The following is a 115343-nucleotide window of genomic DNA, read 5'->3' as shown; positions in this document are numbered from 1 at the left end:
TCAACATCATCGAGGATGTTCAGCCTGACATCGTGGTCATCGTCGGCGCCGACCACGTCTACCGCATGGACTTCGAGCAGATGGTGCAGCAGCATATCGAATCCGGCGCTGAGTTTACCGTCGCCGGCATCCGCCAGCCCATTGAAGAATCGAAGCAATTCGGCGTGATCCAAGTTGATCCCGATCATCCGAACATGATCAAGAACTTCGAGGAGAAGCCCGCCTCCACCACCGGCCTGCCCGACAACCCGAACCAAATCCTGGCTTCCATGGGCAACTATGTGGCCAACACCAAGGCGCTGTTCGAGGCTCTGGCGCTCGACGAGAAAGCCGCAGACACCAAGCACGATATGGGCGGCGACATCGCCCCCTACTTCGCGTCGCGCAACGAGGCCGGCGTATACGACTTCAATTCCAACGAGATTCCCGGTGCCACGGCCACCGATCACGCATACTGGCGCGACGTGGGTACCATCAAGCAGTTCTACGATGCGCACATGGATCTGATCGCCTATGTGCCTGAGTTCAACTTGTACAACCAGGATTGGCCGATCTACACGATGTCCGGCAACCTGCCGCCGGCCAAGTTCGTGCACGCCGGCCGTGACCGTCTCGGCCACGCCACGGATTCGATTGTCTCCCCCGGCGTGATCGTCTCCGGTGGCGAAGTGCACCATTCCGTGCTCTCCCCCAACGTGCGCATCCATTCTTGGGCCCAGATCGTGGACTCCGTGCTGTTCGACGGTGTGATCATCAACCGCCGCGCACGCGTCTACAAGGCGATTCTCGACAAGAACGTGGTGCTCACCGAGAACTCCACGGTCGGCATCGACACCGAGCACGATCTGGCACGTGGCTTCACGGTCACTCCGGATGGCATCACCGTAGTGCCGAAGAACACCATAGTCGATGACTGATTGACGGCATCATAGTATGCAAAGGCCCCGCGATATGATTCGCGGGGCCTTTGCATATCTCAGCTTACTGAACTGGCATCGCTCTGTGGCAGCTGAGCCGAATTCGATCAGTACTGCGGCATGTTGTCGAAGTTGAATCCAAGGGCCGCGAGTTGGTCGCGCCCCTCAGGAGTGATGCGGTCCATGGTCCAACGGGGATCCCACGTCCAATCGATGCGGAATTCCTCGACCAGACCGGCCAACGTGGAGGCGCATTCGTCTTCGATGAGGTCAGTAAGCGGGCATGCCGGCGTGGTCAGCGTCATCGTGATGATGGCACGGCCGAGCTCGTCGATTTCAATGCCGTACACCAGACCGAGGTCGATGACGTCGATGCCCAACTCCGGGTCGATGACCTGATGCAGCGCCTCACGCACATCCTCTGCGGTGGCGCGACCGATGTCGTCCACAGCCTTCAACGGAATGTCATTGCCGTCCGACTTGTCGGGCTCGTCCGCACACCCGCAGGCACCATGATGATTGCCGCAGGCACAGGTGTCATCATCATGATTGGCAGGCTCAACCGGATGCCCGTTCGGAAATCCCTTGGCCAATGCAGGGTTCATCATCACACGGCGCGAGGCCTCCTCGTCCTTCAGCACGTCATTGACGGCGTCGAAGATGGACGGCTGCGGTTCGGGAACCAGATTGTTGTCGGTCATAAACTACCTCAGTTCTTTGCGGCAAGGGCTTTGGCGATGGAATCCTTCAGCCCCTCCCAGCCTAGCAGAGCGCATTTGATACGCATAGGGTATTTGGATACGCCTTGGAATACAACGGCATCGCCCAATTTGTCTTCCAATGCCTCATCGTGCAGACCGGCACCGCGTGATTCCATGAGCTTATGGAACACCTGCTCCAATCCCATGGCCTCTTCCACGGTTTTGCCGTCCACGAGATCCACCATCACGGACAGACTGGCCTGGGAGATCGAACAGCCGTGGCCGTCCCATACCAGACGCTTGATGGTGTGGGGCTCGTCATCGGACACCTCCACGTGGACGGTGGCCTCATCACCGCATGTGGGGTTGAACTGATGCGATTCACCGGGAGTGCAATACTCGTGGGTGGCGCGAACCGTCGTATTGGCAACGGCCTCACCGGATTGCTCCGTCGCAGCATCAGGAGCGAACGACTCCTTGCCATGCGGATGCTTGGAAGCCTCAAGAATGACCTCCTGATACATCTGCTCGAGTTCGTCTCCGCTCATGCCGAAATCACTCATAAATGCAACTACTCCACTTCAAAGAACTTACGGATGCCTTGTGCCGCCTCGATCAATGTCTGGGCGTCCTCCACGGAATTGTAGACGCCGCTGGAGGCCCGGTTGGACGCATACAGGCCGAAATGACGATGAACCGGCTGAGCGCAATGATGTCCGACACGGATGGCGATGCCCTGTGCGTCGATGTACTGGCCCACATCATGCGGATGCACGCCCTTGACGTCGAACGCCACCGTGCCGATACGGTTCACGTTCTCACGCGGTCCCAGAATACGGATGCCGTCGATGTCGCCGAGCTTGAGCAGTTCGGCGGCGATGGTCCGCTCATGTGCCTCGATGTTCTCAAGACCGATGTTCATCATCCATTCGGCTGCCACACCTGCGGCGACCACCTGAGCCACCGGCTGGGTGCCGGCTTCGAAGCGTGCCGGCGGGGCCATGTACTGTGCCTCATGGTCCATATAGGCGAGTTCCACCATGGAACCGCCGAAGTTGGCCGGCGGCAGCGCCTCGAGCAGTTCGCGCTTGCCGTACAGGAAGCCGACGCCGGTCGGGCCGTACATCTTGTGTGCGCTCCATGCCGCAAAATCGACATCCAACGCATGGAAATCGACTTTGAGATGAGGCACGGACTGGCATGCGTCCAGAATGAACACGGCACCCACGGCGTGCGCGCGCTTGATGATGGGCGCGACATCGGTGATGGCACCGGTCGTATTGCCCACATGGGTGACGGCGACCACCTTGGTGCGCTCGGTGATGACCTCATCGAGATTGTCGGTGCGCACGCGACCATCCTCGGTCAGATCGATCCACTTGAACGCAGCCCCAGTGCGGTAAGCCAGTTCCTGGAACGGGAGCAGCACGGAATGATGCTCCGCACGAGAGACGACGATCTCGTCACCGGGCTTCAGAGCGAAGCACTTCGCCGCCTCTCCCCCGCGCCCGAGAGATGCATTGCCGAAAGCGGTGGCCAACAGGTTCAAACCTGCGGTGGCACCACCGGTGACCACGATCTCCTCCTCGCCTTCGGCGGCGTTCGCGCCGACCAGCTTGGCGACCTTGGCGCGGGCCTCCTCGAAGGCCATCGTGCTGCGGGCGGCCAACTCGTGTGCGCCGCGGTGCACGCCGGCGTTGATGGTGCGATAGAAATCGGCCTCGGCGTCAATCACCGCATTCGGCTTCTGCGAGGTCGCCGCGGAATCCAGATACACCAGCGGGTGCCCATGGATCCGCTGGTCCAGAATCGGGAACTCACCCCGAATCGCCTCAAAATCAACCATTATCATTCCCCTTCGTTGTGCTGTGCTTTCCCGTTCCGTTTATACTGACCCACTCATCGTAACGATATTTCCGTAGGGAACGTGCGGTCAGAGTGCAATATCAGGCTAGGCCAGCGCGGATTCGGAATCGGCACCTTCAGGCAGGTAGGCGTCGTAACCATGCTCTTCAAGCTCGTCGGCCAGCTCCGGACCGCCGGTCTTGACGAAGTGGCCATCAGCGAACACATGCACGATGTCCGGCTTGATGTACTTCAGGATGCGCGTGTAGTGCGTGACCATGAGAATGCCGAACTGGTTGGCTTCCTTGGCACGGTTCACACCTTCGGATACGATGCGCAGGGCGTCGACGTCGAGGCCCGAATCGGTCTCGTCGAGGATGGCGAACTTCGGCTTGAGCAGTTCGAGCTGCAGCACTTCGGCGCGCTTCTTCTCACCGCCGGAGAAGCCTTCATTGACCGAACGGGTGGCGAACTTCGGATCCATCTTGAGACGCTTCATGGCTTCGGACAGATCCTTGGCCCACTGACGGATGCCCGGCGCCTCACCATCGATCTCGGTCTTCGCGGTCCGCAGGAAGTTGGTCATGGAGACGCCCGGCACCTCCACCGGATACTGCATGGCCAGGAACAGGCCTGCCTTGGCGCGCTCATCCGGGGTCATTTTGAGGATGTCCTGTCCGTCGAGCAGCGCTTCGCCGGAATCAACCACATACTTGGGATGGCCGGCGAGCGTGTACGCCAATGTGGACTTGCCGGAACCGTTCGGTCCCATGATGGCATGCGTCTCACCGGAGTGGACGGTCAGGGTGGCACCCTTGAGAATCTGCTTGGTGCCTTCCTTGGTCTCCACATGAACGTGAAGATCCTTGATTTCGAGTGTTGACATGTTGTGCTCCTAATAACGTGTGTTCGTAACTTGCGGCCGGGGGCTTACTTGTCTTCTAGGACCTGCGCCACGGCTTTGTTCTCGCCACGTGCGAGGCGGCGATCGATGACATCCATCAGATGCTCGGAGATGGCGGGGATGCCGATCTCCTCCACGAGTTCGCCGAAGAAGCCTCGTACCACGAGCTTGCGGGCATCGGCTTCGGGAATGCCGCGGGACTCGAGGTAGAACAGCTCCTCATCATCGAAACGGCCGACCGAGGAGGCGTGGCCTGCACCGATGATGTTGCCGTTCTCAATCTCGAGGTTCGGTTCGGAATCGGCGATGGCTCCCGGCGTCAGCACGAGGTTGCGGTTGAGCTCGTAGGAATCAGTGCCGGGCGCTGTGGGCTGGATAAGCGCGTTGCCCACCCATGTGGAGTGCGCGCCCTTGCCATCCAAGGCACCCTTGTACACGACGCGTGACTTGCAGTCGGGATGGTTGTGAACCACCATCGTGCGGTGCTCGATATGCTCGCCGGGATCGACGAAGTAGATGCCGAGCATGTTGAGGTCGCCCTGCTCGCCACCGAAATCCTGGTCCATGCGGATGCGCACGATGTCGCCGCTCAATGTCACCACGGAATGGCGCAGGGACGCGCCCTCGCCTACGTGGATGCGATGGTTGCCCACATGCTTGGCGGTTTTCGCCCATTCCTGAATGAAGGTGGTGGAAACATGGGAATCTTTGCCCGTGGTGATTTCAACGCCTTCGGCCAGACGCGCATCGCCGTCATGCTCGATGACAACATCGGCATGCGCACGGTCGGCCGCGGCGATCACCAGATGGAACGCATCGAGGTCCTCCCCCGCGCCATGCACCTTGACCAGCACCGGCTGGGCGATCTCACCTTCCAATTCAAGAATGGTGGCGGTGGCACCGGATTCCCATTCCACGGCGGAGACTCGGTCATTCGGTTTGGACACCGTGCCGGACAGGCCTTCACCGAGCTTCGTCTGCGTAAGCTTGATGCCTTCGGCCAGCGGCGATCCATCAATCATCGAGACTTCGATCTGTGTTTCGCCTGACGGCTTGAACACGTTGAAGAACTCGCTGATGCGTTCGATGGGCGTGTATCGCCATTCATCCTGCTTGCGGTCGGGTTCAGGGTAGTCGTTCGCGTCGAACGAGCGGACGGCGTGGTCGACCGAGGACGGCATGGCCGCCGGAACCGCATACGGGTCATTGGGATCCGCCACCGGAATGTTGATTTCCTTGACGGGTGTTGTTGTATCGGCCATTGCTATCAGCCCACCGATCCTTCCATCTGAAGTTCCACAAGTCTGTTGAGTTCAAGCGCGTATTCCATCGGCAACTCGCGGCTGATCGGCTCCACGAAGCCGCGTACGATCATGCCCTGCGCCTCCTCTTCGGTGAGTCCTCGACTCATCAGGTAGAAGAGCTGGTCTTCGGAGATCTTCGAAACGGTGGCCTCATGCGCCATGGAGACGTCATCCTCACGCACATCCACATGCGGGTAGGTGTCCGAGCGGGAGAAATCGTCGACGAGCAGTGCGTCACACACCGTGGAGTTGGACGAGCCTTCCGCGCCCTTGACAATCTTGACGAGACCGCGATAGGCGGAGCGACCTCCACCGCGGGAGATGGACTTCGCCACGATGGTGGAACTGGTGTGCGGGGCGAGATGAATCATCTTCGCACCGGTGTCCTGATACTGGCCCTTGCCGGCGAAACCAAGCGACATGGTGGAGGCCTTCGCATACGGCTCGGCGAGGATGCAGGCCGGGTATTTCATGGTGGCCTTGGAGCCGATGTTGCCATCCACCCATTCCATCGTGCCGCCCTCGCGTACATAGGCACGCTGGGTGACGAGGTTGTACACGTTGTTGGACCAGTTCTGCACGGTGGTGTAGCGCACGCGTGCATGCTTCTCGACGATGATCTCGACGATGGCGGCGTGCAATGAATCCTCGGACCAGATCGGTGCGGTGCAGCCTTCCACGTAATGCACGTAGGAGCCTTCATCGGCGATGATCAACGTACGTTCGAACTGGCCCATGGCGGGGGTGTTGATACGGAAGTAGGCCTGCAGCGGGATGTCGACATGCACGCCCTTCGGCACATAGACGAACGAGCCTCCCGACCATGCGGCAGTGTTCAGGGCACCGAACTTGTTGTCCTCCGGAGGTACGACAGTGCCGAAATACTTGCGCACGAGGTCGGGGTATTCGCGCACCGCAGTATCGGTGTCGACGAAGATCACGCCCTTGTTCTTCAGATCCTCCTGGATGGAGTTGTAGATCACCTCGGACTCGTACTGCGCCGCCACGCCTGAGACCAGACGCTTCTTTTCAGCCTCGGGAATGCCGAGACGGTCATATGTGCTGCGGATGTCGTCGGGCAGTTCCTCCCAGGTCTTGGCCTGCTTGTCAATGGGCTTGACGTAGTACTTGAAATCGTCCGCGTTGAAGCCGGACAGATCCACGCCCCACTTGGGCATGGGCTTGTCCAGAAAAGCCTTGAAGCCGCGCAGTCGCATATCGAGCATCCACTGAGGCTCTCCCTTGTCGGCGCTGATGGCTCGGACCACATTCTCGTCGATGCCTCGTTTGGCTGCCTCACCGGCTGCATCGGAATCGTGCCAGCCATAGCTGTAATCGCCGAACTGGCTGATGATCTCGTCGTCCTTTTTGATCTTTTCCTCGTTGACGCGTGAACGGTCGGCCACGTACTGGCTCATCTCCACGTCAGCGGCGGCGTTTGGCGCTGTGTTTTCGCTCACCATCCTGCCTTCCTTGTTGCTCAATATCCTACGTAAACCTAACAGAACCCGTGTCTAAACACCACTGCCCACACTGCATATTGGCTGTGCGCTGACGTGATGTGCGGCACATGACGCGCGAGTATGACAAGGGGCTCGTCATGGACGGACATGACAAGCCCCGTATTCGATGTTCAGAATAGTCAGATCCTTCCAGCTTCCTCTGCGAGACAGCCTTTGCGGAAATGAATTCAGCCGATCACAGTTGCACGTGCACGCTGGTGCCCATCAGACACCAATCGTAGAACCAATCGGACACATCCCATCCGATGCCCACGCAACCGTGGGAGATGTTGTTCATGCCGGCGATGGTGGCGTCGCTGGTGAAGCTTGACTTGGCGATACGGTGGATGGCGCAGCCGTCCTTGGAGAAGTAGTTGACATCGCCCACGCCCTTGACGTTCCAAGTCGAGGTGCTGCCGTCGGAGAGCTTGACGCTGCCGCTCATGTCCTGGGTCGGATACTTGAGCCAGACCTTGAAATCACCGGTAGGGGTGCACAGATCGCCTTCGCACACGCCCGTGGTCGGATTGTTGTCCTCGCCCACAGATGCATGGAAGGTCTTGATCTCCTGATCGTTTTCGTATACATGGACGAGACGGTCGGACAGATCCACAACAACGTGACGTTTGGTCTTCTTGGTCTGCATTGGATCCACAGTGCCCTCGACGCTTACAGAGCCGCTTCCCTTGGCAAGAGCCTCGACCGCATCGTTGCCAACACTGCCATCGGCACCGGTGGTGATGGTGACACCGTCATGGCCTTCCTTGATGACCTTCAGTTCGTCGCCGTCATTGTTGACGATGACCTCACGGTCTTCCCGGCTGGTCTGGAAAGTGGGCTTGATTGACTGATCGTAATACTGCTGAATCTTGTTCGCATCGAACACCACGTATCCGTTGCGGGTCTCCCCGGAAGCGAGCTTGCCGTTCTTGTTGGCATCGACACGCATGGATGCAGCCAACGCCCGTGCATCGACGGAAGCAATCTGATGGTCGCCGATCTTGATAGCCACCGGGTTCTTGATGAGATTGTCAAGTGTGGACTTGGCGTCATTCGCGACGGTGTCGGTGATCTGTGGATCCGTGCTCTTCAATGAGACCTCTACGGTTGGGGAGGAATCATTGCCGAGCGATTTGATCGAAGCCACTGCGGCTTCAGCCACAGGCTTGGCGTCCAGGCCCTTGCCCGGCTGGCCAGGCACCACATCGAAGGCGTTCTTATCCGCGTTGAGATTCACCGAAGCATCGATGGGCTTGACCTCATCGACGCCGAGCTTGGAGTTCAAGGTGGTGCTATTCGCAGCCGAGACGCTAGCAGGAGCTACATCCACGTTCTTCTTGACCCAAAACGCATACTGCTGCCACCATGCACTATCGCGCTTGGCGTTGACCACATCGGAGGCTATCGCATCGGAATCAACACTCAGCCCGAGATCCTTGAGGGAGATTTTGGCGGTCTTGCCTTCATAGGAAGCGGTCACCGTGGTGTTGCTCACCGCATCATCGATCTGTGCGGCGATATGGCTCTTGCTCTGCCCCATGACCGGATTGCCCCACAGGGTGGCGCCGGGAAGAGCGTGCGATTGGAAGAACCAGAACCCACCACCGCATACTGCGCCCAGCACCGCCACGACACCCAGCACAATCCACGGCCAGACGTGGCGCTTCCGCGGCTTGACGCGGATGGCATGCTCCGCAACGCCGTTCACCGGTGGCTGCACGACGTCAAAAGGCGCGAAGACCGCCGTCGTCTCACCATCGCTCACAGACTTGGCGATACCGGGCTGCGATATGCCCACCGGCTGTCCAAAGTTATCGGTCATGTGACTATTACACACTCTCTCGTTGGTTGTTCCCCGTGCTTATGCACTTGACGCCATTATGCCCTATCCCCGTGAACATGCAGAGGCATCGGCCTCTTCTCCACCTTCAGCGCATATGACCTTGCTCACATATATGCAAAAACTCTCGCTGGTGGCACCCAGTGAGAGTTTTTGCAACATAGCGTTACGCCAATGGTGTTCAGCCGTTCAGCTGCGAGCTTCCTTGTGGTCGAGCGCGGCCTTCACCAGACCGGCGAACAACGGATGCGGCTTGGTCGGACGGGACTTGAACTCCGGGTGGGCCTGGGTGGCCACGTAGAACGGATGCACATCCTGCGGAAGCTCGACGAACTCGGTGAGCTCGCCGTCCGGGCTTTGGCCGGAGATGCGCAGGCCGCCTTCGCGCAGCCGGTCCTTGTAGGCCACGTTGACCTCGTAACGGTGACGATGGCGTTCGGTGACGTGCGTTGTACCGTACAACTCAGCGACCAGGGAGCCCTCCTCCAGCTCAGCCGGATAGGAGCCCAGACGCATGGTGTGGCCCATATCACCCTTACCGGCCACAATGTCCTTCTGCTCCTCCATGGTGGCGATTACCGGATTGGCGCAATCAGGCTCGAACTCGGTGGAGTTGGCGTCCTCGATGCCCAGCACGTGGCGGGCGTATTCGATGACCATGGACTGCAGGCCAAGGCACAGACCGAGTGCCGGAAGGCCGTTCTCACGGGCGAACTTCAGCGCTCCGATCTTGCCTTCGATGCCACGGATGCCGAAGCCACCGGGAATCACGATGCCATCGATGTTGTCGAGGGCTGCGGCCGCACCTTCGGTGGTCTCGCAACGGTCTGCGGCGACCCACTTGACGTTGACCTTGGCCCAGTTGGCGAAGCCGCCGGCCTTGATGGCCTCGGTGACCGACAGGTAGGCGTCCGGCAGGTCGATATACTTGCCGACAATGGCGATATTCACCTCATGCTTGGGGTGATGGACGCGCTCGAGCAGGTCGGCCCATTCGTCCCAGTCGACGTCGTGGAACGGCAGACCGAGCTCACGCACCACATACGCATCGAGCCCCTCGTTGAAGAGGATCTTCGGCACATCGTAGATGCTCGGCGCGTCCACGCAGTTGACCACACCTTCCTCGTCCACGTCGCACATCAGGGAGATCTTGTCCTTGATGGACTTGTTGAGCGGACGGTCGGAACGCAGCACCAGCGCGTCCGGGGAGATGCCCAATTGACGCAGCATCATCACGGAGTGCTGGGTCGGCTTGGTCTTGAGCTCATGCGCCGCGGAGATGTAGGGCACCAGGGAGACGTGCACGAACATGCAGTTCTCCGGGCCGAGGTCGCGGCGCACCTCACGGGCCGCCTCCAGGAAGGGCTGGGATTCGATGTCGCCCACAGTGCCGCCGATCTCGGTGATGATCACATCGACGTCATCGGATGCCTGGGCGCGCATGCGGGACTTGATTTCGTTGGTGATGTGCGGGATGACCTGCACGCACTGGCCGAGGTATTCGCCGGCGCGCTCCTTGCGCAGCACCTCCTGATAGATCTGGCCGGTGGTGACGTTCGCCTTCTGACTCAGGAACACATCGAGGAAGCGTTCGTAGTGGCCGATGTCGAGATCGGTCTCCGCACCATCCTCTGTCACGTACACCTCACCGTGCTGGAACGGGTTCATCGTGCCGGGGTCCACATTGATGTACGGATCAAGCTTCTGCTGCAGCACGTGAATGCCACGGCTGCGCAGCAGACGTCCGAGGGAAGATGCGGTCAGGCCCTTGCCGAGGGAGGAAACAACGCCACCGGTAACGAAAATATGCTTGGTAACGTGCTCTTGGGAATTGCCATGTGTTCTTCTAACCATGGAATTTCACTGTATCATCCGCACGTGACCCGGCGTGTTCGCCCCTGGCCGCCCACAAGCCACACACACATGCGCCATCCACAAACCATCGTCCAAGCTCACCAAGGAAGAACAATCGATGCACATGATTCAGCAGACACGCTCACTGACCGATGATGTGAGCGACAGCCTCGAGCGCCAGTTTGTAGCCGTAGAAGCCCATTCCCGTGATGGTGCCGGTGGCGACTGGGGAAATCACGGAACGCTTGCGGAATTCGTCGCGCGCCGAGGGGTTGGAAATGTGGACCTCCATCAATGGCAGACCCGCGTCGCCGACCATGTGGGCTGCGTCGGCGAGCGCGTACGAGTAGTGTGTGAAGGCCGCGGGATTCATCACCACCGGCGTCTTCTCGTCGGCGGCCTGATGCATCCAATGCACCATCTCGGCCTCATTGTCGGTCTGGCGCACCTCGACTTCAAGACCCAGTTCAGCGCCCCACTGCGTGCACAGGCGACGCAGTTCCTCGAGGTCCTGACGGCCATAGACATCGGGCTGACGCACTCCGAGACGTCCGAGATTCGGACCGTTGACGACGATGACCTTGGTGAATTCAGTGGACATGTTATTCTCTCCCTCCGCCCCTTCGGGGCACCTCCCTCGGCAGAGGGAGACAGTACCAATGACATCCCAATGACGCCGATGCCATCAATCAATGATACGAAACGATAATGCGAAACAATGAGGGCGAGGTGCTGATGCGACCATGATATCGACGCATCAGCACCACCACACCGTCAGTGTTGGATGCGACGGAAGGCTTCTTCTACGGCATCGGCGGGCGGATTGTCTAGATGCACTACATGGCCGATGGAATCAAGCACCACAAAGCGCAACTTGTTGCCGCGAGCCTTCTTGTCGCGATGCATCAATGCAAGCACGTCCTCGAACGAGCCGCCATTCCACGAGATCGGCAATCCCAACGCGGAGAGCAACGCACGATGGTAATCGACCAGATCCTGATCGATGTACCCCAGCAGATGAGCCAGCTCCGCGGCATACACCATGCCCACGGCCACGGCATTGCCATGACGCCAGCGGAAGTGCTCCAGCTTTTCGATGGCATGGCCCAGCGTATGCCCATAGTTGAGGAATTCGCGCAGTCCCTTTTCCTTCAAATCGGAGGAGACATGGTAGGCCTTCACCCGAACAGTACGTTCAATGAGCTCCGCCACGGTCTCTTCAAGCGGGGAGCCCAAAAAAGCCTGTCCATCGAAAAGCCGGAGTTCATCCGCATGCCGCTCCAAGATATGAAGAATCTCGGGATCGCGGATGAAACCGGATTTCGCTACCTCGCCGAGTCCTTCAATGAAGATGTCGTTGGGCAGAGAGGACAATGTGGTGGTGTCCGCCAGCACGCCGGCCGGCGTATAGAAGGAACCTACCAGATTCTTGCCCTGCTGCGTATTGATGCCGGTCTTGCCTCCCGTGGAGGCATCGACCATGGCCAGCAGCGAGGTCGGGCAATTGACGTATCGGATGCCGCGCATCCAAGTTGCTGCCACGAAGCCCGCCAAATCAGTGGCTGCACCTCCCCCGAGGCCCACCACGGCATCGGAGCGAGTGAACCCTTCGTCACCCAGCCGTTCCCATATGCCGTTCGCCACTGTGATGGTCTTGCCCGGTTCCGCATCGGGAATCACGATATCCGATACCTCATAGCCGCCTTGACGCAACAGCGTACGCGCCCGATCGGAATGCCGTTGCACAGGTTGCGTGTGGATGAGCGCGATCTTGGCCGGCTTTGGACCCAGCACATCCGCCAATCGGTTCATCGCACCTTCACCGATGACCACATCGTATGGATCGATAGCTGCACCTTCAACATGAACTGCTCGTTGGGAAACCATATCTATCACTTTCTTGGCGGCACCTTGCGGCGTCAGACCATGGGTATGCACATGGACGTTGGATACCTCGCGGAATACCGGGTCACGTTGTGCGTGGAGCTTCTTCCAACGGGCGTTGGCGTCGCCGTTGAGCATCGGCCTGCCGCCACCGCGATTGGCGCGTTCCATGGCCTCACGCGGATCGGCGTCCAAATAGACGACCTTGCCGCCATGTCTGATGTACGAGGCGAGTTCCCGTTGGGTGGATGGCGTCATAGGTGCTCCCCCTCCGAGGGAGAACACACCTTCGAAATCCGCAAGCACGTCGGCGATGACATCCGCTTCGACCTCGCGAAAGGCCGGTTCACCGTATCGGTCGAAATAATCGGGGATCTTCATGCCGACCTCGTGCTCGATCTCGATATCGGCATCGATGAACGGGAGCCGCAGCATATGGGCGACTTCCTTGCCGACACGGGTCTTGCCCGCACCCATCATGCCGATGATCACTGCGTAGGGGCGTGATGACATATTCAGCTCTCCCACGAATCAGCGCATATGCTCAGGCCACGAGGCAAGGTATGCCTCCATGTTGCGACGTGTCTCCTCGACGCTGTCGCCGCCGAACTTATCTAGTGCGTACTGGGCGATGGTCAGACGGACCATCGCCTCTGCGACAACGGCCGCCGCAGGAACCGCGGTGCTGTCGGAACGCTGGTTGATGGCCTTCGCGGCCTCGCCGGTAAGCACGTCCACAGTACGCAAGGCCTTCGGAATGGAGGGGATGGGCTTCATGGCACCGCGTACACGAATCACCTGTCCGTTGGACATGCCGCCTTCGATGCCGCCGGCACGGTTGGACAGACGGCCGATGCGCCCGTCTGCGTTGACGACGATCTCATCATGCGCCTGGGATCCGGGGCGTTCGGCTTCGAGGAAGCCATCGCCAATCTCCACGCCCTTGAACGCCTGAATGCCCATGATCGCACCGGCCAGTGCCGCGTCAAGCCTGCGATCGGATTCCACATAGGTGCCGATACCTGCCGGCACGCCGTAGGCAAGCACTTCCACCACACCGCCGAGCGTATCCGCAGCACGCTTCGCCTCGTCAATGCGTTCGATGATACGGCTTTCCGCGTCCTTGTCGAGGGTACGCACCGGAGACGCATCCAAAGCGGCGACATCATCGGGAGTGGGCAACGGTGCATCGGCATCGACGTGCACGCCACCGAGCGCCACGACATGCGACACCGTGCGGATGCCGAACGCCTGATCAAGGAACTGGCTGGCCACCTCACCCAATGCCACACGAGACGCGGTTTCGCGCGCGCTGGAGCGTTCCAGCACCGGACGCGCGTCATCGAATCCGTACTTGCGCATACCGGTGAGATCGGCATGGCCAGGGCGCGGGCGGCTCAAAGGCGCGTTGCGTCCCTCCCGAGGCAATTCATGATCGAGTGCGTCGGCGCTCATCACTTCGGTCCACTTCGGCCATTCGGTGTTGGCGATCTCGATGGCCACCGGGGAGCCAAGTGTCAATCCATGGCGCACACCCGTCAGGAGACGCACCTTGTCCTGCTCGAATTTCATGCGTGCGCCGCGCCCGTATCCCAGACGCCGACGCGCCAAGGCTGAGACGATATCATCGGTGCTGATACGGATGCCAGCGGGCAGTCCTTCGATCATGGCCACCAGAGCCTCTCCATGAGACTCCCCCGCCGTCTGCCAGCGCAACATAGCAATCCCTCTCGTTCATTGGTCAATAACTAGGGGATAATGGTAAGCCATGCCGTACCTGTTCACTCTTCCCGGTCTGCTATGTGAGCTTGCGTTGTCCATTGTGGACATACGCACGAGACGGGTGCCGTTGCCTTGGGTGGGTGCCGGCTCGCTGCTTCAGATGATTGCCGTATTCGTGTATGGCGTGATGTCCAACGACCTGTTCGTCCTGTTGCAGGCGGTCCTGTTCACCGCCCTGTGCTGCGTGATCCAGCTCGCCCTGGCATTGCTCGTGCCTAAATCACTGGGATTCGGTGACGTGACTGCATTGGTGCCCGCGGGCTTGGCCGTAGGCATGCTCGGACTGCTCCCAGTGGTGGTCTGGTGGCTCGCCATGGGAGTGTTGGGAATCGGCTGGATCATGCTGTGGCTGCGTTTCGACTCTCGACGCTCCGCATCGGATCATGCCGGCAAGGTGCCGTATGTGCCGGTGATCGCGCTCGGGGCCGTTCTGGCGATTGTCGCTCATATGGTCATCGGATAGAAGTCGTCGGGATAGAAAAGAGCATAAGGATTCTCCTCTAACCCACATGCAACGTTATTGGCCGTTTTCGGCTTGCCACTGACGCAGTTCGGCGACGTTCTTGTCATGTTCCTCGGCGGTGACGGCGAACTTGGTCTCGCCGGTGTCAAGGTTCACCGTGCAGAAGTACAGCCAGTCACCTGATTCCGGCTTCAATGCTGCCTGGATGGCGTTGTCGCCGGGATTGCTGATGGGAGTAGGCGGCAAGCCGGCGATTTTGTAGGTGTTATACGGATTCGACCCGTCTTCGAGCATTGTCGTGGTCACATCCGCGGGTTGGACATTGTTGCCGTATGCCACTGTGGAATCCATGCCCAATGACATTCCCTGCGCCAGACGGTTCTCGATGACCCGCGTCACCTTGGCGTAATAGTCGGCCTTGTTCACCTCGGCCTCGGCAATGGATGCGATGATCATCACACGTTCGCGGTCGGTTCCGGAAGGAACACCCAATTCATCGAGTTTGGCGATGCGCTTATCGACCATGGCCTTGAGGATATCCGATGCGCTGCCCATCGACTTGACGTTGTATGTGCCGGGCTCAAGCCACCCTTCAAAACTGCCGTTCGCCTCCGCCGGCAGAATACCCTCTCCCTTGGCGTTGACAATGGCATCGAAATCGCTCTGCGCGAAGCCGGACAACGTGACGGCATCGGCGATGACCGCGCTGAGCCGCTCGCCCGGCCTGACTTCCAGGAAGCCCGCCGCCTTTGAGGCATCGGTGAGGATGGAAAGCGCCTGCGAGGCGGCCATGTGCTTCTTCAGCGTGAAGGTTCCGGGATACAGTTTGGAATCATTCGCGCTGACCAAACTGGTGAAGGCTTCGGCGGATTTGATGACTTCCGCCTTCAACAGGCCATCGGCAATCTCCACCGCTCCTTGACCTTCTTCAACGGTAAAGGACACTTCCCCATATCCAGGACCAGGATAATCCTCAATGGCGGTATTGGCTTGACTGTTGCTGTCACGGATCTCATGCAGCTTCTCGATGCCGAAATAGAGGCCACATGCCACAAGCGCTATGACGACAACGACCGCGATGATTGTTCCAATGGCCCGATTATGACGCCGACGCCGACGCTTGCGCATCTCACGGCGAGATTTCGGCGGCTGAGGCGGTTCCCCCGCGGGCGCCGCTCCGGTTCCATGTTCAACCCACTGCGTGTTTTCATCAAAGAAATCATGAATGCTGTCTGACATGAAACCGTACCTCATTGTTTCCCGGCACGGTCGAGTGCCGTCTGCAAAATCACCACTGCCGACTGCTGATCGACCAAGGGTCTGTGCTTCTTCGAGGATTTGTTCGCCTCGAATAACTGGCGATGCGCACTGACCGTAGTCAATCGTTCATCAACGAATAGTACTTGAGGAACCTGATACCGCGCCGACGCATCAGGATGCAAGGTCTGCAAGCGCTTTTCCAGATTCGCAGCCCAGCGACGGGCCTTTTTCGCGCTTTTCCCTTCGGTACCGTCCATCTGCAACGGCAATCCCACGACCACATGGGTGACGTGCTCGTCCTCAATCACATCGATCACGTCGTCGATGGCATAGAAATAATCACCGGCAACGTAAATATCGCCGGCCGGGTGTGCAAAGGTCAGCTCCGGGTCGGACAGTGCCAGTCCGACCCGGGCATTACCCAAATCAACGCCTAGCCAAACCACAGGCGTCAGGCTTTCTGCGCCTCGTGCTTCAACGCCTCGAGCGCTTCATCGATCTTGGACGGGTCCGCACCGCCACCCTGGGCGAAGTCCGGCTTGCCGCCGCCGCCACCGCCGAGGATCTTGGATGCGCCGCGCACCAGATCGCCGGCCTTGATGCCGGCCTTACGGGCGGCATCGTTGGTGGCCACAGCGACCATCGGCTTGTCATCCTCATTCACACCGGCGAGGGCCACAATCGCAGGAGCGTCATCACCGAGCTGGGCGCGGATATCCAGCACCGTCTTGCGCAATGCGTCGAACGTGCCGAAATGACCGACGTTCTTGACAGCGGCCTTCACCGGAGCGTTCGAGGCCTTGGCCTCGGCCACCAGAGCCGGTACGGCTGCTGCAAGCTGCCCTTCATACATGGCGGCCAGACGGCGGTCGGATTCCTTGAGCTTGGCGAGCAGCGTGTTGATACGCTCGGCAAGCTCGTCGGGACGCGCATTCAGCTTGTCGGACAGCTGGGAGACCAACGCATGCTCGCGGGCGTTGAAGTCGTAAGCCCCCTGGCCCACGACCGCGTCGACACGACGCACGCCCTGACCGATGGATGCCTCGGAGAGGATGTTGACCATGCCGATCTTGCCGACATGGTCGACGTGGGTGCCGCCGCACAGCTCGCGGCTCCATCCATCCTCGCCGATGGAGACCACGCGCACGATGTCGCCGTACTTCTCACCGAACAGGTGCATCGCGCCGAGCGCGATGGCGTCATCGAACTTCATCTCCTTGGTGGTCACGGCGAGGTTGTCGCGCAGCTTGTCGTTGACACGCTCCTCGACTGCGGAGATCACGGACTTGGCCGGGGCCTTCGACCACTGGAAGTCGAAGCGCAAACGGTTCGGAGCGTCTTCGGAACCGCGCTGGGTGGCCTGCGGGCCAAGTTCCTCGCGCAGCGCCTTGTGCACCATGTGAGTGGCGGTGTGGGAGCGGGCGATGGCGCCACGACGGTTCAGATCGATGTTGGCGTTGACTTCAGCGCCCACGACCAAAGTGCCTTCGGTCAGACGGCACTGGTGGACGATGAGGTCCTTGATCGGCTTCTGCACGTCATCGACCTCGAGCACGGCACCATCGTCGGACAGGATCTCACCCTGATCGGCGAGCTGGCCACCAGCCTCCGCATAGAACGGGGTGCGGTCGAGGATGACCTCGATGTTGGCCGGGCCCGTGACTGCCGGCACGGATCCCTTGCCCTCCTGCATGATGCCGATGACCTTGGCCCGTGCGGACATGTCGGTGTAGCCGAGGAAGTCGATGGGCTTGGCCAGGGTCTTCTTGAAGTCGTCGTAGACCGACAGGTCCACGTTGTGGCGCTTCTTCAGAGCATCGGCGCGGGCGCGGGACTTCTGCTCGGCCATGAGCTCGCGGAACTTGCCCTCATCCACCTTGACGCCCTGTTCGGCGGCCATTTCGAGGGTCAGCTCAATCGGGAAACCGTACGTGTCGTGCAGCTTGAAGGCGTCCTCACCGCTCACTTCAGGCTCGGAGGAACCGCTCTTGGCCTTGTTCACGGCCACGTCGAGGATGGTGGTACCGGTTTCCAGCGTGCGGCGGAACGCGTCTTCCTCACCGTATGCGGATTCGGACACCTCATGGAAGGTGTCGTTGAGCTCGGGGTAGCTGGCCTCCATTGCGGTCTTGGAGGTCGGGAAGAGGGTGGGGAGCACCGGCTGCGTGACGCCGAGCATGCGCATCGAACGCACAGTACGACGCAGCAGGCGGCGCAGCACGTATCCACGGCCCACATTGGACGGGCGTACGCCGTCGGACATGATCATCAGAGCGGAACGCACATGGTCGGCCACGACGCGGAAGCGCACGTCGGCGTCCGCATCCTCACCGTACTTCAGTCCGGAGAGCTGCTCGGCGGCCTCGATGACCGGGAAGACCTCATCGGTCTCATAGATGTTGTTCTTGCCCTGCATCAGGTAGGCCAGACGTTCCAGGCCTGCGCCGGTATCGATGTTCTTGTTCTCAAGCTCGCCGACGATATGCAGGTCGGTCTTGGACTTGACGTTGTCGACCTCGTAGTTCTCGAACACCAAGTCCCAGATCTCGATGTAGCGGTTCTCGTCGGCGATCGGGCCGCCTTCCTTGCCGAACTCGGGGCCACGGTCGACGTAGATCTCGGAGCAGGGGCCGCCGGGGCCGGGACCGCCGGTGGTCCAGAAGTTGTCTTCCATGCCCATCTTCTGGATGTGCTCGGGGTCGACGCCCTCGTTGATCCACAGGGAACGGGCCTCGTCATCGTCGGTGAACGTGGTCATCCACAGCTTTTCCGGGTCGAAACCGTAGCCGCCCTCGCTCTGCGGCGTGGTCAGCAGCTCCCATGCATAGTGGATGGCCTCCTCCTTGAAGTAGTCACCGAAGGAGAAGTTGCCCAGCATCTGGAAGAAGGTGCCGTGACGGGTGGTCTTGCCCACCTCGTCGATGTCGAGGGTGCGCACGCACTTCTGATTGGATGCCATACGATGCTTCGGCGGAGTCTGCTCACCCATCAGATAGGGGATGAACGGCACCATGCCGGCGATGGTGAACAGCGTGGTCGGATTCGGGGAGATCAGCGACGCCGAAGGTACGACGAGATGGTCGTGCTTGGCGAAGTAATCGAGATATCGCTTTGCGATTTCCGCAGTGCGCATGACGGGATGTACTCCTTGTTGGTTGCTGACGCAGGTGCGCCTTGGGTTAAATGGAAAGACCTTGCTTGATAGGTGAAGGATTCGGACCTGTGCGGAACGGCACCGTCGGAAGGATTCACGATGCGATGCCGTTTGAGACCGGTCAGTCGGCCTGCACGTTGTATCGGCTGTTCAACTCAGCCTCACGGGCCCGGCGTGCAGTGTTGAATTCATTGACCAGCCCTTCGAGCGTCCGCATGGGAACATTGCTCTGATCGGGGCCAAGCAGGAACTGCCGGGCCGCATCAGGAGTGTTGGCCTTGACATATGCCTGGGCTTTGGTGACTGCCACGATGCCGATGGCCACACCGACGCCGACCCAGAAGATGCGTTTGAACATCACTCCCCCTTCTGAGTGTTTCCGGTATCACCGGCTTGGGCACCGGCGTGTCCGGCCAGGAAAGACTGGGCGGTGGACTTGAGCGCATACACGGCAGATGCGATCTTGATGACAGGCTTGCCGAGGAACGAACCATACAGATCGGTCAGCGCACCGACGTTGTTGGCCGTGGTGGAGGCGGCCGCGGAAATGCGATTCACGTCCTCCAACGATTTGTTGACCTGCTTGACGGTGGTCACACCTTCATCCAGTGCGGGGATGGCGTGTTCACCGGACTCCTTGACGGTCTGCGCAATCTGATCAAACATCTTGCCAAGTCTGATCAGCGGATAGATCATGAAACCGGCCAGTACTGCGAACGCGATGGCCGCGATCAGGCCAGCGATCTCTCCGACTCCCATTGTTTCCTCCTTGAGGTCACATATACTCGCACAAGGGTAGCACTCATTGCCTATTTCTTCACGCCGCCGCACTCGAGCCCCACATCGGCACCGGGTTTACACCGGTTGTTTCACCGGCTATTTGCCATACGACATTATGGTCACGGCGTCGGCGAATGGCTTGTCGGTGTCATATTCGATCACGGTCACCGAACCGTTGGCCGGCCGTTCGCTCAGATCCAGATCGGGACCGCCGAATCGATGCGCCAGACTGAGCAGGGTGTTGCCATGAGAGATCTGCAGAACGTCGTCGCCGTCGCGAAGATGCGGATTCGTTGCGATCAGGCGGAAGGCGCCTTCCACTCGCTCCCAGTATTCCTGATCCGACTCGGCATCATGGAAGGGGTCCGCCTCTTTGAGGAAATCACGGGACGCGGCAAGGCCGAAACGCTTCACGATCTCGTTGTAGGTCTTGGCGCCATGAGGCGCGCCTGCGGCGTACCATGCCATGGACATGTCGAGGCCTTCGTAATAGCCATAGAATTGTTCACGGAAATGCATGTCCGCAATCAGTTCGGGGCGCGCGTTGCCAGCCTGCTCGTTGATGTCCAGAATCGTCTCGGCGGTCTGCTGCGCGCGTGTGGTATCCGAGCAGTATGCGGCGGCAAAGGTCAGACCCTTGAGCCGTTCTCCGGCCCTTGCGGCATCGGCGATGCCGGATTCGGTCAGCGGCGAGTTGGACCAGCCCTGAAGCCGATTGTATCGGTTGAAATAGGTCTGCCCATGGCGGACCAGATGCAGATGAAGAATCATGATGACCATGCTACGCGCCGGTGCCGCTTGGCTGCAACGATTCAGCCATGTCGTCACCTCCGATGGCGCGGTTGCGCCCTTTGCACCCGCGTTATGGCAGAATCGTTGCGGATAGGTGCCCGAAAACGCAGGAACCCCGCGCTGTTCGGCGCGGGGTTCGAGCGGTATGTCCTGGATTGTTGTTGACCAGAGGGGCCCGGATCAGCGGGCGTAGTATTCGACCACGTACTGGATGTTGACCTGGACCGGGATCTCTTCGACGGCCGGCTTGCGGGTCAGGGTGGCCTTCAGGGATGCCAGGTTCACGTCGAGGTAACCGGGGACCGCAGGCAGCACATCGCGGTGCACGCCTTCGGCAGCGATCTGGAACGGAACCATGGTCTGGCTCTTGGCCTTGACCTGAATGGTCTGGCCGGGCTTGACACGGTAGGACGGGCGATCCACGATGTTGCCGTCAACGAGGATGTGACGGTGGACCACGAACTGACGGGCCTGGGCGGTGGTGCGGGCGAAGCCGGCACGCAGCACCAGGTTGTCAAGACGGGACTCGAGGTCGATCAGCATGGCGTTACCGGTCTGGCCGGCGACGCGGGTGCCCTCTTCGTAAGCGCGGCGAAGCTGCTTCTCGGACACGCCGTACTGGGCGCGCAGACGCTGCTTCTCACGCATACGCACCGCGTAATCGGATTCGGTGCGGCGGCGGTCACGGCCGTGCTCGCCAGGAGCGTACGGACGCTTTTCGAAAATGCGCTGAGCCTTCGGGGTCAGTGCGATGCCGAGGGCGCGGGACAGGCGCACCTGACGGCGAGAACGCTGAACGTTCGTCATTTGGATTGTTCCTTCTGTCGTTATTTGAACGGAACGTCTGGCTTCAGCATGATGCCGGACGCTGAGTCGGGCCTCTCCAACGCTTCGTCGTGATCGCTCACGAGCGACCTTCATTCTCACGAACGCCGGCCGCCGACCCGTTGATGGGCTATGACTCCAGACGGCATCCGCCTTTCGGCAGACACCAAGAAAAAGATTTTACGCGCAGCCCATGGACAATGCGGCCTGCCGCGAAGGGCGCCTATTGAGAAGGTCGCTAGTAGATTGTCTCACTGATAATTGAGTACTGCATCTAGATCTCTCCCCCAGTCAGCTTCGCTGCCAGCCCCCCTCATCAGAGGGGGCCAACAACACTCAGACACATGCAAGACGGAGCGCTAGAGCTTCTCACTGGCTGAGCCGTCAAACGGGCAGCCCAGCGGGCTGACCGTAGGCGAAGTGAGCGGCCTGCCGCGAAGGGCGCCTATTGAGAAGGTCGCTAGAGCTTCTCAATAGGCGCCACACGAAGCATCAGACGTTTGACGCCGGCGGAGCCGAAATCGACGGTGATCACGGATTTGATGCCCTTGTCCTCGAGCGCGGTGACCTTCCCCAGTCCGAACTTGTCATGGCTGATCATGTCCCCCACGGCAAAATCAGCGATAGACAGGCCATTGTCCTTGCCGAGCTTGGATCCGGCACTGCCGCCAGCAGCCGCCGAGGACTTGGGGGCGACACGACGTATGGTGACCTTCCCGCCACGAGATCGTCCAAAGGAATCCGATGAGCCTGACCGGGAGCCGTATGACGATGAGCCAGACCGGGAACGAGAGCCATACGTGGAACCGCCATCACGGGAGCCATGCCACGACGAGCCGCCATAGGAGGACCCATACCGCGACCCGTAGGAGGAAACCGAACCTCGACCGCCGAATGTGGCGGAGCCACCGAATGTCGTGCCACCGAAATCGTCGTCATCCCATCCGCCGAAATCGTCTGCGAAACCGTCGGATTCCCAGCTCGAACGCATCCGTTCCACACCGGCTTCCTTACGCTTCCAGTCAATGAGCTCCTGGGGTATTTCGTCGAGGAACTGACTTGGCATCATGTCCGCGGCCTGTCCCCACTGCGAGCGCACGGCGGCGCGCGTCACATAGAGGCGGCGCTTGGCCCGGGTGATGCCCACATACGCCAGTCGCCGTTCCTCCTGCAGTTCCGTGGTGTCTTCCATCGAGCGCGAATGCGGGAAGGTGCCTTGTTCCATGCCGGTCAGGAACACCACCGGGTATTCGAGACCCTTGGCGGTGTGCAACGTCATCAGCGTCACCTTGCCTGAATCCTCCTGCTCACCGGGCAGCTGGTCGGAGTCGGCTACGAGCGCGGTGGTCTCGAGGAATTGGGAGAGCGTGGCGTCCGGCGTGTTCTGCTCGAATTCCGCGGCGGTGGACTGCAACTGGGACAGGTTTTCCAGTCGCGAGGCATCCTGCGGGTCGACGGATTTCTCCAGTTCGGCGCGAAGCCCCGAGCGTTCAAGGACCTCAGCCACGATTTCACTCGGCTTGGAATCGTGGGCACGGGTGAATTGCGAGAGTGATCCCATCAATTCGCGGAACGATTTGAGCAGGGTGGCGGTCCGGGTGGGTACGTCGTCGATCTGCTCCACATGCATCAACGCGTAGAAGAAACTGGTGCCGTGTTCGCGCGCATAGGAGAGCAGCACGCCTTCCGCACGGTCTCCGAGGCCGCGCTTGGGCACGTTGAGGATACGCCTCAGGTTCACATCGTCGTCCGGGTTCACCAACGCTTGCAGATAGGCCAGGGCATCCTTGATCTCACGACGTTCGTAGAACTTGGTGCCGCCCACCAGCTGGTACGGCAGTCCCGCGTTGATCAGCGCCTCCTCCAACGACCGGGACTGCGCGTTGGCGCGGTACATGATGGCCATGTCCGAGTATGCGATGGATTCCTCGGCATGCAGACGCGCGATTTCCCCGGCCACCCATTGGGCCTCCTGTTGAGCGTTATCCGCCGCATACCCCACGATGGGCTCGCCTTTGCCGAGCGCCGTCCATAGCTTCTTCGGCTTGCGTCCCTCGTTGTTGCTGATCACCGCGTTCGCGGCATCCAGAATGGTTTGCGTGGAGCGATAGTTCTGCTCCAGCATGATGGTCTTGGCGTTGGGGAAATCCTGTTCGAAGTCCTGTATGTTGCGGATGTCGGCACCACGGAACGCGTAGATCGACTGATCGGAATCGCCTACGACCGTAATCCAGGCAGGACCGGTTTTGCCCGCATTCGGCGCTCCCGGCACCGGCCGATCCCCCGAGTCCACGCCCGCAAGCTCGCGTACGAGCACATACTGGGCATGATTGGTGTCCTGATACTCATCCACAAGAATGTAGCGGAACCGATGATGGTAGTACTCGGCGACGGTCGGGTCGGCGCGCAGCAGCTCCACGGTCCGGCCGATCAGATCATCGAAATCAACGGCGTTGGCGAGCGCCAGACGGTGCTCGTATTCCGCATAGATCACCGCATAGATGGCTTCGAGATCGCCCACTGTGCCGAATTGGTAACCGCGCTGTCCGGGGGTGAAGTCCGGGGCGTGCAGCGCCAGATACTCCTTCCATCCAGTCAGATTGTTCTTGAGGTCGGATATATGCCCGAGGATGGAACGCGGGGTGTATCGCTTGATATCCAGATTGAATTCGGTGGCGATGATCTTAATCAGCCGCTCGGAGTCGGCGGAATCATAGATGGAGAAACCGGACTTGAGCCCTATGGATTTGCCGTCGCGTCTCAGAATCCGCACGCATGCGGAGTGGAAGGTGGACACCCACATGCGTTGGGCCACCGGTCCGATGAGCGTGGCGAGACGCTCGCGCATCTCGGCGGCTGCCTTGTTGGTGAAGGTGATGGCGAGCACCTGGCTGGGCCATGCGCCGAACTGACTGAGAATCCATGCGATACGGCGAGTGAGCACACGGGTCTTGCCGGAACCTGCACCGGCGCCGATGAGCAGCGCCTGACCGCGATATTGCACCGCCTCCGACTGCTGAGGATTGAGGTCCCCTACGAGTTCCTGGGCGCTTCGCGCTATGACTTCCGGTTCCTCGAACACCATGTACTCCCCTTTCGTGCGACATTCATATCTACCATATGCGCCGGTCAGCGTAAGCTGGTTTGCCATATCCTTCAGTTATCTGAAAACAGCTATTTCCATCTGACGCCAAGGAGGTAAACCCATTGCAGGAACTCGAGGAGCGAATCCAGGCCGAGGGCACCGTCAAACCCGGCAATGTGCTGAAAGTGGACGCGTTTCTGAACCATCAGTGCGATGTGCGTCTGTTCGACCACATGGGCGCTGAATGGGCCAGGCACTTCGCCGGCAAAACCATCACCAAGATCCTCACCATCGAGGCTTCGGGCATCGGCATCGCCTGTTGCGCGGCACGCCATTTCGGCGATGTGCCCGTGGTGTTCGCCAAGAAAGCCCAGTCCATCAATCTGGATGGCGACCAGTACACCACCACCGTGTACTCCTTCACCAAGCAGAAGGAGTTCCCGGTCATCGTCTCCAAGAAATACCTGAACCCTGGAGACCATGTTCTCCTTATCGATGATTTCCTGGCCAACGGCAAGGCGCTGCGCGGCCTGATCGAGCTGTGCGAGGAGGCCGGCGCGGTCGTCGAAGGCATCGGCATCGCAGTGGAGAAAGGCTTCCAGGGCGGCGGCGACCAGCTGCGCGCCGACGGTTATGACGTGGACTCGCTGGCCATCGTGGAGTCCATGGACCCCGAGACCGGCAAGATTGAGTTCCGCCACTGAGGGCACACGCCGGTTCGCCGGACAGCGGACCGGCGTTCGTTGACATACGAGAGAATCAAGAGAGAGTATATGGAAGAGAAGAAGGATGCCGCCAAGTCGGCAGGCATTTCGATGGAGGCGCTGACTTCGCTGGATGCGCCGGTTTCGTTCTGGAAAGGCATTCCATTCGGCCTGCAGCACGTCATGGCCATGTTCGTGGCGAATCTCGCCCCGATTTTCATCGTGGCCTCGGCCGCGAAGATGACCCCGGCTCAGTCGGCCACCGTCATTCAGGCGGGCCTGCTGGTGGCGGGTCTCGGCACCTGCCTGCAGCTGTACGGCGCGTGGCGCATTGGCTCCCGCCTGCCGATGGTCACCGGCATCTCCTTCACCTATGTGGCGGCTGCGGTGGCCATTTGCGCCGACAAGGGCTATGGCGCGGTCGTCGGCGCGGTGCTGGTCGGCGGTCTGCTTGAGCTGGTGCTGGGCCTGACCGCCCAGTACTGGCGTCGCTTCGTGCCGCCGATCGTCTCGGCGATCGTGGTGACGTCCATCGGCTTCTCCCTGCTGAACGTGGGCGCCACCAGCTTCGGCGGCGGCTCCGGCGCGAAGGACTTCGGTTCGTGGGAGAACCTCACGCTCGGCCTGGTCTCACTGGTGGCGTGTCTGGCGTTCCAGCTGCTGATGAAGGGTACGCTGAAGCAGCTGTCCGTGCTGTTCGGTCTCGTGGTCGGCTACGTGGTGGCCGTATGCATGGGCAAGGTCGATTTCTCGGGCTTCCAGAATCTCGCCATCGTCTCCGTACCGCAGTTCATGCCGTTCAAGCCGGTGTTCGATCCGGGCGCGATCATCTCCCTTGCGTTGCTCTATGTCGTCTCCTCGGTAGAGGTGCTCGGCGACACCGCCGCCCTGACCAAGGTGGGCCTCAACCGACTGCCCACCGAGAAGGAGACCGCCGGCGCCATCGCGGGCGACGGTCTGATTTCCTCCGTTTCCGGCCTGTTCGGATGCCTGCCGCTCACCTCGTTCGCCCAGAACATCGGTCTGGTGGCCATGACCAAGGTAGTCAACCGCAAGGTCATTCTTTCCGGTGGCCTGATTCTGATTCTGGCGAGCTTCGTGCCGGCCATCGCGGAGATGTTCAACTCGCTGCCGCAGGCGGTGCTCGGCGGTTGCACGATCATGATGTTCGGCAACATCATCCTCTCCGGCTTCCAGATGATCGCCGAGGCGGGCTTCACCCAGCGCAATATCACCATTGCTGCGCTTTCGCTGACCATCGGCATCGGCTTCACGCAGGTGAGCGACATCTTCGCCCACTTCCCGGCCCTGTTCCAGCAGATCTTCGCCTCGAACTGCATCGCCGTGGCCTTCGTGGTCGCCGTGATCCTCAACGCCGTCCTTCCTAGCGAGGAGCATTTCCTCGCTGCTCGCAGCGAGGAACAGTAGGCACAGCCTCGCTGCCCGCAGCGAGGAACAGTAGGCACAGCCTCGCTGCCCGAAGCAAGAAAGCATAAGCACCGACTCCCCGCAAGTCGCAGGACCGTTCCGCGGTTATCACCCGTGATGGCCGCAGAACACACCGTTCTCGACAGCGGGCACAGGCAGCAGTAGACAGATGAGTGATCCCCATTCCCGTCCGAGGGAATGGGGATCACTCATAACACCTCATCATCCTGTTGCGTGGCGCTTCAGGATTCAAGGTCGACATATGGATCTCAGCGCAGGCGGGTCTCCTTCAGCGCGGATTTGACGGCCGCCTTGGTGAGTACGAACTGAATGTAGTAGGTCGCCACTGTCAGGATGGCCACACCCGCCAACGTGATGACCCCGGCGATGGCGTCATCCTTGGAGATGTTCCTGACCGGGCACTTGCCTCCCTTGCCGCATAGGCCTGGGTGGCGCTTCAGTGGGCAATGGGCCGCCTTGGCACAGCCATCCTCCGTTACACCGGGCTGCCCGTCCGCCGTAACATCGTTGACGTCGTTCTCATTGAACGTGAACGTATCGGTTTCATTGGTGTCGCTCATGATCACTCCCCTATCAATGGCATTTGACTGTTCCTGACGGCCACCGCGCCGCCGTATCCTCCATTATATCGACACGCCATAGGGGACGTCTCGTATGAATTCTCGATGAATTGCATGGCGCATGGCAATACTCCGCTCGCATCCACCTCGCCAGCTGCGGCACAATAGTGCCAATACGGGTTCTTCCATGCCAAGGAGGCGCGCCATGACCGACGACATGCATCGTATTGACGGCCCCACCGCGGCCGGAGAGCCGACCGACTATCCGACGGGCATGCCGAATGGCCCGATTCCCCGCACACAGATCCCCGACGCAGTCAGCCAGTCGGCTATTCCTCCAATCGCCTCATCTCTCGCCATATCCGGTGACGACGCCGGCACCGAGCGTCACTCCATCGATGACTACACCGCGAAGATGACCGAGCTCATCGAGCTGATGCGCATGATTGGCAACGACACGCAGCAATGCGAGGTCAAGGAATGCAAGCGTCGCATCTCCTCGACCATCACGGATACGCTGTCCGCATTCTCGAACGGCTCAGGCGGCTGGATCATCCTCGGGCTTTCCGAAAAGTCGGGTTTCGCGCCGGTCGATCATTTCGATGCGCGCGCCATGCAGGAGGCGCTGAGCCAGGCATGCGAGAAGATGACCCCGGTGGTGCGCCCGGTGATTGTCACCTGTCCTTTCGAGGGAGCGAATCTGGTGTTCGCACGCATCGATGAGATGCTGCCACGTGACAAGCCATGCTTCACCACGGCGCTCGGCCCCCATGGCGGTTCGTTCATCCGCACAGGTGACGGCGACCGGCGTATGACCTCCTATGAGGTGGATCGGCTTATCGAAGAGCATCTGCAACCCACCTACGATCTGGATATCGTGCCGGGCGCCACCATCGACGACCTTGACCATGCATTGGTATCGGGCCTGTTGGCGCGTGTCCGCGAGCAGCATCCTCATGTGTTCTCCGGCAGCGACGACGCCCGTATGCTGCTGGATCTGCAAGTGCTCCGGCATGATGATTCCGACGATGCCACGGTCGGAGGCGTGCTGAGGCCCACATTGGCCGGACTATTGGCTCTTGGCCGGTATCCTCAGAAGTATTATCCGCGTCTGTCCATCTCCATCGCCGTGTTTCCGGGCATCGACCGTGATGAGGTGTTCCGCGGCGACGAACGACTGGTCGCCGCGAAGACCATTGTCGGCCCTATTCCGGTGATGATCAATGATGCGGTGGAATCGTTGATGCGCTGGATCGGCGCCAAGAAACCGGATTATCCGCCCGTGGTGCTGCGTGAGGCAATCGCCAACGCGCTGACCCACCGCGACTACTCCCCGGATGCCCGCGGCACACAGGTGCGCATCAATGTGTTCACGAACCGTATAGAAATCACGAATCCGGGTGGCCTGTACGGCACGGTAACGCATGACGTGCTCGCCAACCCGCATCCGGTGACGGGCGTGCCGTTCGTCTCCACACGAAACCAGTTCCTTTTCACGCTTCTGGAGTCCACTCCGTATCCTGACGGCGGGTTCGTCAATCCTGAGGGAGGCGATGGCTATCAGCGCATCGCGGCGAGCCTGCGCGAGGCCGGCGTCGAACCGGCGACCACACGCAATGACATCAACACGTTCACCATGACCATCACCAAGCATCGGACGGCCGCGAACAGCACGCCCAGCGACATCTCGAAGGCGATCATGACCGTGCTGGAGCGTCATTCGGCGATGAGCATCAAGGAGATCATACGCGAACTGCAATTGACTCCGCTGGCCGCCACGTCAGGGATGCGCGAGCTGATCCGGGAAAGGCGCGTCGCCAAGGTGAGGTTGCAGGACGATCCGACCCAGCGCTATCGGCTGAAGAGCAATTGAATCCTGGTTCCTCTTGCCTACATGAAGAGGAACCAGGATGCGGTATCCCACCAGTTCGCCACAGGCATGTTCATCCCCGATGCGAACTGTTTGAAGAAGAGGAATACCAGCGCCGCCACAAGCCCCGCGCACAGCCATCCGAACGTGAGCCTCTGGGTTACGAGTCGCCAATGGGCCGCTTCCATCCGGACGCTATCCCCGCGAGAATCCGTCACGCTTCCGGCCATCGCGGCATCCTGTCGATTCACGACACCATCGACGGCATACAGCAGCACAAGGAACGAAGTCATCAGCATGAACGCAAAATCGATTTCATACCGGATATCCGGACCGGTGATCCGGGCATCGACAATGAAGGCGAGCAGCCAGGACACGAATACGCCAGCCAAAAGTCCACTGGCGCGGATGCCATGCAGCGCGAACCTCCATACGACGATGGTGAACAGAAGCAACGCGAACGGCGCAGCAGTGAGGAACCATCCGCCGAACATGGCATGTTCGGAGCGCCACGTGGTCAACGGCACCCCGCCGGTTGGATGAAGGGGAAATGCGCGGTGATGTTGGGAGGCTGTATCAGATAGGTGAAGACAAACGAGAAATACTGGGTAAGCGGCGCACGCATATGCGTCATATCGTAGCCGGTCAGATTGTAGGTCGCGCCGAAATCGGTGAATTTGCCGAAGCGGGCCTGATTGTAGGCGAACTGGAGCAGGAAGACCAGCAAATACGGTGCTATCGCGCACGACCAAGTCTTGAGCTCGCGGATGAGCGCCGCCCCTCCGCGCAAACTCTGCCTCCATAATCCGATGATCTCATCGCCGAACAACGGGACGGCAATAAGCGTGGCAAGGATGACCTGAGGCCTGCATGCGATGGTCAATGCCATGCACAACGACCCCGACGCCAACAGGGGCAGATTCAATCCGCGCAGTTTGGCCTCGATCCATAGCGACAATCCCAAAGCGGCGAACAGGATCGCCATCTCCTGAGGTATCTGGTAGAACAACCCCAATTGGATGACGAAAGCGATGCCGTCACCGAACATGAAGGCGACCATGCCGAACAAGGCGGCGCCAAGGGAGACTGCACGGCGACGACCGATCAGACGAGCCAGCTGTATGGCGAGCAGCGCGACGGCGGCGGAAGCCAGAGTCGCCGTGATGATGAGGGCTGTGTTCGTGGCCATGTCCATGCCGGTAATCGCCTTGAATGGCGCGAACAGCAGCAGCGCCGGCAGGACGCCGAAGTATGAATAGTATCGCCCATCATGGAACGCCACATCAAAGAAGATGGGAATGTCGGGATGCGCGAGCGCCGTGGCTATACGCGCTTTCGTATCGTAGGGGTTGCTCATGCCGGCGAGCGCATCGTTCACCGGGTAGTCCAGCCACGTTCGGCCGTGAAGGATGGCGTCGGCGAGCATCTGGTATTGGTTGACTGCGGAGTAGGACTCGAAATAGTTCCAATACGTGGGTTCCGGGCTGTCCTGCGGCGATGCCATAACCAGCAGCGCGATTGGCGTCAGGCTCGTAGCCACCGCACAGATGCCGACCGGTATCAGACTGGAGCTGCGGCGCAACGCGAGCCGGATGCGATAGAGCGGCGAATTCGGACGGAACAGGATGATGAGCAATGCTGCCGCCAGTTCGAGAGCGAGGCGAAGGGCGCTGAAGCGCATAGGCACACGCGGATTGGCCGTAATGGGGCCGTATGGGATCACCGCGCCTTTCTCCATCTGCTGATAGCGGAGTCTGACATGGGTGGAGCCGTCTCCGACCCGCGAATACCGTGACGATTCGGAGGATGGCGAATAGCCGACGTCGGCGTTCGCGTCATACCATCCGCTGTCGGTGGATTTCATGGTGGAGACCCGCCACTTCACCGAGTCGTTCTGGGAGGGCCGCTCAGACGGCACGTGGTCGATGTACAGGTATTCGATGGGCTGGTTGGCGGAGACGTCACGCCAGGCGTGCTCCGGATCGGTGACGACGGCGATCCCGCCTGCCTCGACGCTCAGGCCCGACCCTACCCCGTCATCATGGGTCTGCTGCGGCGTGGAGCCGATGGTCTGCCAGAACGGCAGATTGAAGACGAACAGTTCCAGCACCGTGATGACGACGAATGAGACAAGGATCGGCTTGAGCCATACGCGCGAAGCCGGTCTCCGTGCTCCGGCCGCCGCGGCATCCATGTGCGCTTCTTTCTGGCATGAGGGCCGGCATGACATGCCGCTGCCGAGCACGCTCATCGGGTTGCCTTCCACTCGGCGCATGATTGTTGGGGATCGGCGGCATCCTGATGCTGTGTTCCGCCCCATAACGCACGTGCCGCAGGCGAATACTCGATCTCTTTGACCCGTTCGAGCTGGTCCTCCTGGAGTTTGCGTTGCGTGCGCATCACTTCGGAGATGATGAGCAGCAGCAGCGATATCACCATCCAGATGAACAGCATGACACCGAGCAGCAGCGACTGCATATGCCCCTGCCCTGCCCTGCAAAGAAGAACGTGAGATATCGGATGAAGATGATGGCCGCGAGCAGACCGGGGACGATAGCCGACCAGGTGAACACCGTATGTGCCCGGAACATAAGGAAGCTGCGGATGATGGCGCCCGCCGACTTGCCCATATGCTCGAAAATATTGTGGAAGAGGCGTGAGTTGCGGGTTTTCGGATTCGTGACGATCGGTATGGAGGTGATGGCGATCCGCTTGTAACCGGCCTGGATGATCGTCTCCATGCAGTAGCTGAATTCGGTCAGGATATTGAGCTGTATGAGCGCCCGCTTGGAGTAGGCTCGGAATCCGCTGGCCGCGTCAGGGATATGCGTTCCTCCGGCCGCGGTGTTCACCACCCAGGAACCGAATCGTTGCATGAGCTTCTTGAACGGTCCGAACTCCTTGATGGTGTCGGTCTGTCTGTCGCCGACCACGATATCCGCTTTGCCCTCGATGATAGGACGCACCAGATCGCCGATGCGCTCGCTGGGATACTGGTTGTCGCCGTCCGTATTGACCACGATGTCCGCGCCATGCTTCAACGCGTAATCGACGCCGTCGCGGAAGGCGCGCGCCAGTCCCATCGTGCCGCTGTGATGCACGATATGCCGTATGCCTAGGGCGCGTGCCACCGCTACGGTGTCATCCGTGCAGCCGTCGTCTACGATCATCACATCGAGCCGGTCGACACCGGGAATCGACTTCGGCATCCGCTCCATGACCATCGGCAGTGTCTTCGCCTCGTTGAGGCAGGGGATCTGTACGAACACGTGCATCGTCATCACTCTTTTCTGTTTGTCACAAGCGTTCGAATCATGCGTATATCGATGACGCCGGCCCGCGCGATGACCGCGAGATAGGCCGCATACATCAATGCATAAAGGCACATGAGCACCAGGAAGTTGCTTGTCGGCATCAAGCGCCCTACACCGTATGCAACCGCCCACAACGCCGCGTTGCAGCCGATCGCCGTCCATGTCCTGCAGCACATCACATCCCCCAGCCTGAGTCTGACCTCAGCAAAGGAAATCGTCATGAGGAGGAATGTGCACGTCATGCTGGTGGCCGCGATGGCTGTGATGCCGCCCCATCGTGCGCTGAGGATGAACGCCGTGACGACGACGATCAGCGAGATCAACGACAGCCAATCGGAAAAGCGCGCGTCGCGTTCGGCATTGAGCAGCATGTTGAGCATCACCGTGACGCCCATGAAGAAACTCGACAATGCGAGGAAGGAGAGAGCCGACGCCGCAATCGTGTACTGCGGCGAGTAGAAGGCGGACAGCAGCGTCGTGCTGGTGGCGGAAATCGTCACCGCCATCGGAAGAATCAGCGCGAATGCGAGCAGCAGGAGTTCGCGGGCCTTGCCGATAGCCGCATCGCGCTCCCCCTGTGCGATCAACCGCGAGACGACTGGCAGGATGATGACGGCGAACGCCTGGAGCAGGTAATACGTGGTCTTCCCGAAGTTCATCGCGCCGGTGTAGTAGCCGGCCATCTGCGAAGGCAGTTCGGCTTTGACGACGAGCGTATCGGCGCTCAGTACCAATGAGGCCATGATGAAGAACAAGGAGAAGGAGAGCGTACCGTGAGCGGCGGCGCGCCAGGTGAAGTCGTGGCCCTCCCCTGCGGGCAGCACCCGCCAGATGGGAACGAGCATGGCGAGTCCGATGACGATGGTCACGATCATCGCCGAACAGTAGCCGACTTCAAGGCCGATGACCGGATCATCGGGGAACGCGAGGATGATCAACGGAATGGTGCCAAGCTTGATCATCGGATAGAAGGTGGCAAGGAACGCGCTGCGTCCGAACCGCTGCAATCCGTCGTTGATGCCGAGCATCACGACATACAGGCCGTTGGCTGGCACGAGGAACGCGGCATAACGGAAATAGCGCGCCAAAGCATCGTCGCCGAGCATCACGCCGAACAGCGGCGCGCCCGCGAAGTCGATGAGGAAGAACAGTGCGACGACGGCGAACTGGACCACCAGCGTGCGCACGATCACCTGGCGCCCGTCGTAATGCCGTGAAGCGATGCTGCGGGCCAGGGATTGGCGTGCGCCATTGCTGACGAACAGGTACTCGAAGTCCAGCACGGTGATGATGGTGCCCACCACGCCATAATCGGCTGGCGAGGCGAAACCGCCGAGGAAGTAGTGGATGGCGTATCCGGCGACGAAGAAGGCGACATTGCTGATGAGATTGAATACCAAACCGCGGTTCATGACGTCAGACCCCTTTCTGCCGCCATAACCGTTCAGGGCGTACCGCATCTGCACGCAGCAGGCCGATCAGCAGGGGAACCATGATGAGCGACCACAGCATGTACCGGGTGGCGGTGGGTTTGAGAGGTATCGAAATTGCATTGGGCAGCAGGGAAAGCAGTGACCAGACAAGAGGCACTGCGAACGGGAACCACGAATGCCGTCTGACAGCGCGACCATCGCGCATGCCGGACGCAGCGGACGCGGCGGCACGGCCGAGACGGCAATAGACAAGGAACAGGGGCAGGACGAATGTCCAAACGGAGGTGAACGTCAGTATGCGGATGATTGGGAGGGAGCGCCATGCGTTCCACCACGCGTGGGCGGCGGACTGACCGGCCCGGTTTTCCGCATACGCGGGCATCTGCCGGAACGGCTTGCTGTAGGCGTTGAAGATCTGCAAGTCCATCTGGTTGCCGATGGCCTGGTCGGCGACCCGGTCGAGCGAGGCGAGGCTCACCGCCGGTGCTGTGGAATTCTGTGGCGTGCGCAGGAAAGAGAACCAGCCGGATTCGAGTGAGGCGAACGCGATGAGATAGGAATCCGGATGCCTGAGGCCCATCTGCGCCCAAGCCGTGGCATAGTCGGGCACGCCGTTGGCGTCGCGCAGCGAGTATTGGATGATCGGGTCGGCCAGATAAGGGTTGTACCTCGAGGCCATGTGATCGAACGGCACATGGTTGACCGTGTCGACGGCTTTGCGTTCGTCTGGCGTGATGTCATGGGGATGGTCAAGCGCATACCGTGCAGTCATCTGCATCGGCACGACGAGAATCTGGTTGGAATCCTCCTTGGCCACCTTGAGCGGCCCGGCCACGGCTGCGGGGAATATGACGACGGCGAGCAACGTCACGCCCAGCGCAGCGGCAAGCGCCGTCAGACGCCGACGGCGAGTCGCTGCGACCACTGGCAGTGCCAGCAGGGAGAGCACGGTGATGTACAGCCCGGTCATCGTGGTGAGCGCGCAGCCGAGGGACAGCACGAACAATCCGGCGAGGAAACGTCTCGACGCCAGCGCCTCGAGCCCGGTCCGCACGGTTTCAGCCATCATGATGAGCCATGGGATGAGGAACACCATGTGCAGGCTGTCCTTGACGATGGACATCGTGAAGATCGGGAAGGCCGGGAAGACGGAGAAGAACACCAGCATCATCAGGCCATAGGCGCGGCCGCAGCCGATATGCCGTACATACAGGCATGCGGCTGCAAGTCCGAGGATGGTGGCGGCCACTTGGACGGCGAGATAGGCAATCAGACCGTTCTGGTAGTTTCCGGTCAGCGTATCGCCCAGCCATGCCGCGCCGCCGAAGACAAGCGTGTCGAGCACCGGATGATGCGAGGATATCGCGCCTGCCGGTTGTCCATAGGCGCTGATGCCGAAGAACTGCGCAATCTGGTCCCCCGTGTCGAACCATATGGTGCCGGGAGCCATCATGATGATGACCGGCATCCAGCAGATACCTATGACCGCCCCGTATATCAGCAGTCGTGGGATCAGACCGAGCCGGTCGAATCGTTCGAACAACTCACGGAGCCAACTGGCAGCGGACGCATGCGAGATGCATTGCATGGCCCGTATCACGGCCGGCCTGCATCCGTTGCCCGATGCTACGGAATCCGACTTGGCTGTTCGGACCGGCGACAGGGCAATGAGCCGCTCGCCCGCCATGAACACGATGAGCAGCAGGCCAGCCAAGACGAGCGACTTCGCCCAGAACCGGCCATCATAAGGTCCGAAGACGGCCCGGGTCGCGGCTTGATCGGCGCATGCGATGGTCAAGCCGCCGAGCATACACAGAGCAACCTGCGCCATCCTCGACGGCCTGACCTTTCCGAACATCATGATTTAGACGATAAGTGACCGGATACGTAGTCTGCACGGAATTGGCGTATTGTTCACCGAGCGGTGTCGCTCCGGTAAGACTGACGAGGCGAAGGCTTCATCTAGGCGAGTTGCGTGGTGCTCGTCCCCACCGGGACGGGCCGTGTGCGCCGCCAACGGCCGATGGCAAGCCCGATGCAGACGAATGTCACTGCAAACAGCGCCACAATGCCAATCGAAGAAGCCCATCCCGTCACGCTCACGCCACTGTCCGCAGCGGTGCCGATGCCGAGCGCGTCGTCAATCGCCGCGCAATACCACCATCCGGGCAGCATACGGCCGATGGCGAGCATCGGTGCGGGCATCATGTCGAGCGGGAAGGCAACGCCGGAGGTGAACAGGATGAGCAGGCCGAATACGTTGGCGAACCCGTTGGCCATGGTCTCGCCGGTCCCTCCGCATTCGCCGAGCAGGAAGCCGCAGGCCACGGTCATCAGTGCATAGATGCAGGCCGCCAGGAGCGTCATCGCCGCCCCGGCGGGATCGATCCGGGTCGGGTCGAGACCAGCTCCGGCCATCAGCCCCACTGTGGCCAGAAGGTAGATGACGACCACGATCAGCGCGAACATGCACATGGTGGCCATGCGTTCGACGCCCATCAGCGAGGAGCGTTGCGGGGATGCGAAGAGCCGGCGTCTGGTCTCACCCGCATTGAACACGCCCAATACCAGCGCCGTGCATACGGTCATGGCGACGAACAGCGGGTACAGCATGGTTTTCATCGTGACGCCGAGACCTTTGGCGGCCTCTGTCGCAGCGTCGGGCTGCATGGCGGGGGCGTCGCTGTGATCGACTGCAATCGCATGGTTTGCGGCCTTGTCACGGGAGACGGCTTCGACCCGTTCCGCAGCTTCGGATACATCATTCAGGCCGAGGTCAGCAATCCGTCCTTCAGGCAGCATGTCCAGCGACCCGTTTGACGTCGTCGCCTGTCCGTTGCCGGAATCGGACGATCCTGCATATGCGCCATACAGCGTGGCCCAGTCGGCGGCATCCACCGTCACATTCCCTCCGATCAGCGTCGTGCGCAGCATGGAGAGGAACCCACTGACGCTCATGGAGGCCATTGAACCGGCGCCGGACCTGTAGCTAGTCACCGTTTCGACGGCAGGCGTGTCTTCACCGGATTTCACCGAGGCAAGCATGTCGTCCGCGTAGCCTTGCGGGATGATGACGATGAGATCGACCCAGTTCGACGCGACGGCACGCTGCAATGTCTCCGGCTGGTCTTCGACATCGACCAGTTCATGGTCAGGTGTCAGATAGGCGCGCAACGAGCCTGCGATATACCCTCGGTCGGCGTCGCGGTCCACGACGGCGACCGAAGGCTTGTCCGGGACGAAGGTGTCGCCGGCCTCCGTGCCGGATTTCAGTTGAAAGGCGCTGATGGTGAACATCATGATGCCGATAAGCACCAGATAGATGATGATGTAGAGTCGGTGCGCGATCAGTACGCGAATCGTGGCCTTACAGGTGTTCATAGCGTTGCTCCTTGAGCATGATGACGCCCGCGATGAGGAAGACGGCGCTCATGGCGAGCAGGATGCCGCAGGTGGTGAGGAACGGGCGGTAGCTGTCGAAATAGAGGATGTCGTAGAACAGGTTGGTCACCTGCTGGGCGGGGTTGATGAGTGCAAGCACTGGCGCGTCGCGAGTAATCAATTCGCTCAGGCTCATCGCGAATGCGCCATACAGTCCGGAGAACAGGGACAGGGCGCATGGGATCGCACTGGTAAGTCCCATTTTCACGCTGTGCGTGAGCCCGGGGATCGCTCCTATCATCGTGCCGAACGCACAGGCCATGAACGAGGCCGTGATGACCGCGATGACGGCTGCGGGCTCACGCCCGCCGAGGGCGATGCCGCAGACATACCGGATGTAGGACAGGGCGATGAGCAGGCTCGTCGCGGCGCACAGCCAACTGGCCAGGAATCCGGCCATGAGCTGCCGGCCACGGCCCAATGGCGCGACCGTGCGTCGCAGCCCCAATGCGGACAGGTTCGCCTGGGCCGTGGTCACCGCGGTGATCGAATACCCCATGGCCATCAGGCAGGCCATGCCGAGCAAGGCGTAGAAGTATCGGGCCATTGCGTCCGGCTTGAAGTTCGTCAACTGGATCTCGCGGGTCATGCCTGCGGTGTCGCCCAAGGACGTCCAGAACGAGCGGCTCACAGCCGCCTGCGGATTGTCGGCGATGAGATCACGGGTGACGGCGTCGGTCCGATTGTACAGTCCGATGGCGTTGCCGAGTGCGGCGATGGCGACGGCTTTCGATGAACCGGACGACATGGCGTCCTTCGCGCTGCCGGCCACCGTGGAAGCCAGCGTCAACCGCAGTCCGCCTTCTGAGTCCACGGTCAGGTATCCGTCTGCCGTGCCGTCTGCGAGCGCGGCGCGCGCCTGGGTCAGGGAGTCAACGGCGGTGGCGTCTATGAGATGGATGCCCGGATCGGCGTGAGCACCTGGCGTCTCGGATTCATCGGACGTGCGGGTCTTGCCGGAGAGCGCATCGACGAACGAGGACGCTACGGATGCGTCTTTCCAGTTCGCATCCTCCACCACGGCCATCGCGATCGGCTTGATCTCATAGCTATCCGCGAGATTGCCGAACATGCCGGCGAACAGGGTGGAAAGCACAAGCGGGAAGACGATGAGCCAGAACAGCGCAGACCTGTCGCGCAGGTTCGTCTTCAATGTCATGACGAATGTGGACCACATGGCATCCTCCTAGTCCCTCAGTGCCTTGCCTGTCAGTTCGAGGAACACGTCGTTCAGGGTGGGCGGCTGGCTGGTCAGGTGGCCGACGTTCGTGCCGGCGGCGCGAAGCACGCCGAGCAGGTCGATGAGGTTATGCTCGCCACGACGGCATCGCACGTCCAGTTCATGCCCGTTGTAGGCCGCTTCGATGACGAAGCCAAGCGCGCGTACTGCCGCCAGCGTCTCCTCGGTGAGGTCAAGCGTTCCGATGGTGATGCGTTCGCCGGTGTCGATCATGTCCTTCAGTTCGTCCGCGGTGCCGAGCGCCAGATGCCTGCCGTGGTCCATGATGAGGATGCGGTCGCAGATCCGCTCGACCTCCTCCATGTAGTGGCTGGTGTACACTACGGTGGCACCGTCACTGTTGAGTCGCTGGATGCCTTCGAGGATCGCGTTGCGGCTCTGCGGGTCCACGGCCACGGTCGGCTCGTCGAAGAAGATGAGGTCGGGCTTGTGCGCGATGCCGCAGGCGATGTTGAGACGCCGCAGCAGACCTCCCGAGAGCTTGCCTGGACGGAACCTGCGGAAGTCCTGCAGCCCGGCGAACGCGACCGCCTCCTCGACCAGCGGCGCTCGTTCGGCTTTCCTCGGCACATACAGGGAGCAGAAGTAGTCGATGTTCTCCTCCACCGTCAGCTCGTTGAACACGGCCACATTCTGCGGCACAATGCCGATGCGTCGTTTGAGGTCGTATGAGGTCGGCGTCATCGGCTGGCCAAAGACGCGTATGGTGCCCGAATCGTAAGTGAGCAGCGCAAGGATGCAGTTGATCGCCGTGGTCTTGCCGGAACCGTTCGGGCCGAGCAGACCGAAGATCTCGCCTTGGTGCACGTCGAGGTCGAAATAGTCGAGCGCCACCATGTCGCCATAGTGTTTGACGAGTTTCGAGACGCTGACGGCCGGGGTATCGTTCACGTTCGCAGCTGGCGTGCCTTCGTCCGGTATGGCCGCGATCCGCACGGCCTGAGATGCGGTCTCCTCGCCGCAGTGCGCCGATGCCGCCGGGACAGAGTCCGTGAGGTTTGCGCTGTCGTCCGCCATGTCCGCTCCTTTCCTGGAATCATCCCCTTCTCGGGTTGTCTTCATCATCCCAAGCGCGGACCGTCGACGCCATCCACAAACGTCACGATTCATGCCCCGCGCAATGACATTTGTCATGTCTTGCCGCAAGTGCCTTGCAACGCATGCAGCATGCACGACGCACGACGATCCTGTCCATCAACGAACGCGGCCGTTGCGGGTAGGCTTGAGTGCAGTTACGGCATCTACTGCGGAGGTCTCATGCGGATATTGGCGGAGAAAGGATTGATGGCGGCATTGGGCATGCTGCTCGCTCTGAACTTTCATCCGCATGCCGACGCCATGCTGGTCGTCGCTATGCTTGCCGCAATCTGCATCACCAGCATCACCGAATGGCTTGCCGCAAGCCGATGGAAATGGCTGCCGATGGGGTTGTTCACGCTGGCCTGCATCTTCCTTCCTCTATGGCGCTCATTCCTGCCGCTTGCCGCCTATGATGCCGGACGGACCGTGATGCCGACGGTTTTGTTCAATTCAGGCGATTCCGGACGAAACCGATCAGACGGCATCAGACAGGATTTGGCGCATCGTCTGATGCCGTTTGTCCGATGGACGTGGGTCGTTCCGCTGGTTTGTGTAGCGGCGGACGCCAGCACGGGTTCAGCGAGTACAATCGCAGCTTCGGCGTTCCTCGCACTGGTGACATGCGCCGGTTTCGCCCTAGGCTCCGACTCCCGACGCGCCGAGGATGCGTCACGCCGAATCAGGCATTTGCGGGATCATGCGCGCGAATCCTTGCGCGCGAACCGTCGGCGTCTTGCGGAGATCGAAGAGGAACGCGCCCAGTCGGTGCGTATGGCCACGCTTGGGGAACGCACGCGCATCGCACGCGAGATACACGACAACGTAGGACATCTGCTCACCCGTGCGATCATGCAGACACAGGCAAGCCGCACGGTGGCCGAGGCGATGGGCGAGAAAGCATCGGCCCAAGGGTTCACGGCATTGTCCGAAACCTTGGACGAGGCCATGACGATGGTTCGCAGATCAGTGCACGACCTGGAGGACGACGGCACCGATTTCGCTGCGCAGATCAGTGCAGCGGTCCGGTCGTTCGACGGCATCAGCCCCGGATTCACGGTCGGCTTGGTCAATGGCATCGAGTCTGCCCCCGCTCCGGTGACACGCTGCTTCGCCACGGCGATCCGCGAGGCGCTGGCCAACGTGGTACATCACAGCGAGGCGTGCGAGGCGACCGTGACGCTGCGCGACATGCCGGCGTTATGGCAGCTGGTCGTGCAGGATCCCGGGCCCGCGAAGCCGGGCGAGGCCCCAGCTCCTTTCTCCGACCCTGTCATGGCGACACGGCATGATGCCGAAACGTATCGCGGCATGGGGCTGGCGGATATCGACTCACGGGTCCGGTCCTTGGGAGGGACCTCCCTATGCGGCCCGTATGGCACCGGCTGGCGGGTGTTCGTATCCATACCGAAAGGCCCATGGCAATCAGGGACACATGTGGAATCGGGGCAATCATGACAACCATCGCAATCGTGGACGACGACCCGATCGTCTGCCAATCATTGCAGACGATCCTCACCGCCACCGGCACCGCCGAGGTGCTGTGGACCGCCAACGACGGGGATGCCGCGCTGGCCGGATACTTCAAGGCTCCCTCCAGCAGGCCGGACGTGCTGCTCATCGACATCCAGATGCCAGTGACGGATGGCATCACCGCCGCGCGGCGGATCCTGGCGAGGGACCCCGCCGCCCGTATCCTGTTCCTCACCACATTCGCGGATCGGGACTATATCGCCCAGGCCATGGGACTCGGCGCCAAAGGCTACCTCATCAAACAGGATGTGTCCGCGGTGAAACCGGCGATCGAAGCCGTCATGGCCGGGCAGGTGGTGATGGGATCGGATGTGCTCGGAAAGCTCACCGGCGGCGTCCACGCGCCATACGCAGCGGATTCACCATCCGGGGACGAAGGCGCACTTGACGATGCGCTGAACGAGCGCGAACGAGATATCGCGGCGCTGGTCGCCAAGGGACTGGACAACCGGGACATCGCCGCCACGCTGTATCTGAGCGAGGGGACGGTACGCAACCGCATCAGCGCCATACTGGACAAACTGGGACTGACGAACCGCACACAGCTGGCGATCCGATGGATCAACGAGCATCGATGACCGACTACGTAACAGGAACCGTGGCGTCATAAGGGATTCGGCATCCCGCCCGACCGACTTACGGCCGATATGCGAGAATGGACACAGCGTCGATGGGAGGCGATGATGACGATCAGTACTGATGAGGGACGCACGCTGCCGGATTGGGTGCGCTATGGCGTGTTCTGGCAGGTGTATCCGCTGGGATTCTGCGGTGCGGACATCCGGCCGTCAGGGCCGCGCGAATTCCATGGCCGAGGACTTGATGCACTGCTCCCCTGGCTGGGCTACGTCCGAGATCTGGGGGTTTCCGGACTGCTGCTCGGACCGATATTCGAATCGGCTTCGCATGGCTATGACACGCTTGACCATATGAATGTGGATGTGCGATTGGGCGGCAACGCATCCTTCGACCGGTTGGCCGAAGCATGCCGCGATATGGGATTGCAGCTGATTCTGGACGGTGTATTCAATCACGTGGCGCGCACACATCCGGCGGTGCAAGCCGCTCTGGATGAGGCCCGTGGACGTCTCCGAGCACAGGATGATGCATGGCATGGCGTGGTTCGCACCCATACGGGCGCAGACGGAGAACCCGTCTTGGATGTGTTCGAGGGACACGGGAATCTGGTTGAGCTGGATCACGATGCGCCGGAAACGGTGGCGTATGTGGCGCAGGTGATGAACCATTGGCTTGACCGCGGCGCTGCCGGATGGCGTCTTGATGCGGCATACGCGGTGCCGCCCGCCTTCTGGGCGGGGACACTGCCGCAGGTCAGGGCCGCGCATCCGTATGCATGGATCTTCGGTGAAGTGATTCATGGCGATTATCCACGAATCGTCAAGGACTCCTCAATGGATTCCGTGACGCAGTATGAGCTTTGGAAGTCCATCCAGCACGCGCTCGAAACGGACAATTTCTTCGAGCTCGACTGGAATCTCAAGCGCCACAACGCGTTCCTGGACTCATTCGTGCCGCAGACGTTCATCGGCAATCATGATGTGACACGCATCGCCTCACAGATCGGCCCGCACAAGGCGGCACTGGCCTTGGCCGTGCTGATGACGGTCGGCGGTGTGCCGAGCATCTACTACGGAGACGAACAAGGATATGTGGGTGTCAAGGAACAACGTCTTGGCGGTGATGACGACATCCGTCCGAAATTCCCCGACTCCCCCGACCAACTGTCACGGCTCGGCGAGCCGATCTACCGGCTGCATCAGTCACTCATCGCACTGCGCAGGCGAAACCCGTGGCTGCTGGATGCGCGCACCGAAGCATTGGCTTTGGAGAACAAGCGCTTCACTTACCGGTCGGCCAGCGCCGACGGTACACGGTCATTGACCGTCTCCCTCGACGTGGAAGGTGCTCCGGCGTTCACCATCGTCGATGCCGACGGGACGACGCTGTACCGTTATCGGAGCGAATAACGCTGACCGATAGCATGGCATGAACGGCTGTGGGCACCCCCTTGAGGAGACGCCCACAGCCGTTCATGCCATGCGTTCCGCTCGTCAACGACGGCCGGAACGGGTGCCGCCCAATCGGAAGGGTGCGCGTTTCGACCTGTTCTGCTTGGAATGACGACGACGCGGACCGTCTGCGTTACCGTATTTGGCCATCATGCGACGATCATGACGCTTCGCCGCCTCACCGCGCTCGTCGGTGATGATGCGGTTCTCATCCTTGCGATGAATGCGCTTGCCGCCTACACCGCCATGTCGTGAATCGAACCGGTCCGCCTCACGACGGTTCCTGCTCTGACGGCGTTCATCCCCGTATTGACGGTGCTCGCCCCGACCCGTCCTGCTCTTTGTCGCTGCGCGACGATTCGAGGATTCGTTCCGGCCAGTGGGACGCTCCTGCGGATGTTCGAACAGATAATCGCGACGCTCGGCTTCCGGATTGCTCATGCCGGCCCGCCGTTCGGCCCGGTTCATCCGACGAGGATTCACATCATGGCCGCCGGCATGGTTGCCGGAGCGGAACGATCTGCTGTCTTGCTTCACGTTGAAGCCCTGTGACTCCTTGGAATCCCGCGATTCGTAGTCATCACGCTGCGAGCGGTGATACTCCTGAGACAAGGACCGGCCATTCGTCTGCGCGAACTCACCGGGAGCGACATTGGCCATCCGTTCGGCGGCGCGACGGCGTCTACGCTCCTTCTTGGCGGCATTGCGCGCCTGCTCGAGCTCGCGTGCCCGAGCCTCACGCTCCTCTTTGCTGATGCGAGGCGATTCCTTACGGCCTTGATTGCGGCGACGCCCGCCTGCCGGCTGCGACTTGTCCAGATCCCAGCCCATGACCACCTCGGCGGGCTCCCCCACCAGCTCCATCACTTCCGGAGAATCGTGGGTGACCTCCTGCGGCTTCACGCCTATGCCGGCCTCGCGCAGCATACGACGGGTCTTGCGGCGCTGTTCCGGTAATACCAGAGTCACGACGTCACCGGCGCGACCGGCTCGTGCGGTACGCCCGGAGCGATGCAGGAAGGCCTTCGGATCCTCGGGCGGCTCGACCTGCACCACCAGCTCCACGCCGGACACATCGATGCCTCGGGCGGCAACATCCGTGGCCACCATGACATGCACATCGCCGGATTCGAATGCGGCAAGGTTGCGGTCGCGCTGGTTCTGGCTCAGGTTGCCGTGCAGCTGCGCTGCGGGTATGCCTTTCTGGGTAAGGCTCTTCGCCAGCTTCTGGGTCTGGAACTTGGTGCGGGTGAACAGGATGCGCTGGCCCGTACCGGATGCAAGCGTGCGCACGAGCTCGGGTTTGTCGGCACGGGTGGTCTCGAACACATGATGGGTCATGAGATCCGGTTCGGTTGTGGCGTCATCCACGCTATGCACCTTCGGATCCTTGAGGAACTCGTTGACCACCTCGTCCACGCCGTGATCAAGCGTGGCGGAGAACAGCATGTGCTGGGCGTCGGGACGCACCTGCTCCAGCAGTCGTTTGACCGGCGGAAGGAAGCCCATATCCGCCATTTCATCGGCCTCGTCGATGACCACGACTTCCACGCCGGACAACGTCAACGCCTTCTGCCGAAGCAGATCCTCAAGCCGTCCGGGGCATGCGACCACAATATCCGCACCCTGGCGCAGATCGCGAATCTGCCGGGCGTACTTCACACCGCCATAGACGGTGGTGGTGCCCATGCCATAAATCTGGGCAAGGGGCGCGATCACGTCGTTGATCTGATTGGCCAGTTCACGGGTGGGAGCCAGCACCAGACCACGCGGATGCGGAAGGAAGTCATCGGAACGCCGTTCCTCCAGGCGCTCCTGCTTGCGTCGTCTGATCTCACGGCGGAACTCCTCCATGGCGATTTCCCCAAGGGAGTCATAATCGCCCAGACGGGACACCAGAGGAATGGAGAATGCGAGAGTCTTGCCGGAACCGGTACGGCCACGGCCGAGGATATCCCGACCGTCAAGGGAATCGGGAAGCGTATCCGCCTGGATGGGGAACGCCGTCTTCTTGCCTTCCGAGGCGAGTTCACGGACGATCGGCCCAGGTACGCCGAGCTCTCCGAACGGAATCGGACGAGCATCATCATTGCCGTTCATGGCAGAATCGGCATCATCATCAAAATCGTTATAGGGCACAGTGGCCTTTCATGGATAGGTACGCATTGGTGTAGCGCGTAAAATATGCAAACCATGCGAGCCTAGCCCAAGGCCTCTACTTTACAGACAGCGGGGGTCTGCCTCCTGTGAGGCAAACCCCCGCTGCACAGTGGCCGACTGCGGCTATAGGATGTCCGGATCATCCTTGTCGATGGTTCCGGTGGCCTTGCCAATGGCCTTGAGGCCATGGTATGCCACCAGGATCACGATGGTGCCGATGGCGATGCCATTGAACGAGATGCCGGAGACGGTGAAGGCGAACTGTCCGATGGCGATGATCATCGTGATGGCGGCCACCATGATATTGACCGGCTTGTCGAAGTTGACCTTGTTCTCCACCCAGATGCGGATGCCGATCATGCCGATCATGCCGTAGAGCAACGTCGTCACGCCGCCAAGCACGCCGGCCGGGATCGTGTTGATCACGGCACCGAACTTCGGGCACAGGGACAGGATCAGTGCGAAGGCGGCCGCGCACCAATACGCCGCAGTGGAGTACACCTTGGTGGCCGCCATCACACCGATGTTTTCACCGTAGGTGGTGGTGCCGGAGCCGCCGCCGAAACCGGCGAGCGTGGTGCCGAGGCCGTCCGCCATCAAAGCGGTGCCGATCTGATTGTCGTAATCACGGCCGGTCATCTGCGCCACGGATTTGACGTGGCCCACGTTTTCAGCCACCAGCACGAGCACCACCGGGATGAACATCGGCAGGATGGAGAAATCAGCCTGCGGCAAGTGGAACTTGGGGAATCCGATCCATCCGGCGTCGGCAATGGCCGAGAAATCCACCTGACCGCGGAAGCAGGCGTACACGTAGCCGATGAGCACGCCGACGAGGATATTGAGTCGGCCCAGCAGCCCCTTGAACAACACCGCCACCAGCAATACGGCGAGCAAGGTCACAACAGCGGTATCCGGCGCCTTCTGGAAGTTCGACCAGACGGATGGTGCCAAGTTGAAGCCGATGATGGCCACGATCGCGCCGTTGACCACCGGAGGCATGATGATGTCGATCCACTTGGCGCCGGCGTAATGCACCAGCACACCCACCAACGCCAGCAGGATGCCGGTGACCATGATGCCGAAACTGGCCACGGCGATGCCCTTATTGGCGGTGGTGACAGCCGTGATCGGAGCGATGAATCCGAATGAGGAGCCAAGGTAGCTGGGCAGCACGTTCCTGTTGATCAGCAGGAACAACGCCGTGGACATGGCTGTGAAGAACAGCGTGGTGGACGGGTCGAAGCCTGTGAGGATAGGCACCAGGAAGGTGGCACCGAACATGGCAATGACGTGCTGGGCGCCGATGCCTGCAGTACGCACCCAAGTCAGGCGTTCGTCGGGTTCAACGACCTCGCCGGGCTGGAGCGTCTTGCCGTCGCCATGCAGCGACCAAGTGAACAGATTTTTCATACATGAACTCCTTTGGTTCTCCCTCGCGGCGACAACACAACCGTCATCCGCGCATCGTGAGCCATTGTAACCTGTTCACGACTCCCACACGTTTCGTCGCACTCTGGTCCGCCGGCCACGGGCCGCCTGCCCTCTCCCCAGTGGAAACAGACCGTATGTTCGCGTTCCGACGAACCTCGCGCGAACATACAGTCTTTTCGGCCATGCCAACAGGCTGTATGTGCGCGCCGTCCACGTTGAGACGCGAACATACAGCTTGTACGCACGTTTCCGGGCCTGACCGTCAACATCTACCGGCGGCCGAGGAGACCGGCGGCCGTGAAAAGATGTCACTTGCCGTAGTATTCGAGCAGATGCGGGTCCACGGAGCGCACCACGTCCACCAAATCGCCGTTCGAAAGATACGGACGCTTGAATTCGCGCCAGGGCTCCACCTTGACCTCCCAACGGCCGGATTCCTCATCCAGTACAGGGCGGGCGGTCTGCTCCCAGCGCACGCGCTTGGAGGTGCGGCCGGTCTCCGGGTCGCGTCGCGTGTAATGCAGGCATGTGCAGTTGGTGATCTTCCAATCATCCGAGTCGGCGCGACGCAGGAACTCCTCATCGGAGAGGTCCTCGATGGTGAGCATCAGCGCCAGCATGAAATCGCCGTGCGTGACCATGACCACCGACTCCGCATCGGATTTGCGGCTCAGGGAATTGAGCACATTGTGCACGCGGTCCTCGGCCACATCGGCGATGGACTCACCCGCCGGCGGACGCCAATACAGCGGATCGGTGTTCTTGAACATCCAATTGCGGGCGTAATTGGTTTTGAACTCGTCCTTGGTGATGGTGTTGATCTCACCCCAGGAGCGTTCGCGAATCACCCGGTTCTCCTCCCACTTGGCCTTCGGAAGGGCCATGGTGGCGGCGGTCTCACGCGTGCGCACATACGGCGAAACCATGTAACGGTCGAACAGCTGCTGCTGTGCAACGATCCAGCGCCCGATGCAATCGGCCTGCTTACGTCCTATGGCGGTCAGTCGCCAGGAGCGGTCAGGCACAGTGACGTTGTCCTGCGTATACAGCGAGTTGTCGCCACGATCACCTGCCTGGACGATGACATTGGCTTCGGACTCACCATGCCGAATCACATACAAATCGAGCGGCATGCTCATACGATTGTCCCTCGTTTCTCAACACACATTGACCATTACCGTAGCCGAAACGCGGGGCAAGCACAGTGTTCTTCTCCGAGCTGAACCCAAGAATTCACTTGGCGTTCAGCCTCATCTTGATTGCGCACCAACCATGATGACCGACGTCGAAACGGAAACGCACTACGATAGGAAACCATGGGGAATAACTCACATATCGACCGTTCGTGGCTCAGCTCCGCCAAGGAGAGCATCAGCCAGTGGTCATACATCATGTTGAAGGATGCAGATAACAAGGATATCGATTGGGATTGGGTGCGTTCGCTCGATCTGGAACATGGCATCGGCGTGGCCGAGCCTGAGGATTTGGAACCGGGAGCCGGTTCGAATGTGCACGATATGCTGAAGGCGGATCTCGAGATCCGCGACAGGCTTGAAGCGATTCTCGCGAAGATGAGCATGGTGTTCATGCGCGACTTCAGCCGTCATATCAAGACCTACGAGCTGCCGCGCGCGCTGGCGTACGCCAATCGGCGTCTGAACGACCAGATCGTACTGCTGCGCGACCGTGGCGTCGTCGAAGGTCTGTGGACCGTGGCTGACGAGGAACGCGAACGCGTGACCGTTCCGGTACTGACGGCGGCCAAGGATGGCGTGGTCGTGGACGACATCCAGGATCGCACCGCCGAGATCGTCAACGCACGCGCCGAGCAGCGCAAGGCGGATCGCGCGGCCCGTGACGCCGCTCGCCATCATCGCCAGATGGCCCTGTTCGACGCCGATGAGGTGAAATATGGATCGGTGGAAGCCGGTCCGGATGAGTCCGCGCCCGCCGACTCCAGTTCCGATGCCGGCAGCCCGGATTATCTCGTCGAGGCGCAGCCGGTCATCAACGACGACAATCCAGCGGTTCCCGACGTCGGTCAGATCGCAGCCGCCGAGACCGCCGTCTCGGAGCCCCGCTTCGCTCGTTTCCGCCACGCAGCCGCCGAGCATGTCGCCGCACGACAGTCGGCTGAGGAGAAGGAATATTGGCGTGCCGTATTCCTGCCGGGCCGCGACGTGGACAAGGTCATGGGCATCGATCTGGAGACGAACGGCACCGAACCGTACCGCACGTACATCATCGACGTGGGCTTTGAATACATGAATATGAAGTCCCCGCGCCCGGCCGACGCGCCTGTCGATTACACGTATGACAAGGATTACTATCAGGGCGGCGACGCCTATGACCAGCATCGCTTCTCGTTCGGCGTGACCCCCGAGGCCGCACGGCATGGCAACCCGTTCATCATCCAGCTCACCGGCATCGATGTCAGCACACGCGTGGGTGACGAATACCCGTTGTTCGACGAGGACCCCGAAGCCCAAGCAGACCTGTTGAAGCGCCTGACCTCGCAGCCATTCGTGGCGCACATGGCCACCTTCGAACACAGTTTCTTCATGCTGAACGTTGCAGGCTATGCCGAGGCCTACCGTAACGGCCATGTGACCATCATCGACACACTACCGATGAGCCGCCTGTGGGATGAGGGTTCGATTCCGTGCGAAGGACATCCGGACGGAGACAACACGCTCGACGCCTATGCCAAGCGGCAAGGCGCGTTGCGCGAAGATGACGCAGAACGCCATCTGGGCCTTGAGGACACGCACATCATGCTGCTGGCGATGAAGCACCATCTGACCCAGCTCAAGGCCGAAGCGCGTGGCCCGTGGGGGCCGGACGGCAAGCCGGGCGTGGGAGGCAAGCGCATCGTCAAGCATCGCCATATCACCCGGGAGCGCCGCACCCCGATCTACGACTGATTGAGGACCTAGCGAGAACCGAACGCTGAGGGAGACATTCGGCGATGTCCATCGATTGCTATTGGGACACCCAATTGATGCGGCATATGGCGCACTCCCGAAGACTGGATGACCGCTGAAGACAACGAGCCGGCCGATACTGCGATTACGCGGTATCGGCCGGCTCGTTGTTCGTCGGTGTTCTCGCCTTATCGCGCATTGTTGCGCTCTACCGGCTTTCGCGTTTGTGCGGCATGTCAGTATCGGTATCGACCACGATGGTCACCGGACCATCGTTGACCAGCCCCACGCGCATATGCGCGCCGAAACGGCCTTCCCTGACCGACACTCCCCCGGAACGCAACGCCTCGTTGAATTTGATCCATACAAGGTCCGCATGTTCCGGCTTGCCGGCCTTGACGAAACTCGGCCGATTGCCCTTATGCACGTCACCATACAAGGTGAATTGTGAGATCGACAGGATTTCTCCGCCGATGTCCTGGAGGGAACGGTTCATTTTGCCTTGTTCGTCCTCGAAGACACGCAGGTTGAGCACCTTGTGGGCGAGCCAGGCGATTTCGGCGTCTCCGTCGGCATCGGAGACGCCAACCAGGATCATGTATCCCGGGCCGATCTGCTGCGGCTCGAATGTGGGGTCGATTGTACCCAGTTCGTTGACGACGTCCACGCTGGCGTGGCTGACCCGTTGAATCACAATACGCATACGCCCGATTATGCCACTGCCGGCGTCATATCAGGCACATGCCCCGTTCAATGATCATCGCAAGTCATCGGCGTCACCACAGGTTCAGTCACTGATTGAGGCTCGTGGAGATCTGCTGCTCGACACGGTCATAGGCCTGGTTGAGCAGCATATTGCCCGGCACCGTCGTCAGCAGGAACGCCAGCACGGCGACGACGATGGAGACCAATACGCCTTTGATGATGCTGACTACGATCCTGAACACCACCGCGGCCACAATCACCCCGACCACCACTGTCAGCAGGGTCTGCACTGCGCCTGGAAGCTGCCCGTACCAGAGCGCCAACCGATCCAACGCAGACAAGTCCAGATTGCTGAGGTCGATGTTCGTCCAGTCGATACTATCCATATTCATACTCGATTCGTCCGTTGCTTTGACTTTGGCCGTATTCATTATCCGACCTATGCGGTCAGGACCGATTATGTCAGTTCGAACTGGGATATGGATCCGGAAACAGTGTCACCTGACAATTGCTTCAAAACCGCCATCCCCAGCATATTCACGGTGTCTTATGCAACGGCCGCTCGTAACACCACACGGTATCCGAGTGTGGTTCCCGACCGAGCCGGCCTGATTCCGCACCTACTGGCGAGTCATGCATCGACTCGAAGCGTCTCCTTGCTCTCGAAACGCACAGCGAACGCGATCAGCAGCAGCACCGCGGCCACAGTGAATGGCAGGCCGGCAAGTCCAGTAATGTGATAATCCATGCCCGATGCGTTCAACGCCATGCCTCCTACCAACGAGCCGACGGCATTGCCTCCGTTGAATCCGATCTGCACCGCGGCACCGCCGATGAGCTCGCCGCCTCCCTTTCCGGCATCGGCCATGAGCAGCATCTGCGGACCGTTGATGAAGAACAAGCCAAACGCAATCCAGAAGGTAAGCAAGGCGCATGTCGCAAGATTGCCTGGAACAAGGAACACCATCAGCAAGCCCGCGGCGGAAATCGACTGTCCCACTGCGGCAGTCACCGAATGAAGCCATCGATCAGCCAAATGTCCGCCGGCGAGCCCGCCGACCACCATGCCAAAACCGGCAAGCATCATGAGCAGCGGTACAAACCGCGATTCGTATCCGCCGGTTTTCTGAAGCCACGGAGAGACGTAGCTCCACCAGCAGAACACACCGGAATTACCGACGAATACGGCGCCAAGCACCAGCCAGGGACCGGGTTTGGCGAGAAAACGGAATTGTCCGGCAAGCCCGGCATCGGGCACGGCGGCGATAAGGGGCATCCATGCCAGCGTAAGCACTATGGTCAATCCGGCACCGATGGCCAGAATGGAGAAGGCCAGACGCCAATCAAGATATTCGGCAAGCAACGTACCGGCGGGAACGCCGAACATATTCGCGATGGTCTGGCCGGTGACCATTACGGACACCGCTTTGCCTTCCTTCCCCTTGTCGGCAAGCGCCTTGGCGATGACGGTGCCGGTGCCGAAGAAAGCGCCGTGAGGCAGGCCGGCGATGAATCGCGCGATGACAAGGACGGTGGCGTTCGGAGCCAAAGCACTCATCGCATTGCCGATCAGGGCGAGGACCATGAATAGGATCACCAGATGCTTCGGACTGCTCTTGCGGCCGAAAACAAGCATGGTGACGCCGATGCACACGCCGATAGCGTAAGCGGAGATGAAATGCCCTGCGGTCGGAATGGAGACATGCATGGCCGCAGCTGTTTCAGGCAGAATGCCCATCATGACGAATTCCGCGGCACCAAGCACGAAGGCTCCCGCCGCAATGGACAGTAGGCTCTTTTTCACAATCCCATTCCCTGATAACACGTGACGTATCCTGACGATTCGGGACTACGGTATCAGACAGGTCGGGCTGGAACCACGCCTCCGGGGTTTCCGAAATGAAGGAAGTGAGGTACACGCCATCGGCACTCTATTGGCACTCTATCCTGGCCACAAACGGCCAGATACGGGCCATAATCGGCCATTTTCCAATAATCGAAAAACGGCGGAATTCCAAGCCCCGAGACCTCGGAAAACGTTGGAATTCCGCCGTTTTGCAGGGGCGTCACCCCCTATTTCGACACGTTGAACTTGAACTCGACGATGTCGCCGTCCTGCATCACGTAGTCGCGGCCCTCCTGACGGAGCTTGCCCTCCTCCTTGATCTTGACCATGGAGCCTTCGGCGGCCACGAAATCGTCATAGGAGACGATGTCGGCCTTGATGAAGCCCTTCTCGAAGTCGGTGTGGATCACGCCGGCTGCCTGCGGGGCAGTCCAACCCTTGTGGATCTGCCAGGCGCGCACCTCCTTGACTCCCGCGGTCAGGAAGGTCTGCAGTCCGAGGATGTCGAAGCCCACGCGAGCCAGCTGGTCGAGGCCGGACTCGCTCAAACCGGCATCCGCCAGCATCTCGCGGGCGTCCGCCTCATCGAGCTCGGTGAGGTCGGCCTCGAACTGCGCGTTGAGGAACACGGCCGGTGCGGGCGCCACGGACGCGGCGAGCTTGGCCTGCAGCTCCTTGTTCTGCAGCTCGTCATCATCCACGTTGAACACGTAGATGAATGGCTTGGCGGTCATCAGATGCAGGTCGTAGACGGAGTCCTTGTCGAAGCGGCCCTCGCGCACGGCCTTGTCCAGCGTCTCGCCGGCCTCGAGGATCTCCTTGGCCTTCTTGACAGCGTCCATGTATGCCGGCTCGATCTTCTTGCCGCGCAGATCCTTCTCGAGCTTCGGCAGCGCGTTCTCGATGGTCTGCAGGTCGGCGAGAATCAGCTCGGTGTTGATGGTGTCGATGTCGTCGGCCGGGTCGACCTTGCCATTGACGTGCACGATGTCATCGTCCACGAAGGCGCGCACGACCTCGCAGATCGCGTCGGCCTCACGGATGTTGGCCAGGAACTTGTTGCCCAGGCCCTCGCCCTCGGATGCGCCCTTGACGATGCCGGCGATATCCACGAAGGTCACCGTGGCGGGCACGATCTTCTCGGTGTTGACCAGCTTGGCGAGCACGGGCAGACGCTTGTCCGGCAACGGCACGATGCCGGTGTTCGGCTCGATGGTGGCGAACGGGTAGTTCTCAGCGAGCACATTGTTGCGGGTCAGGGCATTGAACATGGTGGACTTGCCGACGTTCGGCAGTCCGACGATTCCGATAGTAAGAGACATGGTTCCCTAGCTTAGCTGTGATGGTACCCGTTCAGCCGACGATGGCGTCGACCGCGTCGATGACGGAACCGCGGAAGCCGTCCTTCTCCAATTGGGCGACACCGCGGATGGTGGTACCCCCAGGCGAGCAGACGGCGTCCTTCATGGCACCTGGATGCGTCCCCGTGGCCATATACAGTGCACCCACGCCCTCGACCATCTTGGCGGCCAGGCGGTAGGCGGTGGCACGCTGCAGTCCGTACTGCACACCGGCATCTGCCAGGGCCTCGATGTACATGTCGGTGAAGGCGGGCGCGCAGCCGGCGACCACCATGGCGATGTTCATATGTGCGGAGTCGACTCGCTCGATGAGGCTGATCGGGCCGAACAGCTGCTCGAAGGTCTCGGTTTCGGCATCGGTCAGCGTATTCGCCGATTCGGTGACCAGCACGCCCTTGCCCACTGCCATCGGCGTATTCGGAATAGTGCACTGGAGGTGGATGTCCGGAGAGTCCGCGGAGTCGCCGTCTTCGGCGGCGAACAGATCCTGATATTTCCTCAGGTCCCAGCCGGCGGCGATGGATACGACGAGCTTGCCTGGCTTGCCAAGTTCACGGGACAACGGTTTGACGACCGATTCGATCTGGTAGGGCTTGATGGCGATGACCACCACATCGGCGGCCACGGCCACTTCGACGGCGCTGTGCAGCGGACGGACGCCGAGCTTCGCCGCATTCTTCTCGAGCTTGTCGTAATGGGCGGCGCAGGCCACGATCTGATGGCCGCGCACCACACCGGCGTCCACCATGCCTTGGGCGATGGCCTGTGCCATGTTGCCGTATCCGATGAAACCGATGGTGAGATTATTCGTCATGAAGATTCCTTTCGTTCCGCTCCCGACTCCCCTCGCATGAACGGGAGTCATCACATTGAAGCCAACTGAAAACCTTGCTGAGAGGTCAGAACAGTTCCTCGAGATCGCCCCTGTTCAGGGCCTCGTCCCATAGATGCTTGAATACCACGGAGCCGTGCAGACCATCGTGTTCGAACTCGTTGGTGGTCCAGTAATGGCTGTTGCCCACACGGCTCAAGGTGTCGAGCTGCATGCCGGAATCGACGTACATGTCGTCGAAGTAGACGGCAGCCTGCAACGGCACCTCGTTGCGCGCCAGCTGATCCTCGTCGTAGATGACGCCGAACCGCGTGTCCTCCATCAGTACGTCCATGGCCGGTTTGAATGGGCGCAATGTGGACTCCTGTTCGAACATCCATGGGAACATCGCTTCGCCGGTGAAGTTCAGCGGCCGGGTCTCGGTGCCGAACTCAGGGTGACGGTCGCGCACGCGCTGCGCGGCCCAGCGGATGGGCTCGTCCATCTCACCGTTGGCGTAGATGAACTCCTGCAACGGCCAGTACAGCGGACGTGATGCGGTGGCGTTCATCACCTTGGCGAGGAATTCGTCGGAAAGGTCGGCGTCGGCGCATGAGGAGCCATCGCTGGTCAGGAAGACATCGTCAAGAATCCAATGCACCCGTTCGAAGCTGGGCTTCATGCCGAAATCGGAGCCCAGGCACTGCAGCCGTTCCACGGTCAGCGGGTCGCCGTTGGGTAGCAGTGGGAAGCCGTGGGCGGCCATGCCTGCGATCAGTCCAAGCCGGTGATCGATATCGGTTTCGGCCATCGAGCCGAGTACCGAATCATGCAATGTGTTGGTGAATTCGGTGACGTCCGCCACAGTCGGCAGTTTGTCCGCCAACGTCTCCACACGCTCCCTGTCCTGAGGATAGCGCTCGTAGAACTGTGCCGTCTTGCGGGCCATGCGCGGGAACGTGTGCTCGTAGACCTCAGTGGCGTCTGCCGGAACATGAGGGATGCCCCCGGTCGTGAAGCTGGCGATCACTCCAGCCGGGAACAGGGAGAGATAGGTCAAGGTCAGGAATCCGCCATAGCTTTGCCCCATGGTGACCCATTTGCGTCCGTCGAATTCGGTCAGGCGAAGGTGTTCGAAGTCACGCACGATCGAGTCGGCGAGGAACTTCTTGAGGAAATCGGCCTGGGCGCGGGCCGTACCGGCCGCATCACCCTCATATGCGGCGGCGATGCGCGCCATGGCATGGGTATCGACGCGCGAGGAACGCCCGGTGCCGCGCTGGTCGGGCAGGATTACGCGGAAATGCTTGGTGGCCTCCTCGATCCAGCCGTCAGAGGCCGGGCTGTTCAGACGAGGACCGGCACCTCCCGGGCCGCCCTGCAGGAAGATCAGCAGCGGCAGATCGTCATGCACATGCTCGGGTGTGGTGACCACACGGTAGAACAGTTTGATCGTCTCGCCGTCGAAGGATTCGCCGGGAGTCTTCCCCGCCCAATCCAACGGCACATCAATGGAATGGTCCTCCATGGCGAGACCTGGCACATAGTATTTGCAAAGCAATGTCATAGCTCACGACTCTAGCCCACAAATCAGTCCGATGGCTGATATCGGCAGGCTTTCGGACGCGTTACGCTTGCGGATTATGGAATGGTTCACACGCTTGCGCAGATGGTGGGACGCCTTGCCGGGATTGGGCCGGGCGACCGGCCACACACTCGTATACGACGTCATGCTGGCTGTGGGCCTGATGTCTTTGATCACGCTGATGGCAACCAGCATAGATTCCGGCCCCGGCCTGCTGTTCAATTCCACGACGGCGATCACCGTGCTGTGGAGCCTTCCTGCGGCGGTGCCGCTTATTCTACGCCGTGTCTGGCCGGAATATGCCGCCTGGATGTATGTGGCGTTGACCTTCGCGCACCTGGTTTTCGGTCCGGCAATAGTCTTCAGCGACTTCTTCGCCCCCATCATGCTGTATTCGGTGCTGCTGTACGGCAAGGCAGCACATACGATACGGTTCGTGACGGCCGCTTGCGCGACGACCGTATTCGCCGGCCTGGTGTGGGGTGTGGCGTTCATGCTGGGGCCTATGTTCCCCGCCGCTCCATGGTCGCTTAAGGTCGATTGGGAGAGCTGGCTGCCTCACGCACTGTTTCTTCCGGCGTGTCCAGGCTACGATTCCACAGCGCAGTCCATGAGATATGGCTGCGGTGCCGCTGTCGCCATCGAAGGCGGCACCGGAGCCGCGGCGATCGGCGTATGCATGGTCAGCGTGATCATCATGGCGTTCTGGCAGCGGGCTCGCCGGACCACGCTTGACGCCATGAGGCAGCGGAACGAGGCCCTTGAGGCCCGAAAGGCCGAGGAGGCCCGTATCGCCGCGCTGGCCGAGCGGGCGCGCATCGCACGCGACATGCATGACGTGGTGGCGCACACCCTGTCCACGATCATCGTTCAGGCTGACGGCGGTCGATATGCCGGTGCGAACGACATCACCGTCGCCAGGACCACCATGGCGACCATCCGGAGCGAGGCGACACGTGCCCAGCATGATATGCGACGGCTGTTCGACGTATTCGGCACCGCCGAAACGCCGCAAGGATACGCGGATATCCCGATACTGCTCAATAAGTCATTCAATGCTTCAATGCACGTGTCACGAACCGTCTCCGGCACGGTGCAGGAGGAACGGCTCCCCGATCACGCAGGCGAAGCGTTGTTCCGCGTGGTGCAGGAAGGACTGACCAATGCCCGCAAATACGCCGGCGCAGGCGCCCATGTCCGCATCGATGAGTCATGGACCCCGACCGATGTCACCATCGCCATCACCGATGATGGACGCGGCGCTCAAGCGACCGAGGACGGACATGCACCGGGCTACGGGCTCATGGGGATGCGCGAACGCATCGAGGCGTTGGGCGGCAATGTCACCGCAGGACCACGGCCGAACGGCGGCTTCGCGCTGAACGCCGTTGTCCCATTGCAGACCGGAATCATCGGCACGGACTCCTCCAACGGAGAGGATTCCCCCATCGGCTCAGGCTCTCCTGCCCGTGCGGATGGATCGGATCGTCTTGCCGGCACCGATACCCGGCACACGGCATCAGATTCCCTTGATCGAGACATCGACAGCCGTCTGCCTCGATGGTCACGGCGCTTCATCCAATGGCTGAAGCGGACAGCCGCGTCATTGCGCTCCCGCTCGTTCGACCAGGGCGATGTCTCCGACCTCAATTGGATCGGCAGGTTGGCACGTTGGACGCAGCGGCATTATCTGCTGATGGACATCCTCGGCACCGTGATTCTGGTAGTGCTGTTCCATTCATCCACATATTACGATCTGCAGGTGCTGGCCAACGATGGCATATGGGACCCGGCCGAACACACTCTGGCGACACTGCTGACCATCGTGCTGCTGGCACCGCTGGCGTTCCGCCGGCGTTTCCCCGAGACCAGCGCTCTCGTGGTAGCTCTTCTGTCAGGCATGCAGCTGCTGTTGCCGCCATCCATCATGTCGAATGCCGCTTTGGCGGTGAACGTGTTCGCCTTGGTATCCGTGTATTCCGCTGTACTGTACGGGCGGGAGCAGGCATGGCGTTGGGTGAGCGTTGCACTCGTGGCCGATTCCTGGCTGTACGGCATCAAACTGATGGCAGGGCGCAGCGGCACCAGTACGGTGCGCGTGTTGGCGCAAATGGTCATGCCCGACCGGTATTCGTCCGAAATCTGGACCATTGTGTTCGGCGGATTGGCTCCTGGCGGGATGGTGATGCTCGCTGGGTTCGCCTGCATCGCATCCGCCCGCTGGGTGCGGTCGAGGGGTGCGAACGCGCTGGTGCTGCAGCAGCGCGAGGAAGCGTTGCGCGCGGAGCAGGAACGTCAGAAGGTGTTGGCCGCGAATCTGGAACGGGAGCGCATAGGCGCCGCCATGCAGGCCGAGGTATTGGCCACATTGGAGTCGGTGATCGCGCAGACTGCTGAAGGAATCGCCGCGCTCAACAGTTCGCCGGCACCTGATGGCATGCAGATCGCCGCACTGTTCACCGCGATAGGTGCACGAGGACGCGCCGCGCTGGCGCACATGCGCGAACTGTTGACGGTGCTGCGGGAGACCGGGTTCAGCGACGAACAGCATGCAGGCTCGCCGGCGCCGTTGCAATTGCGGCCGCTCGGATCGGTGGATGACCAATTGCTGCAGCGCCAACAGGCCCAGACGAAGCATGCGGATATGAATGATATCCGATAAGACTTCAGCATCCGAGGGAAACCGTCATGATTGCCGCCCTGCAATCCCACTGACAATGAATCATCCCTGCGTCATCCTTGTGTCATTGAATCATCCTTGAATGCAACGTTTCCTCCGGTGCTTTCAGGGATGATTCAGGGTTGATGTGCAGCAGAAGATGACGCGAACCGGATACAGTGGGAATCATGAATGAGAGCGGAAGCATTCGCGTGATCATCGCGGACGATCAGGAATTGGTGCGCGCCGGATTCGCCATGGTCATCGGCTCGCAGCCGGATATGGAAGTGGTCGGGCAGGCGTCCGACGGCACGGACGCCGTGCAGTTGACGCAATCCCTCCAACCGGATGTGGTGCTGATGGATGTGCGCATGCCCGGCATGGACGGCATCGAAGCAACACGTCGCATCGCTTCGGCAAGCGACTCAGGCGATGGCAAACGGCCCATCAGGGTGATCATCCTGACCACGTTCGATTTGGACGAGTATGTGATGGCGGCCATCAACGCCGGCGCTTCGGGGTTCCTGCTAAAGGATACCGAGCCGGAGACACTGCTCAATTCGATTCGTACAGTATTCCAAGGCAATGCGATTATCGCGCCGTCCGCCACGAAGCGGCTCATCGAGAAGATGGTTCAGGACGGGTATGCACAGCATGAATCGTCAGACGATATACCTTCCAGTGCCGTCGTCGGCGCCGGTTATGCGAAGACCGGAGGCACCGCGAATCAGCCGTTCTACACCGACCCGGAGCTGGGCCTGCTCACCGATCGCGAACGCGAGGTGCTCGTCGAGGTCGCCCACGGACTGAGCAATCAGGAGATCGCGGACAGACTGTTCATCTCCTTGCCCACGGTGAAAACACACGTGGCGCACATCCTGTCCAAGATCCACGCCCGAGACCGCGTCCAGGCCGTGGTCTTCGCCTACGACAACGGTTTGGTGTAGCGGACCCACTCGTTACTTTTCCTGGAAACGGCTGCCAACGAAGCTGATTGAGGGGAGCGCCCGCCTTACGGGTACTCCCCTCAATTGCATGTATTGGCCCCTCTCAGAAAAGGGAACCAATCGTGCAGCTATGAACCGCTGTACAAATCACCTGTCAGCGCTGCGGCCAAGCCACTAGGCTTCGGCCAATGCGACCACCGGCGGCACACTGACCGCGCGACGGGCCGGCGCGATACTCGCGAGCAACGCGGCAAGCGCCGCAACACCAAGCACCAGTCCGTTGGTGGCCCAGTCGAACGGCAACGCCACGGTGGCGTACAGGCTGAACACCATGTAGGAGCCGAGCCAGCCGAACAGTGTGCCCAGCGCCACGCCCGCCACGCCGGAGACGAGCGAGAGCAGCAGCGCCTCGGCCGCGAGTGAGCGCCGCAGCTGTCCGCGAGTCATGCCGATGGCGCGCAGCGTGGCGGATTCGCGGGTGCGCTCGATCACGGAGAGTGACAGCGTGTTCGCCACGCCCACGAGCGCGATAAGCACAGCCACGGCAATCAATCCCACCAGCAGGGCCATCATGCTGTCGATCGTGGTCTCCCACATCGAACGTTCGGCCACCGGTCCGGACACGCTCACACCCGGGGCTGCCGAGAACGCCTGCTGCACGTTGGTGAGCACGTCGTTCATCGTGATGCCGGCAGCGTCCGCATCCACGCGCATGAGCAGCATGTGGCCGGCGGTTTCGAGGTCGCCATCGGTGAAATGCTCGGCGTTGACGAACGCCACCGCGCCGTAGTCGGAGGAGACGCGGCGGTAGTCGGCCTGCTGGGGCTTGAGGGTGATCGGCTTGCGGCCGGCGGCACCGGTCTCGGTATCGGTCTCGACGCCGGCCGGATTCTCCCGGAAGACGACGGAACTGTCGAAACCGACCTTCTTGCCATCCATGGCGTTGATCGTCGGCAGCAGCACGTCGCCCGACCCGATCGAGACACCGCTCAGATCGGCCTTCATCACCTTCGCGAGCGCGGCAGTGTCCTTGACTCCGACGAGCATCACGGACAGCTCCTTGCCGTCCTTCGTAGTGACGTACCGCACGGTGGTGGGCGCGTAGAGGGAGGCGGCCACGCCCTTGGCCTCGGCGGCGTCCGTGGCCTGCTTGTCGGTCATGTCGTTGCCGGCGGCGATCATGTCCACGCTGTAGCGCTGGTCCAAGGCCACTTCCATGGTCTGCTTGCCGCTGGCGGCACCGGTGGCGATGGTGGACACAAGCGTGACGCCGATGAGCAGCGCGGCACCGGTGGCCGCCACACGACGCGGGTTCTTCTGGATGTTCGCGTTGGCGATTCTCGCGCTGGGGCCTGCCAACGAGACGACCGATCCCACGCCGCGCATGAGCAGCGGCAGCCAAAACGCGGCGGACAGCACCAGTCCCAAGAAGACCAGCGCGCATCCGGCGATGGCCATGAGCAGGACGACCGCATACCGCTCGATAAGCGCGTCATGCCCGACAAGCGACTCGTGCATCTGCCATGCGGCGAACACGGCGAGTGCCACGCCGGCAACCACAAGGATGCCCGAGAAGACGGCCCGTACCACGCCTGCCCGGCGTGTGTCCGTCAGTTCGATGGGGCGCAGCGCCTCGAGCGGCGTCACGGCGGTGGCGGCACGCGCGGAGCCGAGCGAGGCGAGCACGGTCATCACCACGCCAAACGCGATGGGCACCACGAACGCCTGCCAGCTGAGGATCAGCCTGGCCCTCAACTCGTCGCCGCCCATGAGTCCCGAAGCGCACAGGCCGGCAATGATGCCGATACCCAGCGCCACGCCGAGCAGTGAGGCGACCAATCCGAGCACACCTGCCTCGAGCAGCACGGAAGCGTACAGCTGCCCCTTCTGGGCGCCGATTGTGCGCAGCAGCGCCAGAGTACGGCGGCGTTGCGCCACCAGCACCTGGAACGTGTTGGCGATCACCAGCGCGGCCACGACCATTGCCAGAATGCCGAAGCTCAGGAGGAACACGGTGGTGATGCTGAGCCCGCCGTCCGCGTCGAGATTTTGCAACGCATCCTTGTCGATGTCCGCGCGGCTCATGACGACGTAGTATTCCGGCATCAGCTTGGCGACGCGTTCGGCGGCGGCCTGCGCCTTGGCATCACCTTCCCGGCCTTCTCCGGCACCGGCGAGGTCGAGGTAGAGCGTATTGGCGGCGACGTCGTTGAATTCCGCCGCGCCGGACATGGTGGCCAGCACGTTGTTCGACAGGACGGACGCGCCGCCGTAATAGGAGTACGCGCCGTTCGGATCGTCGGTCAGGCCGGTTACGCGCACCGTCATTGCGGAGCTGTTGGCGCCGCCAGCCGTCGAGGCCCCGCCGGCAGAGGCGTCAGCATCATCGGCGGCGCCAGCAACAGCGGCATCCCCCTCGATCGCCGCCTGAGCAGCCGGGGAATTCACCGTGACCGTATCACCCACGCCCACGCCGAGCTGCTCGGCGACGGACCTCGGCAGGGCGATCTCGTCGTTGTCGATTGGCTGGTTGCCGTCCGAAACGGTGACCGGCAGCAGCGAGAGGCTCTTCGCGGTGCCGATGGCGATGCCGGTGACGTGCCGGTCGCCCTTGGCGACGGTCAATCTGGGCACGGTCGCATCGACTCGTACGTCCTCGACCCCGTCGATGGTGCGCAACTGGTCAAGCTGGAAGTCGGCGACGGTAGTGGCGTACGCCTTGTTCTGCTCGTCTTCAGTGGCGTTCTTCAATGCTTCGGAGTCGGTCGTCACCACATAGTTCGCCCCACCGTATAGCGCGGTCTGCTGGTGGACGAGCGAGTCGCCCATCGTGTTCGAGAACAGGAACGTGGCGGCGATGAACGCGGTGCCGATCAGGATGGCGATGCCGGCGGGAATGAGCATCCTGCCGTTCTTGCGCATGAGTTTCAAGGTGATGTCGAACATGATTCGTGACTCCCCCTCTCAAGCGGCGTGACGTGCGGTCACAGCGGCACGGCGGTGGCTTGAGTGACGCTTCGCGGAGGGTTCGGCGTCACTGTCGGCGAATACATCCGCCCTTACGAAACGGTCGTGTGCATCGGACGCCAGCGCGGCGCGCGTAGCCCGTTCGCGTTCGGCCATGAGCAGGTTGTTCATGGCTTCGGCGGTGGGATGCGGCTCATCGGCCACGATGCGTCCATCGGCGAATACGATGGCCCGGTCGGCGTACGATGCGGCCACGGCGTCGTGCGTGACCATGACGATGGTCTGGTCGAGCTCATTGACCGACTGCTTGAGGAATCCGAGCACTTCGGCGCTGGAGACGGAATCGAGGTTGCCGGTGGGCTCGTCGGCGAAGACGAGGCTGGGCTTGGTGATGAGGGCCCTTGCGATGGCCACGCGCTGCTGCTGTCCGCCGGACAGTTCATTGGGACGGTGGCTCAGTCGCTGCTTAAGCCCCAGGGTCTCCACCAGCAGGTTGAACCATTCCCGGTCGGCTTTGGCACCGGCAAGGGTCAGCGGCATGAGAATGTTCTGCTCGGCGGTGAACATGGGCAGCAGGTTGAAGCTCTGGAAGATGAACCCGATCTTGTTGCGACGCAGCAGGGTGAGCTGTTTGTCGTTCATACGGGTCAGGTCCTTGCCTCCGAACAGAATGCGCCCCGAGGTGGCGGAGTCCAGTCCGGCCAGTGTGTGCATCAACGTGGACTTGCCGGAACCGGATGGTCCCATGATGGCGGTGAAGCGCCCGCGCTCGAAGCTCACGTTCACATCGCGCAACGCATGCACCGCATTTGCTCCGGAGCCGTAATCCTTGACGAGGTCTACGGCTTGAATGGCTATGCCTCTGGATGGAAGCTGCATGGATTGCGAATCTACAGGCGAATTGCCGACAGTCATGATCGTCTCTCCTCTTCTTGTGACCGGAACTGTGATATCCGGATGATGATTCCCACTGTATGAAGAGGAGAATGCGCCTCACATCGTGCGCAGGACTGAATTCCATGGTCGCTATCCTCATCCTTGAGGACTATGCCTGTCTTTTCCGTCGGGTTCTGGCAGCCGGTCGTTACTGCTCCCATTGCCTGTCATTGACTGCCACAACAGTCGTCGGAGTGACCGTCCGCCGGATTCATCGTCACACGGCAAACGGAAAGCCCGCGCTGCATGACTCAGCGCGGGCTTTCACTCCCCCATTTCAATTCCGCTCATCCATGATGCACCCCATAAGCATCATGCCCTTCAATCGGAATTGACGGCTTCCTTATCGCCTCTACCTCCTACTCACTTGGCAAGACCGGAGGCACGGACGGCTTCGAAGCCACCCTTGAGGTCGTCGAGGATGTCCTCGATGTTCTCGGTGCCGATGGACAGGCGGATGGTGCCCTGGTGGATGCCCTGGTCCTCGAGCTCCTCCAGAGTCTCCTGGGAGTGCGTGGTGGAGGCCGGGTGGATGACGAGGGACTTCACGTCAGCGACGTTGGCCAGCAGGGAGAACAGGTGCAGGTTGTCGATGAAGACACGGGCCGCGTCCTTACCACCCTTGATGTCGAAGGTGAAGATGGAGCCGGCGCCGTTCGGGAAGTACTTCTTGTACAGCTCGTGGTCGCGGCGACCTTCGATGGACGGGTGGGAGACGGACTCGACTTCCGGCACGGTCTGCAGGTATTCGACGACCTTCAGCGCGTTCTCGACGTGACGCTCGACGCGCAGGGACAAGGTCTCGGTGCCCTGCAGCAGCAAGAAGGCGGCGAACGGGGACAGGGTGGCGCCGGTGTCGCGCAGCAGGATGGCGCGGATGCGGGTCACGAAGGCGGCGCCGCCCAGAGCCTCGTAGAAGTTGAGGCCGTGGTAGGACGGATCCGGCTCGGTGAGGGTCGGGAACTTGCCCGGAACCTCAGCCCAGTTGAAGTTGCCGCCTTCGACGACCACGCCGCCCAGCGTGGTGCCGTGGCCGCCGATGAACTTGGTGGCGGATTCGACCACGACGTCGGCGCCGTGCTCGAGCGGACGGAACAGGTACGGGGTGGCGAAGGTGTTGTCTACGATCACCGGCAGATGATGCTTGTGGGCGATGGCGGAGATGGCCTCGAAGTCCGGCAAATCGGCGTTCGGGTTGCCGAAGGTCTCGAAGTAGACGAGCTTGGTGTTCTCCTGGATGGCGTCCTCGAAGTTCTGCGGGACCTCAGGATCGACGAAGGTGGTGGTGATGCCGTCGCGCGGCAGGGTGTGCTTGAGCAGGTTGAAGGTGCCGCCGTAGATGTTCTTGGAGGAGACGATGTGGTCACCGGACTGGGTGATGTTGCGCACGGCGTACTCGACGGCGGCCGCGCCGGAGGCGACGGCGATGCCGGCGGTGCCGCCTTCAAGGGCGGCGATGCGGTCCTCGAAGACACCCTGGGTGGAGTTGGTCAGACGGCCGTAGATGTTGCCCGGGTCTGCAAGGCCGAAGCGGGCCTCGGCGTGGTCGAAGTTGTGGAAGACGTAGCTGGTGGTGGCGTAGATCGGCACTGCGCGGGAGTCGGTGGCCGGATCGGCCTGCTCCTGGCCCACGTGCAGCTGCAGGGTTTCAAAACGGTACTTCTTGTTCTCGGCCATGATGTGCTCCTTGTCGTCGGTCGCGAGGTTCTTTTCCTTGCCACCCGCCTGCCGTATTCGGCGGTTGGCGAGGTGTTGGTTATGAAGGTACGCGCGGCGGATAGCGCGGCGCAAGCCAGACGTTATCGGGGTTGCCTATAGACCCTTATCAGCCGTTGGAATCCTTGGCGTTCACCCACCCTTCACACCGCCGAAATACCCTCCGGCAATCCCGCGACACGCCGAAGCGGCATCACCGTGGACTACGCTCGTCACTGTTGTCCGCGGTTCTTCATCAGACTTTTCGTCTGGGCTGTAATGCGGACGAGATCGCATGCAGCAACATCATCGGAAGACCTGGACCATGACCGACGTGACCTTGTATGAACGTGACCCGAAGTACATCCCGCGCGTTGCCGCCGTACACGATATGTGCGGCTATGGCAAATGCTCGCTGACCGCGGCGATACCGATCCTCTCCGCGGCCGGATGCGACGTGTGCCCGGTCCCCACCGCCCTGTTCTCCGCGCACACCAAGTATCAGGTGTTCACGTTCCACGACACCACGGATATCCTTTCCGGATATCTCGACGCCTGGCAGGCCGAGGATGTGGAGCTCGACGCCGTGTATTCGGGGTTCCTTGGCTCACCGGAGCAGGTGGCGATCATCCAGAGGCTGTACAGCGACTACCCTGCCGCCCTGCGGCTGGTCGACCCGGTGATGGGAGACGGCGGACGGACGTACACCACGTATACGCCCGAACTATGCGAGGCGATGGGGGCGTTGGCGACCGGCGCCGATGTCCTGATGCCGAATCTCACCGAAGCATGCATCCTCACCCATCGCGACTACCAAGGCCAGGATCTGAACGACGATCAGGTGAATGGTTTGCTGGATGCGCTGCTTGAGTTGGGTGCCAAGAACGTGGTGCTCAAGGGCATCGACCATGGCGATGACCGTATCGTCAATTATGTGGCTTCGGCATCGGACGGCGCTGCAGGCAAGATCGAGCTGAAGCACCTCAAACTGCCGTACATGATCCACGGCACCGGCGACGTCTTCGCATCCGCACTGTGCGGGGCGGTGATGGCGGGCCGCGGTCTGGCGGAATCCGCGCGGATCGCCGGCGAATTCGTGCGCCATGCGATGGCAAGCACCCGTGACCAGCCACACTTCGAGGACCGTGGGGTCAGTTTCGAGCTCAACCTCGGCGAGCTCACCGATCTGGTGCGCTAAGGCCTGCACCGTGACGCGGCCTACCGGTTCTTGAAGTACCTGAGCAAGTGGCTTTCCCGTGTGAGCATCACCGCGACCCCCGCGCCCGACAGCACGCCCACCACTGCAGCGACCGGAACCCGAAGCATCGTGTCGGCGAGCGCCGCGGCCTCCGCATCCCCGTTCTGCAACCATACCCATGCCCACAATGGACTGGTCAACAGCACTGCAGCGGTCGCCCATACGATCGTCTCCAACACGATCTGCATCAACAGCGCGGTTTTCGGAACCCCGCAATGCAACGCGGAAGCCATCTCGAGTCTGCGCGTCCATGTGGCGATGAATCCCAATGCCATCGCGGCCACCAAAGCGATCCACGGCGTGTAGGCGGTCAGTCTCACGCGGAACAGGGACGCACTGTCCAGTGCGCTGCCTTTGCTCATGTTGAGCTTGGCGATCTGAGGACGTTCCTGCGTGGCATCCATGCCGGAACCGATGCCCGTCATGCGCAGCAACGATTCGATGTCCTTGGTCTCGGGCCAGGTGCGCACCCAACACTGGCTGAATGATTCCGACGAGTTGGCGGGCACCGGAGCCAACGCAACATACGAGAATCCTGACTTGCGACCGTCGTCCGGCCACTCGAACACCCCGGACACCTGTACGTTGCGCCCGTCCCGCAATGCCAGGACACTGCCCGCCGCGGCGGCGAACGGCTTGGCCGCTTCGGCCGAGAGCATCACGCCTTCCTCACCGTCTTCCGATGCGGTCTCGGTATCGGCGTCCTTCGAAACCGAGACCTGCTCCCCTCCACCGGACAGGTCGTCGGCGCTCGTGCCTGTAGTGCTCAAAGCGAACACCCTACGCGCCCCCGGCGTGATCTCCATCAAGGGCACTCCTGTGGATGGCAGGGCCGCGAACACCAGCTTCTGGTCGGTCTGTCGTACAGCGCCAGCCGCTTCGACACCATCCAATGAGGCAAGCCGGTCGCAGGCGGCGCCATCGATGTGATTGTTGTATTCCATTACCCATGTCGAGCCGCCGGCTGCCACGTATTCATCGGTCTGTCGCTGAATGGAGGCGATAGTCAGCCAATCAGCACCGACCAGCAGGAGAATCAGGCATGCAAGTCCCACCGCCAGCGCACATGCATGACTGGTGCCGCTGATCAGGTCGCGCCACGCCTCCCCCAGCATGCCGACAAGTCGCATGCGCGCGATCTTGGCTTCACGCTGCAGCTGCGTCATGATGCACCTCCTCGCTTTGCCAGTCGCGCAGGTCGATGAGGTCGGTGCAGGCGTCCCGCGTGCGCGGGTCATGCGTGGCCACGACGACAATCGCCCCGCTCATCGACAGGTTGTGCAGGTGCTCGTTGACCGTGGCCGCCGTATTGAGGTCAAGTTGCGCGGTCGGCTCGTCCACGAGCAGCAGCCCGGCGTGTGAAGCCACGCCGCGCGCGAGCATCAACCGTTGCGCTTCACCGCCCGACAGGTCACGAAAAGGCTTCGCGGCCAGTTCATCCAAGCCAAAAGCCTCCAACAGGGCCATGGCATGGGTTTCGGCATCTCTCCGCCGCTCGCCGCGCGCGATGAACGGCAGGGCCACATGATCGAGCGCGGTGCGCCGGGCTACGCCGTGGGGGTTCTGCAGCACCCAGCACACGCGTCCGCAATCGACGCGCTCCACCGTGCCCGCCACCGGTTCCACCCATCCGGCGATGATGGACAGCAACGTGGATTTGCCCGATCCGGACGGCCCGGTGAGCGCATAGACGTGTTTGGGAAGTAGCGTCATGGTCAGGTGACGGAACAGCATGTCCTCGCCGGTACGGTCGAAACTGTGGCCTACATCGGTGAGGATCACACGACGGCCTTCACCATGCCCTTCCCGTGAGGAGACCGATGCCGAGGAAACCGGTGTCGAGGAAGCCGCCGGCACAACCGATGAACAGGAGGATGCTACACCCGATTGGGTATCAGGCCGCGAATCCAGCCTCGAATCAGCCTTCGAATCCGACTGCACAGACGTGCTGCGATCCGGCTCTCCGGAATCAGTTCCACGCAACGTACCCTTCGCCAAAGGGTTCCTCCGCCTCCTCCAAATCATCTCACTGCCCGTCCTGCCCTGAGGCGGAATCGGCTTCGGCATCGCAGTGTTGGGCGGTGCGCGGGGTCACATCCACGTGGTCGAACTGCTGCCCATCGCCGACGCTGACCATGGTCTTGCCGAGCTGTGAGGCGATGATGGACACTTTCACCGGCTTGGCGTCCACACTCACGCATCCGAGTCCGCCCGAGGCGTCGTAGACCGCGGAGGGTGGCACGGTGAGCGCGGTCAGCGGCTGAGCGAGTCTCCAATCGTAGGACACGCTGAGTGTGCCACCACCCGTCCCGGATGCCCCGACAACGGCACCCGTTCCCCCGGCGCCACCGGCTGTCGCACCGCCGGAATCCCCGCTCATCGACGCCAGACGGAAGGCCACGGATCCGCCGATCGCCGCGAGCATCGCGGGATCGGTGAGTTCGACGGTTCCGGCCGGCACGGCGAACGTCTGCTCGCCGATGACGAGTGTGCGTTCGCCGGCCACCAGATCGGTGGCGGACGTCGGCAGCGTCGCCTTGAGCGGGATCGCGGCCGTGGTGAACAGGTTTGCACCCGCCGTGATCTGCCGCCCCACGGCGATCGAGGATTGCTTGACCGTCACCGAGTCGGCGGGCAGCCAGACGAACGATTCCGGGCCGATGGACCAGCCTGAGTCGGCGGTGATGCGGGCGGCTCCCTTGCTGTCGGCGAGCGCGTTGTAGGCGGCGATGGTGTCCCACGTCATCCAATCGGAGTCGGGCGCGCCGTAACCGAGACGGCGCAGCGCGGCGTTGAGGCCGGCCGCGTCGGGCCCGCGGGTGCCGCTGGTCAGCGTGCGGTACAACGGCACGTCGGTGTGCAGGGCGAGAACTGGCTTGGCGTCCACGTCGAACACCGTGCCGCCGGAGCCGATGACGGTACCTGTACCGATGGAGGTGCCGGTGATGGTGCCCGATACCGGCGAGGTGACGGTAGATGATTCGCCGAGGGAGACGGCCAGCGTCACGGAACGCGCGTCGTCGAACTGGGCGGAGGCCACCTTCACCGTTGTGGCCTCGGTGCTGGAGACCAGGGACGGCGGGATCTTGGAGCGGGTGAGGAGGAACCCGCCGCCAAGACCCACCGCGAATATCACCAAGGCGAGCAGTACCACGATGGAGACCGCCACCCCATTACGCGCGGCCCGCAGTTCCTTGCGATCCCTCGCTGCGCCTTTCCGCTTCATGTCGGCCTCCTTGCCTTGTGTCCCACGATTTGCGCCCACGCCTTGTACCGTCCTACGCCGTCCTACGCCCGGAAAACCAGGAAGAACAGGCCTCGCGCATGCCTTGGCTGATTTCAGCGTATTGCCGGTTCCGGCCGCTTCCCAATACCGTTGTCATCCGAAAGACGACATGTTCCTGCCGCTACTGATGCAGCGGGTCCTGTCCGCACGCCCAGAACTGCTGGCCCTGTGGCGAATTCGCATCGTATTTGTAGTCCGGGTTGGACTGACCGTCGAAAGTGGTGCTCATGTACTCGCTGAAGAACTCATGCCAACGTCGGAGATTGGCCTCGAACTGGCTGTTGTCGGTCACGTTCGCGGTGTTCATCGTGCTCATGTACTCGTCTTCGCTGATGGGGCTCGGCAGCAGATCGTGCTTGGCATAGCATTGGTATGTCTTGCGTGCCATGGCCTCCTGGTCGATGTTGTCCGGGTTCGTATTCATGGCCGCGTACAGGCTGGAGATGTCACCCGAGCCGGTCTTGGCATGGCACTCGTCCATGACCTTGAACTGCTCGTCGTCGGACATCGATCCGCGATACTGGCCGACCGCCTCGCCCCGGTCCAACGTCCAAGTGGCCTGTAGCCCATAGGGTTCGAGGCACTTGTTGTAGTCGTCGTAGACCTCCTGCACCTCGGCTTCGGTGATCTTGCCGTCCTTGAGGATGTTCCTGGCCAGATCGGTGGGCGCCTGGTCGTATTCCTTCTTGAATTCCGCGGCGTACGGCCCGGAGAAGGTCGGCTCGCCGCCGATGCCGGTCGTGTCGGCGGCCTTGGACGGTCCGTTGACGTCCGCGACCTGTCCACATCCGGCGAACATCACGCATGCCAGCGTCGCCGCCCCGATCAGCACAATCGCGTGGCGCAGCCGTTGACGAATCGTCGTTGCCGTATTTCCCTGCATGATGGCCTCCTTGCCTAATGGATTCGTATGTATGTTGCGTGTTGCGCCTACTGCTGGCTCAGCGCGTCGGTCTGGCATTCCCAGAATTGCTTCGCCTTGGCGGCGTCGTAGTCCGGGTTCGGGCTGCCGTCATCGTTGCGTTCCATATAGACGCGGTAGAACTCGTTCCATTTCCGGGTCTTTTCGACGATCTGCTCCTCGCTCAGCCCTTCCGCACCGGTGACCTCCAGATCGAGGAACTCCCGCTCGGTGATGGGCTTGGGCAGCAGGCCGCGCTGCTTGAGACACTGGTATATCGCGCGCTGCCTGGCACCGACGTCGAGGTTGTCCGGGTTACTTTGCAGCGCATCATACATGGACTCGACGTTCCACAGGTCGGTCTCGGCGGCGCATTCAGTGTTCTTCTGATTCATCTCATCCTTGCTCAGACTGCTTGCCCGCACCTGGGAAAGCTGTCCCTTGGTGGAGACCAGACCGTACGGCGCAAGGCACTTGTTCTGCGCGTCGAAAACCTCCGTAAGCTCCGCGTCGGTGACCCGGCAGTCCTCGAGGATGCGTTTGCCCAGTTCGGTCTTGGATTGCTCCCAATTGAGCTTGAATTCGGCCGCGTACGGGCCTTGGAAGTCAGGCGCCTTGCAGACGGTCGCCGCAGCGTTCGACGGTGTCTTGCCTTCGGCGTTCGCCGCGCCGCCACCCTGTCCCGGACCGGAACAGGCCGCCATCGCCAAGCACAACGGCACCAGCACGCCGGCCGCGATCATCCGCCGCGCGACGCCGCCATATCCGTTCGTGTTCATCGTCATCCCCACCAATCATCGTGGACTTCCTCGTCATGATTCAGCTTAGGCACGCTTCCCGCGTGGATCGCAATCGCCGTGTAGTCGGTGAGGTTACACAGATCGGCTTTCAGACCGTTGTTGCTGGTCCGCCAGCGTCTTTTGCCGTGTGTCTGTTGCCGTGGAAGTTGTTGACAAGGGGCTGTATGTACGCGCCATCACGAGACAGACGCGTACATACGGTCCCTTATGCTCCCAAAACAGGCGGTAAGTACGCGAGACCTTCGTCGAGACGCGTACTTACCGCCGCTTTCATCATCGGACACCGTCAGAAGGAGCCGGAGTAGCCATCGGCATCCGGCCATTCCGAAATCATCCGATGTCTGTCATCCGCTGGCTTACGCGAGTTCTCGCGAAACGGTCCCATCTGTCATACCTTGGATTTACGGACAACGAGGTCACAAAGACACTGTGCGAACGGCTGAACGGCATCCGTGACATTCACCCGCCGTGCCAAAACCAAATGCCCAGACCAAAGACCCAAGGCCCAGACCAAAGGACGGCACTGATGAAACGCAGCACAACCTACGCAATTCGCACGTCCATCATGTCCTTCATGTTGATGTTGACGCTGTCCGGCTGCGGAGGCGTACCGGGTACCGATACCACTCCTCAAGCCGCCGAACCCACGTTCTCCGGCCCGTGGGCCGAGGATTTCCAGCGAAATTACGATGACGCGGGTCAACAGGGCAACACGTTCGCGCAGGACGTGCTGCGAGATGGGCGGATTACCGAGGCCGAGGCCACCGAGGCGGTCAACCGGTATGCGTCGTGCATGAAGGACGCCGGGTTCGCGCTCGATTACGTCAATCCGGACGGCAGCAGCCAGATGTCGGGCGAACTGACCGACGCCGAGAATGCGCGATACGGTGAGGCGGACGGCACCTGCGATGCATCATCGGGCTCCCGGTGGATTACGGCGCTGTACAACGCGGTCGCCGGCGATCCGAATGGCGATCTGCGCAATCGCAGCGACGAAGAGGCTCGTCAGGATCTGGCCGACTGTCTCAAACGCAAGGGCGTGGTCGGCGATGAGTTCACTGCGGAGAATATCCCCGAGGTCAACGCGAGCGGCGACGAGAATTGGGAATTCCAACGCCAATTCGTCGAGCCGGGCGGCCGGTACTACAGCGAGCGCAGCACCGACATACTCACCCAATGCAACATGGATCCGCGGCAGTAAGGTAACATCCGTCCCACCGTGTGGGAGTGGATTTTCGGTTTCCCAGGAATTCCGCCATTCCCCGCCCCTACTGGTCTGTCTCGTAAATAATTGAGGAATTCAGCTTGTTCTCTCCCCCAGTCAGCTTCGCCGACAGCCCCCTCGTCAGAGGGGGCCAGGACCACTCGACCAATTACGAGACTAACCAATACATGGTGGGTAGTTCCCTACGCCATGCGGCTTATGCGGGCAGCAAGCGGCCCGGCATGCCCAAACCACCATTCAGTCACCCGCATGCCTCGACCTTCTGTCGGAAGTCTGCATCGGCGCGCTTGCCTGCATCGAACGGCCCGGCGCCCGCACGGCTGTCACGATCGTAGTCATCAATCGAATACGATTCGCTCACCAACCCCTGCCGCACATAACAATCGATGATAATCTGCCGCGCATCCTTGCCGTCGTTGTCCGGATTGATCTCGGCGGCGCTGGCCAGCTGCCATATGGTCTGTGCCCCGTCGCGCGTCGAGCAGGTCTTCACATCCTGATTGAACGTGCCACCCCACGCCGCCGACTCCGCCTGGGATGCCCCGCTGGGCGGCCGCGAGCTTATCTCCCCCAGCTCCCCCATCGTGATCGAATCCGTGTCGTGACCCAGATCGCCCAGACATTGGAGCACGTGATCGTTGAGCTCGGCAAGCTCGGATTGCGTGATCACGCCGTCTTCGAGAATCCCCACCGCGAAGTCGGCGCCATCATCCTGCAACGTCCGGCGGGCTTGCCCCAGCTCAGCGGCATAGTGCGCGTTGAGGTCATATCCGCCAGCCGTCTCCATAGTTCCTTCGGTTCCTTCGGAGTCCGGGCCGCCGGACAACGGACCGGCGCAGGCAGTCAGCGCGCATAGCATTACGGCGGCCACGCACGCCGCCGTCAGCCATGCACGCCCCGCACCGGAAGCTCCGGGAGTGCCGGACGCGCCAGGAATCCCGAATGAACACGAATCATGCATGTCAGCTCCTTCGCCGTCGGAACGGCATCATCACGCCGTTGCCGCCATGCTATGCAATCGTTCGCGGAACGTCACGCCCATGTGTAATCCCATGGATGACGCGATTTCGCGGCAAGCCGGCGTCACACCGCAACCGGTTTCACAAGCCAGGCATCTCGACGCTGAGCGAGGGATGGCCGCCGTCCTTGGACGCCACGTCGCGCAGCGTCACGTAATCGGATTCGACGCCGCACTGACGGATGATCTCGTTCTTCTCCTGACTGTCGATCGAACCCCGAACCGTAACGATCACCTCGCCCTCGCCGCCGTCGACCGGCTGCGCCTGAAGCCCGTACACGGACAGGCATTCGTTATACGCCGTGCGTACCTCCGCAAGTTCGTCGTCTGTCACCACGCCATCCTCGAGCACTTCGCGGCCGAGCCCGGTATGCAGGTTGTTCCATGCGTTGAGCAGATCGTATTTGTCCGGCCCGGTGAATTCCGGGTGCTCGCTTCCGAACGACGACTGCGCGTCCGTGCCGTTCGTCGCGTTGTATGGCACGTCGCGCCATGGCTCGGGCAACAGCATGGCCCAGATGATGGCGCCGATCGCAACGATCACCAGCAGCGCGGTGGCGGCAATCGCGACGACCCGCCGCCGTACGTCGGTATTCATGATGGGCTCCCGGAATCACGCTCCGACCGCGCGAGGGCACGCCCCTCGGGATGTAATGCGCCGTTCCGTTCCGAGGCCGTCCCCGAATCCGATCTGCCGAGCGAATCCCCGGCCGGCCGCGTAGGGATGCGCGCGTACAGCACCCAATCACCGTCCTCGGCGCTGTCGTTGAGCACGCCGCCGAGCCCGGCGATGATGCGGCGGTGCATCATGAGCCCGCTGCCGTGCGAGGGGATGCCGGCGCTGAAATCAACGTTGCCATCGGAAACGGCCATTCCCCCGCGATCATCGGGTTCGTCGGCGGTGTCGGAGCCCACGCCGGCGACGACGCCTGCGCGGTTCTCGCCACGCCCCCTCGCCTCGCCGTCACCATGTTCGGCGTCGCGCAACTGTCGCAACGGATTGGTCTCCATGATTTCGATGGTGTCGTGTCCCAACGTCACCACGCAGTAGTAGCCGCCTGTGGCCGGATCGAGATGACGGCCGATATTCGCCGTGAGCTCGCCGATGAGGTTGGCCGCTTCCCGGACCGATTCGTCGGCGCAATCGTCCGGCAGTTCGCCGCGTATCTCGAAAGTGCCATGGAATCCAAGGCGTGCCAAACGCTCCCTGCCAGCACCGACGGCCTGCATAATCGTCGCTATGCCCACAGTATGGTCCGGCCGCGCCGATTCCACGGATTCCGGCGGGCCGGTCGGCCCCGCCGATTGCCCGGGTGCGACCTCCTCCAACAGGTCGATGACGTGATGAATCTCGTCAAGTACGCCGAGAGCCTGAGTGTTGACGAATTCCCAGTCCCGCCGCTCAGTGGCGTGGGCGGGGTCGTCGGGCGTCCTCCGCAGCTGTCGTTGCGCGGTCAGAGCGATGTACGAGAGTCCCCCGCTGGCCGAATCGTGGATGCGCGAGGCCAGTCGTGTGTTGCGTCTCAAGGTGTCGGCCTGCCATTGCCTGCGTTCCAACGCCATCGCATGGTCGCGTATCTCGTCGCGTTGCTTGCGCCACCGGAAGGACATGCCGGCCATGGTGGCGAGGGTGAACATGCCGATGTAGTTGACCATGCCCACCCATGTGGCGGATATGGCGTTGAACGTGTTGAGAGCCACCGGCACGCATTCGGCGAGCGAAACGGTGACAAGCGCGCCAATTGCCACTGGAATGGCACTGTTGTATCCGATGATTGCGAGCGCCAGATACGCGGCCCACAGCGGGTTCGGCCCGGAAAGATCAAGCACGAACAGACGGCCGAGCACCGTGGCGATGATCATCCATCCGGACGTGCGCGGCATGAACGGTGAAAGGACGATGCCCACCACGGATATACCGGAGAACAGGAAGTTCAGCGGGTAGACCGGCGGAATCGCAGCCCATTCGATAAGCGTGGCTGCAAGAATGAACAGGGCCATGGCTACACGGAACCAATGTGTGCGGAACCATCGCGACACGAATGCGGCACTCCTCATGGCGAGGTTCCCAGCGCAGTTTCCGACGCGGCGCGCGGCACGGCCCTCCTCCCCTCCACGGCTCCCGTCGGGCTCTTCAGCATGGTCGCCTCCACGGCTCCCGCTACGGTTCTCGCTATGGCTCTCGCGCACCGCGTGCTCCGCGACGGCGTTCATCGTTCATCCTCCGCCGCACCTGTCCACAGGGCCACGGCCTGTCCCCGTGAATTGACGCCCAGCTTGTGGATTGCACGGGTGAGATAGGTCTTGGCCGTGGAGACGCTCACCTGCATCTCCCCGGCGATCTGTTCGGTTCCCAGCCCCCGCGAACACAGATTCATGGCCTCGGCCTCCCTGTCGGAGAGTAGGAACTGTCGCGGCAGACGCCGGCCGGACAGACGCCGGTGGGCCTCCGACGAAGTCTGGAACCCCTCGCCCCAAGTACCGCCCGCCGCCACAGCGCGAATAGCGTCAACAATCGGCGCCTCGACGGATTTGGGTACGATTCCTTGAGCGCCGGCTTCGGCGGCCTTGGACGCATACACAGCCAGGGAGAACGAGGTGACGGCCAGGATCATCACACGCGCGGTCTGAACGCGAATCGTCCTGCACACCACCAGACCGGACAGCTCGTCCATCGACATGTCGGTGAGCAGCACATTCGGACTCCGTTGCGCATCGAGGCACCGCGCGACCGCATCCCGTCCGGAGACGGTCTTCCACAGCACGCGCGCCTCCGGCATCAGCTCACTGATGGCGCGTTCCAGAAAGGCCAGCGAAAACTCGTCGTTGTCCAGCAATCCGATGGTCACGATAGGACGAACCGTTTCGGCCATCTCCCCCTCCTTTGCGGCAAGCCCTGCAACGCTGCTTTCACGGTAACACCAATATGCGGCCGCAACGGAATCGCCACGTCATCCGTCGGACGACAATCGGCATACCGCCCTAACAAACTGTGGATAACCCGGATTCCATCCACACGTTATCCACAACACTCCAAACCGCGTCATAGTATCCACATTCGCCGGTCGGCCTTGCGCTGCGCATATCGCAACCCGCACAGTGGATTCATGAGCAATTCAGCATCAATGCAGATCACAGGACACAGCGATACGCCGGTCACGCACCGCGGCGATCCCGCATCTTCCCGTCTCCGTCGCCCCATGCCGGTTTCCGCCCCGGATGAGCCGCCCTTCCAGCACGGAAGCGACCATGAATCGGACAGTCTCGCCCAGGACATGGCGAATCCTCTTCTGACGGCCAGACAGTTCGGCGAGCTGGGAGAACAGTATGTCGCCCTATGGCTCGAATCCAAAGGATGGCATATCCTCAGCCGCAATTGGCGCACACGATACGGCGAGCTGGACATCGTGGCAATCACACCCGAACGCATGGTGGTGTTCGTAGAGGTGAAATCTCGCCATAGCGCCTATTACGGCACACCCCAGGAGGCGGTGACCCGGAGCAAACAGGTCAATCTGCGCCGCGCTGCAGCCGCATGGCTCATCGACCGCCGCAATCGCATACCGCATGCGGGCGTCCGTTTTGATGTGATCACCATCCTCATGGATATGGGCCAGCCGAAGGTCGGCCATATCGTGAACGCCTTCTGACCCCATTGGCATGGCAATAGATCACGAGCAAAGAACATAGAAGGAGACCATCATGGCCATCGGCAGCACGCTGTCCGTGGGACTCATCGGACTGAAGGCCTTTATCGTGCAGGTGCAGGCGTTCATCAGCCCAGGACTACCGTATTTCTCCATCATCGGACTGCCGGACACATCGTTGTCCGAGGCGAGGGAACGGGTGAAATCCGCATGTCAGGCCAGCGGATTCTCCTGGCCGCAGACCAGGGTGACGGTGAACATGAGCCCCGCTGCAGTGCCGAAACGGGGTTCCTCGCATGATCTGGCTATCGCGGCCAGCGTCCTATGCGCTTCCGGAGCCATCGGAGCCTCCTGTCTGGAGGACACGATCGTGCTCGGCGAGGTCAATCTCGATGGCTCCGTGCTGCCGATCCACGGGTTGCTGCCCATCATGCTGCACGCCAGGGAACGCGGGTCGAACAAGGTCATCGTGCCGTACCGCAATCTTGATGAGGCGCAGATGATCGAAGGCATGGACGTCATCGGCATACGCCATGTCGGCGAACTCATCGAGCTGATGGGCGGCAATGCCGTCTACCGTCTGCCGGAGTCCAGCATCGGCGGAGAGGATATAAGCGACGACCATGCCCTTGTGGTCGCAGACGAGCCAGGAGACATGAGCGAGGTCCTCGGCCAAGAGCATGCAAAATGGGCGCTGCAGGTGGCCGCTGCGGGAGGACATAACCTCATCATGACGGGCCCGCCGGGAGCAGGCAAGACGATGCTCGCGTCACGCATCCCCGGCATCATGAGCCCATTGGACGAACAAGCGCAGCTGGAAGTGGCTTCGATCCGCTCGTTATGCGGCACATTGCCGCACTATGGCATCACTGACGTGCCGCCGTTCGAGGCGCCCCACCATACCGCTTCGACCGCCTCGCTGGTGGGTGGAGGCAGCGGCATCGCCGCACCGGGCGCCATCACGCGCGCCCATCGGGGCATCCTGTTCCTCGATGAGGCGCCCGAATTCTCGTCCCGGGCATTGCAGACCCTACGCGAACCATTGGAATCCGGGTATGTGTCATTGACCAGGTCCAAAGGCAGCACATATTATCCGGCCGACTTCCAGCTCATCATGGCGGCCAACCCCTGTCCGTGCGGGTATTACTACGGCACCGGCGAACGATGCACCTGCAAGGAGAAGGAGCGTATGCGTTATTTCTCGCGTCTTTCCGGACCGATTCTCGACCGCGTGGACATCCAGATCACGGTCCCGCCTGTGTCCCGCATTGCCCAGCAGCACGAAAGCGCCGGCGAACCTAGCCACACGATTCGCGCACGCGTCGTGCAGGCGCGACATGCGGCTGCGGAACGGTTCAAACCATTCGGCTGGTCGTGCAACGCACAGGCTTCCGGCAAATGGCTTCACGCCAACACGTCACTCAGGGCGGTGGAGCTGGTGAATCGCGCCTTGGCCAATCACCAGCTTACCTTGCGCGGCGCGGACCGGGCCATGAGGCTGGCATGGACGTTGGCCGATCTGGCCGGGCGCACCAGTCCCACGGAACAGGATGTCCACCAGGGCATCGGATTGAGAACGAGGATGTCATGAACAATCAGGGTATACAGGACGACAGGAACGACCAGAACAGCGGAAGCTCGCTGTATGTCCCCTCCGCGGACGCCATGTATCGCGCGGCGCTGACCTTCTGTCTGGATGACGCCGACGCGATGATGTACGCCCTGCTCAAAGGCGTAGGAGACGCTGCAACCGTTTGGCACCTGCTCAGGGAATCACATCCGAAGAACCCTTCCTCCCAATGCGCCGCCGCCCTGGGCAAGCTCGACCTGGCCTTCACCCAAGGTCTGGTCCGCTGGGGGCGCAAGCCCCAGGCCTCGGTGATGAAAACATTCCATACCGCGTTGGCGGGCTGGCACAACCGCATGCAGGACATGCCGTCCGATGACCCTGTGCGCATCGCCGATTGGTTCACCGTGGACGGCACCCAATGGCTGATCGGCCCCGACAGCCCCTACTGGCCGGGGCAGCTCGAAGATCTGGCGCTCAAATCGGATTGGGCACCGCCATTGTGCCTATGGGGCAAAGGCGACCCGCAGGCGCTGACCAGTTGCCCCAAGCCGGTGGGAATCGTCGGCTCACGCGATGTCACGGAATACGGACGCTATGTGGCGCATACGTTGGCCGAGCAGGCGGCGGCATTGGGGCATACGGTGGTTTCGGGAGGAGCCATGGGCACGGACGCCGCCGCGCACTGGGGCGCATTGAACGCCTTCCATGGGCGAAGGTCACACACCGTAGGACGCACCGTGGCGGTATTCGCCGGAGGTCTGAACCATATGGGCCCCACACGGAATCGTTCCCTGTTCGAACGCATCGAAACGCAGTCGGGGGCGCTGATCAGCGAACTGTGCCCGAACACCATTCCCGAAGCACGTCGATTCCTGCTGCGTAACCGCATCATCGCCGCGTTGTCCTCGACTGTGGTGGTGGCGCAGGCACGTCTGCGTTCGGGCGCCTTGAACACCGCAGGCTGGGCGTACGAGCTCATGCGCGAAGTGTATGCGGCTCCGGGGGACATCAACCAACCGGCCAACGCCGGCTGCAACAGGATCATCAGTGAAAACCGGGCCGCACTGCTGTGTGCGGCAACCGACGTGGAAAGCATCTGCCATGAAGCTCATCATCCCAGCACGGAACATGCCGCGCACTCTGAAGCGACCGCACCGCAACCGACCCTGCGACAGGTCCACGCCGAGCCGGCCTCTAGGCATACCCGCAAACCGGGCTCGCCATCCGCAGCGTCATCCGACCTGCGGACCGTGACGGCGGCATCCGCAGATGGACCGAGATCCATCCACCTCAACGCCCTGCCCGAACCTCAACGCGTGTTGGCCTCACTGATCAAGGAATGCCATAAACGCCATCTGATAGCCACTCCGGACGCCCTGCTGAAGATGGCACGGCAGCAGGTGCCGAACGAGATATCCGATATCGGCACGGTTCTGGAGCTCGTTGGCGCCATGGAACTGAGCGGCATCATTCGCAGGCAGGCCGATGAGGTGGTGTTCAGCACCATCGTGGACTGACCCGGCGCATGCCTCGATTAGGCAGGAGAGGACACTGTTCGGCGGGTGTGCAAGAATCGAACCCATGAGTCCGAAACGTCTGGAAGATATGTATGATGCGGTTATCGTCGGCGCAGGAGCTGCCGGCCTGTCGGCGGCGCTGGGATTGCTGCGGTCCCCGGCGATCGCCGAGCTTACGGAGCAGGGCGTGAGCCCGAAGATCCTGATGGTCTCCAAGCTGCAGCCTCTGCGCTCGCACACCGGTTCGGCCGAAGGCGGTATCGCGGCCAGTCTGGGCAATATCGAGAACGATGACTGGCATTGGCATTACTACGACACCATCAAGGGCGGCGACTGGCTGGTTGACCAGGACGCTGCCAGATTGTTGGCGGAATACGCGCCCGAGACCGTCATCAACCTCGAACGTCAGGGAGTGGCATTCTCCCGAACCGAAGATGGGCATATCGCTCAACGTCGTTTCGGCGGACACACCCGTGATTTCGGCGGCGAACCGGTCAAGCGAGCCGCCTACGCCGCCGATCGCATCGGCCATCAGATTCTTCACACGCTCTGGCAGCAGTGCGTGGCACAGGGCGTCGAATTCGCTGAGGAATGGTATGTGACCGATCTGGTCCTCAGCGAGGATGGCGAGCGCGCGGCCGGCATCGTGGCATTGGACACCCATGCCGGCAAGCTGCACGCCATTCACGCGCGCAATGTGCTGATCGCCACCGGCGGCGCAGGACGTCTGTTCCACACCACATCCAATTCCTGGGATCTGACCGGAGACGGCATGGCATTGGCGTTGTCCGCAGGCCTGCAGCTTGAGGACATCGAGTTCGTGCAGTTCCATCCCACCGGGCTCGCGCATACCGGCATCCTGCTTTCCGAGGCGGCACGCGCGGAAGGCGGTATCCTGCGCAATGCCGACGGTGAGGCGTTCATGGAACGCTATGCGCCCGAGCATAAGGACCTCGCGGCCCGCGATGTGGTATCCCGTTCGATCATGGCGGAGATCGACGCCGGCCGAGGTGTCGCCGATCCCAAAGACCCGGATGGTCCGAAGGATTGTGTCTGGCTGGATATGACCGGCATCGACTCGGACCGTATGAAGCAGGCTCTGCCGCAGGTGGTGGAGACCATCGAACAGTACGCGAATCTCGATCCGGCCAAGGATCCGGTGCCGATCAAACCCACCGCGCATTACACCATGGGAGGCATCCCCATCACCACGGACGGTGAGGTGTATCGTTGGTGTGACGGCGCTTCGCATGTGGTCGAAGGCCTGTTCGCGGCAGGCGAATGCTCCTGCGTTTCCGTACATGGCGCAAACCGTCTGGGCGGCAATTCCCTGCTGGACGCATGCCTGTTCGGCACTCGCGCCGGTCGCGCGCTGGCCGCACGCATCGCAGCGGCGCCGGTGGCCTCGCCCATGAACGACGATGCCGACGATGAGCCGTTGGCCGCGGCAGTCGACCGGACGGCATCCATGCGTCAGGATGATTTCACCTCAATGCTTCAGGGAGCTCTCGAGTCTTCCGCAGATGCCGAGGCATCCCCCGTATCCGACGGCAACGCATACCAGCTCATGGCAAAACTCGGCTCAATCATGGAACAGGCTCTGGCGGTACGCTGCAGCGCCGATACCATTCGAACTGCGCTGTATCAGCTTGATACGGCGATCAAACCCGCCGCCGAGACGCTGCATGCACACGACAAGACCGCCACATTCAATCAGGAAATCACCGCCATCTGGGAAGTACGTCACCTCATTGAGCTTGCCGAATCGGTGCTGAAGGCCTCCGATGCGCGTGAAGAGTCCCGCGGCTCAATGCGGCGCCTTGATTTTCCGCAGCGCGATGACGAGCGCTTCCTCGCGCACTCCATGGTCGCCCGAAATGGCGCAGTGGCGTTCAAACCGGTGACCATCACTGATTACCCGCCACAGAGCCGTGAATACTGATTCAGGGGTCTGTCTTGTAATTGCTTGAGACTGCTCCTAGGCGGTCAATCAACGGCTGGTTCTGTCAGTGCGGCCGGCACGACCGCTATTCGGCATACTGGCGTCGAGGCACACCATCGGATCAGGGGCGTGTCCCATATGGCACGCCCCTGATCACACGCGCCACGCCGCCTAGGGCTTGTGGCACAATAAATTGGCTGATTAGTGACTTCATGGAGGCAGATGAATGGCTGAGGCGAACACAACAACGGTTACCCTGCACGTGCACCGGTTCACGCCACGCGCCGAACGCGCAGAAAACGCACGTGGCGGCAGCCCGTTCGCCCGTAAGAGCTCTCCTTTCGGCGGGGGCGCAAGCGCTTCGGCACGTCGCCGTCCGCGAGGCAGGCAGTGGGTGCAGGAATACACGATTCCCGCACGGCCCGAAGACACCGTTCTGGATTGCCTGCTCACCATCAAGCGCACGCTCGACCCCACGCTTGCATTCCGATACTCCTGCGGACACGGCATGTGCGGATCGGACGCGGTGGCGATCAACGGCACCCCCACGCTCCTGTGCACGGCGGCCATTCGCGATTGGGCCAAGCAGCCCGGCACGCTGCCGCAAGTGGACGATGAAGGCTTCCGCCATGTCGGGAACGGCGACGACGAGAACACCTCCGTGGAAGGCGCACAAGCCGCCGACGCCAAGACCCAATCACTGGGAGTCATCGAACTCGCTCCCCTGCCGGGCTTCCCGCCACAGCGTGATCTCATCGCGGACATCGACCCGATGCTCGATCAGATCCGCAAACTCACTCCATATCTTCAGGCCGACGGCGTGCTCGCCACGACCGCCGAAGGCAAGGTGGACGCATTCGAATACCTCCAACATCCCGAACAACTCGCCAAATACGAGACGCTGAGCAACTGCATCGCGTGTGGCGTATGCGAAGGCTCCTGCCCGGTATTCGCAGGCGGCGACGCCTTCATCGGCCCCGCCGCTTTGGTCTGGGCGTCACGGTTCATCAATGATTCCCGCGATTCCAAGGCCATGGAACGCATGGATGCCATCGACACGGCGGATGGCGTGGCCGCATGTCAGTCCGTACGCGCATGCTCCCGTCACTGCCCTCGCGGCATCGATGTCGGGGAGGAGATGTGGCAGATCGTGGCCAAGGTCCGCGAACGATAGGACGCATGCATCCCCCCATATTGGCGCAAAACAGGGTCGCGGCCAGACAGACTACATCATCAAAAGGTGACTGCAATGGATAAAACACAGTACACGAATCTCGCCAAAGCGTGGGAGTTCGCCGAAGAGCATGCATTGGAACGGCAGACTGCGATTGTTTCCGCAGTACGGGCCAAAGCCGAACAGGCAGGACAGCCACAAGGTTCCGCCGCGCAGGCACAGTTGCTGGCTATGCTGGTCCATCTGACCGGCGCTTCCTCGGTGATCGCCATCGGCACCGGTTCCGTAGTGGAAACCGTGCAATTGGTGGAGGCGCTCAATGGCGGCGGCCAGCTCACCGCAGTGGACTCCACCGCCCAGGGCATCGCGATGATTCGCAAGGCGTTTGCCGATCTGCAGGATGTCACCGACACGTCGTTGCGCGCGGTCAATGCGCCGGCGCACGTATTCCTGCCCAGACTCAACGCCAACGACTATGATTTCATCGTGGTCGCCGGCGACGCCGCGAATTATGCCGCCGCATTCAATCAGGCATCACGCCTGCTGCGCTCGCGCGGCATCATCGCGTTCACCGATGTTCTTGCCACAGCCGGCGATCAGGGCGGCGTGCTGAACGCCGCCGACCGCAGTGCCAAAGCCACCGCCATGCGTGAGCTGATCGCCACAGTGGAGGACAACGGCGACTTCGAGTCCACGCTAACACCGGATGGCACCGGCCTGCTGATCGCCTGCAAACGGTAGCGCGGCTGTGACGCAATCCTGATTCACAGCCCCTTGGTGACCATGTCCACGGCCTCGTCGGGATCGTCGCTCATGGCGACCAGATGGGGATCGATGGAGGAGATCATCCCATGCTCCTTCACCGTACCGTTCAACCAGTCGAAAAGCCCTTGCCAGTAGGCTTTGTCGTACAATACGACGGGCATGTCGGCCACCTTGTGGGTCTGCACCAAGGTCAATAGTTCGAACATCTCATCCAATGTGCCGAACCCTCCCGGGCAGACTATTACTCCGGAGGAATATTTCACGAACATGGTTTTCCTGACGAAGAAGTAGCGGAAGCTCATGCCGAGATTCACCCATTGGTTCAATCCCTGTTCGTGAGGCAGCTCGATGCCGAGTCCCACCGACTTGCCGCCGGCGAGCGCCGCTCCCCTGTTCGCCGCTTCCATGATGCCGGGGCCGCCGCCGGTGATGACCGCTATGTTCTTCTTGGCTATCAGGCTGCCCATGCGACGTGCGGCCTTGTACGCAGGCTCGGTGCGCGCGGTTCGTGCCGAGCCGAAAATGGCCACGGCTGGGCCAAGCTCGGCCAGCGCACCGAATCCGTCCACGAACTCGGATTGGATCCGCAGCACACGCCAGGGATCCATATGCAGCCAGTCGGTATCCTGATCTGGTTTGAGCAGATTGGCCGTCGTGTTGTCGGACGGAATCATCTGTCCGCGAAGAATCACCGGCCCGCGGTGATAGGTGTCTCCCAACGGGGAGGCGTCATCCGAGTCGACTGAGGCGACAGTGTCGACGGGAGCGGCGTCGCCCGTCTCGACGATCAGTGTCTCCTCGGCGTTTTTCCTGTCTTCGGCTTTCTTGGCCTTCTTTTGCTTCTTGGCCATCTGATGATCTCCTTGAATGTGTTCAGGCCCTCGTCGCGCTTCTGCGATTGATGCAGGCGTTCCGCCCGCATCTGCGCGATTTCCTCGGGCGTGAATGCCTCCATCGTCACGCTTTGCGTACCGTCGGCCAGCATACCCGCATGTTCTTCGAACGTATGGCCGGCGGCGTCTTTGGCAGGTGCCGCGTCGGAACCGGTGGCCTTGCCTGCAGCCCTCAGCGCGAACTGCTTCGATTGACGATGCAACAGTATACCTGCAACCAGTGCGGAAATGAGCGAGCCGACCAATACGCCGAATCGGGCTTCCGCCGACAATTCGGCATTGGTGTACGCCAGCGAGGCGATGAGGAAGGAGACGGTGAAACCGATGCCGCAGGCGCAGGCGGCAGGCACCAGATCCCGTACCTTCAGTCCTTTTGCCATGTTCAATCCGCCGAGATGCGTCGCGATCCACGCCGTGCCGATGATACCGAGGGGCTTGCCGGCGACCAAGGCCACGATGAGGGCGATGACCAGAGGAGAGAGCATAAGCTCAGGGGTCAGTTCCGCGAAATGCACGCCAGTGGCGAACAACGCGAAGATCGGCAGGGCAAGCAGTGCGGAGAACGGCTGCAGCTTGGAGGCATATCGTTCGGCGCGCGGCGAGGACTCGCCGTGCATTTCACGGGAAGGAGTGAACAGTCCCACCAGCACGCCGGCGAGCGTGGGATGCACACCGGCTTCGAACATCATCACCCATGCCAGGATACCGACGACACCGGCCGCAATCCACGGCACTCGCTTCATACGGACAAGTATGGCCCATACGGCCGTGCAGGCCGCGATACCAACAAACCAGTACCAATCATTGAGCGACGAGAAGAACACCGCGATTAGGATGATGGCCAGCAGATCATCCACCGTGGCGAGCGTCATGAGGAACGCACGGATCGATCCCGGAAGCCCTTTGGCGAACAAGGCCAGCACGGCCAGCGAGAACGCGATATCCGTTGCCGTGGGCACCGCCCAGCCATGGACCAGTTCGCCGAACGGGATGATGCTGCCGGTGCTGGGAAGCACCACATTGCCCACGCCGCCGGGGCCGTACTGGGAGAACAGTGCGGACACGATAACGAACAGTATCGGCGGTACCAGCATGCCTCCTGCAGCGCACAGCATCGGCACGGCTGCGGCCTTGGGATTGGACAGCGAACCGGTGGTGAGCTCCTGTTTGAGTTCGAGTCCCACGGTCAGGAAGAATATCGTGAGCAGACCGTCCTGGGCCCAATGGCCGATAGGCAGATCGATGTTGGTGTAAGGTATGCCGATCTGCGTTTCCGCGATTGTTTCGAACAGGTGATAGGTCAACGGAAGATTGGCCGCTATGAGTCCGACCAGCGCGAAGCCGAGCATGATCAGTCCGGAGACGCGGTCCGAGGCGGCGAGTCGTTTGATGGAGTTCCATAGCCGCCATTGCGAAGTCTTCGTCACCATCTCATGCTCCTTGCTCTTCATCACCTAACGACAACAACCGTTGCACACAGACCGCGGTGTTTCAGGGAAACCGGCGTGGTATCGGCATCTTGATCAGTCCGGTCGAATATGGTTGGCTGAGTGCTCGCCCCAGTATGTTCGTACGTCCTTCCATATTACGAAATGGCTACGGACGTTCCACCCCGGGCTGAGCGGAGAACAAACGACCATCGTCGGCTATCGCTCGGACAACGCCGTCTCGAGCCGGTCGAGCACACGTTCGAGCAGTGCGGTCGGACAGGCCAGGTTGATGCGTTCGAAGTAGTCGCCGGATGCGCCGAAGATGGAGCCTTCGTCGAGCCAGACGCGTCCGCGCACGTGCATGAACGTGCACAGGGCTTCAGGTGAGTCGAATCCCAGCCCCCGGCAATCAAGCCAAGCCAGATAGGTGCCTTCGGGCTCGATGAGCCGTATACCGTCGACACGTCCGGCGAACGCGCGCAGAAGTCCCAGATTGCGTTCGAGCACGACCATGAGTTGGTCCAGCCAGCATTCGGCGTGCTGGTATGCCGCCTGGCACGCCACCATGCCGAAATGGCCGACATTCAACCCGCCGATGTTCTCGGCGGCCGTATCGAACCGTCGCTTGAGCCCGGCATTGGGAATGATCACGTTGGAGCACAGCAGACCGGCGAGGTTGAACGTCTTGGACGGCGCGGTGAATTCGATCACGTTGTCGGCATATGCGGACCCGAGCGTGGAGAACATCGTGACCTGGTGTCCGGGATACGTGAAGTCGGCATGGATCTCGTCGCACAGTACCACCACATCATGGTCCCGGCAGATGTCGCCGATGCGACGCAGCTCGTCGGCCGTCCAGACGCGGCCTACCGGATTGTGCGGATTGCATACCAGCATGGCGGTGCATCTGGGATCGGATGCCTTGGTTTCAAGATCATCGAAATCGATGACGTAGCGGCCGGATCGCTCATCCAGTATCAGCTCGTTGTCGAGAATGGTCAGACCGTTGTGCTCACAGGCCATGGTGAACGGGTAATAGACAGGGCGCTGGATGATGACCTTATCCCCCGGATGGGTCACCGCGCGCAACGCAGTGTTGACTGCGGGCATCACGCCATCGGAAAGGCTCACCCACTCCGGCTTCACATCGAAGCCGTGACGGCGTTTCATCCAGCCGATCAGTGCGTCGAAGTATTCGTCGGTGACGTAGTCGTACCCGAACACGTCACGGGAGGCGGACTCGACCAAGGCCTGCATGATTTCAGGAGCGGGCTTGAACTCCATATCCGCGACCGACAGCGGCACCACGTCGGCGCTGTCCGGCCCCATCTGCTCGGCGATCTCATGCCATTTATACGACGTGGATCCATGCCGTTCGAGAATGGTATCGAAATCATATCGGGCCAACCGCTCCTGCGCCACCGCACTCCGTCCTTCCACTACGCTGATGGTCATCCTTGATGACCAACCGCAAACCCACATCATCGTAGCCGCACGCCGCATATCCGCAGACCCGCATGCCGAACATGGACCTTCATTGGAAAAGCCCCGGAAGCATACGCTTTCGGGGCTTTATCGTGCGCCGGACAGGATTCGAACCTGCGACCTGCTGATCCGTAGTCAGCTGCTCTAATCCGCTGGGCTACCGGCGCATACCACTGTTATCCCCGTGGTTCGGGAGTGCGCCGGACAGGATTCGAACCTGCGACCTGCTGATCCGTAGTCAGCTGCTCTAATCCGCTGGGCTACCGGCGCATGTTGTCGTTCAAACAACTCGATATATAATACCCACTTCTTGCCATCTCGCAACTCGGCGTGTCGCATCGTGACACATACGCGGAACCGCGTCATACCAACGGTTTTCCGCTTTTCCGTCTCCGAAACGACCCGATCACGCCTCTCGAAGTCGACCGGCATCATCCGGCTGCATGGCGGTCTGCAAGAGCTTTGGGCTTCCCTCTCCAAGCACGCTCGCCTTGTCGACGATCACCTGACGCACGTCTTCGAGACTGGGAATGCGGAACATCGTATCCTGCAGCGTCCGTTCGATGATGGTGCGCAATCCCCTTGCACCTATGCCCTGGCTGATGGCGGTTTCGGCGATGGCTCGAATAGCCTCTTCGGTGAATGCCAGGTCGACCCCGTCCACTGCGAACAATTTGCGGTATTGTTTCACCAAGGCGTTCGCGGGGGTCGTCAGCACTGCGACAAGATCGTCCGCATCCAGTTCCCGCAGCACACTGGTCACCGGAAGGCGACCGATGAATTCCGGAAGCAAACCGAATTCGGCAAGATCATCCGCATTGACCTGTTCCAGCAATTGCGCATCGTCCAGATCGGCATTATGCCAATTCGTGCCGAATCCGGTTTCACGCCGCCCCAGCCGCTTGCGAATGATGTCCGTCAGGCCGATGAACGCCCCACCGCAGATGAACAGGATGCCGCGCGTGTCCATCTGCACGGTGTCCTGTTCCTTGTGCTTGCGACTGCCTTCCAGTGGCACGGACGCTATGGTGCCCTCCAGAATCTTGAGCAGAGCTTGCTGCACGCCTTCGCCTGACACATCACGGGTGATGGATGTGTTCTCCCCCGATTTACGGGCGATCTTGTCGATCTCGTCGATATAGATGATGCCATGCTGCGCCCTGCCGACGTCTCCGTCAGCGGCCTGCAGCAGTCGCTGGAGAATGGTCTCCACGTCATCGCCGACGTATCCGGCTTCGGTCAACGTGGTGGCATCGGTGATCACGAACGGCACGTTCATCACCCTCGCCAATGATTGCGCCAGATAGGTCTTGCCCACGCCGGTGGGACCGAGCAGCAGGATGTTGGATTTCGCCACTTCGACATCCGCCAACGGATCGCGGGCATCGTTGACGCCTTTCCGCCGTACGCCCGCATGAGCGCGCTCCGAACCGTCCAGACGGAGGGCATCGTCCTCAAGTTCCATATTGACGCGTTTGTAATGGTTGTAGACAGCCACGGACAGTGTTCGTTTCGCGTCATTCTGCCCCACCACATACCTGTTCAGATATTCGAAGATCTGAGCCGGTTTGGGCAGTTGCAACGCATTGACTTCGGCGTCCTTGACACGCTCCTCCGCGATGATATCCACACACAGCGCGATGCATTCATCGCAGATGGAGGCATTCGGGCCGGCCACGAGTTTCTTGACCTGGCGCTCGGTCTTACCGCAGAACGTGCAACGCGGTACGTCGTCGTTATAGCTCACTACACGCCCCATAATGCTCCTTCGCCGTCTGTACACGCTGTTCGACGTCGTATGACCACGACGACACCGGAACCATCGCATGGCACAGGCGTCGTTCTCGCCGTTTTCTAACACAATACCCCCGGCCGACACAGGCCGAGGGTATTGCAATGCCCATATTCGAAAGGCACGAAGTGCGCCTTCTCTGGTTCACGCCCGATTACCGGCGGTGTTCCAGCACCTCGTCCACGATGCCGTATTCCTTGGCTTCAGAAGCGGTCAGGAAGGTGTCCACCTCGATGTCGCGGCGGATCTTCTCCACATCCTGACCGGTGTGCTTGGCGAGGGTCTCCTCCAGCCATTCGCGCATGCGCAGCATCTCCTTGGCCTGGATCTCGATCTCCGTGGCCTTGCCGAATCCCTGGTCGATGGCCGGCTGGTGGATGAGCACGCGGGCGTTCGGCAGCATCAGACGCTTGCCCTTAGTGCCGGAGGCCAGCAGGATAGCGGCGGCGGAGGCGGCCTGACCAAGGCAGACGGTCTGCACGTCGGGCTTGATGTACTGCATCGTGTCGTAGATGGCGGTCATGGCGGTCATCGAACCGCCGGGAGAATTGATGTACATCATCACGTCACGGTTCGGGTCCTGGGATTCCAAAACCAGAAGCTGGGCCATCACGTCGTCGGCGGAGGCGTCGTCCACCTGCACGCCGAGGAAGATGATGCGGTCCTCGAACAGGCGGGAGTATGCATCCTGGGTCTTCATGCCGTACGGGGTCTTCTCCACGAACTGCGGCATGATGTAACGGTTCGTCGGCATCTGGGCGGGCGCGGCGGCAAACGCCTGAGCGCGGGCGGCGGCGGGCATGAAACCGGCCACGCCGGAGCGCCCGGCCAGACGGTCGGCGCGGGCCGCGAACTTCGCTTCTTCACTTGCCATGAGTCTCACTCCCCCTTGTTTCCGATGGTGTCCGGCGTGGTCACGAGCTTGTCCACGAAACCGTATTCGAGGGCTTCCTGCGCGGTGAACCAGTGGTCGTACTCGTTGTCGCGGTAGATCTCCTCGACGGTGTGGCCGGTCTGTTCGGCTGTCAGCTCGCTCATGGTCTTCTTCATGTCCATGATGAGTTCGGCGTTGATGCGCACGTCGGTGGCGGTGCCGCCGATGCCGCCGGAAGGCTGGTGCATGAGCACACGGGCGTGCGAGGTCAGGTAACGCTTGCCCTTGGTGCCGGAGCTCAGCAGGAACTGGCCCATGGATGCGCACATGCCGAGGCCTACGGTCGCCACATCCGGCTCGATGAGCTGCATGGTGTCGTAGATGGCCATGCCGGCGGTGATGGAGCCGCCCGGAGAGTTGATGTACAGCCAGATGTCCTTCTTCGGATCCTCCGCCGCCAGCATCAGCAGCTGGGCGCAAATGCGGTTGGCCATATCGTCCTTGACCTCTTCGCCCATCCAGATGATGCGGTCCTTGAGCAGACGGTTGAAAATCGGGTCGACGGGGCCGGCCGGGACGTCCTCGCCCGCCATGACCGGCAAGGTCGCAAAGGTATTGCTCACCTTGGTACTCCTTCTAATAACTCGAACATTGTTCAGACTACCGCCTTGAAGCGACTGCCGACGGAATTTCGCCTGCATTTCGGCGGCAAGCGTAGGCGCAGGGGCACTCGATTCCGCAATCCTCGCGTCGGCAATCCGATTCCGTGCCCTCAGTCGCCCCGGCATCCGTGCATCGCGTCGTCCGCGAGGGAGCTGCCTTGCGATCGGCTATTCCAACGTGTCGAGCACATCGTCGATGAGGAGCCGCTCCTGCGTTCGGGCGCCATCGTCTTTCAGTCTCGGGAACCGGCGTTCCGCGTTTGCCGGGCTCGCCCCCGCCGCCCGTGCCACGTTCGACTTGCTCGCCCCACGCGCCACGGCCTTCTCGGCGAGCCGATCGACCAGCGAGTCCGACACCTGACGCATCTGTTCGGCTACCCATAGCTGGGCCATATCCTGGCTGAGGCCGTAGTCCTCGACCAGTTCGCTGGACGCCTCCTGGATGGCCGCCCACAGCACCATGAACGGCTTGCGGTAGTAGCCGATCCGTTCGGCGAGCGGCTCGGCGGCGAGTTCCTCCAGCGCCCTGCGGTCCTCGGTGTTCGCGGACATGCGCCCCTCCTCTACATCCGCATGGTATCGGCGTCGCCCGGCAGCATGGCGTTCTGCTTGACCTTGCGGATGCACAACACGAGATCACCCATTTGCTTGGCGTCGAACAGTTTCATCATCGGCCGTGGCCTGTCGAACGGCGGCTTGGTCAGTTGCTCGGGTTCGAGATAGCCGTTGCGTTCGACGTAATCCACCACCGTGTGCAGGAAATTGATCTGCGCCTGATTCAGCGTATGGGTGTTGATGAAATCCGCGAACGCATCCATCGCCGCCTGATGATCGAGCTTGGCGATGCGCCGGACCAACAGCCCGAACGGCAGCGAGCCGTATGAGGTCTCGTATTCGATTCGCGAGCCAAGTTGGCGGACCAGTATGCTCTCGAGCTCGCTGTAATCGTCGACATCCAGCGGCTCGTTATGCCGCAGCTTGCGGATTACGCCATCTTCCCTGTGCTCGTTGACATATCGATTGACCTTGAGCTTGTAATCCTCAAAATGCTCGGTGATGTCGAACGGCAGGTTTTCCGTGCGCTCGATGAGCGGATCGGTCAGGTCGGTGACGATGATTCTGCGCGCGCCGGAATCCGCGATAAAGCGGACGACGCCACGCAACTGGAGTCGCACCTGTTCCAGTTCGGCCACGGACATTCCAGACAGGTGCTCTTCATCGTGAGCGAGCGAGGCGATCAGCTCCTTTTGACTGTTTACCTGCGGTATGGTCATTCGATCATAGAGACGTGCGGCGAGCGCCCTGACTTTCGTCGCGTATGTCGCACTGGCCGCACCCGTTGCACGGGCCACCATGAACCCGTACATGAGCGCATCGAATCGCAGCGCGTATATGTCGTCTTCGTCATAATGGGCCAGCGGGGCAAGTTCCGTGGCGAGTTCTCGCACGTTGAGATCGTCCAATGCCGTGAACACGTCGCGGTTGCGGTACCGTTCGACGTATTCGCGCTTGAGCCGTACCGCAACCTTGTTCGCATCCCAGCCGTTGATTTGGCCGCACACATCGTCTACCAGCGTTTCGCGCCACTGGGCTATCTGCTGGTCGTCAAGGTATGCGCCTGATTGGAAGGCGTGGATGAGTTCGGCTTTACGCGCGAAGATGCGCTCGCTCACCGAGGCGGCCGACTTGTCTTCTACGACGTTTGTCTGTTCGCGGAAGAACGCGAAGTTGCCGCAGTAGTCGAAGATCTTGAAATATCGTTTGCCGAAGTGTTCCTCGTCGCCGTCCACGCAGTCGAGTTCCGGGCACAGTCTGGTGCCTCGGCCGATCATCTGCCAGAACTTGATTTTGGAACGCACTTTCTTGAAGAACACGAGATTGACGACTTCGGGCACGTCGACGCCGGTGTCCATCATGTCGACGGATACGGTGATGACCGGATTCGGTTTGTGTTTGAATTCGCTGATGATGCTGTGCGCATAGTCCTCGCTGTGCAGCACGGCTTTGATGAATCCGTTGGATGATTCCTTCGGATAGAGCCGTGCATACCGTTCGACGATATAGCGGGCATGCAGTTGGTTGGCCGCGAAGATGATGGTTTTGCCGAGCCGCTCGCCGCCGTCGGTTCGGATGCCGTGATCGTGCAGGTCCTGCAATACGATATCGACGGTCTTCGGATTCATCACATACTTGTTGAGCGCGTCCGCATCGATATGATCAGGAATATCGGCCTTGCCGTCGTCTTCGTCGGTGCCGTCGCCGAAGTCCTCCTCGTAACGGGCCTTGTCTTCTTCAGACAGCTCGTCGTAGGTGATGCCTTCGTCCATGAACTTCGTTTTGGCTTCGATGTTCTGGTACGGCACAAGCACATGGTCTTTGAGCGCGGTCACGTATTCGTACACGTATGTAGGCACACCTTGTTCGACGTGGAAGAAATCGTAGGTGTTGCGATCCACTTCGTTGCGCGGCGTGGCGGTGAGCCCGACCATGATCGCGTCGAAATGCTCGAAGATCACCCGGTATTTCTTGAAGATCGACCGATGCGCCTCATCCACGATGATCAGGTCGAAGTGTCCGGCCGAGAACGCAGGTTTGCCGTCCGCTCCGGCTTCCGTGTCTATGGAGTTGATCATGGTCTGGTAGGTGGAGAAGACCACGCGCGCATCTGTATCGTGTTTGTTCTCGCATAAGTTGCATACGGACCAGTTGGGATAGTATTCGCCATATGCGCTATTCGCCTGTGAGACGAGTTCGACGCGGTCGGCGAGGAACAGCACGTTCTTGACAAGTCCGGCGCGCATGAGTACGTCGGCGAGCGCTGCGGAGACTCGCGTCTTGCCGGTGCCGGTGGCCATGACGAGCAGGCTGCGGCGTTGCCCTTGGTTGAGGTTCTCGCACACGGCTTGGATGGCTTCGAGCTGGTAATAGCGGCCGTCACCGCCCGCGACAGAACGGTTGACGGGGACGGTGGACGGGTCGATGGCGTTGCGGCGCCGGTCGATGATGCGTTGCAGGTCGTCCTGGGCGAACACTTCGCCGACTTCACGGTATGAGCCGTTGTCGTCGTCCACAAAATACGTGTGGTAGCCGTTGGAGAGGAAGATAAGCGGACGGTAGCCGAATTGTCGTTCGAGACAATCGGCATACAGTCTGGACTGCTGCAGGCCTTTCGCCGGATCGTAGGCGGTACGCTTCGCTTCGATGATGGCGAGTGGTTTGCCGTCGCGTCCATTGAGCAGGTAATCGATGCGACCTTGTTGTCCCGGATTTCCTTCCATACCGGTGACCGTATACTCTTCGATGACGTCGCGCTGCATGTTCCAGCCGACCAATTGCAGGTCAAGGTCGATGAACCGTTTGCGCGTCTCGTATTCGCTGTACTCGTCGGCGGGAAGCTGCGGCATGGCCGGCTGTTCGGCCTTGCGGGCGGCCAGCTGGTCGCTTAACGCGCGGATCCGCTCTTCGAGTTGTGCGATGTGCGCGGTCTGCTCACCGAGTTGCGCCTCGTATTCCTTGCGGGCGGCGTCTTCCCGGGCTTTGCGTTGCTTGGCCGCGAGTGCATGGCTGACTGCGGGAACCTGTTTGGAATCGAAGACACGCTTGGTGTAACGGCTGCCGTAGCTGTAGTCGATCCATTGGATGAACAGGAAAAGAATCTTCAGGGAGAACAACGCGTCTTCGGGCTTGAGCTGCGCATTGCGATGGGCGGCCATATTGCCGGCCGTGATGATGTATTGCAAGGATTCCCACAGGTGGTTGTCTGCGAGCGCGTCGCGGAAGGTGGGTTCGTGGACAAGTGAATGCAGGTTGCCTTTGTATGGAGGCTTGATGGTGTCGTCAGCGGCGTACACCCATTTGACGGCGAGCTCGAACGCGCGGCGAGCCGCCAATGCGCTGATGGTGGGCGACAGCGACATCGCCCGCTCCGCCTCCAGACACGCATCGGCGAACATCTCATAATTGCTCTGCCCGATGAGGAACGAGAAGTTTGCCATCACCTGACTCCTTTGCCTGTGTAATCCGTGGCACATTGTTTTCCCGCACGATGATGCAGATCGAAAAGATTGTTCTAGGCAACCTTCATATCCGAGCGAATCCGTTCGGGGGCTATGTCCATGCCGTTTGACCAGGTCGGAGCACCGGCGACAAGCCGCACGCTGCGGAACATGCTAGGATCTCGCAATGCTTGGAACGCACCTTGATCAAGGTATTTCGTCATATCGAAGATTCCTGAAGCACCATCCGAACATGTCACATGGAGCTTGTAGCCATCCAATGGCCGCACTTCAGTTACCTCACACAGATAATCAAGAAATGACATGACTCCGCCCTTGGAATTCCACATGCATGTGTGGCGGATTGTGATCATCGGCATACATACGCACGACGATGCCGAAGAACATGCTTACAATCGGCATGTCACCCTCCTCTTGGCTTGATGCGAGACTCCCTTGTACTAGATCATCATATTATCGGATTCGTACGGGCAAGTACGAAAGGATAGACAAGGTACAGCCTCAACCAATATTGGAAAGATCTTTCCGATGCACTGCTCGAAGACGTAAACGGGTATATATCGTTCCTTATGAATAGCTGCACCAGTCAGGAGTTGGTTCTGCTGAGTGAAGTCAATGACGAGCTTATCGACGCAACACAAAGCGAGCTTCTGATACATGCTCTGAAAACAGCACAGTCGCGTTTCCCCGAGACCACTCGGAAATATCAACTTGATGCAGATCTGGACTTCACCATTTCGCGTCATATCAACGACAAAAACAAAACCAAACAGCTGCTTGCATGGAAGCCGTCAAAACTCTGATAACTATTACCGTGGCGTCGACCATCGTTCCCGTGAACATGGAATCGACGCCACCGTTGTTATTCGGCGAAGTAGCGTTGGGCTAGGCTGTCGTAGAGGGTGTTGAGACGGTCGAGCTGCTGACGGGTGGCGGACTTAAGGGACTCGACCTGCGTGACGAACTCGGCGAACTCGTTTTGGAGGGCGAGGGGCGGGAAAGCTATTCTTAACTGTTCTAGGGAACTTTTCTTAATGATTCCTTTAACTTGCATATTGATTTCTCTTAGAAGTTTTTTCTTACTATTTCGCAATGCCCACAATAAATAAATCGAAGAAACATCCTCACAAGGAACAATAGCATTAATCTGCTGATTAAAAGCAACTTCACGATCTACAATAGAAACACGGCCAATACTCTTGACACTGCCAGCAATACATACCATCAATAAGCTATTGGGCGGCACTATTTTTGCAACAGTACGACCAGCGATAGACAATCTTTCCTTAGCCTCTTTAACACCTATTGCCGTAATATTATCCGTCTTTATCCATTCCAAATTATTACCATAATATTCAGAATGTTTTCTTGACGGAGTATTGCCTGTGATCACCATACACCGTGACTTCAAAGTATCCTCATCCCATGATTGGTCACCAAACATCTCGACGAAGCGGGATTGGATGAGTTCGTCGGCTTTGTCGAGCATCTGCTTGGCGACATCAGTTAATCTCGATGCTGCTTCCAGTGTAGAAACAATCTCATGCTGCACATCCAAAGAAGGAACAGGAATCATCATGTCCGAAAGAGTCTTCTTAGATAACTCTTTAAACGTTGCACCATGACCCATATGTTGCAATCGCTTGTTCTGCGATTTCAAGAAACAATACAAGTATTCATTGAATATAGCATCAGAACAAATAAGATTCTTAAATCCCTGATTACAGTACATATCGCGTCCAGCGATCGCTACTTTGCCAATGGGAGCACGGGAGGAAAGTAAAACAGTACCTTTTGGTAATAGTGGCAACTTCTTGCTTAATACCCCAGCCTCAGTCAGAGTTCTTTGCGTATCCGTAATTATGTGGCTGTCATTAGATATTTCCGCAGGAGTTACCCACGGCAACCCACCATCCCAGTATTCCGGTTTAGTACTATTTGGAGTAGTACCAGAAACGATGTGGCAAACGTCTCCAAGTCGTACAACAGTTCTCTCCCCCATCACTCACCATCCTTGGCGAGCATGGCGTCGAGGGCGCTGAGACCGCTCACGAACTTGGCATTGAGTTCGCGTAGTTCGGCCATGAGCTGGCTGGTTGGCGGGTATTCCTTCTTCTCGTATTCGACTTTCACATACTTGTTGAAGCTGAAGTCATAATCCTGCTCGACGATGTCGTCGCGGGTCACGAAGAAGCTCTGCTCGGTGCGTTCGCGCGCGTCCTCGGCATCCAAGTGCGCCCAACGTTCGAGAATATCCGGAATATCGTTATGGCTCACGTCCTCGTCGCGCTTGTCGTCCAGCGTGAAGCCGTCATGCTCCATGTTGTACAGCCACACCTTGTCGGTGCTGTTCGGCGCGTCGGTTTTCGTGAACACGAGAATCGCGGTGCTCACGCCCGAATACGGCTTGAACACGCCGGAAGGCATGTAGATGATAGCCTCCAGACGCTGATGGTCCACCAGTTCACGGCGCAGTTCACGGTACGCCTTCGCATTGGAGCGGAACAGCACGCCATTCGGTACGATGCACGCGCACCGGCCGCCGAGCTTCAGCATGCGCAGGAACAGGGCCACGAACAGGAGCTCCGTCTGCTTGGTCTGGACGATCGACTTCAGCGAATCGTCAATGTCCTCCACGTCCAGAGAACCGGTGAACGGCGGATTCGCGAGGATTACATCGAACCGGCTACGAATAGTGTTGAGTCTCGACAGACTGTCCTGATTGCGCACATCCGGATTCTCCACGCCGTGCAGCAGCAGATTCATCGCGGAAATGCGCACCATCGTCTGATCGGTGTCGAATCCGGTGAACTGTTCGCCCTCGAAAAGGTTCCAATCCTCAGCGCTCATCGCATCGCCGTGATGGGCGCGAATCCATTCGGCGGCGGAGATCAGAAATCCTGCCGTACCGCAGGCCGGATCGCCGATGAGCTGACCGGGTTTCGGGTCGAGCAGGCCGACCATCAGGTCACGAATGTGCTTGGGTGTACGGAACTGGCCATTCGCGCCGGCAGTGTTGAGCTTGCTCAGCATGTATTCATACAGGTCGCCGAGATCATCCTGGTCCCTGACCACGTTCGTCAGCAGATCATCGATGCCGGAGACCGCACGCTCCAACGTCTTCGGCTTGTTGAATCCGAATGACGCATCCTCCATGCTTTCGGCGAATGCGTTGCCGGTGTGCAAGGTCTTCAGGAACGGGAACACCTGCTGGGAGACCACGGCGAACATCTGCTCGGCCGGCAGATTCTTGAACCGGCTCCAGCGCAATGCCTGACCCTCCGGTGTCTGCGGGAAGGTGAGTTTGGTGGCCGGTACGCCGGTCAACTGCGCCATCTGCTCGGCTTCCAGCTCCTTATCGTCCAGCGACTTCATGAACATGAGATACGTGAGCTGGCTGATCACCTCAAGCGGATTGGTGATGCCGCCCTCCCACATGCGTTGCCAGATGTCATCGACCTTGCTTTTCGTGGCCCCGGTGATCATGAGCACCTTTCCATTCGTTCCGTCACAATTGAATATTCCTCATTACTGTACCGGATGTCCGGCGGTCTCCCGGCGTTTCATGCCATCCAGCATCCACTTGGAGACCAACGCGGAGACGGCTACAGCCAATCCGACCGGCACGAAGAACGTGATCGGCGCTTCGGTCAGCTCCATCACAAGACACATGGCCATGAGCGGGGCCTGCTGGGAGGCGGCAAGTAGGGCTGCCGCGCCAATCAGTGCGCAGGCGGTGACCGAATCGGCGGGGAAGACGAACATCCAGACAAGCCCCAGCATCGCGCCGAGCGTCGATCCCAATGCAATGCCCGGCTGGAGCACGCCGCCGGACGCGCCGGAGCGTATGGTCATCAGCGTGATCAGCGACTTGGCAGAGAACGTCAAGGCCAGGACGCCCAGAATCATTCCGACATGGGAGAGAGTCAGCACCGTTCCGGCGTTAGGCGCGAGGCCGGAGCCGAAATCGAGCCACGAACCGGTGCCTGAGCCAGTGACAGATGCGCCCGAAGCCGCAACGGTACCGGACACACCGGCGGATGAGCCAGCACCGGCGACGACGCCACTCCCTCCGCTCAGCAGCGTCCACGGCGATGCGGCGGCGGAATCCGCAGACTGAGCGGCACCGGAGCGACTGGCGGCCTCGGGAATGAACGTGCTGAATCCAAGCTGTGCGGCGGCACGGCCGTTGCCCATCACCTGCGGCACGAACACCGCCACCAGACCGGTCACCAGACCGGCGAGCGGCATCTGCCACAGAATCGCCCTGTCCGCGGGTTTATGCGCCTCCGCCCACGAGGAGCCCTTGCGGAACCAAGCGCCTACCATGCCGCATGCCGCGCCGCACAACAGGGCGAACAGCATCAGTGTCGGCGTAGAGGTGGGCTGCATGGCAGTGATGTCATAGAACGTGTGATGGCCTTTGATCGAAGCCGCCACGAACGCGGCCACCGCGGACATACCCAGACCGAATGCAACCTTCTCGAGCGTCACGTCTACCAGCAGAATCTCCACGGCGAAGAACATGCCGGCCAGCGGCGCGTTATAGACGCCGCCCAGACCAGCGCCGGCTGCCACCGCCACCACCATGCGTCGGTCGATGCCACTATCGCCCTCGATATGTAGCAAATCGCAGAACCGCTGGGCGAGCATCGCACCAAGTTCGCGCGGTGCGACCTCCCGGCCAATCGACGCGCCGGAACCCACAATGAAGATCTGCAGCACGACATGCAGCACGGTCTGCCAGACCGGCATCCGCTCCCCCGCCACGGCCTTCTTGACCGACGGCACTTTCGCGGTCTTGTGCCGCAGCAGATACCAGATCACACCGGCGACCGTCATGCCGAGCGTCACCGAAATCAGCCGGCGCATCGTAGGCACACCGAACGGACCGGGCAGTCCCGAGCCTTCAATATAGCCAAGCATCACATGCTCGACACCGTAGAGCAACAGTGTCAACAGTCCTGCGCCCGCACCGATGACCGCGCCAAGCGTGAGTGCGGCGAGGATGATCCAGCCGAGGCGTTTTCCATCGAGTTGTGCGTTCGTCTGCGTATGTGTCATTGCGCCAACTCCTCATGCTCTGTCTTGTTTGTCGTCCGACTCTATGGCTCTCGTTCCGAAAGCAACCCGTGAAGGGTAGGAGCGTACGGGGGCGTCCGTAGGAACGGAATCGTCATGTGCTCCATCGCAAGACTACCCCTCAGTCGGCTCCGCCGACAGCTCCCCTGACAAGGGGAGCCGAGAAATGGGGAGCGAACACTGCCGACGGCTCTCATGATAAGGGAGCCGAGATGTTGCCGACCATTACCAACGTCTCTCATGACAAGGGGAGCCGAGATGAGGACGACCATCGCCAACAGCTCTCTTGACAAGGGGAGCCGAGATATGGGGGCAACCATCGCCTTTAGCTCTTGTGGCAGGGGAACCGGTTGCGTACCGCATTGGGGCAACTCACACCTACCAACCCGATGCGGGGAGCCAAATATAACAGAGCCCGGAACCGTATGGGTTCCGGGCTCGAACAGTCACGCTCCAGCGATCACGCTATTGCGAGACGGTCATGCTCACTCGGCGTCGGCAGCCTTGTCCTCGTCGGACTTGGACAGCTCGTCGGCAACGGCAGCGGCTGCGGAAGCGGCCTCGACGGACTCGGATTCCTCATCCTCGGCAGCCTCACCCAGGAAGCCGGAGAGGTCGACGACCTCGCCGTCGGCGGTGAACTTGACGGCGCGCATACCGGCGAGCAGGCCCTTGGAGCGGCCGACTTCCTGGACGGCGGAGCCAAGCTGGCCGTTCTTGATGATGGCCTGGATGAAGGCGTTCGGATCCATGCCGTACTGCTGGGCGATGGAGGCGAGGAAGTTGAACACGTCGGCCTGGGAGACCTTGACGTCCAGCTTCTGGGCCAGAGCGTCGAGAACCATCTGGTCGCGCAAATCCTTCTCCACGTTCTTCTCGGCTTCGGCCTTCTGCTCGTCGGTGGCCTTCTCCGGGTCCGGGGTCATGCCCTTGAGCTGCTCTTCGATCATCTTGGCCTTGACGCCCTTCGGCACCGGGATCTCGAGGCCTTCCTGCAGCTTCGCGATGAAGGCGTCGCGGGCCTCGGTGGCCTGACGGCCTTCGGCGTCCTGACCGGCGGCCTTGCGGATGTCGGCCTTGAGCTCGTCCAGAGTATCGAACTCGGAAGCCTCGGAAGCGAACTCGTCGTTCAGCTCCGGCAGCTCCTCGGCCTTGACGGAGTTGACCTTGACCTTGACCTGAGCCTTCTGGCCTTCGTGCTCGCCGGCTTCCAGCGTGCCTTCGAAGGTGGTCTCTTCGCCGGCGGACAGGCCGTCCAGAGCCTCATCCAGACCGTCGAGCATGGTGTTGGAGCCGAGCTCGTAGCTCACGCCTTCCTGGGAGTCGACAACCTCGCCGTCGATCTCGGCGCTCAGGTCGATGTTGGCGAAATCGCCCTTGCCGGCCGGACGGTCCACGCCGACCAGGGTGCCGAAGCGCTGGCGCAGAGCCTCAAGACGCTTGTCGACGTCCTCATCCTTGACTTCCGGCTTGGAGATGGCGATCTCCATACCCTCGACCTCAGGCAGCTCGAAGTCGGGGCGACGTTCCACGGTGGCGGTGAACTTCAGCTTGGTCTCATCCTTGGCGGACTGCGGAACATCCTGCACATCGAACTCCGGCTGATCCATCGGGTGGATCTGCTTCTCCTCGAGAGCCTTGGAGTACAGCTCCGGCACGGCGTCGTTCACGGCCTCGCCGGCGACAGCAGCGAAACCGATGCGCTGGTCGATGATCTTGCCGGGCACGTGGCCCTTACGGAAGCCGGGAACGTTCACCTGCTTGGCGATTTCCTTGCGAGCCTTGTCCAGGAACGGGTCAAGCTCTTCCGGGTCGACGGTGATGGTGAGCTTCACCTTGGTGGGCTCGAGGTTACGAACGCTGATCTTCACGCTAATGACTCCTCAAAAGTCGTTGAATCTTATACATCTGCCGTTAAGGCAACCTCTACATGATAGCGCCACTTACGGACGGTGCAATAAGACGCACCTGCCAGTCCCGTGCGCCCTGTTCGCGCAGGAATACTTCGACATCCAAATTCGCAGCATCCTCCGCCCAGCATAGGTTGCGCACGATCTGAGGTTTGATGACGATCTCAGCCGGGGTACGTGTATCCACCGCGATCTGATTGACGACCTTGCGCACCCGCTGCAACCGTTCATAACGATCAGGATGCCGTTGCTTCCACAGGCGCATGGATCGTGGCGCGTTGATCAGGCCATTCTCATCCTGATCCGGCACGGGCATCTGCGGCCATTGACCGGGTTTGAGCGCCATAGCCCTGTCGATGGCGGTCTTCCATGTCTTGGGTTTGACGGCACGCTGAATCGGGGCGTACCGTTCGAACATTTTGTCCTGTTCGGTCCCGGTGTGAATACGTACGCGCTCGTTGAGCGAACGGATCATACGGAATTGCGCAGCGTTACGCGGTTTTTTCTGTGCGGCCTCGATGATGGAAGAATCGGCCAGCAGAAGGCTGGGGGCGATGTCATAGTGCCGCGCGAGCCGGTCACGCTCCTCCCATAGTGATTTCGCTATGGCCAGGGCCTGCCGGTCACGACTCAGCTCCGTTATGCGGGAGATGCGCATCCACGGCACGGGGTGTGGTTTCTTGGGCTCCATGCCCTTGCGCAACGCGTAATCGAATTCCTCGTTCGCCCATTCCTCTTTGCCTGATGCTTTGAGGTCACGGCGCATCAAGGTTTCCAACTCGATGAGCACTTCGACGTCGAGCGCCGCATAGTTGCGCCAATCACGGGGCAACGGACGGTATGACCAATCAGCGGCGGAATGCTCCTTGGCCAACGTGATGCCCAGATACCGTTCGGTGACCGCGGCCAGGCCGAAGCGATGCATGCCCAACAACCGTGCGGCGATCTCCGTGTCGAACAATCCTTGGGGCTTGAGACCGATATCGGCGAATCCCGGCAGGTCCATCAGGGAGTCGTGCAGAATCCATGTCGATTGTCCGACAGCCTGATTGAATGCGGCCCAATCCGCCCCGGCCTGGGTCAAGGCGATAGGGTCAAGCAGGATGATGCCCGCGCCTTCGCGCTTGAACTGGATCAGCCAATCCTCATGGCCATAGCGGAATCCGGAGGCGCGTTCGGCGTCGGCGGCCAACGAGCCGGAGGCATTGGCCAATGACTCGCAGGCCCGGTGGTATTGATCAAGTGTCGCAATGACATCGGGCACTCCCCCACGGGGTTCTTTCAATAGCCGTGGCTGAGTGTCGTAGACATCGCTCACCTGTCGTCATCCTCCTCGCTCCGAACAACGGATGCCATGAATGCGGCCCAAGCATTCACTTGTGCGCCGGCGTCCATAGTACCGTCCGCACCGACGACGTCAAGCGGCGTCCATGAAACCCGTATCTCGCATCCGGCGCTGGCACGGGCGGCAATGCCTCCGAACGAGGTGTTCTGGTTGACGGTCACCGTGCCGGAGAGGGAATCAGGGTCCATGTTCACCAGATGATCGCACATGCCGTCCCAATACATTTCAGGAGCCAGCGAATCGTTCTCGGCAGGGGCGAGCGGAAGCCGTGCGAAGGCCACACACCTCCACCGCGAGCCCCATTCCGCACGGGGCTCATGGCAGTAGAGCACCATCACCCATCCGGTGCCCACGTCCGGCGGGAAGCCGGACATGTCGGCAGCCGCATGGGCAGCAGCACCGGCATCGCCGAAACGGGCATGTCCTGCCTCCAGCTCCACGCCGATGCCGTAGTCGGCCAACGTGGAGGGCACAGGAATCTCCCGATATCGGACGCCGGGAAGATGAGGCATGGCGTTCACCGATTCGACCGCCGCCCACAGCTCATCAGGCACACCTTGGGGCCGAAGGAGCCGCCCATCATTGGGCGAGCCCGCAGGAAACACGTAGATGCTGGCCATACCTACCAGACTACGGTCTGTTCACCGGGAATTCGGTATTGAAGCACATTTCCCTCGGCCATGTCGCCGGCGCCATCGCCGTCAGTAGACGGTGAAGCCGTGGTCCTTGAACTGGTTGGCCACACGTTCACGAGTCGCCGCATTCGGACCCTTCTGATTCTCCAGCGGATATGGAATGCGCAGCTCGTGCCACTTCGGACGGCCGAGCTGGTGGAAGCCGAGCACGTCGATATGTTCCACGGCGTCGCCGAAGGTCTCGCAGATTCGGGCCACATTCTCGACGTTTTCCTCGGAGTCGGTCAGACCCGGAACCAGCACGAACCGCACCCAGATCTTCTTGCCCGCCTTGGCGAGTCGCTGGCCGAAGTCGATGGTGGGTTGCAATGTACCGCCGGTGACCTTGTGATAGGTCTCCTCATCGCCGGATTTCACGTCGAGCAGGCACAGATCGATGTCTTCGAGCATCTCATCGGTGTAGTTGGTGTTCAGGAACCCGGAGGTGTCAAGACAGGTGTGCACGCCCATCTCCTTGGCTGCATGGAAGACGCGCGAGACGAACGCCGGCTGCATCATCGACTCGCCACCGGAGAAGGTGATGCCGCCATGGGTCGCTTTGAACAGGTCCTTGTACCGGTCCACTTTTTTGATCATGGCATCCAGATAGACGGGCTTGCCGTCACGCATCTTCCAGGTATCCGGGTTCTGGCAGTACTGGCAGCGCAGTGGGCAGCCGGACATGAACACGGTCATGCGGGTTCCCGGTCCATCCACGGAGGTGTTGATGTCCCACGAATGAACGAAACCGATATCCCCTGATTTAAGCGCCTTGATACGGTCACGCCGGTCGAGTCCGATCGGTGATTCAAAGCCGGACAGGCCTCCCATCAGCGTCTGGGAGGCATAGGTCTTGGATTCGCGCAGCATGTGGCGCGTGGTGGTGCGGAACTGGTCTCCGGGCATCATTGTCCTCCTGTTCCTTGAAAAAGATGCGAGAGTCTATTGCGAGAGCCTATTGAGTTCTTACAGGTGTTAGGGGTTCTTGTTCATCAAGTCGGCATCGGGAAACCCCATCCACATGCCGACGTTTCTTCCCTTCGCCATTTTCGTAATGGCTTCGCTCCTGAGGGAAGTGCAGGGGCGGGCCATAAAGAAGGGGTGGGACTTCGCCCACCCCTTCATTGCTCTACCGTGTTACCGGTGGTGTCACCTCGAATCAGTCGGTGACGGCACCCTGGTGGAAGGTGCGGGAGATCACGTCGAGCTGCTGCTCCTTGGTGAGCTTGACGAAGTTCACCGCGTAGCCGGAGACGCGCACGGTCAGGTGCGGGTACTTCTCCGGGTGCTCGACGGCGTCCTCCATGGTCTCCTTGCGCAGCACGTTGATGTTGGCGTGGTAGAGACCGTGGCCGTTGCCGGCGTCGAGGATGCCGACCAGGTTGCCGATGCGCTCGTCCTCGTCGCGGCCGAGGCCATCGGGGGTGATGGTGTTGGTCAGCGAGATGCCGTCAAGGGCGTCGTTGTAGTCAATCTTGCCGACGGAGAACATGGACGGCAGCATGCCGTGGGAGTCCATGCCGTTCTCCGGGTTGGCGCCCGGAGCGTACGGGGTGCCCTTCTTGTGGCCGGACGGGAAGGAACCGGTGTTCTTGCCGTACTCCACGTTGGAGGTGATGGTCAGGATGGACTGGGTCGGCACTGCGCCACGGTAGACGGGCAGACGCTTGACCTGGCCCATCACAGTGGAGACGACCCACTTGGCGATGTCATCGGCGCGGTCGTCGTCGTTGCCGTAGATCGGGAACTCGCCGTCGGTGCGGTAGCCCACTACCAGATCGTCATCGGCGCCTTCGACGTACTCGTACTCGTGGCCTTCGAGGTTCTTGGCCTCTGCGTTGGTGATCGGGTAGACCTTGGCGTACTTGATGGCGGCCAGGGAGTCGGCGGCGATGGACAGACCGGACATGCCGCAACCGAGGGTGCGGTATACCTCCTTGTCATGCAGGGCCATCTCGATGGACTCGTAGGCGTACTTATCGTGCATGTAGTGGATGATGTTCAGCGCCATGACGTAGGTCTCGGACAGCCATTCGAGAGCCTTCTCGTAGTTGTTCTTGACCTTCTCGTAATCCAGGGAGCCGTCGGCCTCGGGCTTGATCGGGTCGATGACGCCCTTGTCGATGACCTGCATGCCGGTCATCTCGTCGCGGCCGCCGTTGATGGCGTACAGCAGGGCCTTGGCGGAGTTCACGCGGGCGGCGAAGAACTGCATCTGCTTGCCCACACGCATCGGGGAGACGCAGCATGCGATGGCGGCGTCGTCGCCCCAGTGGGAGCGAATCTCCTTGTCGGACTCGTACTGGATGGCCGAGGTGTCGATGGAGATCTTGGCGCAGAAGCGCTTGTAGCCTTCCGGCAGCTTCGGATCCCAGAAGATGGTGATGTTCGGCTCCGGGCCAGGTCCAAGGTGCTCAAGAGTCAGGGTGTTGAGCAGACGGAAGGAGGTCTTGGTGACCAGCGGGCGTCCGTCATCGCCGAAACCGGCATCGGACCAGGTCGCCCAGTACGGGTCGCCGGAGAAGATGTTGTCGTAGTCCTTGGTACGCAGGAAGCGCACGATGCGCAGCTTCATGACGATGTTGTCGATGAGCTCCTGGGCGTCGGTCTCGGTGATCTTGCCGGCCTTGAGGTCGCGCTCGATGAAGCAGTCGAGGAAGGCGGAGTTGCGGCCGAAGGACATGGCGGCGCCATCCTGGGACTTGATGGAGGCCAGGTAGCCCATGTAGGTCCACTGCACGGCTTCCTGAGCGTTCTGAGCCGGACGGGACAGGTCGAGGCCGTACTCGTTGCCGAGGTTGATGAGCTTCTTCAGGGCCTTGATCTGCTCGTCGTGCTCCTCGCGGAAGCGGATCCAGTGCTCGATCTCCGGCTCGGTGAAGTCGTTGCGGTACGGCACGGAGTCCTTGTCGCGCTTCTTGAAGGCGATCAGCTTGTTGACGCCGTACAGGGCCACACGACGGTAGTCGCCGATGATGCGGCCACGGCCGTAGGCATCCGGCAGACCGGTGAGGATCTTGTTGTGGCGGGCGACCTTGATCTGCTTGGTGTAGACGCCGAAGACGCCGTCGTTGTGGGTCTTGCGGTACTTGGTGAAGATCTTCTTGATCTCCGGATCCGGCTCCTTGCCGGCTTCCTTGATGGCCTGCTCGACCATGCGCCAACCGCCGTTCGGCATCATGGCACGCTTGCACGGGACATCGGTCTGCAGGCCGACGATCACGTTGTCGACCTCCGGGGACTCGATGTAGCCGGCCGGGAATGCGTCGATGTCGGCCGGGGTGTGGGTATCCACGTCGTAGACACGCTGCTTGCGCTCCACGGCCAGATAGTTGTCATCAAGGTACTTCCACAGATGCTTGGTCTTCTCGGTGGCGGGGGCCAGGAACGATTCGTCGCCCTCGTACGGGGTGTAGTTCTTCTGGATGAAGTCGCGGACGTCAATGTCCTTCTGCCAATTGCCTTCGGCGAAGCCATCCCACGCCTTGGCCTCGAGCTCCTCCTGGGAGACAGCGGCATTCTCTACTGCGGTCATGTCACTCCTTTAATGGGGTTGCGGTTTCGCATCTTCACGGAACCATTAATGTTCAGTGTAGTTTGCACATTCTTATGAAAGGCTGAATTCATGCGTGAGCTATCTCACATTCACTTGTGAGCGTTATCATTCCAACGCTTTTGGGCCGGTCCAACATGTCCGCGAGATGCCAACACCTACGAAAAACGCTCATGGCGGTATGTATCCATGAGCGTTTATTCACTATGCGGACATGTTGCGGCCACTGGCGTCCTATGCTGATAGTTCGTGGATGAAACACCTAGCCCATCATCCTGCTCTGCTGGAAAACTCGTCCTGCAATTGCCACATAAATGCGCCGGAGCAGCCACAGGCGGACCGAATCCGCCCCAGCCCCTCCGGCGCCTCTCACAGCCTCGCGCCCCCGTGGAATCAGCGACGATATCCTTCACCGCGCCAACGGCGATCCTGTTCCTCCCACTTGGCATTGCGGTCGGTCACGATATCCCAGGCATGCTCGGCATCCTCCTTGGTCTTGTACGGGCCCATTCGCTGCTCGATCGGCGATATGGGACCGAGCTCGGCCTTGCCTTTGACCATGTTGAAATACCATTGCTTGTTGTTGTCACTCATGGTGTCCCCTTTCTACCCGCATATCGAAATCCCGCACATCCACAGTACATCCATCACTCGCGGAAGGCGTTGGTGACGGGCAGACGACGGTCGCGCCCGAATGCGAGGGCTGTGACCTTGGGTCCGAGCGGATACTGACGCCGCTTCCATTCGGCACGGTCCACCAGACGCATCACGGTGTCGACCGTGGTCTCATCGAACCCGTCCGCCAACAGATCGGCACGGCCATGCGCATGTTCGATATAGGCGGCGAGCACCTTGTCGAGCAAAGCGTATTCGGGCAGGGAATCGGAATCCTTCTGACCAGGGCGCAACTCGGCAGACGGGGCCTTCTCGATGGATGCGACCGGAATCATCACGCCGTTCTTCAGCGGCACACCCGCGCTGCCCTCCTCGTTGCCCACGATCTTCAGTCCGCCGATGCCCACGCCGGCAGCCGCGGCGCGATTGCGCCAACGGCTGACTTCCCAGACACGTGTCTTCAGCAGATCCTTGATGGGGGCATAGCCGCCCACGGCGTCGCCATAGATGGTCGAGTACCCGCAGGCGAGCTCCGACTTGTTGCCGGTTGCCACTGCGAGCAGTCCGCGTGAATTGGAACTGGCCATTACAATGACACCGCGGATGCGGGCCTGGAGGTTCTCGGCGGACACGCCCTCGAGATGCAGATGCTGCTGGTATGCGTTGAACAATGGTTCGATGGGCTGCACCTCATAATGGGCGCCGATGTTCTTCGCCAGTTCGGCGGCGTCGTCCTTGGAGCCGTCTGAGGAGTACATCGAGGGCATGGAAATGCCCCACACGTTCTCCCCGCCGCAGGCGTCGGCGGCCATCGCGGCCACCAGCGCGGAATCGATGCCGCCGGACAGGCCCAGCGTGACGCCGGTGAAATGGTTCTTCGCCATGTAGTCCTTGAGACCGAGCACGCAGGCGGTGTAGATCTCTTCGTCAGGGTCGGGCAAGTCGGCGATGGATGCCTTCGTCTGATGGCTCGCTTGCGAGTCGAAATCCCAGAAGGTCAGATTCTCCATGAACATCGGGCTGCGCTCGATCAGGGTGCCGTCGGCATCCACCACAAAGCTGCCGCCGTCGAACACGAGGTCGTCCTGACCGCCGACCTGGTTGAGGTAGATGACCGGCGCCTTGACCTCCGCGGCCCGACGCTGCGCGAGTTCGAGACGGGTGTGGGTTTTGCCCTCCTCATATGGCGAACCATTGATGGTGAGCAGCAGGTCGATGCCCTTGCCGGCCAGATCGGCCACCGGGCCGCCATCCTGCCAGATGTCCTCGCAGATGGCCACGCCGATGGTGGCGCCGTTCACGTCCAGAGTGAGGGAGCGATCGCCCGACGAGAAGATGCGGAATTCGTCGAAGACGCCGTAGTTGGGCAGGAAATGCTTGTCATAGCCGGCCCAGACCACGCCCTCGTGCAGTACGACCAGTCGGTTGCGTGGCTTGCTCGTGGCATGGTCAGTGCCGACGGTGCCCACGACCACGAACAGACCGCCCAGACCTTCCTGGGCGAGCTGTTCGGCAAGTTCATTGGCCTTGACCCATGCGGCCTGTCGGAACGTGCGGCGCAGCGCCAGATCCTCTATGGGGTATCCCGTAAGCGTCATCTCCGGAAATACGACCACTTGGGCGTCGCCTGCGGCGGCCTTACGGGAATAGTCAAGCACCTTGGCGGCATTGGCGTCAAGCGCGCCGACGCAGGTGTCAATCTGGGCGAGTGCAAAACGAAGCTGTGTCATGGTTCTCCAGTGTAGCGCCGGCACCGCTCAGCTCAGCGCAGCTTTTCGATCACGCGCAAGGCGGCGTTGACATAGAAGTTCACAAAGGTCGGGATTGCTTCATCCAAGCCGACAAAGTGCGGGCTGTGCCAGTCGGCGCAGCCTTCCTGACCATTCGAACCCACGAAAGCGAACACCAGACGGGTGACTTTGCCGAATTCGCAGAAGTCCTCCCCCGCCATGGATTGACGAATCGGCTCGAGCTGGGCGTACTCGTGCACATCGGCTGCCACAGCCTTGGCCAGGTCGGGGTCGGAGACGAGCGGATCCTGGAAGTCGTCCCAATCCACATCGGCTTTGATGTCGTACGCCTCGGCGGTGTGATGGACGATCTCCTTGAATCGACGCCCCACCAGCTCGCCATCCTCCTTGTGGAAGTACCGGACCGTGCCTTGGAACCCGGCCTCGGCAGGCACCACGTTCCACACATCGCCTCCGTGCACTGCGGTCACCGAAAGCACCAGCGGATGGAATGGCGTCACATTGCGGCTCACGATGGTCTGCAGGCTCAGGATCATGCTGGCCAATGCCTCGAGCGGACCGGTGCCCTTGTATGGGTATCCGGCGTGGGTGCCCTGTGCGTGCAGATTCACATGGAACTTCACGCAACCGGCCATCATGGGCTCGGTGCCGATGGCCAGCTGGCCGGGCGCATAGTTCGGATTGTTATGCGTGCCGATGATGGCGTCCACATCATCCACGAGACCGGCATCGATCACCGCGCGGGCTCCCCGACCGGTCTCCTCGCTGGGCTGGAAGACGATCTTGATCGAACCGGCGAACCGGTCGCGATGCTCGGCGAGCCAGAAGGCTACGCCGAGCAGGCCGGTCATATGCAGATCATGGCCGCACGCATGCATCACGCCTGCATTGACCGAGGCGAAGTCCAGTCCTGAGGCTTCGGCGACCGGCAATCCGTCGATGTCGGCCCTCAGCGCGATACGCGGTCCCGGACCGGCTTCACCTTGGATTAGTCCCACGACACCGGTCTCCATCGGATTCTCGAGGACCTCGATGCCATGGCTCTTGAGCTGATCAGCCAGATAGATGGAAGTGTCGTATTCCTTGAATCCGAGCTCGGGATGGGCGTGCAGATAGTGACGGATGGTGACGAGTTCGGGATCGATCTCAATGTGTTCACTCATAGTTGCCGATTCTAGTGGTCCGTCTCACACAATTAATTGAGGGATTCAGCTTGTTCTCTCCCCCAGTCAGCTTCGCTGACAGCCCCCTCGTCAGAGGGGGCCAACACCACTCAACCAATTACGAGACGGACCACTAATGATGTCATATGTTCTGTAATGTCTCATAGTTGTTGGCGAAACAGCGGGCGAATCGTCAATCAACCGCCCGCCGTCTCACAACAGCGCGCCGCGGGTTATCCGCCCACGGCATTGCTGCACGCCGTTTCAGCCGAAATTCGCCGACTACGGTCATTGCTGGCGCTTGAGCAGTCGCTTGGCGATGGCGTTGGCGATGCCCTGCACCACCTGAACCAGCACGATCATGATGACCACGGCGGTCCAGGTCACGGTCTGATCGAACTTCTGGTAGCCATAGGCGATGGCGAAGTTACCCAGACCGCCGCCGCCGATGTATCCGGCCATCGCGGACATGTCGAGGACGCCGATGAACAGGAAGGCGTAGGCCAGGATGAGCGGGGCCAAAGCCTCGGGGATAAGCACCGTGCGGATGATGGTGAGCTTGCTGGCACCCATCGAACGCGCGGCTTCGATCATGCCCGGATCGACCGGCACCAGGTTCTGCTCCACCAGACGCGAGGTGGCGAAAGTGCACATCACCACCATCGGGAAGATGGCCGCCACGGTGCCTATCGAGGTGCCGACCACCACGATGGTGAGCGGCTGCATGGCGGCGAGGAAGATGATGAACGGAATGGGACGCACGATGTTGACGATGACGTCCAGGATGCGGTAGACCACAGCGTTCTCGAACAGGTTGCCGGGGCGGGTGCCGTAGAGCACCACGCCGAGGATGAGTCCGAGGAATCCGCCCACCACCAGGGTGATGAGCACCATGGTGAGCGTCTGGCCGATGGACTGGAACAGCAAGGGCTTGAGAACGTTCCAGTCGCTGTTGGAATTGGCGAGGGTGATCATGCCTGTGCTCCTTCCGATGATTCGGGCGCGTATCCGGCTACGGCATCGGCGTAAGCCACGGGCCGGGCCGCGGTGCCGAAATCGATGACGTCGCTGTTGAGGGCGAGTTCGGCGAGGAAGTCTCCCACCTCACGCTCCCCTCCCTTGAATTCGTAGGTGATGGCGCCGATGGCGGAGCCACGCACGGTGTCGATGCCGCCGTAGAGCAGGCTCGACTCGATGCCGTGCTTGGCGATGAGTCCGGAGATGTTCTGTCCGGAGGCGGCGATCGTACGGCCGCTGCCCTCGTCGGACACGTCCTTCTGGCGGATGAGCACGGTGACGATGCGGCCGGACCATTCGGCATGCAGCCGCTCCACGCGACTCTCCTCAGGCAACCCGGACAGTGCGGTTGCGATGAATCGCTTGGTGACCGGTTGCTGGGGCGCGGCGAATACGTCGTAGACATCTCCGGATTCGACCACACGGCCCGAGCTCATCACCGCCACGCGGTCCGCGATCTGCTGGACCACGTTCATCTGGTGGGTGATGAGCACGATGGTGATGCCGAACTCCGCATTCACGCGCTTCAGCAAAGCGAGCACCTCGGTGGTGGTTTCCGGATCGAGCGCGCTGGTGGCCTCGTCGGCGAGCAGGATCTCCGGATTGGTGGCGAGTGCACGGGCGATGCCGACACGTTGTTTCTGGCCGCCGGAAAGCTGCGAAGGATATTTGTCGGCATGCTCGGACAGGCCGACGAATTCCAGCAATTCCGCCACACGGCGATCCTGGTAATCCTTACGCCAATGGTCAAGCTGGAGCGGATACGCGATGTTCTGCGCCACGGTTTTCGTGGAGAACAGGTTGAACTGCTGGAAGATCATACCGATTTTCTGGCGGATGGGCCGCAGCTTCGATTCGCTCATCCCCGTGATATCCGTACCGAGCACGGTCACCGTGCCGCTGGTGGGCCGTTCGAGCGCGTTGATCAGACGGACCAGCGTGGATTTGCCTGCGCCGGAATAGCCGATGATGCCGAAGATGTCGCCCCGGTTGATGGTCAAGCTCACATCATCAACCGCGCGGGCCACGCCGGCATTGCGCCCGCGGACCTTGAATTCCTTGACCACGTGATCGAACGTGATGATGGGGTCGCTCATGGTGCTCCCTGGTTGTTGTATCAATTGCAAATGCCATATGGCATGATGACGGGCGGGCGGAATCCATGTTCCGTCCCGCCCGTGGAATCTGCCGCCGGTAACGGCAAACCATCGTACCCGGACGGCGGATAATCGCAATGGATGACGCACAAGTTCGATCACCCATGACGCCACCGCCCGTGTAGCGGCGCTTACTTGGCCTTGGCGTCCTTCTCGATGTCGGCGAGGAAGCCCTGAAGCTCCTGAGCGCTGAACTTATCGGCGAAGACCGCAGTGCCGCCGGACTTCTCCTGCAGCGCGTCAAGCACGTCCTGCTCGTGGAAGATGTCGACGAGCTTCTTGTAGGTCTCGTTGTTCACGTCAGCCTTGCGGGCGACCCACACGTTGATGTACGGACGGGCCTCCTCGGATTCGGCGTCGTCCTGATAGATGGCATCCTTCGGGTCGAGGCCCGCATCAGCGACGTAGTCGTTGTTGATCACACCGGCTGCGATGGTCGGGTCCTTCAGCGTGGTGGCCACCTGTTCGGCCTTGAGCGGGGTCACCTTGACCTTGCTCTTGGCCTCGTCGATGTCGGCCGGCGTGGAGAACGCGGTCCAGTCGCCCTTGAGGGTCACGAGGCCGGCGGCCTTGAGCACGCCGATGGCGCGGGCCTGGTTGGTCTCATCGTTCGGGATGGTTACGGTGGCACCCTGCTGGATGTCCTTGATGTCCTTGACCTTGGTGGAGTAGACGCCCAGCGGGTAGATGGCGGTGCCGCCGATGGGCTGGAGATCCTTGTTGTTGCTCACGTTGTAGTTGGCCAGGTAGAGCAGGTGCTGGAACTCGTTCAGGTCAAGTTCGCCGGAATCGAGCGCCGGGTTCTCGGAGGTGTAATCCTGGAAGTCCACGATGTCCACGTAGATGCCGGCCTTCTCGGCCTTCTGCTTGAAGAGGACCCATTCGGGATCGGTGGCGCCGACCACGCCGATCTTGACCGGGTTGTCCTTGCTGCCCTTGGCTGCGGACTCGTTGGCACCGGCGAAGGCGCGGTAGCCGAAGAACGCGGCCACCGCGATGATGGCCACGACCACGATGGTGATGATGATGTTGCGGGCGGTGTGGTTCACACGCACCGGTTCGTTGTTGTTGGCCGGGGTTGCCGGCTGGGTTGCTGCTGTCATTGTTTCCCTCTCTTGTCTTCGTGTGTCCCGGGATATTCATGCATTTCCCCGGAGGAGCTTGCCGCTCAAGTGCGGTCAGCTGCGATGACGATTCATAACAATAACGTGTCGGAATACGAAAAATGGCGGAATACAGCCAATTACC

General features: G+C 60.9%; 93 protein-coding genes, 2 tRNA genes and 1 pseudogene (1 of these 96 running past the window's edge). 20 read left to right on the top strand and 76 right to left on the bottom strand.

Going from position 1 to position 115343, the window contains the following annotated elements:
- Window positions 1–917: the 3' portion of a glucose-1-phosphate adenylyltransferase gene (gene glgC, locus BW09_RS06480; RefSeq protein ID WP_140462923.1), read on the top strand. 328 nt of this gene lie to the left of the window's left edge; only the last 917 of its 1245 coding nucleotides appear in the window; its start codon lies off the left edge, out of view; its stop codon occupies window positions 915–917.
- A 107-nt stretch (window positions 918–1024) separates the two neighbouring features.
- On the opposite strand, the gene BW09_RS06475 is transcribed toward glgC, so the two are convergent.
- From BW09_RS06475 to aroC, 11 genes are all read right to left on the bottom strand, one after another.
- A complete protein-coding gene (locus BW09_RS06475) occupies window positions 1025–1618 on the bottom strand; it encodes a metal-sulfur cluster assembly factor (protein ID WP_140462921.1) in 594 nt (197 codons plus the stop codon).
- An 8-nt stretch (window positions 1619–1626) separates the two neighbouring features.
- A complete protein-coding gene (gene sufU / locus BW09_RS06470; RefSeq protein WP_140462919.1) occupies window positions 1627–2181 on the bottom strand; it encodes a Fe-S cluster assembly sulfur transfer protein SufU in 555 nt (184 codons plus the stop codon).
- Between the two features lie 8 nt (window positions 2182–2189).
- Window positions 2190–3464, bottom strand: coding sequence for a cysteine desulfurase (locus tag BW09_RS06465; protein WP_140462917.1), 1275 nt, complete (start codon window positions 3462–3464; stop codon window positions 2190–2192).
- A 105-nt stretch (window positions 3465–3569) separates the two neighbouring features.
- Window positions 3570–4349: a Fe-S cluster assembly ATPase SufC gene (gene sufC, locus BW09_RS06460; protein ID WP_044088357.1), complete on the bottom strand. Its 780-nt coding sequence runs from the start codon at window positions 4347–4349 to the stop codon at window positions 3570–3572.
- A 44-nt stretch (window positions 4350–4393) separates the two neighbouring features.
- Complete coding sequence (gene sufD, locus BW09_RS06455; RefSeq protein ID WP_140462915.1) at window positions 4394–5629, bottom strand: Fe-S cluster assembly protein SufD; 1236 nt, start codon at window positions 5627–5629, stop codon at window positions 4394–4396.
- Between the two features lie 5 nt (window positions 5630–5634).
- Window positions 5635–7134, bottom strand: a complete 1500-nt coding sequence (sufB, locus tag BW09_RS06450) for a Fe-S cluster assembly protein SufB (RefSeq protein ID WP_140462913.1) — start codon at window positions 7132–7134, stop codon at window positions 5635–5637.
- A gap of 235 nt (window positions 7135–7369) precedes the next feature.
- Complete coding sequence (locus BW09_RS06445) at window positions 7370–8995, bottom strand: L,D-transpeptidase family protein (RefSeq protein WP_140462910.1); 1626 nt, start codon at window positions 8993–8995, stop codon at window positions 7370–7372.
- Between the two features lie 207 nt (window positions 8996–9202).
- Window positions 9203–10867, bottom strand: coding sequence for a CTP synthase (locus BW09_RS06440; RefSeq protein WP_044088362.1), 1665 nt, complete (start codon window positions 10865–10867; stop codon window positions 9203–9205).
- Window positions 10868–11009: 142 nt separating this feature from the next.
- The gene (gene aroQ / locus BW09_RS06430; RefSeq protein WP_044088364.1) at window positions 11010–11468 is read right to left on the bottom strand and encodes a type II 3-dehydroquinate dehydratase; all 459 of its coding nucleotides are present in this window, start codon (window positions 11466–11468) and stop codon (window positions 11010–11012) included.
- A 173-nt stretch (window positions 11469–11641) separates the two neighbouring features.
- Window positions 11642–13264, bottom strand: a complete 1623-nt coding sequence (locus BW09_RS06425; RefSeq protein ID WP_044088365.1) for a bifunctional shikimate kinase/3-dehydroquinate synthase — start codon at window positions 13262–13264, stop codon at window positions 11642–11644.
- 18 nt (window positions 13265–13282) lie between these two features.
- Window positions 13283–14470: a chorismate synthase gene (gene aroC, locus BW09_RS06420; protein ID WP_044088366.1), complete on the bottom strand. Its 1188-nt coding sequence runs from the start codon at window positions 14468–14470 to the stop codon at window positions 13283–13285.
- 49 nt (window positions 14471–14519) lie between these two features.
- Between aroC and BW09_RS06415 the strand changes: the two genes are divergently transcribed.
- Entirely contained in the window at window positions 14520–14996 is a 477-nt protein-coding gene (locus BW09_RS06415; RefSeq protein WP_044088367.1) for a prepilin peptidase, read from the top strand.
- A 54-nt stretch (window positions 14997–15050) separates the two neighbouring features.
- Here the strand turns inward: BW09_RS06415 and mltG are convergent, their stop codons facing one another.
- From mltG to BW09_RS06375, 8 genes are all read right to left on the bottom strand, one after another.
- Window positions 15051–16235 carry an endolytic transglycosylase MltG gene (mltG, locus tag BW09_RS06410; protein ID WP_044088368.1) on the bottom strand — a complete coding sequence of 395 codons (1185 nt, stop codon included), beginning with the start codon at window positions 16233–16235 and terminating at the stop codon, window positions 15051–15053.
- A gap of 11 nt (window positions 16236–16246) precedes the next feature.
- Window positions 16247–16702 carry a Holliday junction resolvase RuvX gene (ruvX, locus tag BW09_RS06405; protein ID WP_044088369.1) on the bottom strand — a complete coding sequence of 152 codons (456 nt, stop codon included), beginning with the start codon at window positions 16700–16702 and terminating at the stop codon, window positions 16247–16249.
- Window positions 16703–16707: 5 nt separating this feature from the next.
- A complete protein-coding gene (alaS, locus tag BW09_RS06400; RefSeq protein WP_044088371.1) occupies window positions 16708–19389 on the bottom strand; it encodes an alanine--tRNA ligase in 2682 nt (893 codons plus the stop codon).
- Window positions 19390–19531: 142 nt separating this feature from the next.
- Window positions 19532–19768: a hypothetical protein gene (locus tag BW09_RS06395; RefSeq protein WP_044088373.1), complete on the bottom strand. Its 237-nt coding sequence runs from the start codon at window positions 19766–19768 to the stop codon at window positions 19532–19534.
- Window positions 19768–20169: a DUF948 domain-containing protein gene (locus tag BW09_RS06390; RefSeq protein WP_044088374.1), complete on the bottom strand. Its 402-nt coding sequence runs from the start codon at window positions 20167–20169 to the stop codon at window positions 19768–19770. The genes BW09_RS06395 and BW09_RS06390 overlap by 1 nt, the downstream gene beginning before the upstream one ends.
- A gap of 117 nt (window positions 20170–20286) precedes the next feature.
- Window positions 20287–20961, bottom strand: coding sequence for a histidine phosphatase family protein (locus tag BW09_RS06385; RefSeq protein WP_044088477.1), 675 nt, complete (start codon window positions 20959–20961; stop codon window positions 20287–20289).
- A 201-nt stretch (window positions 20962–21162) separates the two neighbouring features.
- Window positions 21163–21789 carry a 30S ribosomal protein S4 gene (gene rpsD / locus BW09_RS06380; RefSeq protein ID WP_044088375.1) on the bottom strand — a complete coding sequence of 209 codons (627 nt, stop codon included), beginning with the start codon at window positions 21787–21789 and terminating at the stop codon, window positions 21163–21165.
- A 478-nt stretch (window positions 21790–22267) separates the two neighbouring features.
- Window positions 22268–24889 (bottom strand): ATP-dependent helicase, encoded by a 2622-nt coding sequence (locus BW09_RS06375; RefSeq protein WP_044088478.1) that lies wholly within the window; start codon window positions 24887–24889, stop codon window positions 22268–22270.
- A 125-nt stretch (window positions 24890–25014) separates the two neighbouring features.
- On the opposite strand from BW09_RS06375, the gene BW09_RS06370 reads away from it, so the two are divergent.
- Window positions 25015–25596 carry a xanthine phosphoribosyltransferase gene (locus tag BW09_RS06370; protein ID WP_044088377.1) on the top strand — a complete coding sequence of 194 codons (582 nt, stop codon included), beginning with the start codon at window positions 25015–25017 and terminating at the stop codon, window positions 25594–25596.
- 69 nt (window positions 25597–25665) lie between these two features.
- A complete protein-coding gene (locus BW09_RS06365) occupies window positions 25666–27024 on the top strand; it encodes a nucleobase:cation symporter-2 family protein (protein ID WP_140462908.1) in 1359 nt (452 codons plus the stop codon).
- A 269-nt stretch (window positions 27025–27293) separates the two neighbouring features.
- Here the strand turns inward: BW09_RS06365 and BW09_RS06360 are convergent, their stop codons facing one another.
- Window positions 27294–27605 (bottom strand): hypothetical protein, encoded by a 312-nt coding sequence (locus BW09_RS06360; protein ID WP_044088379.1) that lies wholly within the window; start codon window positions 27603–27605, stop codon window positions 27294–27296.
- 415 nt (window positions 27606–28020) lie between these two features.
- On the opposite strand from BW09_RS06360, the gene BW09_RS06355 reads away from it, so the two are divergent.
- On the top strand, window positions 28021–29478 hold the full coding sequence (locus BW09_RS06355; RefSeq protein WP_044088479.1) for an ATP-binding protein: 1458 nt from the start codon (window positions 28021–28023) through the stop codon (window positions 29476–29478).
- Window positions 29479–29495: 17 nt separating this feature from the next.
- Here the strand turns inward: BW09_RS06355 and BW09_RS06350 are convergent, their stop codons facing one another.
- From BW09_RS06350 to BW09_RS06315, 9 genes are all read right to left on the bottom strand, one after another.
- Window positions 29496–29996, bottom strand: coding sequence for a hypothetical protein (locus BW09_RS06350; RefSeq protein ID WP_044088382.1), 501 nt, complete (start codon window positions 29994–29996; stop codon window positions 29496–29498).
- The gene (locus BW09_RS06345) at window positions 29993–31669 is read right to left on the bottom strand and encodes a hypothetical protein (RefSeq protein WP_140462906.1); all 1677 of its coding nucleotides are present in this window, start codon (window positions 31667–31669) and stop codon (window positions 29993–29995) included. Before BW09_RS06345 ends, BW09_RS06350 begins: the two co-directional genes overlap by 4 nt.
- Before the next feature lie 53 nt (window positions 31670–31722).
- Entirely contained in the window at window positions 31723–31929 is a 207-nt protein-coding gene (locus BW09_RS10985; RefSeq protein ID WP_219846519.1) for a hypothetical protein, read from the bottom strand.
- A complete protein-coding gene (locus tag BW09_RS06340) occupies window positions 31908–32756 on the bottom strand; it encodes a glycosyltransferase family 2 protein (RefSeq protein WP_219846518.1) in 849 nt (282 codons plus the stop codon). The genes BW09_RS10985 and BW09_RS06340 overlap by 22 nt, the downstream gene beginning before the upstream one ends.
- Window positions 32756–34201, bottom strand: coding sequence for a lipopolysaccharide biosynthesis protein (locus BW09_RS06335; RefSeq protein WP_181161799.1), 1446 nt, complete (start codon window positions 34199–34201; stop codon window positions 32756–32758). The genes BW09_RS06340 and BW09_RS06335 overlap by 1 nt, the downstream gene beginning before the upstream one ends.
- A 4-nt stretch (window positions 34202–34205) precedes the next feature.
- Entirely contained in the window at window positions 34206–36083 is a 1878-nt protein-coding gene (locus BW09_RS06330) for a DUF6020 family protein (RefSeq protein WP_140462901.1), read from the bottom strand.
- A 101-nt stretch (window positions 36084–36184) separates the two neighbouring features.
- The gene (locus tag BW09_RS06325) at window positions 36185–37603 is read right to left on the bottom strand and encodes an ABC transporter permease (protein ID WP_044088386.1); all 1419 of its coding nucleotides are present in this window, start codon (window positions 37601–37603) and stop codon (window positions 36185–36187) included.
- Window positions 37590–38840, bottom strand: coding sequence for an ABC transporter permease (locus tag BW09_RS06320; RefSeq protein ID WP_044088387.1), 1251 nt, complete (start codon window positions 38838–38840; stop codon window positions 37590–37592). Before BW09_RS06320 ends, BW09_RS06325 begins: the two co-directional genes overlap by 14 nt.
- A gap of 9 nt (window positions 38841–38849) precedes the next feature.
- Window positions 38850–39920, bottom strand: coding sequence for an ABC transporter ATP-binding protein (locus BW09_RS06315; RefSeq protein WP_081886527.1), 1071 nt, complete (start codon window positions 39918–39920; stop codon window positions 38850–38852).
- 240 nt (window positions 39921–40160) lie between these two features.
- Here BW09_RS06315 and BW09_RS06310 point away from each other — a divergent pair, with 240 nt between their 5' ends.
- The 3 genes from BW09_RS06310 to BW09_RS06300 all read left to right on the top strand — a co-directional run bounded on the left by BW09_RS06310 (window position 40161) and on the right by BW09_RS06300 (window position 43501).
- On the top strand, window positions 40161–41438 hold the full coding sequence (locus BW09_RS06310) for a sensor histidine kinase (protein ID WP_140462899.1): 1278 nt from the start codon (window positions 40161–40163) through the stop codon (window positions 41436–41438).
- On the top strand, window positions 41435–42091 hold the full coding sequence (locus tag BW09_RS06305) for a response regulator transcription factor (protein WP_044088390.1): 657 nt from the start codon (window positions 41435–41437) through the stop codon (window positions 42089–42091). The genes BW09_RS06310 and BW09_RS06305 overlap by 4 nt, the downstream gene beginning before the upstream one ends.
- Window positions 42092–42196: 105 nt before the next feature.
- Complete coding sequence (locus BW09_RS06300; RefSeq protein ID WP_044088483.1) at window positions 42197–43501, top strand: alpha-amylase family protein; 1305 nt, start codon at window positions 42197–42199, stop codon at window positions 43499–43501.
- A gap of 84 nt (window positions 43502–43585) precedes the next feature.
- Here the strand turns inward: BW09_RS06300 and BW09_RS06295 are convergent, their stop codons facing one another.
- The 3 genes from BW09_RS06295 to BW09_RS06285 form a co-directional block, all read right to left on the bottom strand.
- Window positions 43586–45682: a DEAD/DEAH box helicase gene (locus BW09_RS06295; RefSeq protein WP_044088391.1), complete on the bottom strand. Its 2097-nt coding sequence runs from the start codon at window positions 45680–45682 to the stop codon at window positions 43586–43588.
- 144 nt (window positions 45683–45826) lie between these two features.
- Entirely contained in the window at window positions 45827–47116 is a 1290-nt protein-coding gene (locus BW09_RS06290; protein ID WP_044088392.1) for a uracil-xanthine permease family protein, read from the bottom strand.
- A 329-nt stretch (window positions 47117–47445) separates the two neighbouring features.
- Window positions 47446–48276, bottom strand: coding sequence for a histidine phosphatase family protein (locus BW09_RS06285; protein ID WP_044088393.1), 831 nt, complete (start codon window positions 48274–48276; stop codon window positions 47446–47448).
- 177 nt (window positions 48277–48453) lie between these two features.
- Between BW09_RS06285 and BW09_RS06280 the strand changes: the two genes are divergently transcribed.
- The gene (locus BW09_RS06280) at window positions 48454–50061 is read left to right on the top strand and encodes a hypothetical protein (protein WP_044088394.1); all 1608 of its coding nucleotides are present in this window, start codon (window positions 48454–48456) and stop codon (window positions 50059–50061) included.
- A gap of 208 nt (window positions 50062–50269) precedes the next feature.
- Here the strand turns inward: BW09_RS06280 and dtd are convergent, their stop codons facing one another.
- The 6 genes from dtd to BW09_RS06250 all read right to left on the bottom strand — a co-directional run bounded on the left by dtd (window position 50270) and on the right by BW09_RS06250 (window position 56351).
- Window positions 50270–50764, bottom strand: coding sequence for a D-aminoacyl-tRNA deacylase (gene dtd, locus BW09_RS06275; protein WP_044088395.1), 495 nt, complete (start codon window positions 50762–50764; stop codon window positions 50270–50272).
- 88 nt (window positions 50765–50852) lie between these two features.
- A complete protein-coding gene (locus tag BW09_RS06270; protein WP_052382011.1) occupies window positions 50853–51158 on the bottom strand; it encodes a hypothetical protein in 306 nt (101 codons plus the stop codon).
- Window positions 51159–51397: 239 nt separating this feature from the next.
- A complete protein-coding gene (locus tag BW09_RS06265) occupies window positions 51398–52570 on the bottom strand; it encodes an MFS transporter (protein ID WP_044088396.1) in 1173 nt (390 codons plus the stop codon).
- A 269-nt stretch (window positions 52571–52839) separates the two neighbouring features.
- Complete coding sequence (ychF, locus tag BW09_RS06260) at window positions 52840–53934, bottom strand: redox-regulated ATPase YchF (RefSeq protein WP_140462897.1); 1095 nt, start codon at window positions 53932–53934, stop codon at window positions 52840–52842.
- Window positions 53935–53965: 31 nt separating this feature from the next.
- A complete protein-coding gene (gene proC, locus BW09_RS06255; protein WP_044088399.1) occupies window positions 53966–54787 on the bottom strand; it encodes a pyrroline-5-carboxylate reductase in 822 nt (273 codons plus the stop codon).
- Between the two features lie 85 nt (window positions 54788–54872).
- A complete protein-coding gene (locus BW09_RS06250) occupies window positions 54873–56351 on the bottom strand; it encodes an alpha/beta fold hydrolase (RefSeq protein ID WP_044088402.1) in 1479 nt (492 codons plus the stop codon).
- Between the two features lie 76 nt (window positions 56352–56427).
- On the opposite strand from BW09_RS06250, the gene BW09_RS06245 reads away from it, so the two are divergent.
- Window positions 56428–59031, top strand: coding sequence for a histidine kinase (locus BW09_RS06245; RefSeq protein ID WP_044088403.1), 2604 nt, complete (start codon window positions 56428–56430; stop codon window positions 59029–59031).
- 185 nt (window positions 59032–59216) lie between these two features.
- On the top strand, window positions 59217–59975 hold the full coding sequence (locus BW09_RS06240) for a response regulator transcription factor (RefSeq protein WP_044088404.1): 759 nt from the start codon (window positions 59217–59219) through the stop codon (window positions 59973–59975).
- A 174-nt stretch (window positions 59976–60149) separates the two neighbouring features.
- Here the strand turns inward: BW09_RS06240 and BW09_RS06235 are convergent, their stop codons facing one another.
- From BW09_RS06235 to BW09_RS06225, 3 genes are all read right to left on the bottom strand, one after another.
- Window positions 60150–62921: an ABC transporter permease gene (locus BW09_RS06235; RefSeq protein ID WP_140462895.1), complete on the bottom strand. Its 2772-nt coding sequence runs from the start codon at window positions 62919–62921 to the stop codon at window positions 60150–60152.
- Window positions 62922–62939: 18 nt separating this feature from the next.
- Entirely contained in the window at window positions 62940–63857 is a 918-nt protein-coding gene (locus BW09_RS06230; RefSeq protein ID WP_258185011.1) for an ABC transporter ATP-binding protein, read from the bottom strand.
- Between the two features lie 384 nt (window positions 63858–64241).
- Entirely contained in the window at window positions 64242–65555 is a 1314-nt protein-coding gene (locus tag BW09_RS06225) for an O-acetylhomoserine aminocarboxypropyltransferase/cysteine synthase family protein (protein WP_140462893.1), read from the bottom strand.
- A 343-nt stretch (window positions 65556–65898) separates the two neighbouring features.
- Between BW09_RS06225 and BW09_RS06220 the strand changes: the two genes are divergently transcribed.
- Window positions 65899–66771: a pyridoxamine kinase gene (locus BW09_RS06220; RefSeq protein WP_044088486.1), complete on the top strand. Its 873-nt coding sequence runs from the start codon at window positions 65899–65901 to the stop codon at window positions 66769–66771.
- 20 nt (window positions 66772–66791) lie between these two features.
- Here BW09_RS06220 and BW09_RS06215 read toward each other — a convergent pair whose 3' ends face one another.
- From BW09_RS06215 to BW09_RS06195, 5 genes are all read right to left on the bottom strand, one after another.
- Complete coding sequence (locus BW09_RS06215) at window positions 66792–67997, bottom strand: hypothetical protein (protein ID WP_044088408.1); 1206 nt, start codon at window positions 67995–67997, stop codon at window positions 66792–66794.
- Window positions 67978–68688, bottom strand: a complete 711-nt coding sequence (locus BW09_RS06210; protein ID WP_375137564.1) for an ATP-binding cassette domain-containing protein — start codon at window positions 68686–68688, stop codon at window positions 67978–67980. Before BW09_RS06210 ends, BW09_RS06215 begins: the two co-directional genes overlap by 20 nt.
- Before the next feature lie 169 nt (window positions 68689–68857).
- A complete protein-coding gene (locus BW09_RS06205; RefSeq protein WP_140462891.1) occupies window positions 68858–70057 on the bottom strand; it encodes a hypothetical protein in 1200 nt (399 codons plus the stop codon).
- A gap of 181 nt (window positions 70058–70238) precedes the next feature.
- Window positions 70239–71000: a hypothetical protein gene (locus tag BW09_RS06200; RefSeq protein ID WP_140462889.1), complete on the bottom strand. Its 762-nt coding sequence runs from the start codon at window positions 70998–71000 to the stop codon at window positions 70239–70241.
- A gap of 47 nt (window positions 71001–71047) precedes the next feature.
- Window positions 71048–71797, bottom strand: coding sequence for a hypothetical protein (locus BW09_RS06195; protein WP_140462887.1), 750 nt, complete (start codon window positions 71795–71797; stop codon window positions 71048–71050).
- A 547-nt stretch (window positions 71798–72344) separates the two neighbouring features.
- On the opposite strand from BW09_RS06195, the gene BW09_RS06190 reads away from it, so the two are divergent.
- Window positions 72345–73019 (top strand): hypothetical protein, encoded by a 675-nt coding sequence (locus BW09_RS06190; protein WP_140462885.1) that lies wholly within the window; start codon window positions 72345–72347, stop codon window positions 73017–73019.
- Window positions 73020–73284: 265 nt separating this feature from the next.
- On the opposite strand, the gene BW09_RS06185 is transcribed toward BW09_RS06190, so the two are convergent.
- The 4 genes from BW09_RS06185 to BW09_RS06170 all read right to left on the bottom strand — a co-directional run bounded on the left by BW09_RS06185 (window position 73285) and on the right by BW09_RS06170 (window position 76934).
- Window positions 73285–74004, bottom strand: coding sequence for a hypothetical protein (locus BW09_RS06185; protein ID WP_140462883.1), 720 nt, complete (start codon window positions 74002–74004; stop codon window positions 73285–73287).
- Between the two features lie 139 nt (window positions 74005–74143).
- Entirely contained in the window at window positions 74144–74659 is a 516-nt protein-coding gene (locus BW09_RS06180) for a hypothetical protein (RefSeq protein ID WP_140462880.1), read from the bottom strand.
- Window positions 74656–76062, bottom strand: a complete 1407-nt coding sequence (locus BW09_RS06175) for a hypothetical protein (protein WP_140462878.1) — start codon at window positions 76060–76062, stop codon at window positions 74656–74658. Before BW09_RS06175 ends, BW09_RS06180 begins: the two co-directional genes overlap by 4 nt.
- A gap of 209 nt (window positions 76063–76271) precedes the next feature.
- Complete coding sequence (locus tag BW09_RS06170) at window positions 76272–76934, bottom strand: response regulator transcription factor (RefSeq protein WP_140462876.1); 663 nt, start codon at window positions 76932–76934, stop codon at window positions 76272–76274.
- A 402-nt stretch (window positions 76935–77336) separates the two neighbouring features.
- Here BW09_RS06170 and BW09_RS06165 point away from each other — a divergent pair, with 402 nt between their 5' ends.
- From BW09_RS06165 to BW09_RS06140, 6 genes are all read left to right on the top strand, one after another.
- Complete coding sequence (locus BW09_RS06165) at window positions 77337–77711, top strand: YraN family protein (RefSeq protein ID WP_140462927.1); 375 nt, start codon at window positions 77337–77339, stop codon at window positions 77709–77711.
- 52 nt (window positions 77712–77763) lie between these two features.
- A complete protein-coding gene (locus BW09_RS06160; protein ID WP_140462874.1) occupies window positions 77764–79299 on the top strand; it encodes a YifB family Mg chelatase-like AAA ATPase in 1536 nt (511 codons plus the stop codon).
- A 74-nt stretch (window positions 79300–79373) separates the two neighbouring features.
- A complete protein-coding gene (locus BW09_RS06155) occupies window positions 79374–80795 on the top strand; it encodes a DNA-processing protein DprA (protein WP_308810339.1) in 1422 nt (473 codons plus the stop codon).
- Between the two features lie 64 nt (window positions 80796–80859).
- On the top strand, window positions 80860–82737 hold the full coding sequence (locus BW09_RS06150; protein ID WP_140462872.1) for an FAD-binding protein: 1878 nt from the start codon (window positions 80860–80862) through the stop codon (window positions 82735–82737).
- Window positions 82738–82963: 226 nt separating this feature from the next.
- A complete protein-coding gene (locus BW09_RS06145) occupies window positions 82964–83911 on the top strand; it encodes a succinate dehydrogenase/fumarate reductase iron-sulfur subunit (protein ID WP_044088418.1) in 948 nt (315 codons plus the stop codon).
- Window positions 83912–83986: 75 nt separating this feature from the next.
- Complete coding sequence (locus tag BW09_RS06140) at window positions 83987–84652, top strand: O-methyltransferase (RefSeq protein ID WP_044088419.1); 666 nt, start codon at window positions 83987–83989, stop codon at window positions 84650–84652.
- 23 nt (window positions 84653–84675) lie between these two features.
- On the opposite strand, the gene BW09_RS06135 is transcribed toward BW09_RS06140, so the two are convergent.
- The 12 genes and pseudogenes from BW09_RS06135 to BW09_RS11125 form a co-directional block, all read right to left on the bottom strand.
- Complete coding sequence (locus BW09_RS06135) at window positions 84676–85527, bottom strand: TIGR00730 family Rossman fold protein (RefSeq protein WP_140462870.1); 852 nt, start codon at window positions 85525–85527, stop codon at window positions 84676–84678.
- A 205-nt stretch (window positions 85528–85732) separates the two neighbouring features.
- Window positions 85733–86999 (bottom strand): annotated as a pseudogene (locus tag BW09_RS06130) (Na+/H+ antiporter NhaA); the annotation flags it as partial.
- Window positions 87000–87215: 216 nt separating this feature from the next.
- Complete coding sequence (locus tag BW09_RS06125) at window positions 87216–88454, bottom strand: MalY/PatB family protein (RefSeq protein ID WP_140462867.1); 1239 nt, start codon at window positions 88452–88454, stop codon at window positions 87216–87218.
- A 123-nt stretch (window positions 88455–88577) separates the two neighbouring features.
- Window positions 88578–88651, bottom strand: a tRNA-Arg gene (locus BW09_RS06120).
- Between the two features lie 29 nt (window positions 88652–88680).
- A tRNA-Arg gene (locus BW09_RS06115) sits at window positions 88681–88754 on the bottom strand.
- Between the two features lie 136 nt (window positions 88755–88890).
- Window positions 88891–90243 (bottom strand): ATP-dependent Clp protease ATP-binding subunit ClpX, encoded by a 1353-nt coding sequence (gene clpX / locus BW09_RS06110; RefSeq protein ID WP_044088422.1) that lies wholly within the window; start codon window positions 90241–90243, stop codon window positions 88891–88893.
- Window positions 90244–90430: 187 nt separating this feature from the next.
- Window positions 90431–91150 carry an ATP-dependent Clp protease proteolytic subunit gene (locus BW09_RS06105; protein WP_140462865.1) on the bottom strand — a complete coding sequence of 240 codons (720 nt, stop codon included), beginning with the start codon at window positions 91148–91150 and terminating at the stop codon, window positions 90431–90433.
- A gap of 5 nt (window positions 91151–91155) precedes the next feature.
- Entirely contained in the window at window positions 91156–91773 is a 618-nt protein-coding gene (locus tag BW09_RS06100) for an ATP-dependent Clp protease proteolytic subunit (RefSeq protein WP_100494185.1), read from the bottom strand.
- Between the two features lie 207 nt (window positions 91774–91980).
- Window positions 91981–92364 carry a transcriptional regulator gene (locus BW09_RS06095; RefSeq protein ID WP_140462863.1) on the bottom strand — a complete coding sequence of 128 codons (384 nt, stop codon included), beginning with the start codon at window positions 92362–92364 and terminating at the stop codon, window positions 91981–91983.
- Window positions 92365–92375: 11 nt separating this feature from the next.
- Window positions 92376–95807, bottom strand: coding sequence for a DEAD/DEAH box helicase family protein (locus tag BW09_RS06090; RefSeq protein WP_140462862.1), 3432 nt, complete (start codon window positions 95805–95807; stop codon window positions 92376–92378).
- A gap of 74 nt (window positions 95808–95881) precedes the next feature.
- Window positions 95882–96157: a DUF2442 domain-containing protein gene (locus tag BW09_RS06085; protein ID WP_308810338.1), complete on the bottom strand. Its 276-nt coding sequence runs from the start codon at window positions 96155–96157 to the stop codon at window positions 95882–95884.
- Window positions 96120–96215, bottom strand: a complete 96-nt coding sequence (locus tag BW09_RS11125) for a DUF4160 domain-containing protein (protein ID WP_223847907.1) — start codon at window positions 96213–96215, stop codon at window positions 96120–96122. Before BW09_RS11125 ends, BW09_RS06085 begins: the two co-directional genes overlap by 38 nt.
- Before the next feature lie 182 nt (window positions 96216–96397).
- Between BW09_RS11125 and BW09_RS06075 the strand changes: the two genes are divergently transcribed.
- Entirely contained in the window at window positions 96398–96631 is a 234-nt protein-coding gene (locus BW09_RS06075; protein WP_140462860.1) for a hypothetical protein, read from the top strand.
- Between the two features lie 59 nt (window positions 96632–96690).
- Here the strand turns inward: BW09_RS06075 and BW09_RS06070 are convergent, their stop codons facing one another.
- The 14 genes from BW09_RS06070 to BW09_RS06005 all read right to left on the bottom strand — a co-directional run bounded on the left by BW09_RS06070 (window position 96691) and on the right by BW09_RS06005 (window position 115198).
- Window positions 96691–97830, bottom strand: coding sequence for a restriction endonuclease subunit S (locus tag BW09_RS06070; RefSeq protein WP_140462859.1), 1140 nt, complete (start codon window positions 97828–97830; stop codon window positions 96691–96693).
- Window positions 97830–99314 carry a class I SAM-dependent DNA methyltransferase gene (locus tag BW09_RS06065; protein ID WP_044088428.1) on the bottom strand — a complete coding sequence of 495 codons (1485 nt, stop codon included), beginning with the start codon at window positions 99312–99314 and terminating at the stop codon, window positions 97830–97832. Before BW09_RS06065 ends, BW09_RS06070 begins: the two co-directional genes overlap by 1 nt.
- A gap of 42 nt (window positions 99315–99356) precedes the next feature.
- Window positions 99357–100892 (bottom strand): chloride channel protein, encoded by a 1536-nt coding sequence (locus BW09_RS06060; protein WP_140462858.1) that lies wholly within the window; start codon window positions 100890–100892, stop codon window positions 99357–99359.
- Window positions 100893–101395: 503 nt separating this feature from the next.
- A complete protein-coding gene (tig, locus tag BW09_RS06055; protein WP_140462857.1) occupies window positions 101396–102781 on the bottom strand; it encodes a trigger factor in 1386 nt (461 codons plus the stop codon).
- Between the two features lie 55 nt (window positions 102782–102836).
- Complete coding sequence (locus BW09_RS06050) at window positions 102837–104138, bottom strand: HRDC domain-containing protein (protein WP_140462856.1); 1302 nt, start codon at window positions 104136–104138, stop codon at window positions 102837–102839.
- Complete coding sequence (locus tag BW09_RS06045; RefSeq protein ID WP_140462855.1) at window positions 104135–104785, bottom strand: DUF3000 family protein; 651 nt, start codon at window positions 104783–104785, stop codon at window positions 104135–104137. Before BW09_RS06045 ends, BW09_RS06050 begins: the two co-directional genes overlap by 4 nt.
- Before the next feature lie 81 nt (window positions 104786–104866).
- Window positions 104867–105748, bottom strand: coding sequence for a pyruvate formate-lyase-activating protein (gene pflA, locus BW09_RS06040; RefSeq protein WP_140462854.1), 882 nt, complete (start codon window positions 105746–105748; stop codon window positions 104867–104869).
- Window positions 105749–105998: 250 nt separating this feature from the next.
- Window positions 105999–108374 carry a formate C-acetyltransferase gene (gene pflB / locus BW09_RS06035; RefSeq protein WP_140462853.1) on the bottom strand — a complete coding sequence of 792 codons (2376 nt, stop codon included), beginning with the start codon at window positions 108372–108374 and terminating at the stop codon, window positions 105999–106001.
- A gap of 411 nt (window positions 108375–108785) precedes the next feature.
- Window positions 108786–108986, bottom strand: a complete 201-nt coding sequence (locus BW09_RS06030; protein ID WP_140462852.1) for a hypothetical protein — start codon at window positions 108984–108986, stop codon at window positions 108786–108788.
- Between the two features lie 53 nt (window positions 108987–109039).
- Window positions 109040–110737 (bottom strand): NAD+ synthase, encoded by a 1698-nt coding sequence (locus BW09_RS06025; RefSeq protein WP_140462851.1) that lies wholly within the window; start codon window positions 110735–110737, stop codon window positions 109040–109042.
- A gap of 32 nt (window positions 110738–110769) precedes the next feature.
- Complete coding sequence (locus BW09_RS06020) at window positions 110770–111921, bottom strand: M20 family metallopeptidase (protein WP_140462850.1); 1152 nt, start codon at window positions 111919–111921, stop codon at window positions 110770–110772.
- 288 nt (window positions 111922–112209) lie between these two features.
- Entirely contained in the window at window positions 112210–112896 is a 687-nt protein-coding gene (locus BW09_RS06015; RefSeq protein WP_044088442.1) for a methionine ABC transporter permease, read from the bottom strand.
- Window positions 112893–114035 carry a methionine ABC transporter ATP-binding protein gene (locus BW09_RS06010; RefSeq protein WP_044088444.1) on the bottom strand — a complete coding sequence of 381 codons (1143 nt, stop codon included), beginning with the start codon at window positions 114033–114035 and terminating at the stop codon, window positions 112893–112895. Before BW09_RS06010 ends, BW09_RS06015 begins: the two co-directional genes overlap by 4 nt.
- A gap of 191 nt (window positions 114036–114226) precedes the next feature.
- Window positions 114227–115198, bottom strand: a complete 972-nt coding sequence (locus tag BW09_RS06005) for a MetQ/NlpA family ABC transporter substrate-binding protein (RefSeq protein WP_044088445.1) — start codon at window positions 115196–115198, stop codon at window positions 114227–114229.
- Window positions 115199–115343: the final 145 nt, after the last annotated feature.

The organism is Bifidobacterium sp. UTCIF-1, assembly GCF_006408915.1.
GTDB lineage: Bacteria > Actinomycetota > Actinomycetes > Actinomycetales > Bifidobacteriaceae > Bifidobacterium > Bifidobacterium reuteri.
The sequence above is the reverse complement of the archived record's forward strand: the minus strand, read 5'-3'. Positions and strand labels throughout refer to the sequence as shown.

Excerpts from the sequence above, each read along its gene's own strand:
- BW09_RS06475 (WP_140462921.1), bottom strand. The coding sequence starts at position 1,618 with ATGACCGACAACAATCTGGTTCCCGAACCGCAGCCGTCCATCTTCGAC.
- sufU (WP_140462919.1), bottom strand. The coding sequence starts at position 2,181 with ATGAGTGATTTCGGCATGAGCGGAGACGAACTCGAGCAGATGTATCAG.
- BW09_RS06465 (WP_140462917.1), bottom strand. The coding sequence starts at position 3,464 with ATGGTTGATTTTGAGGCGATTCGGGGTGAGTTCCCGATTCTGGACCAG.
- sufC (WP_044088357.1), bottom strand. The coding sequence starts at position 4,349 with ATGTCAACACTCGAAATCAAGGATCTTCACGTTCATGTGGAGACCAAG.
- sufD (WP_140462915.1), bottom strand. The coding sequence starts at position 5,629 with ATGGCCGATACAACAACACCCGTCAAGGAAATCAACATTCCGGTGGCG.
- sufB (WP_140462913.1), bottom strand. The coding sequence starts at position 7,134 with ATGGTGAGCGAAAACACAGCGCCAAACGCCGCCGCTGACGTGGAGATG.
- BW09_RS06445 (WP_140462910.1), bottom strand. The coding sequence starts at position 8,995 with ATGACCGATAACTTTGGACAGCCGGTGGGCATATCGCAGCCCGGTATC.
- BW09_RS06440 (WP_044088362.1), bottom strand. The coding sequence starts at position 10,867 with ATGGTTAGAAGAACACATGGCAATTCCCAAGAGCACGTTACCAAGCAT.
- aroQ (WP_044088364.1), bottom strand. The coding sequence starts at position 11,468 with ATGTCCACTGAATTCACCAAGGTCATCGTCGTCAACGGTCCGAATCTC.
- BW09_RS06425 (WP_044088365.1), bottom strand. The coding sequence starts at position 13,264 with ATGTCATCACGCCCCTACGCAGTGATCATCGGCATGATGGGTGCGGGC.
- aroC (WP_044088366.1), bottom strand. The coding sequence starts at position 14,470 with ATGTTGCGCTGGCAGACGGCGGGGGAGTCTCATGGAGAGGCTCTGGTG.
- BW09_RS06415 (WP_044088367.1), top strand. The coding sequence starts at position 14,520 with ATGCCGTACCTGTTCACTCTTCCCGGTCTGCTATGTGAGCTTGCGTTG.
- mltG (WP_044088368.1), bottom strand. The coding sequence starts at position 16,235 with ATGTCAGACAGCATTCATGATTTCTTTGATGAAAACACGCAGTGGGTT.
- alaS (WP_044088371.1), bottom strand. The coding sequence starts at position 19,389 with ATGCGCACTGCGGAAATCGCAAAGCGATATCTCGATTACTTCGCCAAG.
- BW09_RS06395 (WP_044088373.1), bottom strand. The coding sequence starts at position 19,768 with ATGTTCAAACGCATCTTCTGGGTCGGCGTCGGTGTGGCCATCGGCATC.
- BW09_RS06390 (WP_044088374.1), bottom strand. The coding sequence starts at position 20,169 with ATGGGAGTCGGAGAGATCGCTGGCCTGATCGCGGCCATCGCGTTCGCA.
- BW09_RS06385 (WP_044088477.1), bottom strand. The coding sequence starts at position 20,961 with ATGATTCTTCATCTGCATCTGGTCCGCCATGGGCAGACCTATTTCAAC.
- rpsD (WP_044088375.1), bottom strand. The coding sequence starts at position 21,789 with ATGACGAACGTTCAGCGTTCTCGCCGTCAGGTGCGCCTGTCCCGCGCC.
- BW09_RS06365 (WP_140462908.1), top strand. The coding sequence starts at position 25,666 with ATGGAAGAGAAGAAGGATGCCGCCAAGTCGGCAGGCATTTCGATGGAG.
- BW09_RS06360 (WP_044088379.1), bottom strand. The coding sequence starts at position 27,605 with ATGAGCGACACCAATGAAACCGATACGTTCACGTTCAATGAGAACGAC.
- BW09_RS06355 (WP_044088479.1), top strand. The coding sequence starts at position 28,021 with ATGACCGAGCTCATCGAGCTGATGCGCATGATTGGCAACGACACGCAG.
- BW09_RS06345 (WP_140462906.1), bottom strand. The coding sequence starts at position 31,669 with ATGGATGCCGCGGCGGCCGGAGCACGGAGACCGGCTTCGCGCGTATGG.
- BW09_RS10985 (WP_219846519.1), bottom strand. The coding sequence starts at position 31,929 with ATGCTGTTCATCTGGATGGTGATATCGCTGCTGCTGCTCATCATCTCC.
- BW09_RS06340 (WP_219846518.1), bottom strand. The coding sequence starts at position 32,756 with ATGACGATGCACGTGTTCGTACAGATCCCCTGCCTCAACGAGGCGAAG.
- BW09_RS06335 (WP_181161799.1), bottom strand. The coding sequence starts at position 34,201 with ATGAACCGCGGTTTGGTATTCAATCTCATCAGCAATGTCGCCTTCTTC.
- BW09_RS06330 (WP_140462901.1), bottom strand. The coding sequence starts at position 36,083 with ATGATGTTCGGAAAGGTCAGGCCGTCGAGGATGGCGCAGGTTGCTCTG.
- BW09_RS06325 (WP_044088386.1), bottom strand. The coding sequence starts at position 37,603 with ATGAACACCTGTAAGGCCACGATTCGCGTACTGATCGCGCACCGACTC.
- BW09_RS06320 (WP_044088387.1), bottom strand. The coding sequence starts at position 38,840 with ATGTGGTCCACATTCGTCATGACATTGAAGACGAACCTGCGCGACAGG.
- BW09_RS06315 (WP_081886527.1), bottom strand. The coding sequence starts at position 39,920 with ATGGCGGACGACAGCGCAAACCTCACGGACTCTGTCCCGGCGGCATCG.
- BW09_RS06310 (WP_140462899.1), top strand. The coding sequence starts at position 40,161 with ATGCGGATATTGGCGGAGAAAGGATTGATGGCGGCATTGGGCATGCTG.
- BW09_RS06305 (WP_044088390.1), top strand. The coding sequence starts at position 41,435 with ATGACAACCATCGCAATCGTGGACGACGACCCGATCGTCTGCCAATCA.
- BW09_RS06300 (WP_044088483.1), top strand. The coding sequence starts at position 42,197 with ATGACGATCAGTACTGATGAGGGACGCACGCTGCCGGATTGGGTGCGC.
- BW09_RS06290 (WP_044088392.1), bottom strand. The coding sequence starts at position 47,116 with ATGAAAAATCTGTTCACTTGGTCGCTGCATGGCGACGGCAAGACGCTC.
- BW09_RS06285 (WP_044088393.1), bottom strand. The coding sequence starts at position 48,276 with ATGAGCATGCCGCTCGATTTGTATGTGATTCGGCATGGTGAGTCCGAA.
- BW09_RS06280 (WP_044088394.1), top strand. The coding sequence starts at position 48,454 with ATGGGGAATAACTCACATATCGACCGTTCGTGGCTCAGCTCCGCCAAG.
- dtd (WP_044088395.1), bottom strand. The coding sequence starts at position 50,764 with ATGCGTATTGTGATTCAACGGGTCAGCCACGCCAGCGTGGACGTCGTC.
- BW09_RS06270 (WP_052382011.1), bottom strand. The coding sequence starts at position 51,158 with ATGAATATGGATAGTATCGACTGGACGAACATCGACCTCAGCAATCTG.
- ychF (WP_140462897.1), bottom strand. The coding sequence starts at position 53,934 with ATGTCTCTTACTATCGGAATCGTCGGACTGCCGAACGTCGGCAAGTCC.
- proC (WP_044088399.1), bottom strand. The coding sequence starts at position 54,787 with ATGACGAATAATCTCACCATCGGTTTCATCGGATACGGCAACATGGCA.
- BW09_RS06250 (WP_044088402.1), bottom strand. The coding sequence starts at position 56,351 with ATGACATTGCTTTGCAAATACTATGTGCCAGGTCTCGCCATGGAGGAC.
- BW09_RS06245 (WP_044088403.1), top strand. The coding sequence starts at position 56,428 with ATGGAATGGTTCACACGCTTGCGCAGATGGTGGGACGCCTTGCCGGGA.
- BW09_RS06240 (WP_044088404.1), top strand. The coding sequence starts at position 59,217 with ATGAATGAGAGCGGAAGCATTCGCGTGATCATCGCGGACGATCAGGAA.
- BW09_RS06235 (WP_140462895.1), bottom strand. The coding sequence starts at position 62,921 with ATGTTCGACATCACCTTGAAACTCATGCGCAAGAACGGCAGGATGCTC.
- BW09_RS06230 (WP_258185011.1), bottom strand. The coding sequence starts at position 63,857 with ATGACTGTCGGCAATTCGCCTGTAGATTCGCAATCCATGCAGCTTCCA.
- BW09_RS06225 (WP_140462893.1), bottom strand. The coding sequence starts at position 65,555 with ATGGCCGAGAACAAGAAGTACCGTTTTGAAACCCTGCAGCTGCACGTG.
- BW09_RS06220 (WP_044088486.1), top strand. The coding sequence starts at position 65,899 with ATGACCGACGTGACCTTGTATGAACGTGACCCGAAGTACATCCCGCGC.
- BW09_RS06215 (WP_044088408.1), bottom strand. The coding sequence starts at position 67,997 with ATGACGCAGCTGCAGCGTGAAGCCAAGATCGCGCGCATGCGACTTGTC.
- BW09_RS06205 (WP_140462891.1), bottom strand. The coding sequence starts at position 70,057 with ATGAAGCGGAAAGGCGCAGCGAGGGATCGCAAGGAACTGCGGGCCGCG.
- BW09_RS06200 (WP_140462889.1), bottom strand. The coding sequence starts at position 71,000 with ATGCAGGGAAATACGGCAACGACGATTCGTCAACGGCTGCGCCACGCG.
- BW09_RS06195 (WP_140462887.1), bottom strand. The coding sequence starts at position 71,797 with ATGAACACGAACGGATATGGCGGCGTCGCGCGGCGGATGATCGCGGCC.
- BW09_RS06190 (WP_140462885.1), top strand. The coding sequence starts at position 72,345 with ATGAAACGCAGCACAACCTACGCAATTCGCACGTCCATCATGTCCTTC.
- BW09_RS06185 (WP_140462883.1), bottom strand. The coding sequence starts at position 74,004 with ATGCATGATTCGTGTTCATTCGGGATTCCTGGCGCGTCCGGCACTCCC.
- BW09_RS06180 (WP_140462880.1), bottom strand. The coding sequence starts at position 74,659 with ATGAATACCGACGTACGGCGGCGGGTCGTCGCGATTGCCGCCACCGCG.
- BW09_RS06175 (WP_140462878.1), bottom strand. The coding sequence starts at position 76,062 with ATGGCCCTGTTCATTCTTGCAGCCACGCTTATCGAATGGGCTGCGATT.
- BW09_RS06170 (WP_140462876.1), bottom strand. The coding sequence starts at position 76,934 with ATGGCCGAAACGGTTCGTCCTATCGTGACCATCGGATTGCTGGACAAC.
- BW09_RS06165 (WP_140462927.1), top strand. The coding sequence starts at position 77,337 with ATGGCGAATCCTCTTCTGACGGCCAGACAGTTCGGCGAGCTGGGAGAA.
- BW09_RS06160 (WP_140462874.1), top strand. The coding sequence starts at position 77,764 with ATGGCCATCGGCAGCACGCTGTCCGTGGGACTCATCGGACTGAAGGCC.
- BW09_RS06155 (WP_308810339.1), top strand. The coding sequence starts at position 79,374 with ATGTATCGCGCGGCGCTGACCTTCTGTCTGGATGACGCCGACGCGATG.
- BW09_RS06150 (WP_140462872.1), top strand. The coding sequence starts at position 80,860 with ATGAGTCCGAAACGTCTGGAAGATATGTATGATGCGGTTATCGTCGGC.
- BW09_RS06145 (WP_044088418.1), top strand. The coding sequence starts at position 82,964 with ATGGCTGAGGCGAACACAACAACGGTTACCCTGCACGTGCACCGGTTC.
- BW09_RS06140 (WP_044088419.1), top strand. The coding sequence starts at position 83,987 with ATGGATAAAACACAGTACACGAATCTCGCCAAAGCGTGGGAGTTCGCC.
- BW09_RS06135 (WP_140462870.1), bottom strand. The coding sequence starts at position 85,527 with ATGGCCAAGAAGCAAAAGAAGGCCAAGAAAGCCGAAGACAGGAAAAAC.
- BW09_RS06125 (WP_140462867.1), bottom strand. The coding sequence starts at position 88,454 with ATGACCATCAGCGTAGTGGAAGGACGGAGTGCGGTGGCGCAGGAGCGG.
- clpX (WP_044088422.1), bottom strand. The coding sequence starts at position 90,243 with ATGGGGCGTGTAGTGAGCTATAACGACGACGTACCGCGTTGCACGTTC.
- BW09_RS06105 (WP_140462865.1), bottom strand. The coding sequence starts at position 91,150 with ATGGCAAGTGAAGAAGCGAAGTTCGCGGCCCGCGCCGACCGTCTGGCC.
- BW09_RS06095 (WP_140462863.1), bottom strand. The coding sequence starts at position 92,364 with ATGTCCGCGAACACCGAGGACCGCAGGGCGCTGGAGGAACTCGCCGCC.
- BW09_RS06090 (WP_140462862.1), bottom strand. The coding sequence starts at position 95,807 with ATGGCAAACTTCTCGTTCCTCATCGGGCAGAGCAATTATGAGATGTTC.
- BW09_RS06085 (WP_308810338.1), bottom strand. The coding sequence starts at position 96,157 with ATGTGGAATTCCAAGGGCGGAGTCATGTCATTTCTTGATTATCTGTGT.
- BW09_RS11125 (WP_223847907.1), bottom strand. The coding sequence starts at position 96,215 with ATGTTCTTCGGCATCGTCGTGCGTATGTATGCCGATGATCACAATCCG.
- BW09_RS06075 (WP_140462860.1), top strand. The coding sequence starts at position 96,398 with ATGAATAGCTGCACCAGTCAGGAGTTGGTTCTGCTGAGTGAAGTCAAT.
- BW09_RS06070 (WP_140462859.1), bottom strand. The coding sequence starts at position 97,830 with ATGGGGGAGAGAACTGTTGTACGACTTGGAGACGTTTGCCACATCGTT.
- BW09_RS06065 (WP_044088428.1), bottom strand. The coding sequence starts at position 99,314 with ATGATCACCGGGGCCACGAAAAGCAAGGTCGATGACATCTGGCAACGC.
- BW09_RS06060 (WP_140462858.1), bottom strand. The coding sequence starts at position 100,892 with ATGACACATACGCAGACGAACGCACAACTCGATGGAAAACGCCTCGGC.
- BW09_RS06045 (WP_140462855.1), bottom strand. The coding sequence starts at position 104,785 with ATGGCCAGCATCTACGTGTTTCCTGCGGGCTCGCCCAATGATGGGCGG.
- pflA (WP_140462854.1), bottom strand. The coding sequence starts at position 105,748 with ATGATGCCCGGAGACCAGTTCCGCACCACCACGCGCCACATGCTGCGC.
- pflB (WP_140462853.1), bottom strand. The coding sequence starts at position 108,374 with ATGACCGCAGTAGAGAATGCCGCTGTCTCCCAGGAGGAGCTCGAGGCC.
- BW09_RS06030 (WP_140462852.1), bottom strand. The coding sequence starts at position 108,986 with ATGAGTGACAACAACAAGCAATGGTATTTCAACATGGTCAAAGGCAAG.
- BW09_RS06025 (WP_140462851.1), bottom strand. The coding sequence starts at position 110,737 with ATGACACAGCTTCGTTTTGCACTCGCCCAGATTGACACCTGCGTCGGC.
- BW09_RS06020 (WP_140462850.1), bottom strand. The coding sequence starts at position 111,921 with ATGAGTGAACACATTGAGATCGATCCCGAACTCGTCACCATCCGTCAC.
- BW09_RS06015 (WP_044088442.1), bottom strand. The coding sequence starts at position 112,896 with ATGATCACCCTCGCCAATTCCAACAGCGACTGGAACGTTCTCAAGCCC.
- BW09_RS06010 (WP_044088444.1), bottom strand. The coding sequence starts at position 114,035 with ATGAGCGACCCCATCATCACGTTCGATCACGTGGTCAAGGAATTCAAG.
- BW09_RS06005 (WP_044088445.1), bottom strand. The coding sequence starts at position 115,198 with ATGACAGCAGCAACCCAGCCGGCAACCCCGGCCAACAACAACGAACCG.